Raw genomic sequence first — 115,343 nt, 5'->3', positions numbered from 1 at the left:
TGACAAAAAATAATCCGGCCAAAAAATAATCCGGCGTTTTACCAAACCTTTTTTGATCAGGTAAAACTCTGGATAATAAATTACTTTTTTTCTTTTTGTTTGCAAGATGAAACCGTCTCATAATTTTTTTACCAGGGCCACAAACTGATCACCGCGGTCAAACTCATTAATAAACATGCCAAAACTTGCCGACGCCGGAGACAACGCTACCGTATCTCCCGGCTTGGCAAAGCTGTTGGCTAAACCAATTGCTTCACTCATGGTGCAAACATCATACGCCACCGGCTGGAATTTTTCTGCCCGAAGTGTGCGGCCGATTTTTTCGCCACCTTCGCCGGCAAATAGCACAACCGCCCGACAACTGTTTTTAATTTCCTTTGCCAGTTGGCGATATTTAATGGTAGGAATATTTTTGCCAGCACCGCCAGCAATCAAAACAATTCTTTTGCCGACCAAGTTTTTACTTCTCAAAGCCCTCAGTGCAGCAATCGTGCCGTCCGGAGTGGTAGCAGTTGTGTCGTTAATATATTCTACTCCCCCCTTACGAAAAACCATTTGCAATCGGCCCGGCAAATTTTGAAATTTTTTTAATACCGTTTTAATCCCCCGGTTAGTAACCCCAAACATCGTTACTACCGCCAACGCTGCCAAAACATTTTCTAAGTTATGCTCGCCGACCAAATTGACATCTGAAACGTCCGCCAAAAAAGTCTGCTTGCCGAATCGACGTAGGTAAATTTTTTGTCCGACAACAAAAACGCCATTTTCTTCTTTAAAAACTTTTTTTGAAAACCAGAATCGCCTGGCGGAAACTTCCCGACCAAGTTTTTTTGTTTCAGCGTTATCAAAATTTAAAACAGTGCTATCTCTACTGGTTTGCCAAAGAAAAATATTTTTTTTAGCAGCAATATACGCCGCCATAGAACCGTAGCGGTTCAAATGATCGGGATAAATATTGGTAACAACACTAACGTGCGGCGAGAGTTTAAAACTACCAAGAATTTCTAATTGCCAAGAAGATAGCTCAAGCACCACTATGTCACTGGGATGAACCCGATCTAAAATTTCAAGCATTGGTTTTTGAGGCAACCCGGCCAGCCAAACCTTTTTTGATGTCTGCTTTAACAACTCATAAATCAAGCTCGTCGTAGTTGATTTACCTCTCGTCCCGGTCACCGCAATAATCGGCGCAGGGCAATGTTTAAAAAAAAGACTGGCATCATTTTCAATCAAAATTCCCTTTTTCCTGGCAATTTTTAAATATCTTGATTCGCGCGGCACTCCCGGGTTTTGAATAATCAAATCCGCTCCGACAAAGTCTAGCTCACGATGGCGACCCAAAACATAATTAATCTTTAACCCCTTCAAGGCATCCAACGACGGCTGCAGCTGTCTTTTATTTTTTAGGTCGGTTACCGTCAAACAAGCGCCCTGATTTGCCAGCCATTTGACAACAGCGGCTCCACCGCCGTGAAGCCCCAAACCCATGACTGTTATTTTTTTATCTTTGAAGGCACTGGGCATGTTAACTTTTGTCGCTTAAAAATAAAATCAGTCCGATAATTGCAGTGACACCAGCGATTACCCAAAACCGCATAACGATTTTTGGTTCCGGCCAACCTTTGGCTTCAAGATGATGATGCAGCGGCGAGGAAATAAAAATCTTACGGCCAAAAAATTTCTTTGATACCATTTGAATCAACACTGATGTAGTTTCAAGAACAAAAATAAAACCGATGATCGGCAACAATAATGCCGCATTAGTCAGCATGGCGATAATACCAAGCGTAACACCAAGCGACATTGAACCAGTATCGCCCATAAAAAATCGAGCCGGATTGATATTGAACCACAAAAACGCTAAGAGAGCACCAATAATTACGCCACAAAAAGTTGCCAAATCATAACGACCCTGGGCAAACGATATGGCGCCGTACGCCCCAAACGCTACCAACAAAACTCCGCCTGCCAGACCATCGAGCCCATCTGTTAGATTTACCGAGTGAGCTGTTGCGATAATGACAAAAATAAAAAACGGGATGTACCACCAGCCGATGTCGAAATATCCCATGAACGGAATGTATAACGTTGTCCATTCCAGTTTAAAATAAAACCACCAGGCGCCAATCGCCGCAATTAAGCCGTAAATAATAAACCGATGGCGCATTCGCAATCCGCCGCCATCTTTTCCCATTCGCCAAATATCAAACAAATCGTCAATCATTCCCACTACCGCTGAGGCTACCAACGCCCCAAGCGGCAACAGAGTTTCTGCCCGCGATAAAAAATTAAGCTGACCAAAAACGCCGTTAAAAAATTTTCCCGCCAACGAGAAGAATAAAATCAAAAACAATGTCGTGCCCCAGATTAAAATCCCGCCCATCGTTGGGGTGCCGGCCTTTTTTTTATGCATTTTTGCAAAAATTGGGGCGGCGGCTTCATCGCGAATACCTTTACCAAGCCGGTAGCTATACAAAAAATGGGTTAAAACCGGAGTCCAAATCAAAGTCAAAATAAACGATACGGTAGTCAAAAAGAAAATTTTAGTAATATAGAAATTTGCCACAACGCTTATTAGATATTAATTGTTAAAACCGCCGCCAAAGATAAAAACAAAAAAATCTGCATTGCAACCAGGCTGGCCATCAAAAAATAACTTAAAATCTTATAGTTAGCATATGTCATCAAAGCCAGCAAAAAATTCAGCGCCAAGATACCCAAACCGAGTCCGGGAAACAAAAACAGATAATACCACGGGCCAAAAAAATCAATACCGTAATAAATATTATAATGAAGCGGAATAACCGCTGATAGCTTCTGTGACTGCCAGGCCAAAAAAATCCATAACAGTATATTAACCAACAATGAAAAAACCAGCCCGAATTTAATCAATTTGTCTTTAAAAGCCTTTTCTGAAGCTTCCTGGAAAAAATCTAAGATCATATTTTTGCTATTTTTAAGATATTTTAATCATAATGATTATTGCCGATTTTGTCCACTTTCCAACTTTTTTAAAATTTAATTTTATGGTATAATAAAATAGCTTTGAACCAACCTAAAAACAAAATAATTATGATTGATGACGGCAAATTAGAAAAAATTCTTTTAGAGACAAAAACTATTGGCAAAAAAGAGCTTGATCTCTATCTTGAAGAAGCAAAAAAAAGAAATCAAAGCCTGGAAGAATACATCCTGTCTCAAAAAGCGTTTAACGAGGACCAGCTCTACCAAATTGTTGCCCAATATTTCAATTTGCCTTTTATTAACCTGAAAAACGAGACTATCCGCAAAGATATTCTTTTTTTAATACCAGAACCAATCGCTTCGACCCATAAAATCGCTGCTTTTGACCGCAATGAGCATGAACTTAAAATCGCTGCCCTAAATCCGGAAGATCTCCAGATTTTTGAATTTCTAAGCAAAAAAACCGATGCTGAGATAAAAATTCATATCACTACGCCATCAGGTATCAATGAAGCCCTTAAAAACTATCACAAAGGCCTGAAAGCCGAATTCCAGGAATTGACCAAAGACAATGATAATGGCGACGAAAATGGCGATACTAAACTCAAGGAACTGGCGCACGATCTGCCGGTTATCAGAATTGTTGACACCCTCTTAGAATACGCCATTTTTGAAAATGCTTCCGATATTCACATTGAGCCGACAGAAAAAGAAGTAATGGTGCGCTACCGCGTTGATGGTATTCTACGAAATGTTATGACGCTACCAAAATCAGTTCACGCCGGCATTATCGCTCGTATCAAAATCTTATCAAACCTCAAACTCGACGAACATCGCCTGCCCCAAGACAGCCGCTTTAAAGTCCAAACAAACGAATATAAGGTATCATTTCGTGTTTCCATTATCCCGACTTATGACGGCGAAAAAATCGTTCTGCGTGCCTTGAATGAAAACACCGGCGTTATTACTTTGGAACAATTAGGGTTTCAAAAAAAATCATTTGAAGCGATTAAACGAAATATTGAAAAACCCCACGGTTTAATCCTGGTTACCGGACCAACCGGCTCGGGTAAAACCACAACCCTGTATGCGATTTTAAACATCTTAAACCGGCCGGAAGTAAATATTACTACCATTGAAGATCCGATTGAATACCGCATGCCCGGACTTAACCAAAGCCAGGTTAACCCAAAAATCGGCTACACTTTTGCCAGCGGTCTGCGATCATTCTTACGGCAAGACCCAAATATTATCATGGTCGGAGAAATCCGCGACGACGAAACTGCCGAAATTGCAATTCATGCTGCGCTCACCGGCCACTTGGTGTTGTCCACTCTGCACACCAACGATGCACCAACTTCCCTGCCCCGCTTAAGTGAAATGGGAGTCGCCGCCTTTTTAGTTGCGTCCACTACTAATGTCATCATCGCCCAGCGATTGGTGCGAAAAATTTGTCAGGACTGTATTGAAAGCTACAACCTCAGCAAAGAAGAGCTGTCCAAACTTGAAAAACAAATTAACCTTGATTCGGTCCTTGCAACCCTGGAAAAAGAAAACCTGCTTACCAAAAAACAAAGCCGCGAGTCCCTTTTATTCTATCGCGGCAAAGGCTGTAAAAAATGCGATAAAACCGGCTACAAAGGCCGGGTCGGGCTCTACGAAGTTTTAGAGGTCAACTCGGAAATATCCAACTTAATCACCAGGGGTGGTACCGCCAACGAAATTGAAGAAGCGGCAAAAAAGAATGGCATGATGAGTATTCTAGAAGACGGGTTTATTAAAGCCAAAACGGGCATCACCACCATTGAAGAAGTACTGCGCGTCACCAAAGATTAAATAAAAATAAAACCAACATAATGTTTGAAAAAATTCTTGGCCGCTTTGGCCGACCCAGAAAACTGAAGCTGGCGCTCAAAATATTTTTTGTTCAGCAGCTTGGTGTTATGGTTAAATCCGGCATTTCACTGGCAGTAGCCCTCAAGACACTGGCCGAACAGACCAGCTCAAAATCATTTCGAAAAATACTTGCCGATATTCAGCAAGGAGTTGAAAAAGGCAATCTGCTTTCCAAGGGTCTTGAACAGTACCAATATGTTTTTGGCGACCTGTTCATTAATATGATTAAAGCCGGCGAGGCGTCCGGCAAACTGGAAGATGTATTAAACCAGCTCTTTATTCAAATGAAAAAAGACAACGAGATCATTTCTAAAGTTAAGGGGGCAATGATTTATCCAATGATTGTTATTGCGATGATGGTGGCAATCGGCGTTTTGGTTTTAGTGTATGTGATTCCGACAATGTCGGGCATCTTTTTGGAATTGAATGTTACCCTGCCACTGCCAACCAGAATCCTGATTGCCAGCAGTCAATTTGCCGTAACCTACGGAATTTTTATTGCCATCGCTGCCGTAGTCGGCATCATTGCACTTAATCGAATTATAAAAACTAAAGAAGGAAAGTTGAAATTTCACCAGTTATTGCTCAAGATGCCCGTCGCCGGCACCATCATTAAAAAAATTAACCTAGCGCGCTTTTGTCGAACACTAAGCTCTCTGCTTAAAACTGACATCCCGATTGTTCAATCCTTTGAAATTACTGCCCGAATCCTCGGGAACGCTCTATTTAAAAATGCTTTATCAGACGCTAAAGAAAAAATAAAAAAAGGAGTTAATATCAAAGATTCTCTAACACCATACATGAACTTATTTCCTCCCGTAGTCTTACAGATGATTGCAGTTGGAGAAGAAACCGGATCACTTGATGAAATCTTAGAAGAATCAGCCTCTTTCTACGAAGAAGATGTGCGCCAAACGATGGAAAATTTGCCATCAATTATTGAGCCGCTATTGATGGTGCTTCTGGGTATCGGCGTTGGTGGTATGGCTGTAGCCATCATTATGCCAATGTACTCTTTAAGTCAGGCAATCTAATGAAAAAAGGTTTCACGTTAATTGAATTCAGTATTACCATTGTCGTCGTCAGTCTTATAACTTTGGTGACTATTCCCGTATTTATCAACTACCAAAAAAATACCAAACTCAGAAGCGAGGCGCGAGTATTGGCAACAAACCTGCGACTTACTCAGCAGCTGGCAATTACTGAACAAGTGCTATACGATTTAACCTTATACCCAACCAGTAACGAGTATAAAATAATCAATTCGGAAACTAACGAGGTTATTAAGACGGTTGACATAGCTGCCGAAGTAACCATCAACCAAATCAATAACTTAACCGCTAACACGGTAACTTTTAACCCAACCGGCGGTGCGGCTCAAACCGGCAACATTGTCCTAATCAATACTAAAAACGAAACTTCAACCGTTGAGATAAAACCATCTGGCTATGTCGAAATTATTGAACAGTAAATCGGGATTCACCATTATTGAATCCACTATAGCAATTTTGATACTGCTAGTGGCGATTTTTGGCATCATGCAATTTTTCCCGCTGGGAATAAAAATTATTGGTGACTCGCAAAGCCAAACCATGGCATCAAATATCGCCTTGAGCAAAATTGAAGAAATACGATCTTTAAACTATGAAGATATCAGCACCGGGACAATTGAAGCAAAAAATCGCGTTTCATCCGACCCGGCTTCGCCACTATACAATTTTCAGCGACAAACTACCGTTGAAACAGTTGATAACAATTTTAACTCCTCCGCCTCAGATGTCGGACTCAAAAAAATTACCGTCACTGTCTTTTGGCAATCCCCCGTAGTATTAAAAGAAAAATCAACCGAGATTCAGTATATTATTAGCGACTATTAATAATGGACAGAAAAATTCCAACTAAAAGAAGTGGTTTAACCCTAATTGAGTTAACGGTGGCAATTACCATTGCCCTGCTCATTCTTTTAATTGTCAGTTCAACATTTATTTTAAATCAAAGGGTTTTTAGAAAAAGTAACCTCAAATCTGAATTAGTTCAAAACGCCAGAATTACTCTGGATTTAATGTCACGCGAAATCAGACAAGCTAAAGAACTAGTCACCATATTGCCGACTGATGATTCCGACCCCCTGACCGTTCCTCACGAAATTCAATTTGAAGACGGTCACACCACCTCCCAAATTCAATATATTAGATATTTTTTGGACAGTGATGATTTAAAAAAACAAATTATCGTTTACTATTTTGATACCGACCCCTCAACCTATGTTTATTGGGATGATGTTGACGCCTTTGGCGCTCCCGACCAATCAGTGCTTGAAGAAAAAATTATTGGCGAAAACTTTTCCAGCATGAATTTTTTTGGCGGCGATAATATAACCATTGAACTATTTTTAGAAAAACAAACGGAAGCGATAGAAATTGATACTGTTATTAACCCGAGAAATATATGAAAACCACACCTCGCGGCTTCGTTTTGATAATGTCAACATTAGTCATGACTAGTTTGTTAGTCGTGGGAGCATACCTGCTTTCAACAGCCGATTCAGAAAACAAAATTGCCAACGTCCAATCGCTAGCCACAAAAAATTACTATTTGGCCGAAACTGGCATCAATGATATGCTCTGGAAAATCCAAAACGATACTGCCACAAAAAATGCATTTTTGAATGGCACCCTAAGTGCCACAAACGATATTAGTAAATCCAGCGTCTTTGGCGATACTAACGCCTCATACCAAGTCACTGCCCGAAATACTGTAACGGCTGAAGCCTGGATTATTGCTACTTCAACATATCAAATTGGAGACAATGTTTCACAACGAGTGGTAAAATCATACATTTCTCGACCAACCGGCAGCGGCACCACTTGGGAATATGCCACATTTGCTGGCGGCCGCGGATCCCAACAGAACGGCAACTTTCGGTTTACGGGCTCTGGAATTGTTCTGCGCTCTACTGGCGGTCGCCTTCATGCAAACCAAGAATTTAAGGTCCAGGGCGCTGAAATTGTGGTGACCGATGGGGCGGTCACCTCATCAAACGTTATAAATGTTGTGGCCGGAGGTAAAATCACGCTTAATAACAGCTATAAAGAAGCGCCGACTTCAACTGTTGACATGCTACAAATTGATATTGACTCTGATGATCCCAATTCTTGGAAAAGCCGGGCGACAGCCACATATACCAAAACTCAGTTTAAAAACCTGCCTAACAATACCACGCTTAACGGGATAATCTATGTTGCGGGTGAGGCCGAAATTATCGGCAAAAATATGACCATTAACGGTGTTTTAGTGGCTGAAGGAGAAATTGAAGTGACGTTAGCCGGTAGAACGTTAACCGTTAACTCTGATGCTACCTATGGCGGCGGGCTAATTTCCAAAGAAGACGTTGATATTACCACCTCCGGAGGCACGGTCAATATAAACGGCTTGATTTATGCCGGAGACGACTTGGAGATTACCAGCTCAGGAACTGTTTTTAATATTAATGGCAGTATGACCGGGTTTGACGCTGAAATTACTTCAAGTGGCGGCGCAATTAATTTAGTCTATACGCCGGAAAACTTCCAAAAAGTGATTGATCCGATTTATAACCCTAACGGACCATTAATTCAAATTGATCACTGGGAAGAACAATATTAATTGTTAATAAATTAAAAAATTGCTATAATTATTCAAAAGAAATCAAAAAATTATGGCACTAAGTTTCGGACAAGAATTTTTTAGCATCGATATCAGTGACGGCGCATTACGGTTAATTCAGCTAAACAAAAAAGGTAAAAAAAATATCATAACTTCCTACAATGAACTAGCACTTCCGGCTGGTGTTATTACTAATGGCGAAATTACTGATGAAAAGAAATTGATTGAATTGATAAAAAAACTCACCAAGACCGCCCGAAGATTAAACGGTCGAAAAGTAATTTCAGTGTTACCAGAAACAAAAACTTTTATTAAGGTGATAGAGATAAAAACCCCTGAAGATAAAAATTCCTATCAACAACTCGTTAATGATGAGATCGTAAATCATATTCCGATGGCACTTGAAGAGATTTATCTTGACTGGCAAATTATTGAAAAAAAACCAGACACTACTAAGATTTTAATAGGGGCCGCAGCTAAAAATATTGTTGAAAGTTATTTTTTGGCATTAGAAAAAAGTGGCCTGTCCCCATATATCCTGGAAATTGAATCAGCAGCCATCATTAGATCGCTCATCGATAAAAATGACATCAAGCCAAGGATAATAATTGATTTTGGCGCCGCCCGATCCAGCTTAATAATTTATGACCACGGCACTGTCCAGTTTACGGTAAGTCTGCCGATTTCTGGCAATAATATTACCGAGACAATCGAAAAAACACTTAAGCTAGATCACAACAAGGCTGAGGAAGCAAAAATTGTCTGCGGACTTGATCCTCAGCGATGTGAAGGCGCACTGCTAAAAATTCTCTTAAAACCAATCGACGATATTAGTAAACACATCAAAAAGAGTCTGATCTTTTATAAAAGCAATTTTTCTGAGGCAAGCGAGATTGCAGAAATTATCCTCTGCGGCGGCGGATCCAACTTCATTGGCATTGATAAAGTCATTGCCCAAAAACTTAATCTGCCAGTGGCAATCGGCAACCCAATGATAAAAATAAAAAATGATAAAAAAGGGTCAATCCCCAAAGAAAGGATACTCTCATATACCACTGCTATCGGCCTGGCCTTAAGATCGTTTGATAAAAAAACCCTATATGATTAACCTCAACCTGATTCCGCCATCGAAGAAAAATGAGTTACGCCTGACTCAATTTTATATCATGATTAAAAATTTTGTTATTGCCATTTTATTGATTAATATACTGTCAGCCATTGCATTGCTGTCGGCAAAAGTAGTACTTCAAAATCACTTCAACCGGATTGTGGAGCAAACAACCCTAACCACTAAATATGCCAACACCTTAAGCCAAGATGTCAAAAATTTCAACACTCAACTAAACGCTGTTGCCAGTATCCAATCCGAATACTTGCTGTGGTCAAAATTTTTTATTGATTTTTCAAAATTAGTGCCGACCGGTATTGGCTTGGACAGCATAACCATTAAAGAAAATCGGATTCTTCTAACCGGCATTGCATCAACCCGAGACGAGCTTCTTAGCTTCCAAAAAAATTTGGAATCCTCTCCCCTGTTTTTCAACATTGAAGTACCAATTGACAACCTGCTGCGGCGAGAAGACATTGATATCAGCGTCAAAGCCGATATCAATATTGACGAAATAAAAAAATATGCAGACTAAACAAAAAATTATAATTGCCGTATTAGCGGTGTTGTTGCTGTCAGGAATGATATCCTATTTTATCATCTTACCGACGATTAATGACATTAAAAAAATAAGTAATGATGTTTATTTAGAAAGGTTAGATTTGGAAAAAAAATATCTCAAAGGACAGCTGTTGAAAAAAACTATGGAGGACTTTGAAAAAATTAAGCCTGAGAAAAATAAACTGGCTAACATTTTTATCAAGGAAGGAAAAGAATTAGAGTTTATCACCGCCCTTGAATCAATATCAAGCCAATATAAACTGGAACAAACATTGAAATTAGGAACCAAACAAGATCAGGGCTCAGGAACATACCATGCCGTACCACTTGAAATTGTCGTCAAAGGAACATTCGTCGACACTCTAAAATATTTAAATGAACTAGAAAAACTAAACTACTATTACAGTATTAGCTCCATTGCCCTGGGTTCAGCTCAAGACCAATCACTTAATCCGGTTGTCAGTTCTTTGATTGTCGGAAAGATATATGTTATGCCAGAGCCCGAGGAAGCAAAAATTACTACTAACCTATGAAAATAAAATTACCGAAAATTAAAGCGTCAAAGGCCTTGTTTTCCCTGCGATATTTTTACATCCTGATTTTTGTTCTCTTGTTAACGGCGCTAGCACTCTTAGGCAGTTTTTTATATAGAAATTTCTACCAAACTATCGCCCAATCGGAAGAAATAATCTTACTTAAAAAAGAAGTTGCTCCTGACATTATTGACATCAACAAAGTTGAAACCGTTTTAAATCGGCTAAATAAAAAATCATCAACCACCGATGATATTAATTTTGATGTAATAACTGATCCATTCAATGAAAATAAAGTTAACCCAGAAATCAACCAAGAGAATACTATAACGAACCAAGCAGAATTACCAAATCAGACTTCAACCAACACTGCGACAACCACCCCATAGGATATAAAAAAATCAGCCGACATTTACCGGCTGATTTTTTTATATCGTTTATTTTTGCAAAGCCTCAAGTAGTGCTAAAATCAGGTTGTCAATCTGTTTTTTATTATTGCCGCGACCAAGACTAAAACGAACGCTAGCCTTGGCAGCCGTCGCGTCAAGACCCAATGCCAGCAAAACATGAGACGGGTCCAGCGATCCAGAAGAACAGGCCGAACCGCTTGAGACAGCAAATCCAGCCTGATCAAGCAGCATTAAAACCGTTTCCCCTTCAGACTCAGGGAAAAGAACATTGGCGTTATTAGCAACCCGATGTTCACTATCACCATTCAATCGCGCTTGAGGGACTTTTTTTAAAATCAAATTAATAAGATAATCACGTAGTTCTAAAATTTTTTTCGTGTCAGATATCCGATTCTTTGAAGCTAGCTCCAACGCCCTGCCAAAACCAACAATGGCCGGAACATTTAAAGTTCCTGACCGGAAACCATATTCCTGACCGCCGCCGGAGAGTAGCGACTGCAGCGGCACTTCGGCCTTACGGTATAACAAACCAATACCCTTTGGCCCATACACTTTATGGCCGGATAATGATAGTAAATCCACTCCCAATGCCTCAACATCCAGCTCACAATAATTAGCGGCTTGTACAGCATCTGTATGAAAAAATATTCTTTGCTTACGAGATTGGTTAAGCTCTCTAATTAGCCGACCAATTTCAGCAATCGGCTGGACGGTACCAATCTCGTTATTAACGTACATAACTGAAACCAAAACAGTACTATCTTTAACCGCCCGTGACACAGCCTCAACCGAAACTAAACCATTACTGTCAGGCGGTAAATACGTTACTTCAATTCCCCACCGTTCCATTATTTTTGCCGGTTCTAAAATTGAGGGGTGCTCAATCTGCGAAACGATAATATGCTGCCCGGGCTGAGCCAAACCCTTTATAACAGTGTTATTGCTCTCTGTTGCACCAGATGTAAAGTAGATTTCATTCGCCCGGCAATTCAGGGCATCAGCGGCCTGCCGTCTGGCTTTTTCAACAGCTACTGCGGCCGTCTGGCCGAACCAATGGACCGACGAAGCATTGCCAAATTCTGAAGTCAGAAAAGGCATCATGCTTTCTAAAACCTCCTTGTCAATTGGAGTAGTGGCGGCGTGATCAAAATATATTCTTGTCTTATGAATAGTCATAGATTAATTACTAACTAAAATTATCACTTTGCGTCCCTGACTGATTTCTTCATCAGTCATTCCTCCTTTTGCTAATTCATGATCCCAATCATGAATCGCACTAAGCAGGCGCTGGTAACTATACCGAAAATCTTTACCACGCCTTGTTCCAGGATCATTAGTAATAAACTCCTGCGTGTTATCGTCAAACCCTTTAATGATTAGCATGTGATAAATCGGCCCCGGCGTTTGAAAATACGGATTGCCAAGTTCCCGGCCGGCGGCGGGAACAATAATCAACTTTCCTGCCACTAATTCCTGTTTAATCCGCTCAACATTTACGTCAGTTATTACTTCGGCCGAAAGCGTAAAATAGTCGCGTAAAATAGTCGCCGTTTCCTGAGCAGTCAAATCAATTTGGTACCCCTGCGTCTGCTCCCACTCAACTAAATCAAGAATTTCTTGTTCCATTATGTGAGCGCTCAGACTCTCTTTAGAAAAATACTTTTTTACCATAATCATCGACGCTTCTTCACATGCTTCCTCGTGCAACTGATCCCACACTGCATAAGGAGCCTGGGAAACAAAAACCATTTCCGAATCTAATTTTTGAGGTATAACAGCTTCCGGCCCGGCTTCCGGCATCTCAGTTGGCTTTGGAACAAGCGCTTCTTCTTTAACAGGCTTTAGGGGCACCTCTGATTCGGTAATTTCAACGTCTTGCTGGTTGGAAGTTGTCGCCGTTTTGCTGTCAGCGGCAACCGGTATTTGATCAGGCTCGCCGTTTGCTACAGCATTAAAATTAGACTCAATGCGAGGCGCACAGCCACTCAAAATTCCAACTAACAGGGTTATTATCAAAAAATAGCTAATTTTCATACTTTCCCAGTATATCCTAAAGCAGGTTGCTTGACAATCCAACAATTATCCTTTATATTATTTATGTTAAGTTAGTAAACTAATTATTTACCCCTATGGCACATAAGAAAGCCGGTGGATCCACACATCTTGGACGAGACTCCCAATCCAAACGACTTGGCATTAAGCTTTACGAGGGCGAATTTGCCCCCGCAGGAAGCATCTTAGTCCGCCAACGCGGCAGTAAATTCCGAGCCGGAAAAAATGTCAAGCGTGGCAATGATGATACGCTGTACGCCCTCATTCCAGGCGTAGTGAAATTCAGCCGCAAAAAGATCAAAAAATTTACCGGAAATATTGAATGGGCAAAATTTGTAAACATCTTGCCGAAAAATTCCGAAAAATAATTACTCAAAAAATCCTGCCGCTTACAAGTGGCAGGATTTTTTATTAGTCTTTATTTCTTAGCGACCGAACGCTTTTTTGCCGCAGCCACTAACCCCTTGAACAAAGGATGCGGATTTAATGGCCGAGATTTAAGTTCTGGATGAAACTGCGTACCCACAAAGAAAGGATGAGACGGAATTTCAATTATTTCAACCAGATGTTTGTCTGGTGATAACCCCGCCAATAATAACCCTTTTTTAGTCAATCGGTCGCGGTAATCATTATTAAATTCATAGCGGTGCCGATGACGCTCGCTGATTTTTTTAGTGCCATATAGCCCAATACTTTTGGAATTCTTATCCAGCACAGCCGGATATGCTCCTAGTCTCATGGTATTACCATACTGTTTCTTGGCCATTTTTTCGGCTTGGTCAGGCATGATATGAATTACCGGATGTTTGGTATTTGGTTTGAATTCCGTACTGGCAGCATCAGTCAATTTTGCGACGTTACGGGCAAATTCGATGGTTGCAAGCTGCATGCCATAGCACAATCCTAAATAAGGAATGCCGTTTTCTCTGACATACTTAATTGCCTGAATCTTGCCCTCAATGCCTCTACTGCCAAAACCGCCCGGAACAATCACTCCATCATAATCTTTTAATTCCTTAACGAGGCTGGGGTTTTTCTCATACACATCCGAGTTGATCCAATGAATCTCCGGTTTGACACCATTGGCTAAACCGGCGTGTTTTACCGCCTCAATAACTGAGATATATGAGTCCGGCAACACGAAATCGCCGGTGGCAAAATATTTACCAACAATACCAATTTTTACCTTCTTTTTGGCATTCTTAATTGAGCGAACCATTTTCTGCCAATCAGACAAATTCTTCTTTTTCGGCTTAAGCTTTAATTTTTTCAAAATTTTCTCACTCAAATTTTCTCGCTCCAAAATCAAAGGAATTTCATAAATTGATTCTACGTCAGGATTAGAAATAACGTCGTGTTTACTGACGTTGCAAAAAGTTGAGATCTTTTGTTTCCGCGGCTCATCAATCGGCAAGATTGATCGAGCAATAATAAAGTCCGGTTGGATCCCGGCCGCATTAACTTGCTGTACCGCATATTGGGTTGGCTTAGTCTTCATTTCACCAAGGGTACCGGGCACCGGTAAATAGCTTACTAAAATAAACAAAACATCTTCATGATTTCGGTAATGCATCATTCTGCCGGCCTCAAGAAATAAAACATTTTGATACTCACCAACCGTTCCGCCAACTTCAATAATTGTAATATCGGCCCTTGATTTAACGGCCGCCTTCTTAATCCGGCTAATCACCTCTTCAGGGATATGCGGCACCACTTCAACACACTTACCACCATACTCCAAGTTGCGTTCGCGGTTGATCACAGACTGATACACCCGGCCGGTAGTCATATAATTAACACGCAAAATATCCGTGTTTAAAAATCGTTCATAATTGCCGATATCCTGATCGGTTTCGTCGCCATCATCGGTAACAAACACTTCACCGTGTTCGGTCGGGTTCATTGTGCCGGCATCAACATTAATATATGGATCAATCTTAATCGCGGTAACCCGGTATCCCCGGGACTGAAGAATTTTTCCGATTGAAGCGGCGGTTACCCCTTTGCCAACCCCGGACATTACTCCCCCCATCACAAAAATAAATTTTGACATATGTTTAAATTAATTTGATAGTTAATATTTTTATAGCGACAAACCCACCGGCGACGGTGGGTCTTAATTGATATCTGCTTTGATTTTACCAAAACTAAAAGTCACTGTTATTCCGAATTAATAATTAAAGTAATTCTTGCCTCTAAACCGTGGTCTAAGTTAATCACAATCTCATGCTCTCCAAGTTCTTTAATATGACTGGCTGAAATTTGGTCTTTAGCAACATCAAACCCCTTTGATTTCAAGGCGCTGGCAATCTTCGCAGATGAAATCGCAGCGTATAATGTTCCTTCATCACTAGCCTTGGCGGTAATCTCAACTGTTTGCCCCTCAAGTTTTCTCGCCAGCTCTTCAGCCCGGCCCAGCTCCAGTTCGGCCTCTTTAGCCATCTTAGCACGCCTAACATCAAGCTCGGCAATTGCCTTGGCCGTTGCTTCCTCAGCCAGATTATTAGCCAACAAAAAATTCCTGGCATATCCCAAAGAAACATCTTTAAGATCTCCAGCTTTGCCTAAATTAGCGACATTCTTTAACAAAATTACTTTCAGGGTTTTTTTCATAAAAGTCTAAAATTTTATTACAAAATCAGAAAATTCACTAGTCGGTTCCGACCAGGTTTGTTCAATCTTTTGAACCATTGCTGGTCCAACACCATTATAACACCAGTCCACAAATTTTTTCAAGTCCTCGGCTGGGCCCTCGGCAACAATTTCAACCGAACCATCTTTACGATTCTTAACATGCCCCCGTAGCCCTCGACTTCGAGCCTCCTGCTGTGAAGCAAAACGAAAACCGACTCCTTGCACCTGCCCCTGAATTTTTAATACCAGGCGGCTGATCATAAATGTGTGTTAAATCCTTACTGACCGTTGCGGAGAAATTCCAAAGCTCGATCAAGTTGCGGATCGCGGTTATTTTCGTAATCCTCGCGGGTCATTACAACTTCGATATCTGGTTTAATACCTTCCTTATTGATATTGCGCTCCAGCGGCGTCAACCATTCAGCAATAGTCAACTTAACTGCTGAACCATCTTTAAATTTCTTTAAATCCTGGACTGAACCCTTCCCAAAAGTGGTTTCACCAATAATGGTCGCCTCATCGTAATCCTGCAATGCACCGGCCACGATTTCCGACCCAGAAGCACTGCCTCGGTTAACCAGAACAACCGTCGGAAAATCATTCAACCGTGCTTGGCGGTTTGCATTATGAGCAATTTTCACTCCATCGCGTAAACGCTCGTAAACCACTTCTTTACCATTCACCCATTCACCGGCAATTTCAATTGCCGTCTGCAAAAAACCACCCGGGTTATTACGTAAATCCAAGACAATACCTTTTGGATTCGCCGCTAACGCTTCCTGGATCGTCTTATTCCAATCAGCCAGGGTATTTTCGTTAAAATAGCTTAACTCAATATATGCAATATCCCCATCCTTAAGTTCAAAACCTTCTTCCGGTTTGCCGTCAGCACTCTTGCGGGAAAGTTTAACGCTGTCAATTTCAATAGTATCCCGAACAATGGTAACATCGTGCGGTTCTGAATCGCCGGTTCGATAGATAGACAATACCACCTCGCTGCCTTTATCTCCCCGAATTTTGCTCACTGCGTAATCTAAGGCAATCCCGGCAGTGTCATAGCCGTCAATAGCCAAAATCGCGTCACCAGCGCTCAAACCGGCTTGTTTAGCAGGTGTACCCTCTAACGGCGCAATCACGGTAAGCTGGCCCTCTTTGATGCCGATTTCAGCGCCAATACCCTCAAAACTACCCGAAAGCTCTTCTTCAAATTTCTCCGAGATCTCCGGATCAAAAAATACCGAATACGGATCGTCTAAGGCACCAACTAGACCAGCCATTGCACCATAAAATAGCTGGGTGTCCGTAACATCTGACTGAACATAATTTTCTTTGATATATTTCCACACTTGCCAAAATTCCTGAAAGTCAACATCTTCTTTCAAAAAGTCAGGAATCTCTTCGGCGTTGGTGATTTCACCACCAGAAATATTTTTTTGCTCATTCTTAAATAACGATGACTTACCAACCGCAAACCCCAAAATAAAAACAAGCAATATGGCGATTAAGCCCGCATAACTAACCAAAATTCCTTTAACTAACTTTGGTTTTTGATTTTGATTTTCCGTCATGTGATTATCTTAAATTATTCTTCAATCTTTTTTATTTTAGCACCTACTTTTGACAGGCGGCTGCACAAATCCTGATACCCGCGCTCAATGGAATATGTGTGATGTAGAATTGATGAGCCTTTCGCGGCTAGCATGGCAACCAAAATAATCGTTGAAGGCCGTAGCGCCGGCGGACAAATTACTTCGGCGGCGGTAAGTTTCGTAGGACCGGTAATATAAACCCGATGTGGATCAACTAGATTAACCTTCGCCCCCAGCTTATTTAATTCGGTATAGTAGATAGCGCGATTTTCGTAGACCCAATCAAAAATAAATGTCTCGCCTTTCGCTTGCGTGGCAATTGGTACAAAAAATGGCAAGTTATCCATGTTCAAACCCGGATACGGCCGGGCATAAATTTTTTCTTCAAGCGCCACCAGCTTACTCTTAAATGTTTTAATATCAACTAAATTGGCCTGGCCGTTTTTGGCTTTATACCGCCTCAGAATTTCATATTTAAAGCCCATTTTCTCAAGCTTTAAAAGCTCAAGCGTTAAAAAATCAATCGGACACCGCTTAATCGTCAGGCTTGAATTAGTAGTCACTGCAATCGCCAAAAATAACATCGATTCAATTGGGTCTTCAGTCAGATAATAGGTAATATTTTTATTAATGTTCTTTTGGCCATAAATTTCCAGAGTGGTGGTGCCAATCCCTTTGATTTTTATTCCTAATTTCTGCAAAAAGAAACAAAGGTCCTGAACCTGATAATTGGCTGAAGCATACGACACCCTGGTGCGGCCCCCAAGACGGGCGGCGACCATCAAAACATTTTCCGTCACCGTGTCACCCGATTCGTACAATGCAATGTCGCCGGCCGCGCGAAGATTACGCGCCAAAACCTCATAATATCGTGATGTCGTTTTTACTTTTATTCCAAAATTTTCCAAAGCAAACAAATGGGGTTTGACCGTACGTTTGCCAATTCGACAGCCGCTGGGCTGTGGAACTTTGAATGACTGATAGTCAGCCGCCAGCGCCGCTAACCAAAAAATAATGCTTCGGGTGCGACTCGCTGCCTGATAATTTAGCTTGGAAAAATTTAATTTCTTCGGCGGCTTGATACGAATATTGTTTTCACCAAACCAGGTCACCGAAACACCAACGCTTTCCAGCACTTCAATGATCCGGTTAACTTCCTCAATCTTTGGCACTCCCATTAAAGTTGTTACACCTTTATTCAAAAGAGCCGCATTCAATAAAACAACGGCGGCATTTTTTGACGTATTGGTTACCAGCGTGCCTCGCAGGCGCTGCTGGCCGGTGATGAGGTAATTTGACATAGGGTAGCTAAGCGGTCTAAAATTTGGTAAAATTTAAACGTTAGACTTAATAATTCTACTATTTTAGTTACTTTTTTTCAAGCAGCGCCATTATGAAACTTAAATACCGCCGAATTCTATATATTACTTTCATCATCGCCTTTTTTGTTATTACCTCAATTACTATTATCTACGCTGCTGGCTATAGCTATAATTTCAAAAAAGGCCGCGTTGAAAAAACCGGAATTCTTTATCTGGAATCATTCCCCAAAAACGCCGACATTTTTATTAACGGTAAATATGAAGGTAAAACTCCCAAACGTTTCACTCGCCTGCTGCCCGACACCTATTTTGTTCAAGTGACTAAAGATGGGTATTACCCCTGGCAACAAGACCTGGGAGTGCAAAGCAATCTGACAACATTCAGCCGAGACATTGTCTTGTTTAAAAAAACGCTACCAATTAATTTAATTGAAGGTGATATCAATATTTTTAAAACTGCGCCAAGCCAGGAGAAAATAATCTACTCTAAACTTAGTGAAAAAGACGAGGAGCTCAGACTCTATAACATCAAAACCGGCACCGATTTTTTGATTAAGTCATTTGGTCGCCAAACCTATAACAACCTTGAATTTGTCCGTTGGTCGCCGAGCCAAAACAAGGCTCTGTTCAGACAAACAGTCGGTGACTTTAATAAATATCTGATTATTGACGCTGATACCCTAAAAATTAAAGATTTATTCGATATTACGCGTTTAAATTTCGACGATGTTGTCTGGGATGAAAATAATGATAACTATCTGTACGGTTTGCGAAAATCAGTATTATACCAAATTGATTTATTTGATAATTCAACAACATCGCTATTATCCGCTAATATCCAGGATATCCAGGTGCGAAACCAAAGCCTCTACTACATCACCAAAACTGGACGGGAATCTTACCTGAATAAAAATATTTTGGAAAATAAAACGGTTAGCGAAACCGAAAAAATAAAGCTGCCCGACCAGTCACAATTCAGCTTTAAAGAATCAGTCACGGGATTTTTGACCCTGCAAGACCACCGAACCGGCGACCTGTTCATTATCAATGATGATTCATTCTCGACTGCAGATATTGCCGACGACATCATCCTGCAAGATAAAGCCCAGCAAGTCGTCTGGTCCGTGGAACTGGGAAAAATTTTATATTATACCGATTTTGAAATCTGGATTTTTGATACCAAAACCAAGGAAAAAGATCTGATTACCCGATTCGGCGAGGAAATCAAGCAAGTACTTTGGTATCCTAAACACAACTATATCATCTACCAAACAAAAAATAGCATCCGGATAATTGAAGCTAAAGAATACGATACAAAAAATAATATTGAGTTAACCTCTCTGGAAACGATTGATTCAATGACGATTGATAACAGCGGAAATAATCTCTATTTCAAAGGAAAAATCGGCAACCAAAGCGGCGTTTACCGCCTGGAAATTCAATAGTTACTTTTTAGCCGCCGCCAGATTCGCCGCCTGCAGCAGACTGTCAAATGATTCACCGCCGTCACCCCACCAACCTTGAAGAATTTCAAAGGTCATTTCACCCTTACTAACGTAAAAATTGTTTACATCGGTGATTTCGAGCTCTCCGCGACCGGAGGGTTTTAATTTTTTCACCGCTCCCCACACCTGGGCATCATACAGATATACACCCACTACGGCAAAATTAGTTTTCGGCTGCTTTGGCTTTTCTTCAATGCTTTTAATCTTATCTCCGCTAATTTCAGCAACGCCAAACGATTTTGGATTAACGACTTCTTTCAAAAAAATCTTGGCACCAGACGATTGCGATTTAAAACTTTCAATGGCGTTAGTAATGTCATCTTCCAAAATATTATCGCCAAGCATTACGACAATTTTTTCGTTATCCGCGAAATCTTCACAAAGGCTTAACGCCTGAGCAATGCCACCGGCTTCTTCCTGAACCGCATATGAAAATTTAGCCCCAAACTCCTTGCCGGATTTAAGTAGCTCTAAAAATTGTCCAGCATGCCCTTTGCCCGAGACAATCATAATATCTTTAATACCGGCATTAACCAACGTCTGAATTGGATAATAAATCATCGGCCGATCATAAACCGGCAATAAATGTTTGTTGGTTACTCTGGTGAGTGGATCCAGGCGTGAACCAGTTCCACCAGCTAAAATTATTCCCTTCATAAGTTATTGTAAATAATCTTTTAATGCTTCCTGCCAGCTGCGCAACGGCTCCAGCTTTGTGTTTAACAACACCGAATATTTCGGCCGCGGGGTTGGTAGCTGATATTCCTGGGAAGTAATCGGATTTAACTTGACATCTAACTTGCTAAATTCAAAAATTGTTCGGGCAAATTCATACCAGGTACAAACACCCTCATTAACAACATGATACGTGCCGCACGATTTTTGGCCAAGGACAATCTCTTTAGTCTGTTGCGCTAAATCTAATGTATATGTCGGTTTGCCGAACTGATCGTTAACAACATTCAAATCCCGTCCTTCACGGGCTAATTTTAGCATAGTTTCCACAAAATTCAAGCCTCGCGGCTTACCGACCTGGGGAAATTTACCATACAGCCAACTGCTACGGATAATGTAATGCATCTCGCAATATTGCCTGACGAGCGCTTCACCCTTAGCCTTTGACTGCCCATAAATGTTTAGCGGATTAGCTTGATCATCTTCTTTATAACCGTTACTATTTTCACCGTCAAAGACATACTCCGTACTAAAATGAACCAAAATGGCCGACAATTTCTGGCAAGTTTTCGCTAAGTAGCCAACACCATCAGCGTTAACTTTAAAGGCAAGTTCTGAATCAGTTTCTGCACCATCAACATTAGTATAGGCCGCAGCGTTAATAACAATTGTTGGCGAAAAAGCGCTAAGTTTTTTTTGAACTGCCGCTTCATCAGTGATATCTAAATCAGACTGATCCCACAGTGTTGGTTTTTGATTGCTAAAAACTTCGGCCAAGTCATGGCCAAGCATGCCATTGGCGCCTAAAATTAAAATTTTTTGTTCCATTGTTTTGTCAAAATCATTACTAGGTGTTTTTTAAACCTTAGCTGCTGCGGGATTGAATTTGCTAACTCAATATTGATATAAGAAGAAAAATAACTTTTTGGCAGCGACGTAACATAGTTTAATTGGCTAATCCCGGCGGCGGTGTGTTTACTTTTACCGTTTGGCAATACCGCACTTAAATGATTACATCCAACTTTGTATTTTTTAATCGCCTGCTTTGCGACTTCAAGTTCCGGATTGCCAGAAATTTCAAACTGCTTAACGTGTGATAAATCAACACACACTCCCCCAACCTGCTTCAAAGCCGCTAAACTTTTAATGCGGTGCTTGCCGTCATTCGTCTCAACAAAAAAAATCTTCTTATGTTTTGAATTTTTAAAATGTTTTAAAAATTGAAAGTGGATCGTAAATGCCTTAACGCCATATCGTTTAACTAAATAATCAAGTTCTGACTCTTTCATGTCGTGTCGGGCATGAACGTGCGGAATCCGCCTGACAGTTGATTGTGCCAGCAGTTGGTAGAGTTCTTGGCGTTCACGGTAGCCAATACCGGTCAAAAAAAGCGAAATTTCTTTCAGCTTAAATTTATTGACATCGCTAATCATCTGGCGCCAGTCGCCTAAAAACGTCACCACCGAAACATATATTCTTTTTGCAATTCGATCACTGGTCATCAACAACTACGCCCTTTCGTACTGTTTTTTATAGTATTCCCGATACTCGCCGGATTTTATCTTTTTCCACCAGCCTTCGTTTTGACGGTACCATTCCACCGTCTTTGCTAAATAGGTGTCAAAATCATACTGCGGCTTGTAACCAAGTTTTTGTTTAGCTTTTGACCAGTCAATTTCATAACGCCGGTCATGACCAGGGCGGTCCTGCACAAACTCGATAGCGTCTTCTGATTTTCCAAGCAGGGCAATAATTTTTTTAACGACTTCAAGATTACTAATGCCACTAGTCAAGCCGCCGATCGAATACGTTTGACCGATCTCGCCTTTTTGCAAAATCAAATCAATTGCCCGGCAATGATCATCAACATACAGCCAATCACGGACATATAAACCGTCACCATAGACCGGGACCTTTTTACCTTCGAGCAGATTAGTAATGGCCAGCGGAATAAACTTCTCCGGAAATTGGTACGGTCCGTAATTATTAGCACAGTTACTGATTGTCACGTCCAACTTATGCGTATAGTAAAATGCCCGCACTAAGTGGTCAGACCCGGCCTTTGACGCCGAATACGGATTGCGCGGATTATAGGGCGACTGTTCATTAAATTTTTCTTGGGCGTCCAGACTGAGCGCCCCATATACTTCATCGGTTGAAATATGATGAAAACGCTTGTCATGATCTTTTGCCGCCTGCAGCAAAATCTGCGTGCCAACAACATTGGTACGAATAAATTCACCAGCGTCAGCAATAGAGCGGTCAACATGGCTTTCAGCCGCAAAATGGACAATCAAATCACACTCTTTCACCAAGGTTCCAACGACATCAATGTTTGTAATATCACCCAAGACAAAGCGGTAATTTGGTTTACCTTCAAAACCTTTCAAATTTTCCAGATTGCCGGCATAAGTTAATTTATCCAAATTAACCACCTCATCATGTGGATGAGTCATTAGCCAATACCGAATAAAATTGGAGCCGATAAAACCGGCGCCGCCGGTTACTAATAGTTTCATATCTTAAAATGCTTGTTTAATTTTTTGAACATATTGCTCCATTTCGCCCTTGTCATACTTCCCGGTTGGCCACCAATTACTTAATCCGTCATCGTGACGTCGTGGAATCAAATGAACGTGAAAATGAGGTACGTCTACGCCAACCACCGACAACGCGACGAAGTCGGCCTCAAGCGCTTCTTTTATCACCACCATTAACTCCTGAGCCTTGCTGAATACATGTGCCAATAAATCAGACGGCGTGTCAGCCATCATCTGGTAATGGGCTTTAGGAATAATTAAACTATGCCCCTTAGTCACCGGATTGATATCTAAAAAAACTTTTATTTTGTCATCTTCGTAGATTGTAGCACTCGGTATATCACCAACGGCAATCTTACAAAAAATACAATCTTGAGGCATAATATTTAGTCTTTAAGCCTTAAAAAGACAAACTGCTTGTCTTCAAAAACTGTAACAAAATATCGCTCATCAATCAAGCGGTGCGGAAAACGAACTTCAACCTCAGTGCCGCCTAACGGATAGTTATCAAGATAAAAATTGATAGGATAATACCCCGGACCCTTCAATAACAACAGCGCATCAATCTTGGACCACGGCGAAGTTTTTAAGCGCTCAAAGAAATCTTTGGCGTCAGACGCTTCAGATAAGTTTCGGACAAAATAAAAGCGGTCTGAAAAATGCGCGGCCGGGTGAGAAAAATGGATGTTATGACTAACATAGTAATCGAGCGGCACAAATGCAGACATTTCCGGGACTCCACTAGAAAGCACCGTCAAATTATCTAAATCACTAATCTTTTCGAGATTGCCCTTTAGATTCATAAATTCCTCACGCAACGGATTTCTAGTGAGATTTAGGTGGTATTTAATCTCCGAAGAAATCATCGGGCCAAAAATTAACTGCGAGGAAAACAAAACCAGACTTAGACTGACTAATCCAAATTTCAATCTATTATTTTTTACCTTGGCAATCAGCTCAGTCAACCCAAAGGCGGCCGCGGCTGATAATGTGGCACCACCTAAAAATAAAAATGGTTTAGCCGGTAAAAAGGGAGCGTCCCAAAAATAAATAGTATATAAACTAATTGCCTGCCAAGTGTAGCATGCCAATAATATACTTCCTAAAACCTTAATTTCAATTTTTTGCCGCAACAAGAATAAAGAAATTAATCCCACCAGAGCCACTGCTCCAAAAATAGAAAAATCAAAAAATGGCAGATATAAGTCAAGATACTCTTCGATAAACCAGGCCGCCTGCCAATTTTCCGCACCAAAACGAACATAAGACATAGCCAGCGGCAAAGTAAACGGCAAACTTGTTACGGCTATTATTACTCCAACTAAAAACCATTTTTTAAAGTAGTATAAAAAATCAGTTTCAATCATTAGCTTTAATATGGCTAACGCTATCAATAAAACTAAAAACCAAAAATAAAAAGTTAAAAACAAAAGTCCGCCAAAACCGCCATAAAAAATCAGGCTTTTGAAACCAAGTCTTTTATAATAGATGTCCTGAGCTAAAAAGATAGTCCAAACAACCAGCAGTACGGCTGAAAAAAATTCATACGGTTTGACGATAACCGCCGACCAACTACTAACCACATACATCAATGCCGGCAATAGCACTAACAATGAATGATTTTGTTCGCCCCGAATAACTTGCCAAAAATAAATTATCAGCGGCGTTGCCAATAACATCAACGCCACTCCCAAGTTTCCAGACTGCACGGCAGTCAAACCAAAAAGATTACCCACACCGCCAACGACCCAAAAATATAACGGCGGATAAAACGGCGGCAGTGCCGAATAAAAAAAATCTGCGAAAAAATTTCCCGCAATAACTTTCTGCAAAAACGCAAAAATAAATACCTCATCACCCGTTAACCCCCACCACGGCACCACCGCCTTAAAAGAGATAACCGAAAAAGCCAGGCTGGAGAATAACGCTAGCAAACCGACAAAGATAATCGGTTTTCTAAAAAATAGATAAAGGCCTGCTCCCGCAGCGATAAACAAATAAAAAAGCAGCTGCAGTACTGCCAATTGCCATAGGCCGGCTGGCATAAAAAATTCCATATTTTTACCAAAAGATTTTTATTGACGGACTCTTTTTTAACCAACAATAAACGGCGAACTCTTATCGTCCTCCCAACGAATTTCGTCAACTTCTTCTGATTTATTTTTCCCCCGATACAACTTATCCGGCAAATTAATGACTAGCCCCGGCGTGTCGGAAATACATTTATACGCATGCACCACCCCTGGCGGAATAATTACTCCGGCGGCGTTTTCTTCGCCTAGATCATAGGTTTCTAATATGCGATAATTTTTCGCGCCCACGCGGTTATCCCATAAATAAAGCCGAAATTTGCCGATCAAAAAAACAAAAAAATCAGACTGGTGAACATGCTCATGTGGGCCGCGAGCAACGCCCGGTTTTGTTTCCGAAACATATCCCATCGCCGGATCAAAATCAACCAAATCATTGCGAAAAAACTCAGCCAACCAGCCGCGATTGTCATTATATTTCTCCAGTTTATTGATAATAACACCATCAATCATCGTTGTAGAAATTAATCGTTAATTTTTAGCATCATAACGCTAATTATTGAGATAAGCAAGAACCAAATTGGGTTAAACCAATTAGTCACAAACCCTGGCAAAAGATATTCCAGTATTAAAATAATTACAAATAAAATTGTACTAAACCTAAAAACTGAATTCAGTGCTGCTTGGACATTTTTGTTTTTGATCTTAAGAAATTTCATTGCTGCAAAATAATCGTTAAGTCCGAAACTTCCAGACTACCTCCTGGTTGATGAATGGTCGAGACCAAAAACCGGCGGATATTTTTTTCTTGATACACCTTCCGCAAATCAAATTCAAACACTGCCTTGTGCCAATCATTTTCCAAATCAATGACAGTCACCGGCGGCTGAAGGTGATATTGCCAGTCTGGTCCAACCTGTGGCGCTACACCCTCTAAGTCATCACCCTTTGATCGAAATGTTAAATATACCAACGCCTTGCTAAACCACGGCATTGAACGCAGATCAAAATAGACTGGGCTTTCTAAAATATCAAAAGAGTCACTATTAAACGAAATTCGCACGTCCGGACCTAACCGCGAAAGCATCGGCTGATCTTTAACCTGATCAAGTTTGATAATCAAGCTCCCGTAATAAGGAATATTAACATTTGCCAACCACAGCCCAAGACTAAGCCCGCCCAAGACTAAACAGATATTCAAAATACGTAGCGTAAATTTACTCATTTGACTTGATATAAAATCTCTTGACCAATAGTTTCAACCGTCTCAAGTTTCAATCCATTACTAAATTCTACTTCTGGCTCAGGACCTAAAGCATAATAATAAACCGGCACTTGGCTAACTAGATCCGGCAAAATGCCAAGTAACTCTTGATTGACCGACAAAGCGTCAAAAGTATGAATTACCCGCCGGTCGGGAAAAAACACCTTATCTTTGCGGACTGTGACGATTACCGCATCTTCGGGGACTACATCAAAAACCCTAGCCGCAGTCTTACGATAATCTAAAATCCGTTCCTTAACCGGTAAAATACTATCAGGCTTCTTGACCAAGACTAAATCGGCCGACTGATACAATAACGCACCAATCAAAACAGCCAATGCTAAAACTTTCACCCGATTTTTGAAAAAGTTCGTCAGCCAAGTCAAACCAATAGCAACAAACGGCAAAACCAAGATGTATAACGGCAACCAGTACCGGACATAAGAAAGACCTAACGTATTAAGATGAACCGTCAATAGATCAGTAAACTGCCAGCTGCCGTAATAAATTCCCAGCCAAGCAAAAACAAACATTGAAATCAACATGTAAAAGAAAACTTCTATTCGCTGCTTGCTGGTTTGGAATAAAAAGGCAATTAGGCCCAAAATGGCGAGAAGTGACCACCACCAAAAACGACTGATAAAGTGGGTCCAGAAATTTACTGCCATCAATTGCGGATGAAAACCAAACGGTGCAATAACTGATTTCACAATCTGGCAGGTCTGGCAGGACGGCGTTATTTCATCAAGCTGATTATAACCGGACGCCAAATAATCACCATAAATGACTTTTTGCTGATAGATAGCCGGAGCCATAACTGCGGCCGTTATTACTAGCAGTAGAATAATATTTTTTGCCCGCAGATTGTCACGCCGATAAGCGAGCAAAACTAAATATATAAAGCCAACCCAGATAATTTCCGATGGCCTAATTGAAAGACTGATCCCCAAGAAAAATCCACCCAATAAAACATCAACTAATTTTGGGTGATGGTTTTTTAAAACAAAATAAATGCTAAAAATTAAAAAAGCGACAAAGGCCACATTTGGCAGCATTGACGTCACCGAGTAATACCACCAGGCCGGGTGAAACAACATTAACAGCGCTGAAATCAAAGCAATTCGTTCATTAAAAATTCGCTTAACAATCCCATAGAAAGCCAAGACCGCCAACACCGAAAAAATCGGGGTAAAATAGATTAACGAGCTCAAACTAAAAACTTTGGCCAATGTACCGTACAGGAGAATTAACCCTAAAAAGCTTCCGGGCACCAGCGAACCGTCAGTTCGAACGTTAAAGCTGCGAGGATGAATCTGGTTATGTGCGGCAATGTTCATTGGCTCAGCCAATGTTAATTCTCCGGTCTGGCTATAACTTTTTGACCAGAAATAATTAGCTGTTTCATCCGGCCAATCAAACCGCGGGCCTATATTCAAATCAGCGCCAAGCGGCCGAACCAGCCAGAAATAGCCAACTAAAGCCACCAACGCGGCAACTATTAAAAAAATAGGAAATTGCTTTTTCATAATACCTTATTATTATAGCAAACATTAGGCATTTTGTGCTAAAATATAATCATCCTGATATAAAAATAGACAATGGAAGAAAAACTAAGCCAGTCTCAATATGTTCTCATCTCAGCCATCCTTTGCTTTGGTCTGGTTTTTAATATCACTGCCTGGCAAAATCAAATCGTGGCACTGGGCCTGACTTTCTGTTACTTATTATTCCTGAGCTTCATTCTTGGCTCGATTTTTATCGCCAAACCAGGATGGCAAATCATGCTGGGATTTGTTTTTTTGTTAGCGCTAATCAGCTTGGCCGGGACGGTAGCACTGCTCTTTTTGAAACTTGATGACTATTTTATAATTTCCCTGGTGTTTCTATTACCAATGCTGTTCATTACGCCCTACTACTATTCCCACTTAAGAAAAAAACTGTCTGTCAAAGAACTGATAAAAAATTATCTTGATAAATTTGACGAGCGGCGCGAATCTAAAACTAATTTCTTATTAGCTATTGCATATCTCTTTTTCGCCGCCGGCGGATTTTATCTATTGGTTCAAGGCCAGACCACTCAATCAATTCAAACTCCCTGGCAAACAGTACATCAATTTTTCTTCCCAATCTATTTTATCGCTACCACCATTTTAGCAACGTACCTCTTACGTTCGCACCGAACCAAGGGGCCGCTGGCGTTAATTATTATTCATACCTTCCTAAGTACCGGCATTGCCACGATTGTCTATAAAATTGGCTATGGATTTGATCCTTTTATCCACCAGGCGACCGAAAGAATAATTAGCGCCACCGGGCAGATCCACCCCACACCGCTATACTACCTCGGGCAATACGCCATTGTAATTTTTCTTGCTAAAATTTCAATGATTGACCTAAGTTTGATTGATCGCGTACTAGTTCCGGCACTATTTTCACTAATAGTCGGCCCAACAATTTTTTATGTTTTTAATCTCTGGCTCCATAAAAACTACGCTCTCACTTTAGCACTAGCAGCACTTGTCATACCGTTTAGCAGTTTTATTATGACGGCGCCGCAAAATCTTGCTAATGTACTATTTTTAATCACCATTTTGTTGTCGCTGCTTTATTACCGCAACCAGGTTGATGGCATGATATTATACCTTTTAGCATTTGCCACCACGGCTGTTCATCCGCTCGCCGGCATTCCACTGATTATCGCCGTTATACTGCTAAACCTGTTTAAAATCTTATACAACAGCTATAGCAAATACTTAACATTATACTTTTTGGCGGCGGCAGTATTTGTTATTTTCTTACCCATGGCTTTTCTTCTCAACGGTTCAGCGATTAACTTTGATCCTGATTTCAAATTGACGGATATTTCAATTGCCGGATGGGTTAACAAGTTTGATTTAGCTCTCAATCTCGTATATCTAGCTGATCTAAATCGCCTGATTATCGCGTCAGCGATTATCCTGCTAGGTATCATGTATGTTACTAAACGCCGCTTACTCAAAAACAACGCACCTTTCTTAGCGGCGGCGGCAGTACTTTTTGCTGATTATTTAATTATTCGCTATTGGTTAACGTTCCCTAGCCTACGCGATAACGACCAAGCCGACTTTGTTAGCAGACTATTAGTGCTGACATTTTACATTCTGCTGCCATTCTTCCTACTTGGACTTTCAATTATTATCAAAAACCTGTGGGAAAAAGATTGGTTTGCAAAAATATTTTTAGTTTTTGCCATTAGCGGCGGGCTCAGTATTTCTTTATACCTATCATACCCGGCGCTTGATCGGTACCAGCCGGCAAAATTTTTTAGTGTTTCCGAATCGGATATCAAAGCAGTTAACTTCATCGAGCAAATTGCCAGCCCTGACCATATTGTTCTGGCAAATCAAATGATCGGCGTCGCGGCTATTAACGAATTTGGTTTTAAAAAATACTACGGCGATCAATTTTTCTACTCAATGCCCAGCGGCAAAAACCAAACTTTATATGAGCACTTCTTGGCGATGATTTATCAGGATACTACAAAGGAAACTATGAATCGGGCAATGTCAGCAACCGGGGTTAATGAAGGTTACTTTGTTTTAAATAGTTATTGGAATAATGCTGAAAAAATCAAAGCTAAAGCTAAAAAAACCGCCGATCAAATTTACGAGATTGATAATGGGACAGTGACTATTTTTAAATATTCAAAGGATTGACATTTTTTTCAACAAACACTAAAGTGTCCTATAGCTTCATTCGCTAACCGCGCCAAAACCCCCACCCAGCGGGGTTACCATAGAAAAGGAAGGGAGATATGGACACACCGGCGTTTGTAGTGCATGCACTATCGCGGGTACAGTGCCCGCAACCACCTGACACCTTCTTCCATGATTTTCTTGAGTCAAGGGGGAAAATCTGCACTGAGTGTTCGCTGTTTAACAGCAATCAATGTTCTGGTCTTGGCCGAATTTTGGTCGAATTGTTTGACCCGTTCACAACCATTGAAGCGCTGCATAACGGCAACCTTGAGCTAATTGTGATTTTTGATTTCCTTTGCTCCTGTAGCGAGCTGCGGAAATTAAGCCATCACGCAATCGCAGCAGCACTAACCATACTCTGCTGCAACGGCAGCGAAACACCCCTTTCCGACGAAGAACTGCTTGCCCATCTGCGGCAAAAGTTTTATTCCGAAACCGATGAAACCGGCATTGACAGGCCGCAAATCGGAAAAAATATTCGGAATATCGCCGAAGAAATTGAACGCATCCTGGAAGTCAAGATGCCGTCAACGACCACCTAACCGCTGGTCGTTTTTATTGAGACTTGATTTTTTTAGTGTTTTATGGTACTTTCAAATTACCAAAAGGCAGGCACCCAACTCAAACCAACCACGGAGGTACCGTCTTATGCCTTTACTTCGCACTTTTGCCGAACTGGCAAACGGCCATGAAGAGATGGCCGAATTGCTGGACTTCCTCTGGATGGGAGGAGATGAAGAATGGGTTTGCGTCGCAGTCATCGCTCTGACTTGCGATAACCCAGACAATCCTCTCACCGGCCAGGCACTCTGGGATCGAATTGCCGAACGATTCGAATACGTTCCAAACGTACCCAACGCTTTCGAACTCCTTCATGAAGTCAGCTACAAGGCTGACGAACTCCGGATGCTGGCGGCAAACATTGCCAGCAAACCCTCAATTCAAGGCTTCTTCGCCGAAGAAGCCATCACCGAGGCAATCCAGCGTTCCCAAGGCCGACAGCCCGTTGCTGTCTGACCAACCCCGCAATTCATCCTTGCTCTTGCGACCAACCATCAACCGTTGGTCGTTTTTCTTTTGTTTACAAAGAAATTAATTTTTTTAAGTAGTTGCTAGTAGAAAAATTTCGAACGGAAATAAAACAATTTTTCTTTAGTTCATCAATTTTTTCCGGATGAGATAAAAAGTATTCCAATACCTCAATCAAATTTTTTTCGTTGCCGGGAGCGAAGGTAAAACCATTATAATCATCTTTAACAATTTCCGACACTCCGCCAATGTCAGAGGCGATCACAGGGACATTGGCAATTAAACTTTCATCAATTACCTTCGGTGAATTTTCATAGCAAAGCGACGGCACCACCGTAACATCAGCGGCGCGATAATACTCCAAAAGCTCTTCTTGAGATACCCGACCAACCATTTCAAAACGGCTGTCCCCAATAATCTTTTGCTGCACCAAGTCTTGTGCATTTCCTGAACCAATAATCTGCAGCCGCCAATTATTTAATCGGACTTTCTTCAAGGCTTCAATCAAAAATAGAATGCCTTTAAACTGCTCAATTTGGCCGACAAACAACAGCGTCACCAAGCCTTCGGGCTTATCCTTACCGATGTTTTTATCAATCTTTTTAAAAACAATGGGGTTTGGCATAATAATCTTTTTTGATTCGTAAAAAAACCCGCGCGCCTGGTAATACCCCATTAGCCATCTTGATGGCGACACCACAATGTCCGGACTGCCAATCAAAGCCCGCACTATCTTTTCATAGATTTTATCAATAATTAAAAAGGGTTTTTCCTGACCATACAAAATTAACCCTGAAGGCCGAGACAACTGAACATCATGAATGGTATGTATGTGTTTTAACCGCAAAGATCGCACCGCTTTCGGAACAAGATAGCCAATACCCTTAAGATTATGGGTCATCACCACGTCGGGTGATTCCAGCTTTAAAATTTTTTTAACTTTAAAATAGCTACTCACATTAAATACGTCCAGCGGATGCCAAAAAATCCTCAACCAAATCGGCCGTTTGTCGATATCCAAAAAAGAAAACACATTAAGCGGGTTAATCCGATAGATAGTCAACCCCGCTTCCTGATAGATCTGATTTTTTCGCCCAAGCGTAATAATAACAACCCGGTGGCCCATCTTAACCAGTTCATTAACGACAATATCAACCACCACCTCGGCGCCGCCGCGTTTATATGGCCTAAATAAGCTATGAATTACACAGATTTTCATTTACGCAAATGATTAAACTGTAAAACGCTAAACCCCAAAGCTCCAATACTATCAATTAGTATATCAGTAATACTGGCAACTCTGCCAGAAATAAAGCTCTGATGCCATTCATCAAAGACCGCACCTAACACTGAAAACATAAGGGCAAAAATCAAACTTTTTATTTTGGAAAAACCTACAGACTGGTACGCCCTAAAAAATAAATATGCCAGAACAAAAAACTCTGCTAAATGAGCAATTTTACGTAACACCAAATCCCAAGACGGCAAAAATTGCGATTTTAAATCGGGCTGATTGGAAAAATAGTATATTACCCCAAACCACAACAAGGTTGCCAGCCACCAAAAAATTATCTGCCGTATGTCTTTCATAAATTTTTATAGAGATTATCAAGCTGCTCGCCGATAATTTTCCAGTTGTACTTTCTTAGTACTTTCTCACGTCCGGCCAGACCGTATTCACCAGCCAGTGTTTGGTGCATTAAAATAAAATTTACTTTAGTTGCCAAATCATTCGCGTCTCGCGGCTGAACAACTAATCCGTTGATTTCCTGATCAATAACTCCCCGAACCCCGGCTAAATTTGAAGCAATAACTGCTTTGGCACAGCTCATACCCTCAACCAATGTCAACCCGAATGCCTCAGACTTATCAACTGACGGCAAGACAACCACATCTGCTACATTATAATATTTTACCAAGTCATCGTTTGGAACATACCCAGTAAAAATGACTTTATTATCAATGCCTAGTTGCGCCGCTAAATCCTGATAGTCACGACGCAATTCCCCCTCACCCACAACAACCAGCCGCCACTCATAAGTCGCTTGCTTTAAAATACTCATTGCTTCAACAAGATATTCAATCCCTTTAAAATAATGGGCCTTATCAAGGCCGCCGACAAACAACACAACCTTATCAGTTTGATTGATCTGATGTTTTTGCAACAACGACTCATCTTTTGACTGAGGCGCAAAATGGTTGGCGTCGACACCATTTGGGACTTCAATGAATTTAGCAGGCGTTTTTGCTAACATCCCCGCAATATTTGAATTCTTGGCATAATCAATCGATGTTACAATAACCCTGTCTGACATCTTAATAATTTTTGGTAGAAAGATTGCTCGATGGATCTTAAAAATCAACTTGAATATTCCTTCACCAACCACATCCATGTGATAATGCAGCACGATTTTGGTTTTTTGTTTTTTGAACCTTCTTTGATACAGCCAAACCGTTTCAGCACCGCCAAAAAAAGGATAATGAATATGGACGAGATCATATCCCTTCAGCATCCAGCCCAAGGCCGGCACAAACGCCGCATTGCCATATTTAATAAGAGGTTTGATGCGCCTCACCTCCAGGTCGGTAGCCTCTTCTGCCACCATTTTATACTGAGGAGTAAACACCGTCACCTGATGACCATGACTAACAAGCTGTCGGGCATTAAACGCCGCCACATTGCCAATACCACCGGCATATGGCGGAAAAGTTGGAGTAACAATAGCAATTTTCATACCGATATAGTAGCTTAAATTGGCTAAAAATTCAATTATTTTAGAAAAAATGGTATAATTTAGTCATGAAATTAATCACCATTTACGTTACCTATAAAAATTTAACCGAGGCTCAAAAAATCACCAACGCCTTATTAAAAAACAGACTAATCGCCTGCGCGACCTTTTTACCAATTAAAAGTCACTACTGGTGGAAAAATAAAGTTCAAAAATCAAATGAAATTGCAACGTTTCTTACCGCCAAAGGATCAGACTGGAATGATATAAAAAAAATGGTAAAAAAAATGCACTCCTACCAAGTGCCCTGCATCAAAAAGGAATTTTTTCTCACTACTAAAGACTACGAAGCGTGGATTAAAGATGTTACCACCAAATAAACCTTCTTACCATTAGCCAATAAAAATTAAATACTGGATTAACAACATATTTAAGGAGTGGATTATTTAAATCTTGGAATTCAATTTTACCAACAAACCGCTTAACCACCTCCCTGTCAGGAACTCGGCGCTTAGACTGAACTTGCTGCCGAGTCTTTTTTATTTTTTGCCAGTTTTCTGATTTCAATAAATAAGCGTACGATCTAAATAATTCACGATGCCATCCGGCGATAAAAGAATAGCCAAGCATCATTAAATTCATCGCTAGGCAGGCTGGAGCAATTAATATCAAGGTTCCTAGCTTATAATTTTGAAAGACAACAAGCCGACGATTGCGCTCCATAAAGTAAAACTTCTTGATACTTCTCGAAAATTCATACTTATGATAAACCACCGACTGACCCGCTAAAACTATCCGATAGCCTGCCAACCACAGCCGCCAACCCAGATCCAAATCTTCATGGTACATAAAAAATTCTTCATTAAAAAAACCAACATCTTTTAGTGCAGTAACCGAAAATAAACTTGCAGCACCGGACGGATAGGTGATTTCACGCTCCCCAATACTATGGTCTTTGGTTTTGTGGCCGCCGGCGTAACCAAAGCCTAGATAATGAATCTCGTTGCCAATACTGTTAATTTTGGCCTGATCATCAAACAGTAATAACTTTGACTGAACGGCCCCAATTTTAGAATCAGTTTGGGCGACCGTCAAAGCATTAATCAAAAAATCAGGATCAGCTTCTGTATCCTGATTCAATAAATAAACAAAATCAAAATGTTTATCGACCGCATATCGAAAACCAATATTATTACCACCGGCAAACCCTAAATTGGCCTGGTTGGCAACAACTGTGACATCCGGCCAATTCCTCTTTATCAACTCAACTGAATTATCGCTGGAATTGTTATCAATAATCAAAATTTCTAAATCAGCTTTTGGATAATTAATTTTATCCAGACTAGACAGACAGTCGGTGATATACCCAGCGGCATTATAGGTGACAATAACTAATAAAACTTTACTGACCATCTTTTTTGGTAATTGCTACTCCCCTGACCAATTTAGTGATGTCCCGATCAATCTTTTCAAGTTTGACAATAATTTTAAAGACGACAAAAAATAAAACCAAAATCGAGAGATACACTAGCAAATCCGCACCCCGCTCAACCCCAACAAATTGGGCGATAGTGTCTGTTTCCTTTGGCACCAACGTTGCCGCCGCCACCACAAGCCAAAAAACAGACCAGATCACCAATTCCTGAACGGTAATATCATTCTTTTTGAAGCGCCAAAAAGTGCGCCAAAGCGCCACTAAGACGAATAAAATGATAATAAACTTAATAATCATTTGGTTAGACGGCCAATAATTAAATCCCAAAGAATTTTAAAGGAGTTGGATAGTTTTTGACCCTTCTGCAGCGAATAATCAGAATACACAATTTTGACCGCTACTTCTACAAAACGCAACTGGCGTTTTTTGATTTGCTCAATAATTTCTGAAGCGTGAGCCATACCGTCCTGCTTGATTTCGATTTTTTCAGCTGCCAAGCGTGAGAAAGCACGAAACCCATTATGGGTATCAGTGACCTTCAGACCGGTATAAACCTTAGTAAATAAAGTTGCAAGCTGAAGTACTAACCGGCGGCTAGGTGGCATATTGCTTGAAAAATCTAGAAATCGAGAACCCAAGACTACATCAACTTTTCCCAGCAGTAGCGGTTCAGTCATTCGAGTTATCTCACTTGCTTGATGCTGGCCATCAGCATCAAAAGTGACAATGATATCAGCTTGACGCTTTAGGGCAAAAATAATACCAGTTTGCAAAGCTGCACCCTGGCCACGATTAATGACATGCTGCAAAACCACAGCCCCGGTGCTCTCGGACACCGCAAAAGTTTCGTCAGTTGAGCCGTCATCAACTACAACGACTTCATCAACTCGCGATTTAACTTCATTAATCACTCGACCAATCACCCGAGCTTCATTGAATGCCGGAATAACTGCAATTACTTTCATAGCGGTTTTTTATCTCTTTAATCTTGATGTTGGTCCAAGAATGGCTTTATGAGCTCGAAAATAATCAATCGCTCCCTTAATGCCCGCTTCCAACAACACTACCGGAAACCAACCAAATCTTTCTTTTGCCGCCGTAATATCCGGCAATCCCAAAGGACTCATGAACAGCAACGGTTTCTCAAAAACAATTTTTGATTTTGAATTAGTTAACTCAATGACTTTTTTCGCCACGTCAACAATTTTATACTCCAAATCACTGCCTAAATTAATTGGTCCGGCTTCACCGCTCTTCATAATCTTGGTTAGCCCTTGGACAACGTCAGAAACATGGCAAAACGATGAAGAAAAATTTTCATCCCCAAAAATAACCAAATCTTGACCCTCTAAAGCGTTGGATACAAAGTCTGGTAACATTTCGCCGGTTTTAAGTTTCATTCGTGGGCCGTACGTTCTAAATATTCTGACAATTTTGGTGTCAAGATTATGTGCTTCACCATACGTTCTCGTTAAGGTTTCAGCAAAACGCTTACCTTCATCATAACAGGCACGCGGGCTCAGCTGATCAACTTCGCCAATATAATCTTCCCTGAAGTACGGGTCTTGAGTATTTCTCGGGCCGTAAACAACTGCTGAAGATGTTAACAAAAATTTCGCGTTATACTTAACCGCCAAGTCTAATACATTTTTGGTACCAACGGAATTAGTCAAAACCGTATCAACTTTTAGACGTTCAAAATCCTTTGGCGAAGTCGGAACTGCAAGATGATAAATTTCCTGCACACCTTGAAACTTGACCTGAAATTTTTCTAACTCCGGCAACTCTTCCAGGTTAATGGGCTGATTGATGTCGTGCTTAATAAACTGAAAGTCAGGATTTTGCAGTAAATGATCAATATTGCTTTCGTCTCCGGAAACAAAATTGTCAATACAAATCACCTTGCTGTCTTTTACCAACTCATCACAAAGATGAGAACCAATAAAGCCAGCTCCTCCCGTAATTAGAATATTTTTTTTCTCAAAAATTGCTTTTTTCGGCATATTTTATGATATTTTACCAGCTCAAAATTTATTAGAAGTACACTAAAAAGTATAACCTAAATTTGGGTCGAGGGCAATTCCGGTGCCTCGTTTTTTCGCTTACGAAACGTCCATAATCGGTTAAACCCAAAATTCCAAAAAGTAACCACCCCGGTAGCAACCACCCAGGATAACAACCAGTTAATTTTGACTAAATCAGTCAGACCATAAATGATTGAAGTGTTAATTGCCAAACCAAGGGTCATTACGATTGCAAACTTAACCAATTGTTTTACTACTTGCAGACCAATTTCATTATTACGAAATGTCCACAATTTATTAGAGGTAAAATTAAAAACAGCCGAAATTAAAAAAGCCCAAATCGCTGAATACACATACCAAACTTCAAGCCAGGCAGTAAACGAATAATAAACAGAAAAATTTATCATTGCAGCAGTTCCGCCGACAATGCAAAATTTAAGAAACTGCTTGAAAGAAGGATACCGCCTTACAAATGATAACGTTTGATTAAATAATGTCATAATTAATTACTGATGATAGTCGGCCTGGCGCCGCCACGATAGCTTTCAACGTGAGCCATTAACGTATGTTTAGTATTACCCAGCCAATCAAAAACTTTTACTTCCGCATTGCCACCGACGTTTTTTCCAGCCACAATTTCGGAAAGACCGTCCCCGTCAAGGTCTCCCGCACCAACGTAAATTCCCTTCAAAAAATTAGGTTCATCAACAAAGAAGTTTGAAAGCATCAGTCCTTGATAATTAAACACCCGAACCGTCGGCACTGAATTTTCCTCCACACTAACCATAATTTCAGCCTGACCGTCACCATGAATATCACCGGACGCAATATTAATGCCGCCCCGGAAATTCTGGTTATAGGCAAAAAATTGAGCTAACAAAGTTCCGTTAGATTCAAATACCCGAACATGGGGACCGCCGCCCGAACCGGCGCCGGTGATGATTTCATCAACACCATCTTTATCAACATCGCCAACGGCAATTTTTACTCCCCCTTTGAAATTCTCGCCATAGGCCAAAAAAGTGTTTTTTATTTTTCCGGTTGCATCAAAAACTTTTACCTCCGGCCCAGTCCCTCGTCCGGCGCCGGTGATGATTTCGTCAACACCATCGCCGTCAACATCACCGACCGCAACAGTAACACCAGTGCGTAACTTTGAATTATAAGCAAAAAATTCTGACTCTAGCTGACCCTCAACATTAAACACCCGAACATGGGGACCCCCGAGCGAACCGGCGCCGGTGATGATTTCGTCAACACCATCGCCGTCAACATCACCGACCGCAACATTAATTTGTCCTTTAAAATAGGGACTATAGGCATAAAACTCTTTAAACACCGAGCCATCCGGTTTCAGCACTTTAATCTGAGGAAATGAGCCAGATCCCAGCCCAACAACAATATAGCCGCCTTCACCAGCCATCCCCGGTGCCGGACGTTCTTTAAGCGTCGCTTCAAGCACCTGGCTGGCGTTTAGCAACCCTTGGCCGAGCTTGCCCTTATACTCAGCGTTATACGCATACACATCAATTGTATTATCAAGCAAAAGATCCCTGATTTGCGGAGCGGACAACTCAGGGCGAATTTCTTTCATTGTCGCCAAAACACCACTCACCAAGGGAGCTGAGAGCGAGGTACCAGACCAATAACCTGAATACTTTTGATTAAACCCGTTTACCTTCTGATCATAGACCTGCGTGGTATAAAAACTGTCACCCGGTGCAACAATATCAATACAGTCACCATAGTTAGAAAAATTTGATTTCACTAGATTCTTTCCAACCGATGCCACGCCGATAACAATATTTTCACCGTTATCGCCGTCATAACAAACCGGATATGATTTAGTGATGCTCATATCAACACCATTTACACTCGGATCAGTGTTCCCGGCCGCAGCCACTACCAATACATTACTATTGTACGCGCGCTTAATTGCTGATAGCAGACTTTGGCTCGCATTCTGACCGACAAAACTCATATTAATAACATCCGCACCGTTTTTAACCGCATAATCAATCGCCTGAACGACTGAAAAAACATCGCCAGAACCGCTGCTGTCCAAAACCCGCAATGGCATTATTTTGCTATACCAGCTTACGCCCGCAATACCTTCACCATTGTTGACGCTCGCGGCCGCCAAACCGGCAACTAACGTTCCGTGTTTAACCGCATCTTCAACGTAACCCTGGGCAAAAGATGGATTGCTGTCAGCGTCGGCATCAACAAAATCCCAGCCGTTAACATCATCAACGTAGCCATTAGCATCATCGTCCCGACCGTTTCCGGGAATCTCATCGGTATTTTTCCAAATTTTTGAAACTAAATCAGGGTGATCCAAATCAACTCCCGTATCCAAAACAGCAATCACCGACTCACTCTTAATGTTACGCTGTTCTCTGAGCAACAATTCCTTAGACCACAAATTCCTAGTATCAATTGCAGAGTGATACCATTGAAACCGATAGTCCGGATCGTTGGGGAATGCGGCATAGTCAAAAGTGTAGTTTGGTTCAACATACTCAAGCTCAGCATGATTTCCAAGCTTGCCGATAATCTGATTAATGTCTGAGTCAGCTGACGTTTTAATCCGATAAATTTCATCATTACCCTTAAACTTAACCAAAAATTCTCCAGCCTTAAACTGGTCGGTTTCCGCCGCCCAAACCGGCATGGTTAGTGCTGGCATCAGGCCTACCAATTGCACGGCGGCAATAAGCGAAGATAATACTGCTTTCTTAAATGTATTCATTTTATTGTTGATCGAGCAATTCACCTTGCTCCAGGAGCTCTAAAAACTTTTGCGCTTCTGCAGCAAAATCAGGGTTGAGATTCACCGCCCGCTGTGTTAGCTCCTTAGCTTTTTGGTTTTCGCCAATGGCCGCATACATTGCCGCCAACTTGGCATAATTAGCGGCGCTTGGCTCAAGCTCAGCTACCTTTTCCTGATATTTAATCATCCGATCATAATTTTTGACCCGGGAATAAAGATCGGCTAGCTTCTTATAATCATTCAATCCGGGCTCCCAATCAAGCTGGGATTTCATATATTCAATATAACTATCAGATTGCTCATACTTTTCAAAAACAATGTAAATAGTTAAGACATTCCAATAGTCTTCCTTAACCCACGGCGCTAATTCCAGCCCTTTTTTGAAATATTCCTCAGCCTTTTCAAAATTATTCTGGAAAGCGTACGCCTGAGCAATTTCATAATACACATGAGGCCGCGTCGGACTTAAATACACGGCAGGCTCCAATAAATCCAACACCCGCTGCGGATTATTTTGGTTAACCCTGGTGGTGGCATTGTAATACGTCGACAAGAAAAGGTACTGTCTGATATTCAACGGTTCTTCCGCGACGCTTTTTTGCAGTTGCTGATCGGTATAATTCAAAACTTGCTTGATTTGAGAGGCGGAAACTTCACTGTTTCTCACCAGCCCGGCCACAAAATTAGAAAGCTGCTGTCTGGCTTCAAACTTACCAACGACCGACTCTTCAACTGATTTTTTTAATAAATCAAACGAGCCGTCCTCTGCTCCGACGGCCAAGTTATTTGTAGTTAATGCTTCATAGATATAGTGATTAGCACGCAAGGTTTTAACGTTAATGCCAAAAATACCCAAACCAAGCAATAATACCAAGCCGGTTACCGCTAAATAGTTAATCGGTTTATACCCAAGATCATCAGTTTCACTAAAAGACTCAGCGGATTTTGACTGCGACAAAAAGACAACAAAGGCTAGCGTTGCATAAAGTGGGATTTCCGTATTCATCGTATCAAAGACAAAAATGTTTTGAATGAAATAAGCAACAATCAAACCGATAAAAAGCCAGCTACTACTAAAACTGCCACCCTGACGATACTGTTTAAACAACGCCCAAATAGCTAAGCCTAGCATTGTCAAATACGCACCCAATCCTAAAATACCGGTAGTCACGCCATAATCGAAAATGACATTATGAGCTCTGTCAAACCAAATCTGCGAACCGTTGTCTTTATAAATTTCAACCGGGAAATACTTATTATACGTGTAATAATAATTTTCTGGGCCGTAGCCAATCAAAAATGATTTGACGCTCTCAGACCAGCCGCGCCAACTTGCCTGCCAGGTTAAAATACGAGATTCTGTTGTAATATCTGTTAACGAAATTGTTGCTAACCTGCGCAGTGTATCATCAGACTGAACAAAATTAGAATTCTTATTAGCAACCAAAATCAACGGCGAAAGCAAAATTAAAACCACGAACGTAACGCCGGCAATTTTTAAACGCCGATCAAGCCCTGGCTTGAATATTGAAGCGGCAACCAACAACACCAAGCCAGCCGCTAACCCGATCAATGCACCACGAGTTTCCGTGTTATAGAGAATAAAGAATTCAAACAAAAAAACTATTCCCAATAATCCCCTGACCACTTGCGGCCGATTACGCCACAGCCAGGTTCCCAAAAGCGCCAACTGAAAGATAATAAAACTCCACAAGAAAACCGGATACTCAATTGATTTCTCAATTAAGGGCACGCGTAAAACATTCAAGAACCCCCAATCACTATCACCGGACAATTTATATAGAATAGCACCGATGAATAAGTAGGCATCAAACGCCAAAAAACTTGCACCAAAAAGCTTGAGGTCGAACCGTCGATCCTTGGCGAAGAAATATAGAACAAAAAAGATGTTAAAAATCAAATAGGCGGCAAAAAAAGTAGCGTTACCGATCGTACCGGTTAAGCGGGTACCTCCTGAGGAACGCAACAAAAATGGCACTTCAAGCCACTGAGCCAATCCTAAAAATGCCATCAGCATACTGGCAAAAATTGAAAAGGTAAATAATGAATACCAATCTTTTTTACTTCTAAACACATTGAATAGTACAAAAAAGAAAGCCACCAGGTGAAGTTGATGGAATAGTCCAGACATGCGCTCATAGTTTCCCCAGAAACTACTGTAAATACCGATACCCGTCAGCGTGGACAACGCTGAAATACCCAACAAGGCAAATACCGCAATTGCAATAGCCGGAAATTTTGGCCGATAGCTGGGATTAAATTGCGCTAAAATTAAATAAGCTACCAAAATTATCTCAGTCGTAATTCTGAACAAAACATTCTTAAAAACAATGAACGGAAAAAAATACTGACTATTCATTACCAGCGGGAGAAAAACAATAACCAAAGCTCCAATCTTGATAATATTCAAAAGATACGCGCTTACTTTCGATTTGTCTAAATTCATATAATAGAAATTAAAAAATAACCCGCTAAAATAGCATTTTAATTCTACCAGTCAAGCCCCAATTAATCAAGATTTGCAACATTGACTTTTTGCCTATTTTATCGTATGATTTAGCTAATTAATCAAACCTCATGGGAAAAGATACCGCAATTAAAACCAGAAAATACATCTTAATGATCGGGGATATTGCTATCCTCTATTTTTCGCTTTGGTTAACTTTAGTTATCAGGTATTTTGGCAACTATGAACCGTGGCTTTGGTCGCGGCACATCCTGCCATTCACAGTAGTATACGGCATCTGGCTGTTGGCATTTTATATTGACGATATCTATGAATTGAGTTTTCGCCAGGGCCGCGCCGGACTGATTGTCAGAATTGTTCGCGATATCATTATTGGTGGGTTTTTTGCCGTCGTCTTTTTCTATCTCGGACAAGACCGGCTGTTTACCATTCGTCCCCAAACTACACTGGCGGTCAATTCAATTACTGCCCTCGTTCTAATATACGCCTGGCATACTCTGTTTGATTTCATTACCAAGTCATCAAAAATATCAAATAACCTGCTAATTATCGGCTTAAATTCTTTGGCTCAAGACATTATCAATCAGATTGAAAAAACCCCGCAGCTTGGATTGCGGGTAAAAACCATTATCACCATTGACGATCAAGCTGTCCCTGAATCACTGCAAAAAATTGCCATCAAAAAAGATCTGGAAGAGTTACATCAAATTTGCCTTGAACATAAAATAAGTACCATCGTTTCAACGGTTCACCCAAGAGAAAATCCGGCACTAATGAAAGGACTATTTTCCTGCCTGCCGCTCAAAATAAGTTTTTTTGATATTGCCACCTTTTACGAAAAAATTATGGGGCGCGTACCAATCAACACCATCGAACAAATTTGGTTTTTAGAAAACTTAGCGGAAAATAATAAAAGGGTTTACGAAATTATCAAACGGCTTTTTGATGTTGTTGCGTCTTTGATAATTCTCGTTATTTCACTGCCGATCATCCCTTTTATTGCGCTGGCTATCAAACTCAGTAGCAAGGGTCCAGTGTTTTTCAGCCAGATCAGAACCGGCAAAAACGGCAAAGATTTTAAAGCAACTAAATTCCGAACCATGATTATTGAAGCCGAAAAAAACGGCCCCCAATGGGCCGCTAAAAATGATCCACGAATTACCAGGGTCGGTAAATTCATGCGCAAGACCCGACTGGACGAAATTCCACAGTTGTTTAATGTTTTACGCGGGGAAATGAGTTTAATCGGTCCGCGTCCAGAACGACCGGAATTTGTTAATCAGCTCCAGAATCAAATTCCTTTCTACAAAGAAAGATTGCTAGTTAAACCGGGCTTAACCGGTTGGGCTCAAGTAATGGGTCCGGCGTATGGTGGTTCAGTTGAAGAAAGTTATCAAAAATTACAATACGATTTATATTATATCAAAAATCGTTCGCTCGCGGTTGATCTAAGCATTTCTCTTAAAACAATTAAAACCATTCTGACCAGACAGGGTCAATAAATCATCACTGAAGCGTCGCACGAATTGTTTTGGCAATCCCCTGCGCATCCAGACCGTGATACGCTAAAACTTCATCGTTCCAACCGCACTTTGGAATTTCTGTTAATCCTAAGTACGTTATTTTTTTGCCTAATACTTGCGACAGTAGCGCGCCCTGACCAAATTTCACATAATGATCATCAATACTAAATACCTTTTCGAATTTCGCAGTAATTTCTTCCAGCCAAGCCTGATCAATTTCATTAAGCCATGGCAAGTTAATAACCGCAACCGAAAGTCCGTCCTCTTGTTTTAATTTAATAGCCGCCTGATATGCCTGCGCCAGCATCACTGGGCCATAAGCAAAAATAATTGCCTGCGAACCCTCAATCAATTTAACTCCCCTGCCCTTTGTTAATACATAGTCAGGCGGCAACTGATATGGTACGGCAACCGGAATGCTGACTAGCCGCAAATAACTGCTGCTATTATTTTGCTTAACTGCCCACTCCAGAGCCAGCGCTGTTTCCGTTTCGCAGCTTGGCTGAATCATGGTTAAACCGGGAATTGATCCTAAAATTGAAACATCGCGAACCGACTGGTGAGAATGCCCCGGTCCCGACGGCAATAAACCAGCCAGAGAGCCGACATAAATTATCTTGGTTTTTTCAGTTGCATTATTATAAATCTGCTCATTGGGTCTGGTTGAAAGAAAACAAGCAAATGAATTAACAATCGGCAGTTTACCTTTCAAAGCTAAGCCGCCGGCCGCTGAAACCATATCTTGCTCGGCGATACCGCATTCAATAAAACGGCTTGGATACTTAGCCTTAAACGGTAATAATCCACAATCAAGCGCCAAATCGCCATCTAAAGCCACAATGTTTTCGTTTTCTTCGCCTAGTTTAACCAACGCATCGCTAAACGAGGCAACTAAACGCTGCGGATTAGTCGGTGATGTTCGCGGCATCAATTCATTACTCTCAAGCCGTAATTGATCCAAGTTTAAGGCTCGTAATGTATCATTTACTTTGCCAATTAACTCGGTAATTGCTACTGAATATATTTCATCACTTGGCGCACCGCTGTGAAATTTATAAAGTCCATCAGCAAAGCCGCGCTCGCCTTCCATAAGACCAACACCCTTGCCCTTGACAGTGTCGGCGATCAAAACTTTTGGCCGATCAGTAATAATATTAAATTTCTCAAAAATATTTTTTAACGCCGCAATATCATGGCCGTCACACCTAGCAACTTCCCAACCAAACGCCGCAAATTTTTTTTCCAACTCTCCTAAATCGGAGACATCCTTTACAAAAATATCTGACTGGATTTTATTATGATCAACAATCAGCGTGATCTCACCGAATTTACCATTGGCTGTTGGCTGTAACGACTCCCAAATCTGACCCTCTTGCAATTCACCGTCACCGCTTAAAACAAAAATTTTTGACGACACGCCATTAAGCCGGTTTGCTATCGCCATGCCTCGAGCCTTGGAAATACCCATGCCAAGCGATCCCGTATTGGCCTGGATATGTGGTGTTCCGACATCCGGATGGCCAGGCAGGCCATTAAGCCGGCGCAACTTGTGAATGAACTCATAATCAAGTTGACCTAAGCCGATTAATACCGCATACAATCCCGGTGCATCGTGACCTTTTGAAGAAAAATAAACGTCATCTGCTTTCATTTCTTTGGTAAATAACCATGTCATAATATCCAAACAACTAAAGCTGGTTCCAACATGTCCGGAGCCCGCTTCCTTAATCATTGAAAGCGTATTAATCCTAAAGATATTGGCCAACACCCCAACCAAGGCTATATTATCAGAAATATTTTCTTTAATTCGGTTAATTTCACTAGTCGGAACAAAAAATAGTTTACTCATACTATTTGATACTTGGTAATTGTGCTAAATTATTATTAATTAAATACTCCGCGATGATCCAGTCCTCAAATTTATTGATATCAAAACCTTCATAGCCTTCAGTAAAAAATGGCACGATTTTTTCGCCGGCAATTGTGCCATGTTCAAGCGGTACTTTTGTCCAGGCAATTTCCAAGCTGGCATTTTGGACATACACTTCCGGCAATGCATGATATTGTTTTGAATGCCATGGGGTATCATTTTTATCTGGATTTTCCATTAAAGGTTTAATATAATCACCTTCCTGACGCCACATTTTGCCCGGGTGCTGACTAACCTTTTCAATTGCCCGCAATGAATCGTAGTTCGGATGCTCTAAAAATTTTTTCCAAGCCCGCTGGATAGTTTCAGGCTGACGAAATGGACTAGTTGGCCTCAAAATTGAAAAACAATCTGTCAAATCATCACCCAATTCTCCAAGGGCATGGGAAACCCATTCAATGTCCGAAGCGGTATCAGACGCCATATCCTTTGGTCGCAAAAATGGCGCTTGGGCGCCATACCGCAAAGCAATGTCTCTGATTTCTTCACTATCAGTTGAAACAATAACCCGGCTAAAAATCTTTGAATTTAAAGCAGCTTTAATAGTATAAGCAATCAAAGGATGGCCGTGTAGCTCTTTAATATTTTTATTTGGTATTCGCTTAGAGCCTGACCGGGCCGGAATTAATGCAATAACTTTATTCATATTTTTGGTTATCAATACTAACCTGGCGCCAATCAGTATAAAAATCAAACGCCTTAAGCCCTGGTTCGCGCCAACCGTTACCTGACAATTTAACACCTCCAAATGGCATGTGCGGTTCACTACCATGAGTCGGACCGTTCACTCGAACAACGCCGCTATGATACCCAGCAACAAATTTCTGCACTCGATCAGGATCTTTGGTGTGAATTGCACCCGATAGGCCAAAAGGCGTCGCATTAGAGACCCTAATTGCTTCAGTTAAATCTTTAACTTGATATAAATTAACTACCGGACCAAATACTTCAAAACACGATATCTCATCTTCCAATCTAGCACCCTCCAAGACTGTTGGTTCCATAAAGAATCCTGTGCCGCTAATTCTGTTGCCGCCTGCTAAAATTTTTATTCCCTGCTCGCGGGCCCGGGAAACAAATCCTAGAATCTGATTCAAACGCCGTTCATTAATAATGGCTCCATAATTAGCACCCGGCGCAACACCAACTACCAACTGCTTTACCGCCGACAAAAATTTTTCTTTAAACTGTTCGTACACCGATTCAAAAATAACTATTCTGCTAGCAGCAGCACAACGCTGGCCGCCATCCACAAAAGCTGATTGTATGCTTGTTGCAACCGCCAGATCAATATCGGCGTCATCACAAATTACAAGCGGATTTTTGCCACCAGCTTCAATTGAAACTTTTGCTAAGCGGTCGGCAGAATTTTTAATAATCAGCCTGCCAGTCTGTACACTGCCGGTAAAACTGATAAGGTCAACACGACTATCAGCAACCAGCGCTGCACCAACCTCTTGCCCCAGACCCTGAACAACCGATATTACCCCGTTTGGCAATCCGGCTTCTTTAAAAATTTTAGCAAACCAAACTGCAACATACGGCGTATCTTCATGAGCTTTGATAACTACCGTGTTGCCGCAAAACAAGGCCGGAAAAATCTTCCAAGCTAGGCTTGCTGCCGGATTATTAAATGGAACGATCAAAGCGGCAACGCCGACCGGATTACGAGTTAAAAATACGGTCCGGCCAGGGTTCTTACTTTTGATAAATTCAGGAGCAAAACTTTGAGTTTGTTCGGCAATAAACCGGCCGCACTCAATAGCCGCATTAATTTCGCCAAGAGCATCAGTTAATGACTTGCCGCATTCCTGACTGATAATTTCTGCCAATTCACTTTTTTTCTCCTCCAACAACTTTGCCGCTGATTGTAAAATGTTTGCCCGCTCAACAACCGGTTTGGAGTGCCATATATCAAATGCCGCAACTGCCGACTCAACGGCTGATTCAACATCCGCCTGAGTGCCGCTGGCCACATCAGCTAATTTTTGCTCATTGGCCGGGTTTAACTTACTAAAAAAATCTTTTGAATGCCCTTCAATTTCGGTGTCATTAACCCAATGCAAGATTTTTTTGGGGTACTGCATACTCTCTTAATTATCCCGGACAAAAATAATATTTTTAATATGACCGTTGCCCGACTTTTCTCGGCGAAACCTTGAATGATTAGGCTGAGAATTAACCGGATGATTAGTATTGAATCCAGATGCAATAATTTTTTGACTAATTCGTTCAACAGCACCGTCAATGTCGGTGATTTCAATTAAAATTGATTTTAATTCGGGGCGACGTAAAACATCAGCCGCGCCTGCAATGACTTTTTCCTCAAAACCATCAACGTCAATCTTAATATGATTTGGCACTGCAAAACCGTACTGATTGATTAAATCATCAAGACTGACACAAAATACCCCCTGACGAAATTGCGAATTAAAGTCTTTCATCACATATTCTGGCGAATTCGCCATTGCATGGCTTGCCGAACCGGAAACTACCGACGCTAAATCAATGTAATCAACTTTAGTTTCGTCGGCAATGGCAATTGCATATGGGTTGCAAATCTTATCAAAACCATTAGCAGCCAAATTTTTACACAGTTTGTTGAAATTATGAAACACTGGTTCAAAGCAGTATACCGAAATATTTTTGTTAAAAAACGTTGCGGCGTACAAAGAATACACTCCGATGTTTGCACCAACGTCAAAAAAAACCTCGCCCGGCTTAACCAACGTTTCGATCCAGGTGATTGTTTCTGGCTCTTTATCAATAAAAGTATCAAATCGATGTTGCTCAAAATCAGTTTCAACATCCATTTTAATTGTTAAATTGTTTCGCTTTAATTCTTTAATCATATAATCATTACCAAGCGGTTAATCCCCCGTCAACGACCAGGCTGGAGCCGGTCATATACGACGAAGCTCGGGAGGCTAAGAATAAAATTGCTCCGTTATATTCATCTTTTTGTGCCATACGATTTAGAGGCACTTTCGACTGATATTTTTCAATAAACCCTTTGTCCTGACTACCTAAAACACCACCAGGAATTAGGGTGTTTACCCGCACGTTCTTTGCAGCCCAGTATGTTGCAAGATATTTAGTAAAATTGATTATTCCCGACTTAGTGACACTATAAGAAACCGGCTTAACAAAGTCTTTATAGATCCTTTGATCCGGTGAAACAATACCATAAATGGACGAAATATTAATAATGCTACCGCCGTTCTTTTGCGCCATCGCGCCGCCAAACACCTGGCAGCACACCAACACACCAGTTAAATTAACATTAATCACTGAGTTCCATTTATCAAGTGGATAATTCTCAAATGTTTCCTTGACGCCCGGGCTGGGAGGAAAATCCAGCGCAGCATTGTTGATCAAAATTTCTGGAGTTGACCAATCCGTTTCAATATCATGTAACGCTTGTTCCATTTCTAACCGATTAGTAATATCCGCCTTAAAAAACTTTAGTGCACCACCATTAGCAGCATTAGCAAGGTAGTGATCACTCTTTACTTCGTTAATATCAATCACCGCCACCTTTGCACCGGATTTCAACAAGGCTTCGCAGTACTGAGTCCCTAAAATTCCCAAACCGCCAGTCACTACTGCCACTTTATCTTTTAAATCAAAAAGGGTTTCTAAATACGTCATAATCACCAATTAATTAGCTCTTTAGTAATTACCGAGTCTGACTCAATATCGACTTTTGCCGTTTTGCCAATCAACTGCCCAACCATGTTTGGTTTCAAACCATATCCAGGACTCTTAATAGTAACCATTTCCGGCGTAATCACCTGCCCGGCCTTAATGTCAGTAGCACTAACAATACTTTTACCATGTTTTTCTCTGGCTTTTAATTCATCTTCAAGTAGTTTAGACAAGCCATCACCAAGGGCCTTTTCAATTCGGCGGGCGCTGTCTACCATACTTTTAAATTCCTCTGGCTCAATACTGACTGTGGCGTGATCGGGACCCGGCAGATGTTTATCTAACGTAAAATGCCGCTCAATGGTCTTTGCACCTAAGGCTACTGCCGCCAAAGTCGGCAAAATATCTTGCTCGTGGCCGGAATAGCCAATCGGCAAAGGATTATAGCGCTCGCGCAATTTTGTCATAGTGGTTAAATTAATCTTTTCATCTGGGGTCGGATATACTGACACGCAGTGTTTAATGATCAATTGATCATTATATTTTAAGATGGTTTCAACCGCCTCATCTACTTCATCCCAGTCCGACATACCAACCGACAAGATAATTGGCTTACCTTTTTTAGCAACATGCTCCAATAACGGCAAATTAGTAACATCAAATGAAGCAATTTTATACAAATCAGAACCGATGCTCTCCAAAAAGTCGGCACTGATTTTATCAAACGGCGTGGCAAAAAATATTACTCCAAGTTCATCGGCGTACTGTTTAAGTTTAACAATATCGTCGTCATTTAATTCAAGCCGCTGGCGATATTCACCATACGTCTTGCCGTAAATCTGGTCTTTAGTCTGAGGCTTTTCCAGAAGCTCTCGGGCAAAAACGTCCTTAACCGTGCGTTTCTGAATTTTTACCGCATCGGCACCGGCCTTTACCGCTTCCTCAATACTCTTCTTAGCTAAGTAATAATCTCCATTATGATTATTGCCAATTTCAGCAATAAAAAAAGTCGGCGCGTCTTGACCAACAAACTTGTTGCCAATTTTTATTTTACCAAGTGGGTTATTTTTAAAGTTAAACATAAAATTGATTATTTAGACAAATTAGTAATAGTTTTAATAATCTCTGCTTCGGCGAATTTACTGGCACCGCCGTGAGAAATTGAAATATATTCTTCCAAAAATGCTTTTTTAGTATCATCACTATAACCCAAATTATTGCTTTTGTTAAATAAACAATTTTCTAGGTCTTCACTAGTTTGGGCATAACAAACCAAACTACTATATTTCTGGAAAAAACTCCAATCCCGATCGGTTATAATATCACCAAAGTATGGAGAAATAATAGGTTTACCGGCAATCAATGCTTCAATGAGTGTTGTTGAATTAAACCCAATTACTGCCAATGCATTATGTATTAATTCTGATGGGTCGCCAGTATTAACAATTGAAAGATTTTTTATACCATCAGGATAAAAAGTGCGTAAAATTTTTGTTGGGAAATCAACATACTGGAAAGACATTTTGGTCTTAACAATGAAATGCACTTCCGGATGGCGCTGAGCACATTCATAAACAATTTTAAAGAATTCAATAGCTCTTGTCTCAATGTTTTGTAAAGTTGCCTCATTTGTGGTCAAAAACCGCGAAGAGTACCTTGGCAAAAAACTGAAAAACACCACTTGATTTACCACCCGCTCGTCAGGTTCCTTTCTCAAAAAATAATTATCAAACCGCGGGATACCGACACAAACAGCCTTGTCCGGAGTCAGTCCGGGGATGTGCAAATCTAAAAATCCCTGCATACACTGCTTATTATAAAACATAACTTTGTGCCCCATAAAATGATGGTGCTTATACACATTCAAAAAATTGCCATACGCCTGAGATACCACTACCGCCTCCTTATGAAGCACCACAAAGGCAACATTTTTTTCAAGACAAATTTTAGCCAATTCTTGTTGGACAATATAACCGATATTACCAGAAATAACCGCCTGAAAACCAAGTCTCTGCTTTAGCGGTTCAAACATTTTTTCCAAATATGCACGATATCGCTGTCGGCCAATCACGCCGTCGGTAACGTTGTGGTAGTTACTTTCAGTTATTTTTGTCCGATCAGTTCGAGAAACGAAGTGATCAAAAATCACCTGAAAGAATGATAAATGAATAACCTGATACTCAATCTGTCCGCTGAATTCAACCATTGACCTGATGTCGTCGGTAAAAATACTACGACCCATTACCAAAACTCGGTACTGGTTTTTCTGCCCCAATCGGCTGGCAAACATGGCCAACACCAATGCCGTCAGCGCAGGTTGATTAATGACAACCGTCAACTTAACAAGCAAAAACTTAAAGCTGTCTCTTAATTTAACTTTAATTTTTTTTATCATCATTATCATTTATATTCCTTTGATATTCAAATAAAGAATAAATATTCCCGGCGACAATTGGCACGCCTGACAAACTAAAAACTTCATCCTTTGCTTCGTGCCGCGCGGTAGCAATAATAACGGCGTGTTTTTTCCCCCGACGATTACGATACGTCAAAAATTCACCCCGACTAATCAGCCAAGCTAAAAATCTAAAAAATTTTTTACTCGCAATGGGATGGGACCCCAAGTAGCCATCTCGTTCAAAAATTTTTTCATATTTTTGACTTAACCAATTTTTATAGTAATATATCTGCATTTTGACAAAATATTTTTTAATAATCGCCAACAGCTCATCGAATTGATCATTAAGTGATAATTCACAAATGAATGTACCGCGACTGTTGACCATCTCACAAAGATTTAAAATTACATTAGCTTGAAGGTTCTTAGGAATCTGATAGATGGTATTAGTTGAAACGACAACATCACAGCTGTTTTTTGTCAGACCATTCAGATTCGCCATATCCGCATGCACCGAATACAGCTGCTGCGATTGAAGGACAGTTGATTTCGATGACACCTTAATTAAAGTCTCAAGATTAATATCTAAGCCAATATATTTTTTGGTTTTAAACATCCGCCGGTTTTTCATATTATCACACGCTGCATCTAACCCAACTTCTCCGGACAAGCGGCACAATTTAGACTCCAGCAGGTCAAATAAAAATGATTTTGACGGTCGAACCATAAAATTCATATGCTTATGGCTTTAAACAATTAATAATCTCACGCCGATAGACCGGCCACAACTCTTCCAGATTTCCCTTACCCTCTTCCCAGGCACTTACATAATCAAAATCAAAACCTGTGTCAATCGCCGCAGCAACATAATTCTCAAGCCGGCGTTCGTATTCATCAGTGTGCAAATCAAGCTTGATGATTTCTTTAATTTTACCTGATAACGTTGCCAAATTATTGTGCCAAAATACGTTAGGCAATTTTAAAGTTGTCCCCAAATCTCCCAACTGAATTGCCGGTTTATTATAAAACGCCGCCTCAGCCACTGTAGTGCTGCTTGGACTAATAATTAAAGCAGTTTTTTGCAAAATGTCTTTAGTCGGGATGCGATAATCAATTAATTTGACGTTCGGCGTTCGGCTTAGCTTCTCCAAATAGGACCGGCTTCGCATGCCAAGCATCGCGGGATGATCCTTTACTGCCAGAGTATAATCATCAGGCAATGACATTGCAACTTGCCGGGCAGTTTCAATCTGATTATTAAACCGTGCCGCCATAACATCGATCGTAGCTTCGGGCTGGAACTGCAACGGGAAATAGACAAACTTGTCTAATTTATTAAAGGGATAATAATGGAAATGGTCGGCTGCCCGGCGATAACGCCGCTTGGCCAGATGATCACGAAGAATAATTCTTGGTGTGCGGTAATCAATACTAGGACCAATATTTTTCAGGGCATTAACTTTGCCATATTTAAAATAATTAAAAATATCATAAAAAACTTTTAATTCACGCTTGATTTTGCCCCGCCACGAAGCATACCGCTTATTAATGCGCTGTGAATATTTTGGCACTTTAAACGATTCTCTAAACTCTTTAATATATTTTTGAGCAGCGGGCACGTTGTGACTGGTGAACTTTTTATCGTTTAATCCGTCAACATAATCATAAAATGGGCCGCGATCATTTAGATAACTATACGAAAAAATACTTTTGCCCTGAATCTTACAATCCGTTGCCGCCATCATCGTGATTCCTCGTTTAGCGGCTAAAATATTTACAAAGATGTGCGATAACTCCAAAAAGTTTGGAGCAATAATAACTTCCGGTTTAAACTCATCCAAAATTTTATTAACATATTTATATACCGCCTTAACATAAAGGATAATTTCTTCATCGCTAACATTCTGCTTATAGCCGTAATAATAAGCGTCGCGATAACTTTTAACGTGCCAACGCAGAGTGCCAATAATCGGCCAGACAGAATCAATCCCTAAATCGCTGCAAATTTGTTCTAAAGTATAATCATCAGTCGCTAAATATTTTCCGGGGTCTTCCATTACTTCATCGTTATTAATAATCATCTCATATTTAACTTCAGTCTGATTAAGCGCGGACTGATGAGTGCTTTTCTTGTAGGTTAACGCCGCCAAAGTACAACCTTGAGCCTGCAATTTCTTAGCCAAAAAATGACCGACCCGTAACCCCCATCCACGCTGGATAAAAATCAAAACCCGTCGGCCCGATAAATTAAATTCATTATTATTCTCCATAGTTCAGATAAAAATTATTTTCGTCTTCATCAAAAATCTTAAAGCCATTCTTTTCAAAAAGTTTTAGCGAAGGAGCATTAGTTTTTTTTATTTCCGCAAAAATTTTAACTTGCCGGTCAAAATTCTTAATCACCTCTTGCAACAGATAATTGCCTAAACCCCTCCCCTGCAACTCTGGATCAAGGGCAATTGAAATAACATACCACTTTTTTTGCTGATCAAAATCAAGACGACAATAGCCAGAAACTACCTCGGCAACCTCCAATACGTAACAACGGTTATCGCCAGCGCTGAAATATTTATTTTCAAACCACGCATTGTGCGATTCAAAACTAAAAGCCTGTGGGTTGCCAGAAACTTCGCGAACCTGCGGATGATTACGAATTTCCCACACTCGGCGTGAATCCGCTTGAACGGCTGGGCGTACTTTCAGTGATGATTCAGTCATAGCTACTTTTTAATTAAACCCCAGGCTAACGGCGTACCGCGCTTGATATCAACGGCCGCTTCTTTGCCCAAAACTTCATCATAATATTTCGGCTCAAGCCCGTGCCCTGGCCTGATTGAGCGCACATTCTGCTTATTTAACGTTTCCCCCTTCCTAACATCCGCAACAACAAATAAGGATTTTCTAAAAATGATATTTTCTTGCTCCTGCGGCAAAACGTCATAGCGCGCCTGGCCCAGGCCCCTTTCTAAATCTCTTAGGGTACCAACTAGATTTTTAAATTCCTGCGGCTCAAGCGAAAAAGCGGCGTCAGGCCCGCCGTCAGCACGGTTAAGCGTCAGATGTTTTTCAATTACTTTGGCGCCAAGACCTAAAGCTACAGCCGGAACATGCGGACTCAAGCTATGGTCCGATAGACCGGGAACGACGCCAAACCTCTGGGTTAAATCGGCAATCGTTGCCAAATTCATTTCTTCGGTTTTAGCCGGATAGGCGCTGACACAGTGTAGCAACGAAATGCTCGGACACCCAAAATCCTTAAGCGTTTTAATCGCCAAATTAATCTCCGCTTCATTAGACATTCCCCGCGAAATAATCACCGGCTTTTTAGTTGAAGCAATCTTTTTTAGCAGTGGTACGTCAACTAACTCAAAAGAAGCAATTTTATACAAGGGAACATTCAAGCCTTCCAAAAAATCAACTGCCGTGTCATCAAAGGGTGTTGAGAAAAATATCAACCCCTGTTTCACCGCGTAATCTCGCAATTCTTCATGCCATTCCCAGGGGGTATACGTTTTTTGATACAACTGATAAAGTGTCTGACCCTTCCAGGTATCGTTGACTTTAACTTGAAAATATTCTTTGTCAGAATCAATAGTGATAGTGTCTGGAGTATAAGTCTGCAATTTTACCGCGTCAACGCCGGCCTGAGCCGCCGCATCAATAATTCTTTTAGCTTGGTTAATTGATTGATTATGATTACCCGACATTTCAGCCACAATAAAAACCGGCTGAGTGAGGCCAATCAAGCGCTCGCCTAACGGACTAATAATTTTTAAATCTGGAATTTTCATAATTATTTAAGGCGGTATTGACCGCTTTTTAAATCGGTAATCCCCTGCTCTTCAAGCTGAATTCGCTTCTTGACTGCCGGGGTTTGATACGCTTCGTCAATTTCTTTTTTCCAGCGATCAGGATTTTTTTCTATCAACACATCTTCAGCCGACAAAAATTCAAGTGCAGCGTTTTGCAAATCTGACAAATCAGCCAGATGCTCAATCATCGTTTTCAACCTTGGCAAATGATACCGATTAGAAATAAGTCCAATTTTTTTCAAACGCTGGTTTTTTACTAGACTATTCACATACCGTAATTGCTCATATGAACTGCCTGATTCGCCATCTTTAATTATCCGATTCTTAGCGACACCTAATTCAACAAGTTCGCGCTCCATGACATCAGAAATCTTTGGTGCTTGCGGATTAATAGTCTGATAACCTCTGCCCCCCAAAACGAATACTGTCGCCTGCGGGTATATTTTTGCTAAATGCGCTGCCGCTAAAATTCGTAATCGATCGCCAAGCACCCCCGATTTATCGCCCGCTTCATTAAAATTAGTAGTTCGCCAGGAACCGTCTTTGCTCTGCTTTAATCCTCCTGAAAAAGTAATTAACCCGTCAAAATCCATAATCTTTTCACCTCTTTGCCTTTGCTAAATCAGCCCAATTATCAATATCAACTGATTCATCCGGCGCCATCACCAATAATTTAACAGCTGATTCGTCAATGATTTTATTCTGATTCATTAATACCACATAGCGCGAAAAATAAATTGCGCCATTTTCTCTATATAGTGGCTGAAAATACTGACGGTTAAGACGATCTTTGGGATAAAAAACTTTAAAAGCACCTTCCGTTTTTTCCCAGAACCGCCCATGGTCTTCTACGACGCTCACTACACTGTTACAATCAGAACTTTCCAGCATCAACAAGGCTTCTTCAACCCGAGAGCGGCTTAACATTGGTGAAGTGGGATAAAACAACAAAATAATATCAGCTTTAAAATTTTGGTTTTCTTCTAAAAATTTTACGGCATGCTGCAAAACTGGCAGGGTTGGCGCGTCGTCCGTCGCAAGCTCAGCCGGACGCATAAATGGTACCTCGGCGCCATACTTCTTGGCTGTTTCAGCAATGTCGGCACTATCAGTTGAAATAATCACCCGATCAATCTGTGAAACTGATTTAGCCAATTCAATCGGCCAAGCCACCAGGGGCTTACCTTTAAAATCAAGCAAGTTTTTCCCCGGAATTGACTTTGAACCTCCCCGGGCGATAATGACTGCTAAAATTTTTTCGCCTTTTTGGTTCATAACTAATTAAAAAAATTTTTAATCTGATTGCACACATACTGATGATCCCGGTCGCGTAAAGTTGGAAAAAGCGGCAAGGTAATAGCTGTCTTAGTGTACAACTCATCGTTTTCCAGTTTAGTTTTTTGATATCTGTGGCGACGATAATAGGGCTGACTATAGACGGCCGGGTAATGAAAATTAACACCAACCCCCTTACTCAACAAATAATTATACAGCGGCAAACGGTCAGAAGCCTTTTTAGTTCTGATAACATACAAATGCCAACTGCTAAAATTACCTTTAATTTCTTGGGGTAAAATTATCTGATCGATGCCTTTTAACCGTTGCTGATATTTTTTAACTAACAGTCGTCGCTTAGCGACAAATTGATTTATCTTCTTCAATTGGCTAATTCCCAAAGCTGCCTGAATGTCCGTCAAACGAAAGTTATGGCCCAACTCAGTCATAACATTAAAACCTTTAGCATCCTTGGTGATACCGTGGCTACGCAATAGCTTTAGCTGATGGTATACATTTTTATCGTTGGTCAAAACCGCCCCACCTTCGCCAGTAGCAATACTTTTAACTGGATGAAAACTAAAAACGGTCATATCAGAAATGCTGCCGATTTTTTTATTCTTATATTTTGCCCCTAAACTATGGCAGGCGTCTTCAATCACGAGCAGTTTGTGTCGCCGGGCAATTTTTCTAATAACGTCTAATGCCACCGGTTGGCCGCCAAAATGAACAGGAACAATGGCTTTGGTTTTTTTAGTGATCAATTTTTCAATTTTTGATTCGTCGATATTATAGGTGTCAAGACGAATATCACAAAAAACCGGTCTGGCACCTAAAACCAAAAGCATATTACTCGTCGCAACAAACGTATTTGGCGTCGTAATTACCTCATCACCTTTTTTAATGCCGCCGGCCAGATAAGCCAGCAACAACGCCGCCGTACCATTGCTGGCAACCACGGCATATTTGGCACCGCAATATTTTGCCAACGCTGTTTCAAACTCTAAAACTTTCGGACCCTGAGTCAGCCAATCTGATTTTAAAACCTTAACAACTGCCGCAATGTCTTTTTCATCAATTGTTTGTCTGCCGTATGGGATCATAATAACTCTAATTTTTAACCAGATCTTTCATCTGTTCATCAGTCAGCCAATCATGATTCTTGTCACTAGTGTACTGAAAATTTGGTTCAAGTTTTTTGCCTGAGTCATAATATTTAGCGTACAAATCTTCATCCTTAGAGAAAAAATGAAATTCTGGCAAAATAACAAAATATTTTTCCAGTTCAACTGAATGCCTGGCCTCATCCTGAGTTAATAAAGCCTCATGGAGTTTTTCACCCGGACGAATACCAATTACTTCCTGTTTGGCCTTCGGCAACACCGCTTTAAACATATCGGCGATTTTCATGCTTGGAATTTTGGGGACAAAAATTTCGCCGCCTTCCATGTTTTCTAAAGCAAAAACCACCAGTTCGCAGGCCTGACGCAAAGTGATCCAAAATCTTGTCATTTCTGGGTCAGTAATCTTTACTGCCTCGCTGCTGAATTCTCCCCGCTTGATCAGATCAATCACGCTGCCGCGGCTCCCGATGACATTGCCATATCGAACGGCGGCAAAAACGGTTTTCTTTGGCGCATATGAATTACTGGCAATAAAGATTTTTTCTGCTGATAATTTTGTTGCCCCATACAAATTAATCGGGTGAGCAGCTTTGTCGGTTGAAATTAAAAGCACCTTAGGCACCTGCTGATCAATAGCTGCTTCAATCACATTTTGAGACCCAAGCACATTAGTTTTGATGGCCTCAAACGGATTATACTCCATCGCCGGCACTTGTTTTAAGGCCGACGCATGAATAACAATATCAACGCCTTTAAGCGCTCGCTGCAGTCGCGATAAATCACGAACGTCACCGATGAAAAATCGAATCCGCTGATCATTAAAATCCATATTCATCTGGTGCTGCTTAAATTCATCACGACTAAAAATAATAATCTTTTTGGGATTAAAATTATCCAAAAGATATTTGGTAAATGTTCGGCCAAATGATCCGGTTCCGCCGGTGATTAGAATTGTTTTTCCGTCAAACATACGCTAATTATTATTTCTAATATTATACACTTTAAATAAATAAGAATCTTTTTGTTTCAACAAATCCCCCGGCACGCCCTCTTCAACAATATTACCGGCGTCCAAGACCACAAGGCGATCCGAATCCATAATAGTTGAAAGTCGATGAGCAATCGCTAAAACCGTTATTTTACCTTTCAAATTTCTAATCACTGATTGAATTTGCGCCTCTGATTCGTTGTCCAAAGCGCTAGTCGCCTCATCAAGGATTAAGATTTGAGGATTTCTGGCCAAAATCCTGGCAATAACCAGGCGCTGGCGCTGGCCGGCTGAAAGCATTAAGCCGCGATCCCCGACCATCGTATTGAATTTCTCTGGTAAACCATCAATAAAATCATATATATTAGCCATTTTAGCAGCAGAAATAATCTGATCTTGGGTTACCTGGTTGTCATAAAATCTGATATTATCAGCAATCGTGGCATTAACTAAAAAAATGTCCTGCGATACATAGCCGATGTTTTTTCGCCATTCGTCAAGCTTAATGTCATTGATGCTACCACCATCAATGGTAATAGCTCCCTGTTGAAGCGGTAAAAGCCTTAAAACCAAATCAACCAAAGTCGTTTTGCCGACCCCCGAAGGTCCAATAAGTCCCAGCATTTCACCTTTCTTGATATTCAAATTTACATTCTTCAAAATTTGTTTTTCTTTATTATAAGAAAAACCAACCTGAGAAAAAACCAGTTCCGATTCAAATGAAAAGTTTTTTGACCCCTGATCGGCTTCGATATTCTTATCCGCTAAATCCTGATACTGAATAACCGTATTTAAATGAGGCAGAAATTCGTTCATTGATTGCAAAGTCCGCTGCAATTGCTGGACATAAACAAAAATTTGTTGAATCAGGTAAACGATAGCGATCAGCATTGCCAGATTGAAAGTTTCTGATTGATAAGTAAAAGCAAACAGCAAGGAAACAAAAATTACGCCAACCGGCTGAATCAATGAAGCATTAAAACTCTTTAAGATCCCTAATTTGATGGTTAATCTTTTTAGCTCTTCAAACAACAAAACACCTTTTGACCATACTGCCGTAGAAGCAACCATTGATTTAACCGTTTTGATACCCTGAATATTTTCGCCGATATGATGCGCAATATCTTTATTAAGATTAACCCGCTGCCCGGCAAAAATTTTTGTTTTATAGATTAATGGTTTTAGCACCAAAAACATTATTGCACCAACCACAAGCGTAATCAGGGTAATCACTAAAGAAATGTTGACTGCCACAAAAACGTACACAATCAAACTAGTGCAAATAATTATCGTGCTACTAATTTGACTTAGCAGGCCGCCGGAAGCCGGCACATCAATCAATAAAATGGTTTCTAAATTTCCTGCTCGCTGTTTAATATGATACGGCCAATTGGCTTTGATGATTTTTTCAAATAACCGGCTACGAGTTCTAACTTCATAATCGGAAGTTATATATAAACGTAAATATTCTAAAAATACGGTTACTAAGGCTTTAAGAATAAATAAAATAATAATCAAAACCAATAGGTACTTAACCGAAAAATTAATTCCAAAAAATTCAAAAATATTTTTGATCGTTTTTGAAATAATGTCATCTTGCCCTTCGCCTAAACCAAGCGAGAAAGAAAAAAGCGGTACTAATGCATTAATACCGATACCTTCAAGCACGCCGCCGACGAAACCAAAAAATGTCAAAAGTACAATTTGCCATTTAAAATCGGCATAAGCCTTTTTTGACAACTTGATTAATTTCAAAACCCGATTGTCTTTTAAAGCCAGCGTAGCCATTACCATTTGTTTATTTTATTAACGACCTTACCTTTAATACTCAAATAAGACTTAATTGCCTGCTGTTCAATTTCCGGCGATACCAACCGCAGAATCTCCTTGCCCAAAATCCGGTACTGTCGACCAACCTTATTGGCTTTAATCAGACCACGTTTAAGCATCCGTTTAATAGTGCTGTTACTCACTTTAAGCAGTTTTTCTGCCTCTTCGGTGGTGTAAACAGCGTTTGGTTTAATTTCTTCTGACATATCACTTATTATATCAATAAGTGTCATAAAGTGTCAATAAGTATCAAAATACTACTTTTTGGCTAAAAATTTAGACTTTTCACGGGTTTTTTGATCGATTGTCACTTCAAAACCGTTAAATAAATGATAGAAATCATCAACCGACACCCCAATCAGATTGGGGTGGAGCTCCCCAATCAAAACTGCAATGTCAGACAAACGATTAGAACCCTTAAAAACATCGTACTCACTGCCCTCAATATCAAATTTCAGAAGATCAATTTTAGAAATATTTAATTCATCCATTAGCTGATCAATAGTTTTTGCCTCAACCGTTTCCGACGGTCCATCATTACCCCGAATGACTAGCGATGACGAAGTTGATTTTTTGGGGTTATGGTAAAACGGTAATTGACCGGATGTGGCGGCCACTGCAACATTAAAAATTTTGATTGCCGCAATCGCTGATGTATTATCTTTTAATTTGACAAAGTTATCATGGCTTGGCTCAAAAACATATATCGTTGCATCCGGATACATCAAATGAAAATATACTGCCGTATACCCCACATGGCCGCCAAGATCAAAAATCGTTTTTGGGGAAAAATCATTTGGCAAAGAATATTCACGATTAACAAAGACATCGTATAATGTGTCATAATCGTAAGCATCTGTTATTTTAATTTTAGCTGAGCGAGCCGTTAAACTGACGGTTACCCACAAGCTGAAATTAGGAACAAATTTAAATTTCTTTTCTAAACTTATCCAAAACGGCAAAATAAACAGTTTACTTTTATCAAAAAAATTACCGCCAAAAAAACTTAATAAAAGAGATTTTTTAAATTTTAGTTTAATCTTATTCATTGAAAGTAGAAATTATTTTTTTCGCTCGTTGATCCCAGGTAAACTGCGATACAACCCGCCGAGCTTGTTGGGCCAGTCGTTCGCCCAGCGATATGTCGGCCAAAACCTTTTTTATCGCTTCAGCCAAACTAACAGCGCTATCTGGCTCAAAAAATTGTACTTCTTGTTCACCAACCACCTCCCTGATTGAAGGCAGGCTTGAAGCAACGATCGGCGCGCCAGAAGCCATATATTCAAAAAGTTTCATCGGCGATGTATATAACTTTGATATTTTACTTTTGGCAGAATTCGGCAACACCAAAACATCAGCCGCTTTTAAATAAGACGGTATTAATTTATGGTCAACTCTGCCAACAATAATGATTTTATCATTGTTGCTGAATTGATTCTTGAAATGTTTAATATCACTGTCTGTACCTCCTACAAAAACTGCCGACGCATCTTCATTAAAATATTTTACCGCATGAGCCAAGGTGTCAGCGCCCTTCCAATCATACAAATGACCGGTATAAACAGCCAACTTTTGATTCAGCGGCAAGCCTAATTTTTGACGAACCTCATTTTTATCGTCAGCTATTTCAAAATCCTTAAGGTCCACAGCGTCAGGCGCGACAATTATTTTTTGTTCCGAGATACCAAGATTAACCAACTCCTCTTTTAATCCCTGAGTAATGGCGACTATTTTAAAACATTGTTCAAAAACTGAAATATATTTTTTTGGCTTGCTTGGCATATCGTGAATTTCAAAAACTAACTGATCAGAAAAATATTTCAAGACCGGCAATAAATAATGATCGCGAGTGTAAATAATACTACTATGGCGGTCTAATTTCATTAACAGATAAGCTACTAACCCAAAAATAAAAAACAACGATTGAAATTTAATATAAAACCCAGCGGGGAATTTCAATAAAAATCGCGGATCAATTGTTATAATACGATGAATGCGAAAAATGTTACGAACCTTAAAAAATGAAAACGGATCAACGTTTTTAAATCCGGCGTTTAACCTGGCCGGGGTTATCAGCTCCACTTCCCTACCCGATGCCGCAAACGCCTCGCACATTTTCATAATCTGCAAACCATGCGCTTTCTCGGTCGGAATTCGAACATTGGCAATATAGATTATTTTTTTCATTTTTCTAAGACAAAATAATAATGGTATGGGTCATCAACATCCCAAAATGACGTTTTAATTTTAAATCCGGAATTAACTATTTCATCTTTAATTTTTTTAACTGAATACCCCCTTTTACCGATTTCCCAATAATGCTGTCCATTAAACCGATGACGTTTAAAACCATTAAGTTTAAATTGAAACGTGTGTTTTCCTAATTTTGGCAATTTTATTCTCACATAGAATGTGTACCCCCAGTACGGCAGTGAAATAACGACATGGCGTCTTGATACTGAATGCATTTGCTGCAGGCTCTGCTTAAATTTTTCAAACGGCAAATGTTCCAAAACTTCGGCACAAACAACAACATCAAATTTCTTTTCTGCTAAAAAAGAAAGGTCTTCAACCGAACCAATATAATCCGGATTTAATTTATCATTAATGTCTAAGGTTGAAACTTGATACCGATGTTTTAAATAATCAGCCACCAATGCATTGCCAACGCCGATTTCCAAAACACTGCCAGAGGTAATCAAATCACTCACTAATTTAGTCTGCCAATAGTAACTAACCCAACGGTCTTTATTGACATATACCTTGGCGAAATAGTCTTGAGTAGAAAAATCTTTATTTTTGTCTTCAATCATAAAATATTTTTAGCGATAGTAGTAATAGCTTCTAGATAAAACAACACTCGGCGCGGACCGGTATAGTGTTTGATTGACACCCGGGATGTTACCTTCCCCTTAATCGGATATACCTCGGGCGAAAGCAATTCCAGATTGTCCAGACAAATGGCATATCCAAGCTGGTCAGCAAAGTGAAGACTTTTGGGATCAGTCGTGTCCAGACTACCAAGAAACATATTCAATTTTTCAAAGTTAAAGTTAGACTTAGCGTAAAAAATAATGCCGGCATTCGCCATCGTTAAACGCCTATCAACGGCAAAATCATTTTTAAATGTAACATCAGTCGGTGAATTATTAGCCTGCATCAACGACACAGCCCCGCCGGCAAGAATCTGATCTTCAATTTCCTTTGGAGCCTTAAACCAGAACAAATCCGAATCAATAATCAAGTTCATCGGTGTTGAAGAGGTAAAATACGGATCAACTAATTTTTTAAAAGAAAAATTTTTATATTGCGAACGGAATTCATAAAGCGCCGGATACCGAGTAACAATATCATCATGCTCTTTTAAAAAATTTGACGTCTCAACAATTTTAGCTGATGGGAAAAAACTAAGCAGCAGCTGCTTATCGTCTTTTGTCAACGTGCCATCATTATGAATTATTAATTGACCAAAAATTGTCGCTGATTGATACCAGCTAGCGAGCGACCAGATACTCATCAATAAATCACGATGGCAAGTTAATAAATGAACTGATAAATCCTTGCTGTTAATCGGCCGTTCTAAAATCTTTGGCAGATCCAAAATTTTTGGCGCTAAAAACCACTTAGCCCGGACATAGTCCCAGCCCTGATGATAACTAAAAAAAGCTTTACGAATATGGAAGAATTCAAGTTTTAACGCCTGCCAATTCATATATTACCGAAATTGATCAACAATTTTTTTTACCAAATTATCTAGATTATGATTAGTACTAACTTCCGCAATTAAACCATTGGAAATAACTATTAATTCTGAATCCGACAACATCTTTAGCGTTTTAATTTTTTCTGCCAGATTTTTAGGGTCGTTTTGTTTGGCAATTAGCCGGGGGTCCAGAATATCCTTAAACGCTTCATTGCTCGTCAACACCAAACAACCACAGGCCATTGCTTCAAGCACCGCCTTATCCAGGCTGCCGGTACCACTCATATTGATAAACAAATCTGACTGTTGCAAAAATCTCGGCACCTCGGTATTCGGCCGGGGGCCCAAAAATTCCACTTTGCCGCCGAGATTCATCCGCTCAACCATTAATTTCAAATCTTCAAAATAGCTTTGATGGGCCGCAAGTCCGGCGTCCCCGATAATAGTCAGTTTTAAATCCGTAATCCCCTGGTCAACCAAAATGTCAATTGCCTTGATCATTGATTCGTAATCTTTCGTCGGTGAAATTCTGCCTACGCTAATAATATTAAAAAAGTTGCCGCGCCGATGTTTAGCCGGACTAAATATTTCAACATCAATGCCATGGCCGGTGGTAACTAATTTTCTTGAAGCTAGCCGAAAACTCTGTTTTGAAGCCGACAAAATAACATCACTAATTTTTTCCATCAGCCAAACCCGCCAGTCAATTTGGCGATGCATATACCAGCTCACCACTTTTTTACCGCGTAACTTGGCCAATGGCCCGGCAATAATGGTATAAATCGGCATCTGGTGGCAAAAGACGCCGTCAACGTCCTTTAAATTTTCCCATACTAATTTTTTAAACTGGATTATTTTAATAATTTTATTTTGTCGAGTCGGTAAATGAAAGACTCTAATATTATTAGGCAAGCCGGAACTGTCGCCTTCCTGCCAACTAATCACACGCAATTCCTCAAGCTGACTACCAAGCTTTTTAACCCAATTATAAATAAATCCCGCTAAATGTTCAGTCCGGTCAACCTTTCTAGTAATCATTAGTAGCTTCATACTCTAATAATCTCTTTCCAAAAATTAATAATTTTATCCGTGTTATCGCCAAATTTTTCAGTGACTAATTTTTTACCATTTTCACCCATAGTTTTTGCCAATTCGGGATTCTTTAACAGTTCAACAATTTTTTCGGCCAAGGCCTTAGCGTTGCCGATTGGCACTAAAAATCCATTGTAGCCATCCTGAATGATTTCTTTAGCACCAGTAGTGGCAGTTGACACAACCGGCTTGCCACACGCATTTGCTTCAACTAACACTTTGCCAAAACTTTCGGAAGTTGAAGATAACACTACAACGTCTGAACGATAATAAAAATTAACTAATTCATGATGATTGGTCCTCGGGATTAATTTCACCAAAACATCAGTAAAAATTTCTCGCAACCTACCTCCAGCACCCACCTGAATAAAACTAACATCGGGCAAATGAGTTGCGACCAACTCCCAAGCGCTGGCCAAAGTTTTGAAATCTTTGACTTCGTCATAACGGCTAACATGCAGCACCGTTGGATGATCGTGTTGTTTTTGAGAATTAGTCTGATATTTTGCCAAATCAACTGGTGTTGAAATTACCCTAATTTTTTTCTCATCCACCCCGGCTTTCAACAACTTTTCTTTTTGACCCTCGCTCATCACCCGAACACCATCCGCGCGGCTGACGACGAACTTAGAAATCATTAAAAATAACGGATTTAATTTGCTCTCTTTCAGCCAATGACGGTTTTCCCAAAAATCACCATGAAAATGAACCAGCAATTTAGATTTATATTTTGTTTTAAGCAAAACGCCAACCAGGCCGGTGATAAACGGATCTTGAGTTACTATTAAGTCATAGTGATTTTTTTCAAACAGACTTTGGGCTACTTTCTTGGCATCAAGCCCATACAGCAATTTAGCATTTGAATTGGTTGGGTAGGCTGTGACATTTTTAGAAATTTGGTATGGCTTATTACCTTTCAGGGTAAAAATCAAAATATCTAATTTCTCAACACTATGGCCATACTTGGCATGACGTTCAATCACATCACCAAGCTGATTGGTGCCAAGCAGTCCGCGATCAATGGAAATCATTAAAACTTTCATAGTGAATTTAAGACCGTGACAGTATCATTAATCATTTTTTGCGCCGAAAATTTTTCTAAAACCTTTTTAGCATTTTCAACAAATTTATTTTGCAAAATTTCATCTCCGCTCAATTTTAAAATCGCTTCTTTAATCTGATCTTTATTGTTATATTCAACCAATAAGCCATTCACATTATCCGAGATCAACTCCGGATTTCCACCGACAGCCGTTGCAATAACTGGGATACCAACAGCAAATGCTTCTAAAATAGTATGCGACAAACCTTCGTAACCAGTGTTTAACACAAAAATTTTTCCAGCCAGCGCTTGAAACAATTGGTCGCGCGAAACTTGTCCCGCCAACAAAACCCTATCTTCTAACTTAGAATTTATAATTTTTTGCTTTAATTTTTTTTGATCTGGCCCATCGCCAAAAATTTCTAGTTTAAAATCTTTCGGTAATTCTCCCATTAAATCAATCAAGGCTTCAAAGCCTTTCCAAGGAACCAATCGCGCAGCGGAAACTATTTTCTTGCCATCTATCTTTTTTGTCTGGTTTAAAATAGTAGCATCAAAAGAATTATAAACCACCTTAATCTTTGATCCTTCCACCCCCCAACCCTCTACAATCTTTTTAAGATACTCACTCGGCGTAATAACGGCATCAGCTTGCCGGCAAACCTGTCTTTCGGTCTTTTGCAACATCCCGATCTTCCCATTAAAAAATTTAGTTTGGAATTCATCAATAGACAGCTGCGTTTCATTCAAATTACGGGCCCGCTCCCAGGCGTAATCGCCCACCACCTTAACCACTAACTTTTTCTTGAGTTCTTTGGCAACTTTCAACGCCGGCCGGCCGGAACTAACCGGACCCATGGCATAAATCACATCTGTATTTTTTGCCAATTTTTTCAATGCTCGATAATAATTAAAATAATGAAGCAGCTTAAACCGGCTTCGTAAAATACGGTGAACGGCAAAAGAAAAATCGTCTGTTTGCGAATTATCACTATAGCAAACAACATCCACGTCAAAACCTTTTTGCTGCAAAGCTTCAGCGATTTTGACAGTATATGTCGCCGGACCGCCGATATCCGGCGGAAAAATTTCAGCGGCGATTAAAATATGTTTCATAAGTGGTTAAAAATGTTTTTCATCTCATCCGCAATTTGCCGCCAGTCGTACTTCTCAAATACCATCGCCCGACCATTCTCGGCCACATAACTACTCAAATTCTCATCGCCCAACAATAGCTGAATCTTGTTTGCCAGATCGCGCGGATTGTTCACTTCGCAAAAAAATCCGTTTTCACCGTCTTTCAAAAAATCCGGTATCCCGCCGACATTCGTACCAATCACCGGCAATCCCGCCGCCATCGCTTCCAAAAACGCCGAGCCCAGGCCTTCAGACCTGGAAGCGCGAACATATACATTGGAAAGCTTTAAATACTTTGGTAAATCCTGCTGATCAATATGGCCTAAAAATAAAATTTTATCTCGCACGCCGATTTCTTGCGCCAAACTTTTTAACTGAATTTCTAATTCACCACTACCTAGAATCAACAATTTCACCGGCAGATCTTTAACCGCTTGAATCAACGTATCAACGCCATTTTTGTGGACCAATCGAGAGGTAGTAATAATCACCTTGTCATCTTTAGACAAATTAAGTTGCTGGCGCAGTGCTGCGAGCTCTTCAGCCGAAAATTCTTTCTTAAACTTCTCCAGATCAACACCATTTGGGACAACACTTTTAGCGCCGGCATATCCATACTTTAAGGCGCGCTCTTCCAAAAAAGTACTAATTGATTGAATATGATCAGCGGTCCGATAAATTTTTTTATAAAAGGGTCGCATAAAAAAAGTCCGGCTCCAGATTCGTTTAAGCGAATCCCCTTCCTGCAAAGTCAGCAGATACTTGACGCTCGGAAATTTTTTCTTAAATCTTAAAGCAATCAAACCAGATTGGTTAGCCATAATCGCCCATACGGCATCATACGGCTGGATTTGATGCATTTTCACCGCTTGGGTAAAGCCGGCAAACGGAAACAAATACTTGGCCAGCTTGCCTTTCCCGACGCGGTGAACTTTAACATTGCCGATCTGTTGAATTGGTTGTTGTTTACCGTCCAAATCAACCGTCAACATATCAAATTCAATATCGCGCAGTCGATCGGTTATTTCTTTTACCGCCAGCTCCGCACCGCCGACAAACGGCAAGTAAGCTAAAGAAAAAATCAAAACTCTCATGTTATAACGTTAAATAAGTAAAACCTAAATTTTGTGCCGAGGTCTTATCGTAAAAACCTTTGACATCAAAAATGACCGAGTTATCTTTGCAAATATTTCTTAGATTTGTCAGTGCATACTTAGGTTCGGCAAAAACAGCGTGGGGACTGAAAATTAAAATTCCATCAAACTTTTCAGTTATTTCATCAAACGACTTCAAATATGGCAACGTCGAAAAAACTTCCGGTTTATGTTTGGCGGTAAAAACCGGGTCATGCCAGAAAACTTTAATGCCCTGGGCGGTTAATCGCTTGATAACATTTAAGGCTTTAGTATTACGGGAATCAGGGACGTTTTCCTTAAAAGTGATGCCCATAATCAAAACATTTTTCTTACCAGCAAATTTATCTGCTACCAGTCCGGCCATCGATTCATTAACTTCTTGCCCCGACAAAATAATTTTTGGATCATACCCGACCTGCTGGGCTTTATGTGTTAAATAATAGGGATCTACGCCAATACAGTGGCCGCCAACCAAGCCGGGTTGGTATTTATGAAAATTCCACTTGGTGCCGGCGGCGGCTAAAACATCTTTGGTGCTAATACCCAGTTTGTCAAAAATTAATGCCAGCTCATTCATTAAAGCAATATTAAGGCTGCGCTGAACGTTCTCAATCACTTTGGCCGCCTCAGCCACTTTAATTGACGAGGCTTCAAAAACTTTAGTAATCAAGCCGTACACTTTTTTCAAGCGCTCCAGCGCTTCGGGTGTGCTCGCAGAAATTATTTTTTCAATCTTGTCGACCGTGTGTACTTTATCTCCTGGATTAATCCGTTCAGGCGAATAACCGATTTCGAAATCACGTCCAAGCTTCAAGCCAGACTCCTGTTCCAAAATTGGAAGGCAAATTTCTTCCGTACAGCCGGGGTACACCGTGCTTTCATACACCACCACCGCACCAGGTTTGAGATGTTGGCCAACAATTTTTGACGCACTTTCAACGGGTGACAAATCCGGTTCATTAGTTTCAGTGATTGGCGTTGGAACGGCAACAATAATAAATGTGGCTTCGCCGATGACGGCCGGATCTGAAGAATAATTAATCTGATACTTTTTTAAATCATCAACTTCGCCGGTTTCGTCAAACCCGTTTTCTAAATCTTTAATTTTTTTCTCATTGATATCAAAACCGCTTACCTCAAAATGTTTCGACAATAAACAGGCCAACGGCAAGCCGACATAGCCCAAACCAACAACGCAAATTTTTTCTTTTATCATAGATTAATCTACTTGATAATAAGACTTATACCACCCAATAAATTTTTTTAATCCAGCTTTAATACTAGTTGATGGCTGCCAATCTAAAACTCTTTTAGCTTTAGTAATGTCAGCGTACGTTTCAATCACGTCACCTGGTTGGCGGTCATCATATTTTTTCTTAGCGGTCTTACCAAGTTCGTTTTCAATCACGCCAATAAACTCCTCAAGCGTAATCGGTTGATTGTTGCCTAAATTAATTATTTCATATCCAGCGACTCGGTCTAACGCCTTAACAACACCGGCGACAATATCATCAATATAAGTGAAATCACGCTTCATCTTGCCTTGATTAAAAACTTTTATCTCTTCGCTGCTCAAAATCGACTTAGTAAATAAAAAATAGGCCATGTCCGGTCGGCCCCACGGCCCGTAAACAGTAAAAAACCGCAAACCAAAAACATTAAGCCCAAATAATTTATGATAAGTGTATGCTTCAAGCTCATTGGCTTTTTTGGTTGCAGCGTATAATGAAATTGGCCGGTCAACAACATCAGTTTCGGCGAAAGGTATTTTTTCATTATCACCATACACCGAAGACGAAGAAGCAAACACAAAATCTTTAATCTTGTATTCACGCGCTAATTCCAAAAGGTTATGGGTGCCAATAATATTGCTCTTAATATACACTCCAGGATTTTCCAGGGAATAACGGACACCTGCCTGAGCCGCCAAGTGACAAATTTTATCAATCTTATGATTTTTAAAAACTTCCGACAATTTTACCTGATCAGCAATATCTAAACGGTAAACTACTGGCTTAAAACCGGCCAGTAGCTGATTAAGACGATCTTCCTTCAATAAGGGCTCGTAATAATTATTGAAATTGTCTACAATGATTACCTGATCCCCTCGCTCCAGCAATGACTTGGTCACTTGAGAGCCAATAAAACCGGCTCCACCGGTCACTAGAATTACCATAATTTAGCAAAATAAGACTTGATTAATAGGGAAAATTACCTTAATATTATTATATAAAATCATCTTTTGGTCAACCCCGTCACTCGCGAGTGACGGGGTCAAGCTCAATATAAGTAATTTATGGCTAAAAAAAACAGAATTCTATTTATCGTAACACAAGCGGAATGGGGCGGCGCACAGCGCTACATTTTTGATTTAGCCAGCCAGCTGATGCCGGAAAACTACGAAATCACCGTGGCCGCCGGAAAATTCGACGGACGCGGAAAAAATCTATTCACTAAATTAGACGAAAAAAAGATAAAAAGTTACACCCTAAAAAATCTGGTGCGAGAAATTAACCCCTGGCAAGATGTTCGCGCATATTTTGAAATTAAGAAACTCATCAAGACCATACGTCCAGACATCGTTCATCTTAACAGTAGCAAGGCCGGAGTTATTGGCGCCTTAGCTGCCAAACGTGCAAAAATTAAAAAAGTAGTATATACAGTCCATGGTTTTGTCTTTAATGAGCCAATGCCGATGTGGAAAAAATTTGTTTATCTTGTGGCCGAAAAATTTTCTGCTCGATTTAAAGACACTCTGATTTGCGTATCCGATTACGATCGCAAAAGCGCTATCAAAAACCAAATTGCCCCGCTTAATAAACTTGTCACTGTTCATAACGGCTTGGACACCATTGAATTATTGCCGCGTCTAGAAGCGCGCCGACAACTACACTTGCCGGACAATAAAAAAGTTGTCGGGACAATCGCTAATTTTTATTTAACCAAAGATCTAAAAACGCTCATTCAAGCCGCTAATATTGTAACAAAACTTCATCCAGAAACCATTTTTGTAGTCATTGGCGACGGCCAACAAAGAAATCAATTAACAACCGAAATTAAAAACCTGAAGCTAGAAGACGTCTTTTTGCTGGCCGGAGAAAAAGAACAGGCTTCCCAATATCTAGCAGCGTTTGATGTTTATGTCTGCTCGTCTGTCAAAGAGGGTCTGCCCTACTCAATTATTGAAGCCATGAAAGCCGGGTTGCCTATTGCCAGCACCAATGTCGGAGGTATTCCCGAATTACTAACTGATGAAAAAAATGCGTTAGTGGTTAAGTCTGGAGACCCCGACGCACTGGCAAAAGCAATTGACAATATCTTAGAAGATGAAAATTTGTCAAAAAAAATATCGGCCCAAGCAAAAGCCGACATGTCAGAGAAATTCAGTTTATCAGAAATGACCGCTAAAACAAAAGCGGTCTACGAAAATTAAAATTGCCAGTGGTACACCTCAAAAACCTCGCGGCCGTCAGGCCGCTTTATAATATCCGGCTGGATACTATCAAAACTATTCGCCAGCTCCTCAGCGGCGGTGGAAAAAACGGTAACTGACTGGCTTAAAATCAGCGGGTCTTTGATCTTGAAAAAATAAACGTCACTAATCCCCTGGGATTGCCAAAAATCTTTTCCTTGCTGCAGATACACGTCAGCGCTGACAATTGGCCAAGACGCATATACTAATCTTCGATGAAAAGTCCAAAAAGTCGCAAGGTCATAAAAATTTGGATCATAAACAATTAACGCCGCTAATTCCGACTTATTTTTAGCTTCATTAAGCGATTTTTTACGAATAGTTTCTAAAAATGGATACTTGGTTTCCAGGCTAAATGCTGGTTTTTTATCAGCCAAAATATTTGATAAGTACGAATCAAGCTGATTATACCCCCAATTATAATTTTCAATATCTAAATAAGAATACGTTAAGCCTCTTGTACCAATCGGGTTATATGCCAATAAAGTATTGCAACTGAAAAATATTTCAAGCGGGATTAAAATTATCAATAAAATAATTCTTGCGGCTCGTGGCAAACTGCCGATAAACCAAGCGATTAATAAAATAACAAAAGGAACCAAGATAACCACAAATCTTTTCGACGGGCCAATTAATAAGAAGAATAAAAGATAGAAAATAATCGCAATAACCGGCAACCAATTTTTTTTAGCGTCGTTATCAACTCTTGATTTAAAAATCTTTAATCCTAAAAATCCAAACGATGCAATCAGCATAAAAAACATCGGCCACAAGAATCCCTGGTAGATCGCGGGTATGATATTTTTTAAGCGGTCAATAAAATCTCCCATTTGTTCTTTGCCAGGTAACGACTGCCACTCCGCAACTTGCTGACCAAACAAATACGAAAATTGCAAATCAAAATGCCCAACTGTTTGGTACATTTTTATATTGTAAAAAATGACCGGGCTAAAAATTAAAGCCGCTAAACAAATTGCCAGCCAAAATTTTTTATTAACTAGAACTGACCGCTTGAAAAAAAATAAATAACAAATAAAACCCAGCGGCAAAATGAATGTCGTGTATTTAGTCAGCATCGCAAGCCCTAAACTAATCCCCCACCACCAATGTTGGCCATTTTCCAAAGCTTTCAAAAATAAGAACAACGTTAACAAGATAAAGAAAATAACTAACGCCTCCTGCAGTCCGGTTCGGCTTACCCATACGTGGTAGCTGCTAACGGCTAGCAATAAGGCGGCAATGATGCCCGACTTTTTGCCGTACAAATTTTTGGCGATCAGATAAAGCAACACAACAGAAGCAACACCAGCCAGGGCAAACGGCAAGCGCAAAGCAAAGAGGTTTTGTCCAAACAGCTTAAACGAAATGTGCTGCAACACAAACGTTAAAGGCGGATGATCATGAAATGACAGTCTCGCCCAGGCCGGGACATCAGAAAACCACTCCCAAGGAGTGGTCTGATATGGCGACGAGAAAAAATCAATATACCCGATTGAGCGAAAACCAATAATCGCTTCATCATTAATAACATCAGAATGATCCAACTGATAAAAACGTAAAAAACCAGCGGTAAAAATTATTAAGCCAAGCAGTAAGTAGCTGAATAATTTTTTATTCATGAAATAAATATCTTACTTTGCGTTTTGCAGATTGCTAATTTCTTGGCGAATCGCGTCATCTTCTGGGTCAATCTTCAAAGCCTCACGATAATACTTGAGCGCGTTATCAACGTCACCCTGACGCTTATAAAGATCTGCTAATACCGTCATCAAATCAATACTTTGAGGATTATCCTCTAAACCGTCAACTAAAATTGAGGTTGCCCGAGCAGGGTCTTTGAGATGGTTTTCCACAAAATAAGCATACTCACGGTACAATTTATCGTTACCCCATTCTCCCAAAGAGTTCGCAATGGCGGTCTGGTAAGCGATTTCGGCCTTATCATATTCCCCAAGGAAATTAGCATACAAATCAGCCAAATTAGTAAAAGAAGTGCTGTTATTTGGCCTAATTTCGCCCGCCTTAATTAAAGCGGCTTCAGACCCGCGGTAATCGCCCACATACTTTTTAATTCTAGCCAAATCAAACCACGGATCGACATAATCCTGATTACTCTGAATTTGGGCCACCACCAAATCAAATTGTTCTTGATACTTTGCCAAGTCTTCAGCTGACAAATCGTCTCGCAAAACAGTTAATTCAAAATAGTTTTTGGCCGAATCGGTAAATTTCAAAAAATCTTTTGGTAAAAAATAGTATGCACCAATGGCAATAACGGCAATTAATACCAAAGCCCCTCCAATACTGTTTGCTAATTTTAATTTCATATTACTCTTGTAAATTAATTTTATAAACTTTAAAAGCTAAATCATCATTTGCATTACGGACTAAATCCGCCTTGGCCCCAGAAGAAATAAAAATATTTTCCAAGGCGCTGGCCGACTGCTGATTCACCGCCTCTACTTCACCCGGGCCGAATACAACCTTATTTGCCCCCCGAATATAATAGATAGTTTCAGCTCCCTGCTCCTTAAAGAAATCAAACCAATTAGTGTTCGGCAAGATACGCATCAAATCCGCTGCCGAAATAAAAAACTCTCTATTGTACACCGACCACTTTGAAAAATACCACATTGTTGAAAACCAATTCAAGTTTGGATCATAGACAAAAACCTTTTGCCCGGACAACTGATCAGCCTGAAACATCGTGTCGCTCAAAGAATCGACGTGATTGGTGATTTCAAAATGTAGACCCTGACTAATCAAATATTCTTCCAACTCATTAAATCCGCCGTTTTCCCAGCGGTATTCCGAGTATGCTCTACCCCGCTCACCAAGCGGTATGGCGAGCAGATTAGTATTAATGTTGTAAAACAGTTCAAATACTATTACTGCACCCAAAGCCAGCAAGATAATAATCGTTCGTCCTTTCCGGTCAGGCCGAGATGCGATATAACGCTGATAAATATCAAACGATGCCCAACTAGCAATAACCACCACAAAGGGTAGCAGCAGATAATCGAATCGGACAACAGCGCCGGTGACGGCAATTAAAATTGTTACAAATAGCAACAACAGCAAAAAAATAAAATTGGTTTTGTTTTTTTGACGCTCAATAAAGCTCATAATGGCGCCATATATTGTTAAAAAGCAAAGCATCAAATACATTGGTAAAGAGATAACAGCAAATAAATCTTTAAAAATTGTCGTCAGGTTGTTAAGAAAATTAACACCGGCACTGTTGCGCGATATGCCCGGCCAATCAGAACGATCCTGATTTAATAACACTGAAAGCTGCAAATCAAAGTGTCCGCGAGCTTGATACATTTTGATATTGTAGTACACCACCGGCGAAAAAATCAGAACTGCCAACACCATAGAAACAATAAAATACTTATTAAAAAATATTTTACGGTGATACAATAAAAGATATATTGCCAGCGCCGGAATGATGAATAATACTGTGTATTTAGTTAAAAGCGTTAAACCCAAACTGGCGCCAAAGCCAAGCCACCATATTTCTTTTTCTAAAGCAAGGATAAATAAATATACTGTCAGTAAAATCAGAAAAACGGCAACTGGTTCTAAATAAGAAATCTGACTCATCCAGGAATGAATTGCTAGTACTCCCAACAAAGCGCTGGCCAAAGCTGCCGTTTTAAAATCATACTGTTTTTTAGCAATAAGAAATAACAGAACAACCGAAAACACTCCGGCCAGCGCAGAAGGCAAGCGCGACGCAAACAGCGACGGGCCAAACAACTTGAAAGAAACATGTTGCAGGGCAAAGGTTAATGGTGGATGGTCATGAAATGACAGTTTTGACCAAGTCGGAACGGTTTCAAACCACTGTAACGGCGTGGTTTGCAACTGCGAATTCATAAAATCCAAATAGCCCAGCGAACGGAAAGAATACGTTGCATCATCATGCTGAACGTCAGCTCGCGTGAGGCCGCCAAAAATTAAAATCGCCGCTATCACAAAGACTATAGCTGGCAAAAGATATTTAATTTTTAAAAGCGATTTCAACATAAATATAAGTTAAATTTAGCAAAAAAATCAGAAATAATCAAACCTAAAAGTCCCCCACTTTCGCAGGGGACTTTTTAGGTTACAGACTAGTTAGTCTTCTCGCTTCGCTATTAGCGGCTGAAGGTAACAGCTGAAGAGGTGGCAATCATCTTACCGCCATTGCTCAAAGCAACGTAGGCACCGTTTGACCACTGTTCGGTGGTTGAAGCGGTTGTTGATGAAATACCCTGGATGCTGGTTCGCCATAGATCTGACCAGACGAATGCAGCGTCACCCAATTTAGCATCAGAGGCAGCAAGAGCAGTAGCACCAGTTGGGACGGTACCTAGCAATGAGGTATCGCCGAGCATCTGGATACTAAGTGATCCGCTTCCACTTGAAGTTGAACAGTCGCTTCCGCCAACTGCGGCACACTGGACATCACCTTTAAGGGTGAAGGTCTTGGTGGTACCGGCAGGAATGACGTAAGGAACAACGTTCGTTCCGGTGTACGCTGATGGGGCGGTCTGATTGTTGACGAAGAAGAACGGAGCTTCTCCAGTCCAGGAATCAGTGCCAGCATCGTTGGTGCCGATAAAGCTTGAACCGGCTGACAACTGGTATGCAACATTTTCAGTACCGTCGGTAATCATCATGTTAGTGATGGTAGCGACGTTGGTTGAAATGTTGAAGTTGACACGATGCAAAGCAATGTCACCCTTTGAGTCTGCAGTCACCGAGAAGGCGTACAAACTCTTTGAAGCTTCAGTACCAGCAGTTAAGGTACCGCCTGAGACCTTACCACTTGACAATAAGTCGTTGGTGGCAAGAGTCGGGACGGATCGGAACAAGTACTGAGCAGTTGACGAAGCATTGTTAATGGTCTTCGCAGCTGTGGCCAAAGTTGTTCCGGACTGAGCACCCTTAGCGGTGACATCAGCAGCGGAAGCAATCTTCAACCATAGACCCTGACCAGAAGCACCCTTTGAACCGACTTCGTAGTTGGAGTTAGCGGTGTCAACCTTGATGGTCAACTTAACGCTAGTGTCCTTGGCAACAACGATTGGGTTGTTGGTGACATCGATCAAGACAGTTCGGTCAGTACCGTCAGTTGAAGTTGGAGTAACTTCAGCCAACTTGGTGCTGCCGTTGTAGATGTAAACCTTATTGATCTGGTCTAGACCGCCGCTGTTAGCCTGAACTGCAGTGAGGTATAGCTTCTCAATATTTACATCTTCGTACTGGGCAACAGCGCTGAACACAGCGAAGGTCAAACCTTCGGAGTTAGCAGGCAATAGGCCATCTTTTGGAGACGTAGTGTCTCGGGTGATGGTCAAAGCACCGCCTGAGTTCAAGGTCATTGTCTGACCGTCTGAAACGCTGACAGTTAAGGCAGCATCCAAACCGCTGTTGTTACCTTTAGCAGTAATGGTTGAGCTGGTGGTGTCTTCAATACCGACAGTGATTGTGCCGGAAGTGGCGTCAGTGCTGAGATCAGCCTTGACGGTCAAAGTCTTTGAAGTACCCTTCGCAATCACCAACGGAGTGGTGAGGTTGAAGGTTGAAGTAGCATCATCAGCAGCAGTCGTCTTGGTTCCAACCTGTGAGTCTGGATCGTTGGTGACTGACAACTTGGTCGCACCATCGTAGAGACTCCAGTTTGAAGTCTGGGAAGGACTGCAGGTAGCTAGACAATCAACCTGAACCTTAAGAGAAGTAACTTTAATGTCTTCTCCTGAAGATTCAGCACCTAAGACCACGTTGGCAAAGGTGAAGCCTTTAGTACCAGCAACCACACTCTGAGCAACCGGCAATGAAGAAACGGAAACAGCTAACTGGGCTGACTGAACAGTCATGGTAGCTGAGGTCAATTCACTGGTGGTTGGAGTTGGGGTCACAGTCAAACCGGTTGTTTCACCCTTAGCAGTAACCTGACCTGGCTTAATATGGGCAACGATTGTGTCGTTGGTGCCAAAGTCTGAGTCAACGTCACCTTTAATGGTGTAAATGTGTAGACCGGTTGGAACAGTGAAGGTGTCGGTTGAAGTTACTTGCAATAATGCGGTGGAATCCGAGGTGTGAATCTTGTAAGTCGGGTCAGATGGACCAGCGACAATCGCGCCGTTCGCATCATAAACAGTGATGTTGGTCAAATCAACTCCACTGTCAGTTGCCAAACTTCCTGTTGAAGTAGCAATTCTAAAGCCAATCGGCAATGAAGAAATTTCAACTGGTTCACCCTTAGCTTCGAATTCGAACTTACCCAAAACAACCTGATCTGAATCCTCTGGGATATTGGCAGCGCTCAAAGTAGCAGCACCAATTCTTAGAGAACCAGTATCAACAGTGGTCACTGGAGCAGTCCAGAATGGGGTAGCATCTGATGCAGCACCTGCGCCACCGTCAGATACCTTAACTTCTGCACCGTAAAGCTGTCCGCGAGCTACAATGTCTGACTCGTCTTCAATGTCAAAGCGAATAGTTCGGCTTGAACCGTCGGCGATGTCAAGTTGTAGGTCGACTTGAACAGTCTTACCCTTTTCAACCAACACTGGGCTGGCTGACAAGTCAAACATCACTTTGCCGTTTGATGGAGCAGCGACAGTCTTAACGATAGTGTCGTCGATGATAAGATCGAGGTTGCTAACGTCATCGTCTGCAGCAGTACCACCCTGGTCAAAGGTGATTGAAGTGACGTGGAAGTCTTCAACTGAGTTGGCAACCAACTTGAAACCTGAAACTAGGTAGTTAGTTGTACCAATCTTCTGGGTTGAAGCATCCGGGTTGTTGGAGCCGTCAGAAACTGACAAAGCACCAATAGTGATAGTACCGTTCAAAGTCTGGTAATTACCAACGATTGGCAAGCTGCCGATAACGGCGCCACCACCTGACAAAGTAACTGAGTACAAGTCGAGGGTTGGGATTTCACCAGCGTTAGTAGCTAGGCTAGCAGCCATGTTACCGGCCAAGTAGATTGACTTGGTGGTACCAGCGGCTACGGTGATGTCTTCATTGAAGACAGCCATATGCTGTGAATTCAAGGTTTTGGTGTTACCAATTCTGGCGCCAGTGGCAGCATCAATAATAGCAATTGATGAGAACGCACTGTCAGCAGCAATGGTGCCACCGCGTCGGACGACGAGCTGGTCAATGACCATGTCACCGTCAGCTGAAGCGGTCAAATTCACTTTGGTGAATTTGTTGTTGATTGAATTACCAACAATTAAACCGGTAGCTGGGGTGTCAGAAGCCAAAGCAACGTTCAAGCTGGTTCCAGTTGAAGCGCCGCCACCGAGGTTCTTGTCATCATTGATTGTCGCAGCATTGTCCATCTCAGTCTGCTTGTTGTAGTCAGCAGCAGCATTAATGTCGCTACCAACAGTGTAGTTGACGAAGAAGGCATCAGGAACGTCTTCGACCATCGTGGCCCAAGTAGCTCCGTAAAGAGCCTCGGCGATTTCGCCAGTGGTTACCCAGTGAAGGGTGCCATTGGAACCGACTGCATATACTTTTGGATCAGTAGTAATTTTTACTAGCTTGACACCTGGGCGGTACGTAACGTTTCCACCGATTGGGTATGAACTCATTTCGGTTTGTGAAACGGTCTGAACGCCGCTGAAGTCTGAGTACCAGGTTTTGTAGGTCTTCTCATTTGGGAAGACATATCGCTTACCATCAGCACCCAAGTAGTAGACTGCACGGCAAGGATCGTTGACGTCAGCACCAGCAGCACACTGGAGCTTGATCAAGTCACCGCTGACAGCAGCACCAACTGCAATCGGAGTGGCTAGTAAACCAACTGACCAGACAACGGTTGTAATAACAACAGCGTAGGTCAATAGTCTTTTAATCATGTTAAATTATTCCTTTCTTAAGCTCTTAAATATTCTCGGTTAGGCTTAGATGATATTACGCCTAGGCGAACCTAATAACATCATACGGACCCTTATTTAAGGGGCCATCTAACTCCAGAATCCTTAGTCCATTAAAGTTTCGAATAGCTCGAACCGACCTTTACTTTAACAGTCCAAGGGGAGATTAGACCCTAATTGCTCCAAAAATTATTAAGAACTTTATTTAAAACTCGAGCCATTAATGGCCGGGTTTTCTAAATTAATTACCTGCCGGCTCAACTTGCTCAACCACCTCCTCGACGGTAGCGCCGTCGGTTTTTGTTTCATCTTGAACGGTATTATTAGCATCCCCTGTCTCAGGCGTTTCAGCAGCATCGTTAGTTGCACCCTGCACTTCTCCGGTTTCCTGATCTCCTGCTGGGATTTGCGCATCATTAATTAGTTGCTGAGCCGCCAAACCAACATCCTGAACTGACTGTACAGCCTCAGCTAAAATTCCTTCTAATTCTTTCTTATCAACTTCACCTAAGTTACTAGTGGTCTTATCAATATTCTTCGCCAGTTCTTCGGTCTTTTCACTAATCGTTAATGCCATCTTAACATTCAAACTGCGATCCGCTTCTGGGGCTTCTTGGTTAATTTTTGATAAATGAGTATTTACTTCAGCAACATTATTTTTGAATTCCTTGACCACCTCTTCAATCTTTTTCTTCTTGGCTTCCGGGGACACATCTGACTGAGCAACAATCTTATCAAATTCCACTGCGCGCTTCTGAGCAAATTCCATCTTAAGCTCCACTTTCTTTTCTTCGTCAGTCACCAATGCCACGTGCGTTTGCTCTAAAGCTAATTTTACTTTATAGAGACTATCTCCCGGCAGACTGTAAAAAGCGGCATTGATTGTCAGGCTGCTGCCAACAAAAGAAACTAACAACAACATCATTACCAGCGCCGGCTCAAACATTCGCTGACGAAACGTCTGGTTAAAAATTGACCAATATCCCGTCATACCAACTGAAACTTTTTCTGAAGCGGCATCAGTTGCAATTTGCTGCAACAAAAAATCCCGCGTCGAACTCACCCATTCGGCTCGGGGAACAACTTGTTGTTTTAAATTTTTAATTTCGTTAATAACGTTATTTTCCATCTTCGTTGAGGAGTTCTCTGGCGACTTTTAGCGCCCGGTGCAATAGCACTCTAACTGAACCCTTTGATTTTTCTAAAACTTTTGCAATTTCAGTAATTGATAATTCTTCGATGAAACGTAAAATGATTACTTCACGATATTCATCTTTAAGCTGCCGCAAAATGCTTTCAATATTTTTCATGTCAAACGCCGTATCAATCTGCGTCAGGAGGCTTTGCTGTCGTTCATCTTTTATTGTTTCCAGCACTTCCAAATCCTGCGTTAAGTCCCGTTTGGCATTGCGGCGATAAAAATCAATAACCAAATTTCTGGCAGTGCGGTACAATAGTGCGCGCAGATTTTGGATTTCTTCTTCCGTTTCGGTTACATATTGCCAGATCTTCAGAAAAACTTCCGAGGTCAAATCTTCAGCATCCTGTTTGGTTGCGACCTTAAAATAAATAAACCTATATATAGGTGTAACGTACAAATCATACACTTCAGAAAAAGCCTGCGGGTCCTTCTTTTTTATCCGTATTAATAGGGCTTTTTCCTTGAAATTTGAGGATTTCATTAATTAAGACGTAGGAGCTTAAAAAACGTTACAGTTAGGTAACCGCAACAGACTATACTATAACGATTTTCTTTAAAAAAGTCAAAATTAGCCCTTTTTAAGCTAATTTTTAAAAAATTAAAGAATAATAAAAGAGTACTAAGTGTTACTAAATAAGACGTTTAAAAAAGAAATATGTTGCAGTAAAAAACCATAAATTGTAGAATATATTTAAAGCTACTTCATTGAAAATATCTAAAATTGTCCAGACTAGTCTGGACAAAAATTATATTTTATGACAAATGTAATCCGAGTAACCGTTTCTGAAGCGTCCCGTCTTTTTGGCGTTGATCAAAAGACCATCAGACGCGCAATCCAGCACCAAGATTTAAAATACATTGTTGTTCAGGGACGATATAAAATTAACTTCAACAGTCTATTAGAATGGTCACAGGGAAGAACTACAACAAAAAATAAACTAGCTAATAAAGGAATAGGTCAGTATGTGGATAAGTGGAAAATCAAAAATAAGCTCTACTCCCCTCACCCTGATCTTATCGATAAAAAAGAACCCAGGGTTATCAAGCCTGAATAAGTTCGTAAATTGACCGCTCAGCCACTTTCTGCCAAAATCAACAGTGGAGGTAAACGTCCTTTTTATTTTGGCTTTAATTTTGGTCTAACCTCACAAGGAGAAAAAATGTGGGTAAACCAGGTTACGGTGGCGTTTGGATCGTGCGCGATCCGATTTTTGGCGACAACGGCAAGGCCCGCGTTGTTGACCACTTAACCGCCGACCCAAGGGTCCAGGCGGTGTTTCGTTGGCAGGGCGGCGATAATGCCGGCCACAGTGTTGTTTTTGGTAACACCGAAATTGATCTTCATGCTATTCCGGCAGGTGTTATTCGCTGTCTGGAACGGCCCGTAATGAGCGTTATGGGCCGCGGCATGGTGATTAATCCGCAACGCGTACTTGCAGAAATTGAGCGCTTACGCGCCAAAGGCATTCCAGTTAGCCCGGACAATCTCCTGATCTCTGAAGGCGCACAACTCACTTTGTCGTTTCATATGGCATTGGAAGCTGCGCGCGAAGCTGGAGCCGGGAAAAAAGGCACCACCAAAAAGGCGATTAGCCAGACCTACGGATTTGCCCGGATGTATCAAGGCGTTCGCCTCGGCCATCTGCGCAACATGGACCAATTCGTCAGGCAAGTCACTCCGGCGCTTGACTATACCAACGCGATTCTGACCGGTTGCTTTGGACAAGAACCAATCAGCATCGATCAAGTCGTAGCAGAAGTGGAAGCATGCCGCGAACAGATTCTGGCGTATGCCGGAAACGAAATCCCCTACCTGAACAGTATTCTCAATCAAGAGGGCGTCATCCTCGGCGAAGGTGCGCAGGCTGGTATGCTGGACCACGACTTAGGGATCTATCCCTACGGCACGGCTTCCAACACTTGGCCGGGATCAATTCAATCCGGAGTCGGTGTTGACCCAAGCTGGATTACCGAAGATTACGTCGTCATCAAGGCATACATCACTCGTGTTGGACCACACGGACTCACGGCGCCAATGCCCGAAAGGCTTGCAACGCTGATTCGCGAACGCGGCCACGAATACGGTGTCACTACCAAGCGGCCGCGCGACATTGGCTGGTGTGACAACATGATCGGCGAATTCTGCGCTACGGTTGGCCGCGGCACAAAACTGGTCATCAATAAGGTAGATGTCTTGACCAACATCCACCCGCTGATGGTTTGCACCGAATATCGAGCCGGCGGCCAAGTGGTTGATTTTTTCCCGACAGTCGTGGAAGACCTGGACCACATCACCCCGGTACTTACCGAATTTGCCGGCTGGACTCAAGATATCACCGGCGTCACCACTTGGGCAGACTTGCCCGAAAACGCTCAACGATATCTGGAGGCAATCAGTCGGCCGTACCAGATACCGCTAACCATGGTTGGCACCGGACCCGAACGAAGCCAAATTATCACCCTCTAAGGAGGGCTAATCCAAAATCAAAACGCAGCCTGTTTCAAACCGAAACTGACTGCGTTATTTTTATATAATAATTTTAACTACTGCACTGCCGCTGATAAGACTACATCAACTGTGGCTGTAACGCCACTTCTTAGATATTCAATGCTGACTTCATCACCAACTTGATATTGCTGAATCAATTCCGTCAAATTACTGTTCTCGTCAACCAACTGACCATCAATACTCAAAATAATATCGCCTTCCTTAAATCCGGCTGAAAATGCCGGCGTATTGCGGTTCGGCGATTGGTAAATCAAAGCTCCGCGACTCAAATCTTTGCCATTGGCAACATTCAACCCAACCACCTTGCTTAAATCAACATACATCACGCCCAAGAGCGGCCGGTTAACGGTATTACTGCGCAGCACATCGAGAATAATTGATTTAAACTGGTTGATTGGCACTGCCAAAGCCTGGCCATCGTCTCGTATTTCATAAACAATGCCAATTACTTCTCCGCCCAAATTTACCACCGGGCTACCTAAATAATTGCTATCAAGCCCCTTGGAAATCAACAGCGAGTAATCATAGCGCTCGGACGAAAAGACATACTCTTGAGGAGTGCTTAACTGACGATAATCGTTGTCTTTAACGTTAACCACCGTCACTTCGCCCAAAACATTAGTCACAACCCCCAGCTGACCAAGAGTGGACTCTCGCGAATCTCCGAGAGTAACAATGCCCAAGTTGTCAGCGGAAATTTTAATAAATGCGACACCGGTGGTTTCGTCCTGCACCATTTGTTTCACCTCAAACAACTGATGGTTGAATATGACTACTAAATTCTTTAAATCAAAGTCCGCCAAGGCTTTTTGATGGGTTGCAAGCCAACCATCACTGGTCAATGCCACGCCATTAGCCACCAAGTCAGCGGCCGTATACACTTGATTTAGGGCTGCCTGTCCAGAAACCGCTTTCTTTTTATAAATTCCGACTAATGCGGAATTAACTTTTGTAATTGATTTATTGACTTCAAAATCCTGCTCAATACCCAAGAATCGTTCCACGCGACGCAGTTGCGGAATCTCGGGTACATCAGTCGTATTGTCATAAATACCTTGCGTGATATAATCCTGCCGCCACGGATCAATATAAACATCCGCCACAATCTGGCCGACTACCCCTGAACCAAAGCCAAAAATCATGGATAAAATAACCACCTGAGAAATCTGACTATTCTTTTTGTCTAAAATCTTTTTAATCATGTTAAAACCACTTAGCAGTAGCTAAGATTATTATTAATGAAAATACCGCAATAAGCAAATAGCGTCTAATCACTTTCTTTTCCTTAATCCCTAAAAGCCAATTACGCGCCAAACCATCCATAAGATAGTACCCCAAGGAAACGATTAACGCATTGACGTTGATACTAGTGGGCATGAAGCCGACAACCAAAAATACTTCCATTGCCACTAAAGAAATCACAAAAACAAATTGCCAACTGCGAACAAATGTTGTTTCACTGACCCAAAGCAGCTGACTAGTAAGCAACAAACAGCCGCCGCCAAAAATTAAAGCAGCTGACCACAACGGTAGTCCCAAAAAAACAATCAGACTAAACAAACCGCTGCTTAAGAAAAATAATGCCAACAACCCTAAATGCGTCGATATGTTGTCTAGTGAATGAGGCTGATACCGGGGTCTGATTTGAAAACGAAACAATATCACTTCAAGGTAGATACCAATCAGTAACGCCAGAATTAAGATAACCGCCTGTTTCAGTAAGTTACCTTGCAAAAAACTCAAAAACAAAATACCACTTCCCAAAAACAGCACTGGCGTCGTTACTAACTCAACGAAGCGCTTATTGAATATCTGCCGGTCCATTAGCTGCCAGACGCCCAAAATCACCAACGCTAAAGCCATGCCGATCAACCAATGCAGTTGCTTTGGCGTCGCTAAAATCTGCTCCAAGATAAGCAAAATTAAAAAAGCAGAAAGCCAGGGAATTAAACGGTTAATGATAATCATGGTTGAATAGTTTTAGATGCCGCCGCCGGATATCGCTTTTGAATCTCTTCCAATAGCTGAGGCAGCTGCTTCATATTTTCCTGAATTTTTGCCATATCAAAATAAATATCAATTTCTGCATAACCATTCTCAAGTGCGAGATTTTTGACGCTAACAGGCGGCTTGGCGGTAATCAAGTTACTGGCGCCGCCAAAAGCTGAAGTCAAAGTCTTTAATTTAGATTCAATCAATTCTTTCAAATATAGCTCTGCCACAAACGACGGCAGTCGCAGATTGCCAACCTTAAACTTAGTAACTTTAAAAAATTTTGTCAAAGACAATCCGGAACCAATGTCTGGTTTAACTCGCAACGTTATTTCGGTTTTTACCGGCCGCAGCATTGTCGCGTAAAATTCAATTTCTCCACTTTCAACAACCACCTGAATATTTTGGTCAAACGACGGATCATTTGATTTAAGCTGAAGCTGCTGCAAAAAATAAGAAAGATACTCTTCAGAGATTTTAACTGACAGTACGCTTGATTCCTTATCAAAGTTAACCCCATTTTTTGTCCGGTCTATCTCTCCCAAAACAACGTCGGACACCACCCGTGACGGTGAGGGTGTTTGATATAAAATGTTGCTTAAAACAGGCACTCGTACAATCCCAGCGATACATAAAACTACCAAAACTCCAACGAAAAAAATCATAACCACAACACCTAAACGCTTCCAAATATTCTTTTTATTCCGCTTGCCTTTTTTTATCTGGCGCGGCTGTTTTGTTTTTTTGGCTTTTAAAGATTTAGCTACTACCGGACGGTCATCATCCGCCGCTTCATCCAAGCCCAAAAATTTATCTTCAAATCCTTTTTCTTTTTTATCCATAAAACTAATCTATCACAATAAGGTAATCAGCGGCATTGGCGTAACCGTTTTCACTGCCACCTAAACCTTCAGGGCAGCCGTTATTATTGAAATCCGCCTGCGAAGTTTCAATATTCTGAACATGGACTGTTGGGTGGGTAATGCCATTGCAAATATTATTTGCAACGTAGTAGTAATAATAATCACTGCCAGTAGTCCCCCCTTTGTCAGACGGGTCAGACGGCAAATTTGGAAGATATTTTGACAGGTCGGTGTTAACAGCATCATTACGCCCTAAATAACCGTTTTCAAGCGGGTACTGGCCCTGGTTTTCCTGAGCATATAGCCGGATTGCTTTGGCATACTGCTGAATATCATAAATTCGCTTAGTGTCTCGGGTTTTAGTCCGAGCATTTTTAACGGCAATCGTCGCGACAGTGGCAATAAAAACAATAATCAAAATAACAACCATTAATTCAATTAAAGTTAAACCTCGCTGCTTATTCATAAATGTATGATTTAATAATTAGCGATCCACGGATATTGTGTTTTTAAAGCCTCTAATTTTGCCTTGGCACCGGCAATCTTTTCCTGATCATTGCCGCTTTGCCCCTGCTCAATAAGTTCAAACGCAATAACTAAGTCTAAGTGAAGATCTAAAAAATCACTTGGAGTTGTAAATGCTAACAACCGGTCTTTGATGCCGGCACTCTCCCCTGTCTGCCAATACTGCTTGAGCGTCTGTTGAACATTTGCCTGATAGTCATCGGGCTTGGCGGAAGTTTCATCGGCTGAATTAGCATCAACAATTACCGGCGCTGAATTATCTAATAACGGGATTTGATCATTTTTACCAAAAAATTTGCTACCAAACGCCAGTGCTGCTAATAAAAATACCCCTCCGATAGCTACTAAAACAACTCTTTTATTCATTATAGAAATTGAACAATTGAAAGTAAGATAAACATTAAAATACCGATGATTGCCAAAGTAACCAGGGTGGTGACCGCCGTCATCAGACTTTCAGCAAAGCGCTTTTGAACCGCCAGGTACGCTGGGTAGCCAAAAACGATAATGGCCGACGCCGCCGCACTGAAAACAAACATAATCAAAACCAAAATAACATCGCCAACTCCGCCCTTTCCTGCCGGTCGAGCAAGGCTAATGACCTGAATAAACAGTGCGACAAGCAAAATATAAGTGGCTTGAGCGATACCGCCCAAAAATCCGAATTTTAATACCTCGGATTCATCGATTTTTTGTTTTCGTCGTATCATATATTTTTTATTTTATTAATTATCTTTTTTAAAAAAACATGTTACCTTTATCCATTGCCAATTCCACCCATGCCTCTTGAGCCTCGTCGAATTTAAAAGCCTTGAACTTGTGCACCTGTTCGGTATCAGAATACTTATATTCCACCGTGACGTCGCCGCCAATACGCTTGCTGCCGATTGTCCGCTTATCGATGATTAACGGCTGTGTCGTCCACTCAAGCTTCATCTGTCCCACGGGGGTACGAAATTCCAAAATTTCTATTGTACCGGGTCCAGCATCCTCGTCCAAATCCTGAGTCACGTGGTTGATTAATTCAAAATTGTCTTTAACGTGTCCAATAATTTCTTGCCAACGCTCAGATGTCATAGTCGTTTTTATCTTAATAATAGGTGCTTAGGGTTTCCGAACTGCCGGTACGATTAACGTACACTTGTTCTTCGATGAGCCCCTGCTCAAAAAGTTTCTTGATTGATGAACGCATCGTCACCATGCCTTCGCTACGGCCGGTCTGCATTGCCGACGGAATGTGAGCGATTTTATCTTCCCGAATCAGGTTGGCAATCGCCGGCGTATTAATCAAAATCTCCCGGGCGACAACGACCCCGCCGCCGCGCTTGGGCATCATCTGTTGGCAGATGACCGCGCGCAATGTTGAGGCAAGCTGCATTAAAATCTGCTGCTGGCGATGGGCCGGAAAAGTATCAACAATGCGTTCAATGGTTTCCGCCGCATTATTGGTGTGCAAAGTTGATAATACCAAGTGGCCGGTTTCCGCCGCGGTGAGCGTCGCAGAGATAGTTTCCGGGTCGCGCATTTCACCTACCATGATCACGTTTGGATCCTGACGCAATGCTCGCTTCAATGCTTCCTGGAAAGAATGCGTATCGCGCCCCAGCTCGCGCTGTTCAATAATACTTTGTTCTTCGTGGAAAATAAATTCAATCGGGTCTTCAATGGTGATAATATGGGCTTTGCGCTCTTTATTAATCAGGTTGATTAAAACCGCCAAAGTAGTTGATTTACCAGAACCAGACGGACCGGTAACTAAAATGAGCCCCTGGTTTAGGTGACTGAAGCGATAAATCGTTTCATCAAAATAAATGTCTTTGGGACTTGGGATGTTTTCCGGAATCACGCGGGCGGCCAAACCGATTTGCCCTTCTTGTTGGTGAACGTTTACGCGGAAGTGTCCGCCGGCGATATCTAAAGCAAAATCAAGTTCTTTGTGTTTTTTATAAAACTCAATCTCACTTTCTTTCATCAAAGAAAAAGTGGCAATTTCCAATTCTGCCGGATCAAGGTTTTCTTTATCTAAAACATCAAGAATGCCGTCTATCCGCAGGGTTGGCTTATTTCCGGCCACCAGATGAAGATCGGACGCTTTGCGCCGCAACGCCTCATTAAAGTATTTCTTTATGTCCATAAATGAGTTAAACGAAACACCTAACTTAAAATTAACTGTGTCGTCTCATTTATTATAACACAAAATCCTGTTTATTTAAAAGGAACTTATGCGCGCGCTTTAACAAGTTTTGGCCATTTTGGAAAAACAACCGTTTTAACGCCGTGTCATAATCAAACCACCCGTGATCAATATGCTCATCAGAAATTTTTACTTCGTCGGTTTCGGCTTGGGCCATAAAAAAAATTGCTTTCTTATATATTCGTTCTTTAACCCCCGATCTGATTTCCGTATCAAAATCGTAATCATACTCGTCACGAAAATCTGGAATGATGTTAATGGCAGTTATACCAGTTTCTTCTTCAAGCTCGCGCCTGGCCGAAGTAACTTCATCCTCTCCGGCTTCTTGACGCCCTTTAGGAAAATTCCAATAATCACCTCCATGATGTAGCAGCAAATAGCGAACCGATTTTCCTTGGCGGCGAAAAATAATAAATCCAATTGTTTTTTCTCGAACCATACTTTAAGAATCTAAATATTTTTTATCTTTCAAACTCTCCGGTAAATAGTCCTGCGATTCCTGCCAATCATAATCGGGTGAATACTTATAGCCTTTGCCATACGCTAAGTCTTTCATTAACTTTGTCGGCGCGTTGCGCAAATGAAGCGGCACCGGCTGGTCCATTGTTTCCTTGACGTCTTGTTTTACTTTGCCATACGCCTGGTATACCTCCACTGATTTTTTGGCCCGCGCTAGGTATACCACACACTGCGCCAAAATCACGTCGCACTCCGGCATACCAATAAAATGACAGCCCTGATAGCAAGCCACCGCCTGTTCCAAGGCGTGCGGATCAGCCAGGCCGATATCCTCAACCGCCATGCGCACCAAGCGCCTGGCGACATACAGCGGGTCTTCGCCCGACTCCAGCATCCGACTCAGCCAATATAACGCCGCGTCCGCGTCGCCGCCGCGAACTGATTTATGAAGTGCTGAAATAATATTGTAATGCTGTTCACCGTCTTTATCATATAAAAAACTGGACTTCTGCAAAGACTCTCTGATTACCTCTCGACTTAACACCACCTTACCGTTTTCCGGCTTGGTTGAAGTCACGGCAAATTCTAAAGCGTTTAATGCCACCCGGGCGTCACCGCTGGCGAGGTTCGCCAAATAACGAATAATGGTTTCATCCGCTTTAATTTTTAATTCACCAAAACCTTCTTTAATCCCCCGTTCAATAATTATTTCCAAATCATGCTCGGTTAATTGTTTCAAAACGAAAACACGACAACGCGAAAGTAAAGCTGAAACAACTTCAAAACTTGGATTTTCAGTAGTAGCACCGATTAAGGTGATAAGGCCCTGCTCAACGTATGGCAAAAGTCCATCCTGCTGGGCTTTATTCCAACGGTGAATCTCATCAATAAATAAAATGGTTCGTTTGCCATTAAACTTACGCCGGTCGGAGGCGACTTTAACAATTTCCCGAAATTCTTTAACACCGGAACTCACCGCTGACAATTGCATGAATTCTGACTTGGTCAGCTTAGCGATAATGCGCGCCAGGGTACTTTTACCAGTCCCTGGCGGTCCCCAAAAAATCATGGAAGGAATTTCGTCAGACTCAATGGCTGATCGTAATAATTTGCCTTCACCAACGACATCTTTTTGACCAATAAAATCACTCAACGTTTGCGGCCTAAGCCGATCAGCCAAAGGAGCTTTTTGGCTGAGATCTTTAGCTAATTTGTGATCAAATAAGTCCATTTTGAATTAAGTAATTTTTGAGCTTTTTAAGTTGATTTTATAATCTGGTACAACTAAGCCTTTAAACGCTTTTTTCTCGCTAAAAATAGGCTTTTTTTGCAAAATAAAGGCTACTTTATTCTACCTCTTAAATCCTATTTAGGTCAAAAGCGCTAAATATTGACAAAATATATAAAATATGCTATACTAAATAAGTTCCTTAAAGTCAAATTGGGTGTACAATCAACGCCGTTTTCAACGGCTCAACGCGAAGGAGAATTGCAATGTTCCAACGGATTGGTCACGGGATTGACGTGGCGCTGGCTGCTTTTTGGGGATGGTATTCCAAACTCTTCTGGGTTCCCCAGATTTGTTTGGCGCTACTCGCCACCTCCATCATCACCGCCGGTGTCACGATTTCCACCGACAACCCCACTGCTCAGCTGATCTGCCAGATCAATCTGCTCGGTGGATTCCTCCTCCCCATCGCCTACCTGACCGTCGGGTTTTTGCGAAAAATCGCAGCCTGGGTCGGGTGGCAGATGGATCACCCAAAACACGAGTGGGGTATGCCGCTTTGCATGCTTGGATTCTTTGGTCTTCTCTGGGAGATGACCGACGAAGCCACGATGCGACAAGTGGTGTACTGGTACGGAACCTGCTTTTCTCTGATCCTGACCGGTTGGGTCATCAACCGGATCAGCTTCAGAAAAAGCAACGTCATCGTGGTACGTAACTACGAAATCCGATAAACCCACCACCCCACTACCACCACGGCCGCCCGATTCCACTTGGATGACGGCGGCCGAATTCTTTTTTAAAAAAATTTGATTTTATTTGATAAACTTACTAGACTAAAATATACCTACGGGCTGTAGCGCAGTTGGCTAGCGCGCAGCGTTCGGGACGCTGAGGTCGCGGGTTCAAGTCCCGCCAGCCCGACCAAAAACGCCTCTGATATTTCAGGGGCGTTTTTATTTATCAATCTTGGATTTCCTTAATGGTGTATAACGGCAACAAAGCACATTTACGTCTGGTCGGCGACAATTCCAAATCCAGGTGATCAATCAACACTTGCGACTCAATTTTTTGCGCTGCCGCCAAAGTCTTACCCTTAATCATTTCCGTCAAAACGGAGGCAGCCACTTGTGAGATCACACAACCCTGACCTTGCCATTTTACCGTTTTGATTTTTTGATCCTGGTCAAGCACAACAAAAATTTCTAATGCGTCACCACAAAAGGGATTTGCGCCTTTAAATTTTTTAGTTGGCTTTGCCACCGTGCCGTAATTGAGCGGTCGGCGATACAACTCCATTATTTTTTGGCGATATGGGTAGACCATTGTAAAATAATTTCTTTAAGCGCTTTGATAAACAAATCAATATCTTTTTTATCGTTATAAATTTGCAAACTAATTCTGACAGTCGCGTTAACCCCCAACGCCTGATGAAGCGGCATCGCGCAATGATGTCCGGCCCGAACAGCAATACCATGGCGATCCAACAGAGTTGCTAAATCGTGCGGATGAATATCTTTCACGGTAAAACTAATCAAACTAATCCGATCCTTCGGGCCATAGATTGTCACTGCCTTAATTTTAGATAATTCTTGCCAGGCATGGTTAATAAGCTCCTGATTATATTTGGCGACAACTTCAATGTTAATTTTCTGCAAATATTCAATAGCTTTACCAAAACTAAAAACCTGGGCCAGGGCCTGGGTACCGGCCTCAAGCATTGTCGGAATTTTTTCAAAGGTTGTTTTGGTTTTGGTTACTTCCCGCACCATATCTCCGCCGGTTTGGTATGGCACAAATTCACTGTGTCGATCTGGTTTGATATACAGCACGCCGACACCAGTTGGCCCAAACATCTTATGGGCCGAAAAAACCAAAAAGTCCGGATTAATTTTTTTAACGTCAATTTTGAAGTGACCTGCCGCCTGCGCCGAATCAACTAAAACTTTAATCCCCTGTTGACTGGCTAACTTAACAATTTTTTCAACCGGGTTAACGGTTCCTAAAACATTTGAAGCATGGGTTAATGCCAACAACTTTACCCCTTTAAACAATGAAGCTAGATCACTAATTGCCAATTCGCCTGTTGCGGTGATCGGCCAAAATCTTAATTCCAATCCGTGCTCCTGAGCCAACATTTGCCAGGGCACTATATTGGCATGGTGTTCCATTTCCGTAAGTAAAATCACATCTCCTTTTTGTAAATTGTGTCTGGCCCACGCCCAAGCGACTAAGTTAATCCCTTCTGTGGCACCTTTGGTAAAAACAACTGTATTTGGCGCCTCTGCATTAATAAACCTCGCCACGCGAGACCTTGTCATTTCGTATAGTCCCGTCGCCGCTTCGCTCAGCCGATAGGCGCCGCGGTTAATATTGGCATGATAATTTTTGTACCACTCGCTTTCAGCTTCAATCACCACTAACGGTTTTTGGCTGGTTGAAGCCGAATCTAAATAAACCAAATTTTTATGTTTAGCAAAAATGGTAAAATCCTTTTTAATATTTTTTATAGACATACTACTCATACTGTTGGCCAAAATTCTTTAAACTGTTTAATGATAATTTTGTTATCAACTTTGGCAATCAACGAATTAAAAAAACCATTAATAATCAACTGCTGGGCTTGGCGCTCATCCAGTCCGCGGCTTTCCAGATAAAACAACACCGACGGATCAAAGCTAGCTAACGTTGCACCATGCGAAGCTTTGACTTCATTATTTAAAATTTCTAAATTCGGCTTAGCATCAATGCTTGCTGTCGGCGAAACCAACAACACATCCTGCTGCAGATAAGAATTAGTGTTACTCCCCTTTTTACCAATACTGATCATTCCTTCAATCAACGCCTTGGCCGCATCACGACCAAGCCCTCTAAATTTGATATCACCAACCGTGTCGCGGCCCTGATGATTATTAATTAAACTAACGCTTGTTCGCGACTGATTTTTAAAATCAAAAGCACAAATAATATTACCAATACTGCCGGATGAATGCTGATTGATCGCCAAAGTCAAATGATAATTTTCGTCCTGAAATTTACCTAAGGCATAGCAATTCAAACTGGCGTCTTCGCCCGGATAAAACTGATAAAACGCCTGATACGAATCAACCCCCGGACTAGTGATAACATAATCAACGTTGCTGTCAAAACCAGTCAAAATATTAAGTCGCAACGCTCGGCTTTTTTTAGTTACAAGGCCGTGATCGTCAATAATGGTAATATTCTTATTACTGACCGCTAAAAAAATTTCCTTATTAAAATCTAAATTTAAACTAGCTAAATAAACAACTGCTCCCGGTTTGGCCTTAATTTCAAAAATTTGATCGGCACCTGGCATAAGACCGGTTTGTTTTTTAATTAATTGCTGAACTGATGGCTTTCTCATACTATCCGACGCTTCCCTCCATCTCCATTTCAATGAGACGATTTAATTCAACCGCATATTCAAGTGGCAACTCTTTAGCAAAAATTTCCAAAAAGCCGGCCACAACCATGCGCTCAGCTTCCTGGCGCGTCAAACCGCGAGACATTAAATAAAACAATTGACCTTCGTTTATTTTAGATACGGTTGCTTCGTGTTCAATGCTTACTTTTTTATTTCTAATCTTCATCGTCGGATAAGTGTCGGATCTAGATTTTTCATCTAAAATCAAGGCGTCACAATTCACTTTGACTTTACAATGATCAGCATTTTTATCAACGTAAACTAAGCCACGATACGCCGCCCGTCCACCGTCTTTAGAAATTGATTTAGATACGATCTTAGACGAAGTATCCGATGCAAAATGAAAGACTTTCCCCCCGGCATCCTGTTGCTGACCCTTGCCGGCAAACGCAATTGATAAAATATCCGCCTTCGCTCGTCGTCCCCGAAGGTACACGGCCGGATATTTCATCGTCATTTTTGAACCAAGATTACCGTCCACCCATTCTACCAGCGCATTCTCATACGCCACAGCGCGCTTCGTAACCAGGTTATACACATTAGTCGACCAATTTTGGATAGTAGTATAGCGAACGCGCGCATTTGGCAGCGCCACCATTTCCACCACGGCCGCATGCAAAGAATCTTTAGAATACATTGGCGCGGTACAGCCCTCAATGTAGTGAACACTGGCGCCCTCGTCAACAATAATTAATGTCCGTTCAAACTGCCCCATTGACGGCGCATTAATCCGAAAATAAGCCTGTAATGGCAAATCAACTTCAACACCCTTGGGCACATAAATAAACGACCCGCCCGACCACGTGGCAGTGTTTAACGCCGCAAATTTATTGTCATCGGCCGGCACGACCGTGCCAAAATGTTTTTTGACCAAATCGGGATACAGATTAGCAGCTTCAGACATATCACAAAATACCACGCCCAAATCGGCCCACTGTTTTTTTAAGTTATGATAAATAATTTCCGATTCGTATTGAGCGCCGACACCGGCCAAAAATTTTCGTTCCGCTTGCGGCACGCCGAGCCGGTCAAAAGTCGTCTTGATATACTTAGGAACTTCTTTCCAGGTGTTTGATTGTTTTTCCGACGGTCTGATATAGTAGGTAATCTCGTCAAAATTTATCTGTGACAAATCAAGCCCCCAAGTCGGCATCGGCTTTTGCAAAAAAATCTCTAGCGCCCGCAATCGCAAATCCAATAACCAAGGCGGCTCGGAATGCTGGCGTGAGATTTCTCTCACCACTTCCGGCGTCAAACCCTTGGGTGTCTTAAAAATATATTGCTGGCGATCCCGAAAAGTATATTTAGTTTGATTAATATTAACCGTCTTAGATGGCATATTTATGACTTAAGCCAGTCATACCCTTTTTTTTCCAGAACCTTGACCAAATTTACTGGTCCCTGTTTGACAATTTTACCGCCTAACATCACCCACACTTCGTCAGGCTTAAGATAATTAAGTAAACGCTGATAATGAGTAATGACTAAAAAACCCTTTGTTGCCGAGCGCAAGCCATTGATACTTTTAGCAATCAGCTTCAAAGCATCAATGTCCAGGCCGGAATCAGTTTCGTCTAAAATGGCAATCTTGGGATTCAAGAGTAACAGCTGCAAAATTTCTGATTTCTTTTTTTCGCCGCCGCTAAACCCCTCGTTGACTGAGCGATTCAAATAGGTTTCAGACAACTGCAAAATTTTTAGCGATTGGTACAGCCTGTTTTCAAATTCCACGCGATGTTTTTTTTCTCCATGAATTGCCGCAAAAGAAGTTGATAAAAATTCATACATATTAATGCCTGAAAGCTCATAGGGGTACTGAAATGACATAAATAGCCCCAACTTGGCACGCTCGTCAGGCTTAAGTTTTAATATGTTTTTACCCTGCCACAACACTTGCCCACCCAACACTTGATAATCACCATTACCCATTAACACCTGCGCCAATGTAGATTTGCCAGAACCATTAGGGCCCATTAATGCAACAACTTTGCCCGGTTTAATAACCAAATCAAGCTGATGCAAAATTTCTTTCCCATCAACCCCGGCACGTAACCTTTTTATTACTAAATTTTTTTTCACAACAGTTGCCATCTGATATACAAAAATTAATAATTCCAACTAAGTACTAATACCACACATTTACAATAGTGTCAAAGATAATAAAAAGCAGTTTTACTTTTCTAAACTGCGCGCGCCCCTAAAATATTCATCACCATTAATACTGTAAAACCATCTTTGGCTTCTTGGCTTTTTCTGAACGGTGGAAAATAATTTGTTCAATATTATACGTTCCAAATTTTGGCGCCTCAACAAAACCCTGCATAGCCGCTTCGGCAAACCAGCCGCTGTCAACCCAATCAAACACCCACTGATTAGCATGTTTCGGATCATCTTGGCTGACGGCCGCGCCAATAGTCCGAAGCCATTTGCGATTAAAATCTTCCTGGGAACCAATCGGCGGCGCAATAATAATCGGAACGCCCAAACCGACATAGAAACTCAGCTCCGACGGCTTAGTCCAAAGAATATCAGTCGTTCGCAACGCTTTGTTAAACTTTCGAAAATAGCCATCTTTAGTATTGTCATAAATAATCTCAACGCCCTGGCCAATCTCATGTTTTAAACCACACTTTGTTGCTGCCGCCTTAAAAAAGTTACTGACATTGTTATGTATTCCGGCAACCAACACCAGCCTGATTTTTTTGGTTATAACCTCATTTCGTAAACTGGTAATAATTTGGGCGCCGATTTCTCGCTGCGCTCCCGCGCCGCCAACCGCAAACATCAACGTTAAGCGATGGCCGCTTTTAGCCGGCAATTTTTTGATACCTAAATATTTTTTAACAACTTCATGATATAAATTGTAATAATTTTTCTTTGGATCTAAATTAACCAATCGCTTTGTCAAATCTGCCTTTAAGACATCTAATTTATCGTTACCGATATTCTCCAGCGGCAGCGGAAATCCTGTTAAAAAAATCTGTTCTGAGCGTACTCCATACAACTTCAAGCGCTCTACCACGCGATAATTCGGAGCAAAATAATTGATGCGGCTTGACGCCGGATGTTTGGGCGCCCAGGCGCGATTAATGTCAGTATCAGTCGTCAAACAATAAATATCACCGGGATAATTAAAAGCTTCCGCCATAAACGCCGGAACAAAAAAAGTTGTTACAAGCGGCAGCGGTTTTTTAGCCAGCTGATCAATAAGATGCTTGCCCCAATTTTCATTTTCAATCAGGTCATAAATTTTTTTGACCTGAAAACTCATTTTAGAAAGATCACGTTTGGGATAAAAATTAGGAATTTTTTGCAGGCTGTCATACACTTGCCAGGCTTTACTGCCTAGCACCGGCACCTGTTTAAACCGGGAAATAAATTCATAAAACTTGCGGCTCTCCTGCCAGATTCGCCGATCTTTGGTCGGAATGCCCGGATAGGTATTGCAAGTCACAATTCTACCGTTTTGCGCCAAGTGTCGCAATGGCGCGGCGGCGCGCTGGTGTCCATACCCCATATCAACCGAAATAATCCAAGCCTTATGATTGTGTAATTTTCTTGATGTCATAATTTTATTCTACCAAAAAACTTATGATAGTAGAATGCCAACGCCGCAACTATTAATGGTACCAAATGTAAATTGACGCGAGTGGCCGCGCTCAAATCATATGCCTTATCAGTAAAAATAATAATGCCGTTATAGATCAAAAATAATGTTGTAATGACCGCAAACAAAAACCGTAATGCTTGATCGCGATAAACATCTTTTATTTTCAATAACATTAAAACGAAAAATAGTACAAACAGCAGATTAAAATGACTGCGCAAAAAAATTGAGGACATTACTTCAGTAACAAATTGACCATTATAAACTAGCTTAAAACTGCTAGAATCGCCACTCAAAATATCAAGCCGGTTTATTATCCTAAAGGCCAGCCAGGGAAAAATCGTTAATGCCGCAAAAAACCAATGCAGCAAGAAATCCTTAGTTTTAACCTTTTTGGAAAACCACAAACCCATAGAAATAAGCAGGAGCACCGGCAACAAAATAGTCAAACCCTCATTTTTAGTCCAGATTGCAAAAGCCGCCATAATGCCCGACAAGTAGAAAAACGACAACCCATTGTTGGACAAAAAATAAAATAATGACAGCAGGCTGACAAATAAAAATATTGAATAATATAAGTCGGCGTAAGCGACCTGAGAGTGGAAATATAACAGCGGTACGCCGCTGAGCGCATAAGTTGCCACCAATCGAACCAAGCGAGGCACGACGCTACCCAGCGCTACATAAAATATTGCCAATAATAAGCAGTAATAAATGACGCTAACCGAATTAATAACCCCTTCGTCAAAATTCCCAGCCGCCTTTGCCAACCAAACTTTTAACAGCGCGTCATTTAACGGATAACTTTTAATACCACCGCCTAAATAAAAAGGGTTAGCCGGATCAAGCGGGATAACCGATTCGGTATAAATGACTTTAGCTCGCAAATTCCAGTTATTCCAGGCATCAAAATCATAGGTTGGAATCAAAGCAGTCTGCCAGACGCTTGCGCCAACTCTTAATAACAGTGTTAAAACCAATAACAACAAAACTGTTTTCTCAATTCCAGAAAAAGATCTAATGATATTAATTTGATTAAGCACGAAAGGCTTTAATGCACCCAAATGTGGCAACGGAATTTTTTTCTCAAATAAAAATATCATGAAACCAAAGCCGACAATTTGAGAAGTTGCCGACAATAGCAGCACCGGCCAATTAAGCGTTTGGCCGCCAAACACCAGGGCGGCGAAAATATCCAAAGTAAATCCAGCCAGACCAAGCAGCCAACCGACAAAAAACTTAAAGCCGAAACTAAAACTCTTGGTTCGGTCAATCAGATAAATCAACAAATATCCACGAGGCCAAACCAACAATAATGCCATGATTATTTTAAACCACATTAAAATCATTCCTCTTGAAAGATAAATGAATAAGTATTATAACGATCAGTCACCTGCCCCGCGCCGGTAATCGCAACGCCATTTAGGTATAACAATCGCGACGATTCATCGTAAACAATATCTTTCCTATTATACACCAAATACGTTTTTGCCTCTGTTCCTTCGTCGTTAATCACCAACGGGTATGTAAGGTACTGCAGCAGGCGCGGAAAATGAGCACTACCAGATTTATAGAAATTAATCATAGCCCCCGGCTGCATATGCGCGGTAGTCCAATCGGCAAATTGGTAAAAATCACCATAGGTTCGAAGGCGCTTTTCGGCTACCACCGGCGCTACATAACTGCGGTAATCAGCCAAATGATAGCTAAAAAATTCATAAGTCATACGAGCATCTGTAATAATCCAGATAACCAAAATTAGCACCATTGCTAAGCGTCGCCAACGTTTACTAAATACCATCAACAAAATTAAAACAATAATAATCGGCATTACATAAGCAGCGGCTGGGTGACCAAAAATTCTTGGCGCGGCAAAAACATTAACAGTAAACGGCGAATATTCAAAAACTCTGAGATAATCTTTAACCGCAACCGCAAACAATTCCGCGGGGCCAGACTTCTCTAAAATTATCTGCGAAATAATAATTTCAGCCGGCTGCTCGCTGAAAAAATTAATTCCCAGATCACTAATGGAATTTTTGAAAAATGGCAACCGCAATGACAGATCAACGGTTGTCGGTTGAGATGCCGGCTGGATATACCGACGCAGCTCATAGGTGTTAAATCCGGTCGTGGAAACGTCAGGAATCACCGTCAACCGTACCGGCTGATTGACGGCGATAGTCAGTTTCATCCGATCATACTGCTGATAATTAAACTGACCGGTATATACTAAATAGGCGTCACCGTCGCTATGAAGCAGCAAACCGCCATCTCGCAGATATAGCGACTCATCAGTATTATTAAAAATTTGCCAAGCTGAGGCTGAATCTGAATTAGTTAACTCTCGCTGATCGAAAATAATTTTTTGTGTTGCCGCAAAAGCAGCCGGCGCGAAAAAAAATAAAGCTAAGCCGCTAATGACAACTAACCTAAAAAATTTTGATTTTATTTTTTGATGCATGTATTTACCAACTGCCGCCGCCTCCCCCGCCAAAGCCGCCGCCGCTGAACCCACCGCTAAACCCTGAAGCGCCGCTTGACGCTGAACGCGGATGGCTCGCAACAACCTTGCCGGATACATCAGCAAAACCGTCAAGTGAATCGGCCAGAATCATGGCATTAAGGTGGCGAGACGCCGGCGCGGAATACCACGAAGGTTGTTGATTATAAATACCGGCAAACTGCGCCGCCCAAGCGGTTTCAACACCAAGCACCATGGCGTACGGCAGCAACCGTTCAAATATTTCCGGTTTTTTCTCCGGCGCATTATGAAACGCTAATCGGTCTTTTTCCGCGACCTTTAGATAATTTTTCAGACCAAGGACATGCTCTTTCAACAAAACTCCCGCTTTAGTTTTCTGGGGCATAATAAAACCAAAACAAATAATCATCACACCGGAAATCGCCACGCTCATTATCCATAACGGATTTAGCAGCCCACCCAAAAAAAAGATTGAAAAAACAACTAGCCCACCCAAAAAAATATAAATACCTTTGATAGTCTGAGGATTTCCGGCAAAGTACCCTTTACTAATCATTGATTGATACACCGCTTTACTGATGTCTTTATAGTCTTTATAAAACTTTTCTTGTAATGCATTTAGACGGACTCCGGCAATCTTTTTGCCATTAACTTCATGCGTTTTTACAAAATCATCATTGAATAATTTAGTCATTAGCAGACGTTGAAAATCATTCGGCAAGTCATCACCCGTTTTTATTTTTTCAATCACATAGTTATCTGCTTTGCTAAAGCGATCAAAAAAATTCAAGTCGTCCAAATAGTGGATTTTCAGATACCCCTTGGTTGCCAGGTAAACGATTTCCGAAGAGATATCGCGCTGACGAACATTCTCGTCAATAATCAGTCCGACTTGTGCCGGACTAAGATCTTTGGGCGCATCAAACTGGGTGATAATCGTCCCCTGGCCCTTTGGATCTTTGCCGTATCGCCGCCACAGCAAATACAATGCCGCTAAAACAATAACCGGCAGAAGTAAAATCAAATTATCATAAACGACCACAAGAGCATTTTGCCACCATGCCGGCTCAACCACAACGTCTTTAGGAAAACCGACAACAACCGTCAAGCCATCACCGGCGGCAAAACCGGAGTCGGAAAAACTGGCGCGATTGGCATTAGATGCCAGTTCAGCCGTGCGACAAGGCTGAGTTGAGCCATAGGCGCCGCTAAAACAAGCAAGGCGCAAATCTTTCAAAGCGTCGGCTTGCAAAATTACTATAGCCTTAACTTGATTGATCGGCACTGTCCAATTATTTCCAGTAACATTCCAGTACAATTCGTCATGATCTTGAAAATAATTTATCGCCCGGCTAACCCGATAGCCAACAACATACATGTGTTCGCCACTCACCGTCGCATCAGGGTCGCCAATTTTTATTCGTAAGTAATCCCCCACTCTCGAAGTTGTAAATTGATACAGATTACCAGCGCTGTCTGTCACGCTAATGTTAGAGACTTTAATGCTTTTATTGCCCTGGGCAGTCTGATATTTTACAGGAATATCCCGATAGATACCGTGACGAACCTCCGTTCCAAAATCATAAAAAATTTCTTCCCGAACATCAAAGGTGGCATCTTGATTGATACCAATACCAACCGAAAAATCCTGAATGGTTTCAGCGGCAGCGGGAGTTAACCAGCAAAAAAACAGCAGAAAGATAATAAGAAATTTGATTTTTATCTGCATAAAGCTTACTGCGACGAAAATGTATTAATATTTCTTAGTTGTTGACGCCGAGACCGATAATCAGGAATGCCGAAAGCCACTAGGCGCCAAAATTTCTGGGAGTGGTTCATTTCCTGCAAATGGCACAGCTCGTGGACAACGATATATTCCGCCAACGATGTCGGCAAAAAAATAATTTTATAATTAAAATTCAAATTACCTTTTGCCGAACAACTTGCCCACCGTGTGGTCTGACGCCTGACTGAAATTTTATTAAAAGAAAAATTATATAATTGATTAAACTGCTTAACCAACTGTTCCACTAAATCCTTGGCTGCTCGCCGGTACTGTCGGTACTCACTCAAATCAACCGAATGTAATACTGACTTAGGCAGTTGTTTAAAGTGTTCAACCTGCCGCATAATCCAGCCGCTTTTCTCATGAAGAGACTGCTCAACAAATTTCAAAGGGTAATACCTCGGCGTGGTCACCAATACGCTAGCATCATGACGCACTGTAATAATCAATCTTTTAGCCCGCCTGGTCTTATGGTGCGTGTACCTAATCTCCCGACCGGCTAATACAATATCTCTTTTCATTACTGTCGGCCAATAATCTGCTTTACTTTTTTAATAATAGCTTTACGATCAATTTCCTCATACGACAACAACTGCTCAGGCCGGCCGCTTTTTGGCATTTTACGAACTGCCAGTGAATGAATAATTACCTTAACATCCTGCAGAGCAGTTCGAACCGCTTCACCGATCCCCCCTTGCTCAAAATGGTCTTCAACCACAATAATGGCCGACGTTTCACGGGCGCATTTTTTTAAGGTTACAACATCAATTGGCTTCACACTATAAACATCAACCACCCGAATAGTAATATTTTCCCGCCTCAACTCCTCATACGCCGCCAACGCTTCATGCAGGGTAATGCCGGCAGCAACCACTGTCAATTGATCGTGCGATGAATGCCTAACAGTCTTACTACCGCCAACTTCAAACTTTTCTGAACTTGGATAGATATTCGCTAAATCAGAGCGCGTCGTTCTAACATAGCAGATGCCCGGATGTTTAATTGCCGCTTCAACTAATTTTTCGTCGGATACATGATCGCACGGATATAACACAATGCTATCTAATACCGAACGAAACATAGAAATATCTTCCAAGCCCATTTGTGAAGAACCGTCTTCACCGATGGAAGTCCCCGCATGAGAACCGACAAAATTTATGTGCGACCCAGCGCCCGAGTATTGTGCCATTCTGATTTGATCAAACGCCCTGGTAAAAAATGCAGCAAAGGTTGAAATGAAAGGAATTTTTCCCCGCGCCGCCAACCCCACGGCGACACCGACCATATTTTGTTCAGCAATAAACATTTCAAAAAACCGATCCGGATACGCTTCTTTGAAAGTTTGGGCATATGTTGAATTGCTCACTTCGGCATCAAGCACCACCAATTGCGGAAATTTCGGATATAGTTTTACCAGGGCATGGCCGTATGCTTTACGTGTTGCTAATGGACGATGATATTCTTCAATAATCAATTTTGGTTTGATCGTTTTACTTCTTAGATTTACCCTTTTAGGCAGGCTGATCTTGCCACGAAGCTTAAAGTCAACCGTCCCCAGTTCAAGCAGTGCCTGTTGTAATTCATCAACGCTCAATGTTTTACCGTGCCAACCATTTTTATTTTCAATCAGCCGAACGCCTTTACCCTTAATCGTTTTGGCGATAATCATCACTGGACGATTTTTGGCTTTAGCGGCGCGCTGATACGCTTTAGCAATCTCTGCCACCGAATGTCCGTCAACAGTAATTACCTGCCAACCAAAACTGCTTACGCGATTGGCAAACGCCGAAACGTTATGGCCATACATTGTTTGGCCGCGCTGGCCTAAACGGTTTACATCAATAATACCAATCAGATTATCTAGTTTATAGTATGCCGCCAGTTGAATTGCTTCCCAAACCGACCCTTCCGCCATTTCACTATCCCCCAATAACACGTACGTTTTATACGACAGCCTGTCTATTTTAGCGTTCAACGCCATACCAACACCGATTGATAACCCCTGCCCCAATGAGCCGGTCGCCGCTTCAGAGTACGGGAATGCCGATGTGGGGTGACCTTCAAGCCGACTATTAAAGCGACGCAGGGTTTTTAATTCCTGAGTCGTAACTTTGCCAGCTGCCGCGTACAACGCATACAGTAACGGCGCCGCATGACCTTTAGAAAAAATCACCCGATCATTGTTGTGGTATTGCGGATTTGCAAGATCATACTTTAAAAAACCGCCAAAATACAACACCGTCATTAGGTCGGCGGCGGAAAGCGAAGAGCTCGGATGGCCCGATCCGGCGTGCGTGGTGGAAATTAAAATTGAATGTCTGACTTGTTTTGCTAATTTTTCTAAGACAAGTTTATTCATTATATTTTTGTTTTTAAATATTCAAAGGCCTGTTTAAAGTCGGACTGTTTAACAATAGCACTACCAACCACCAGCGTATCAGCACCGGCGGCAGCCGCCTGACTAATAGTCATGGGGTTAAGTCCGCCGTCAACTGACACCTTGATCTGCGGATAATTAGTCTTTAATTGTTTAATCCTGTCCAGAGTTGCAGGAATAAAATCCTGGCCCTGGGTGCCCGGATTAACTCCCATCAATAACACCGAATGAATGTCGTCAACAAAGGGCGCTAATAATTTTAAGTCGGTATCGGGACACAGCGCCAGACCGGCTTCAAACTTATACGACTTAGCTTCTGCAATCGCTGAGGCCACATCAGCCAACACTTCAATGTGAAAAAAAACTCTTTTGGCTCCAACCCTACTGCAATGCAAAAAATAACTTTCCGGATTATTGACCATTAAATGCAGTTCTAATTTGTACGGGATATCTACTGCTTCAAGATCGTTGACTGTCAAAGTAGTTGAATCAACAAAAATACCGTCGGCTATGTCAATTGACACCCAATCAGTTAAACCGCGAAGACCCGCCAACGTCTGTTTTAAATCTGACAGATCAGACGTCAAAATTGCTGGAATAATATGCGGCTTCATATTTTAACGAAAATTTTGCTTCTCAATTCTTTTGATCTTATTCACTCGCCGGCGATGGCGCGGTGCCGAAGAAAAAACAGTCGCTAAATAGGCTTTGATAATTTTTTTTGCCTCAGCTACCGGTACACCAACCTTCTTAAATTTTTTTTGGACTTGACGGCCACCGGCCAAACAAATGATATTAACGTCATCATGTTCGCGAGCCAATACGGCTTCAGCAACATTACGAACTGACGCAGCCCTAACGCCTTTAACTTTATTAGCGGTAATACATGCCCCCTGCGAAGAACCGCAAAATAAAATTCCCCGAGCCTTGGAAGACTTGGAAACTTTGTTAGCCACTAAATAGCTAAAATCCGGATAGTCATCATCCTGATGATACTGGAAATTTCCAAGGTCTTGATACGCCCGGCCAGTGGCATCAAGATATTTTTTTACCGCTTCCTTTAATTGGAAGCCGGCATGGTCGGCGCCTAAATAAATCATATTTATTCCTCCTGCTTCAACTGGCTGAGAACCGAGTTGATAATTGATAACACCAAGCCAAATAATAACGCCCACCAAAAATTAGTCATACTAAACCCCTCAACAATCGCCGCCGTGAGCATCACTAAACCGGCGTTAATCACTAAAGTAAACAACCCTAGCGTTAAAATGTTGATCGGCAAAGTTAAAATAATCAAAACCGGTTTGATTAATGTGTTAATTATTCCTAAAACCAGCGCGGCGACCAGCGCGGCAGCAACCCCGCTAACTGTCACGCCCGGCAACAGATACGCCGTGATGATGATCGCAAGAGTAAGTATCAACCAATTGATTAATAATGTCATACAAGTATTAAGTTAGTTTACCTATTTATTTTACCAAAAATTAGGGATTTAACCAAATAAAAGAGCCCCTGAAAAGGGGCTCTTTTGAAAACAAACTAGAGTTTACAAAACGGCATCTTTAGCAGCCTTGGCAACTCGGAACTTAACAACCGTCTTGGCTGGGATTTTGATTTCTTCGCCAGTAGCCGGGTTGCGGCCGATGCGGGCCTTGCGGTTAACCTTAACCAACTTGCCAATGCCAGGAATGGTGAATTCACCACTGGACTTGACCTCTTTGTAGGCCATTTCAACCATGGCTTCCACCAAGGCATTGACGTCCTTCTTGCTTAATCCAGACTTCTCGGCAAGGCTAGCCATGATCTGAGATTTGGTCATTTTTGCCATAAAAATTAGTTTATTAATAATTAAAATAGCTAATTTTAGTCATTTGCTATCACCTACATTATACACAATCTTGAAATCTTTGTCACGGAAAATGTCAAGAATACCCTTATATTATCAAAAAATTTGATAGCAGACAAATTTTTTTGGACTTGTTGAAGCGACCTGCTATAATGGTAAAATCATGCGTACAGTATTTCTTGACATCGAAACCAAAAATACGTTTCAAGAAGTCGGCAGTTCAGACCCGGCTGCTTTGGATATTTCTTTGCTGGTTATTTATGACTCCCAACTTAATGACTATGTAAGTTTCCAGCCAGAAGAATTTAATAAGCTGTGGAATATCTTGGAACATACTGATTCAATCGTCGGCTATAATTCCGATTATTTTGACATTCCCCTATTAAACAAATACTACCCGGGCGACTTAACTAAAATTAAAAGCGTTGACTTGATGCAAGAGATCAAAAAATCAGTCGGCAAGAGGCTGCCGCTTGACGCTGTCGCCGCTGGGACGCTGGGAATCAACAAGGGAGGTAAAGGCATTGACGCTGTCATCTGGTATCGCCAGGGAGAATTAGAAAAAATTCGCACCTATTGCCAGCAAGACGTTAAAATCACTAAAGAGCTGTACGAATTTGCTTTACAAAATAAATTTCTCAGATACAAATTTTTTAATGAGGTAACTCAGGTTCCAATTGACACCAGTAATTGGGAAACAATTGAAAAAACTGCCATCAATTTAACAATGCCCTGGTAACGTTTCCTAACGATCAATCTGACGAACCGGGGAGCGTTTAATAATCTCAACAATCTGTTCTTCATCGTCGAGCATGTAGTATAACTTCATGTCTTCTTTATCAATGGCCTTAAACCGCTGGTACACATAGTTGTTAAGAAATGAATGCATTGGCCGCCAAAATTTACGGCCGACCAAAACAATCGGAACACGTTCAATTTTATTAGTTTGAACCAAAGTTAAAATTTCAAAAAATTCGTCTAGCGTGCCATAGCCGCCCGGAAAATAAATATAGGCCTCTGCCGAAAAGGTCAGGCACACTTTACGAGTAAAAAAATAGTGGAACTCTCTGAAATCAGAGACATACGGGTTAGTTACCTGCTCTTTGGGCAGTCTGATCGTTAAACCCAATGAGTCTCCTTTGCCTTTTAGGGCTCCAAGGTTTGCCGCTTCCATCACACCCGGACCGCCACCAGTGACAACCGCATACCCTTCTTTAGCTAATCGTTTAGCCAAGCTAACAGCTTTTTGGTAGTACGGATCGGCCGGCTTCAGGCGCGCTGAACCAAAAAACGTCACCGACTTAGGATGAGTTTTAATAAAATCAAAACCAACCGTGAATTCTTTTTTAATATTAGAAATCCTTCGCCGCATATCCCGATTAACTTCTTCTACGGTCAGCGGTTTAATAGGCAGTTCAACGGATGGCAGGTTGAGCACCCCTTTATTATTGGCCGGCAGTTCAACGGGTATGTTTTTTTTCTTTGACATAAATATTTTATTTATTTATACAAGACTGGGCTTTAAAAAAATCAATGATTGTCGGCGATTCGCCTGATTTAATTGCCGAAACCCGATCGGCACCCAAAGTGGCGGCAAAACACGCCTCCAGCTCGGGTGTAATTTGGGTTGGCAATTTAGCCGGATCAACACCAACCTGCTCTAGGGCCTGTTCTTGCTGTTCATTTAACAAAGGATTCTTGTCAGTAGTAGTGGCATAATTTTTCTCTGTCTCAGCGGTTTGCGCCTCCAATTGGACATTGGTCGGGCTGACATCAATAAAAAATGGCTTAAACTTAAAATAAAAGTACAGCCCGGCGCCAAACACCAAAACCACCAATAGCAGTAACAAAATCAGGATGGCAATAAGGAGTTTTTTCATACGTTTATTATATCAAAAAATCGCCCCTGAGGCGATTTTTTGATATCAATTCTTTTTTCTTTACTCAGTCACCTTAAGGGTTCCCCAGTGGCCAGCTTCTCGGTGGCCCGGTTTGCTGCAGTAATACTGGAACTCCCCTGCTTTATCAGCGGTAAATTCAATAACCACTTCTTGATCCAAAGGGGTCTGTTCGCTAATACCAAATTCATCAAGGTTGAAATCATGATTACCTTTGGTGTTGATAACTTTAATTCTGACCTTGTCGCCTTTTTTAACGGCGATCTCTTTAATTGAAAATTGTGGTTTTGGCTGACCGTCAACAATTTCATAAAATGAAGTCATGGTAAATTCTTTGACATCGCCCTGCATGGTTTTACTGCCGCCCTGTAGAGCGGTATTAGCATTGGCGTTGTCGTCGGTTTCGGCATTGACAGCAGCATTAGTGTTGCTATTAGTATTGCTGTTTAAAGTTGTTCCCTTTGGGGTACATCCGGCGCCAACAAGCGCAATTAGTGCAAGAGCTGTAACTCCGACACTAAAATATTTTAGTTTAACCATTGATTTTTTTTGGTTAATTATTAGTTAATTTTCCTGTTAGTCAACAGGAATATGATTATTATATACTAGATACTTTACATTGTAAAGTATCTAAATCCATGCTACAATGTGGATATGTTTAGAACTGCCAAAAAAAGCAAAAAAAATCTTCTTGCCTGCCCTATCGCCCGGGTGGCCGATATTATCGGCGACTCGTATGTTGTATTAATTATCCGTGATTTACTGGGAGGAACCAAACATTTTGGCGATTTTGAGCATTCACTCAAAGGGATTAGCTCGCGAACCCTAACCAAGAAACTCCAGTTATTGGAGCAGCAAAGCTTTATTACTCGCAAAAAAATATCCGGCAAGCCCCCACGAGTTGAATATTCCCTAACCAAAAAAGGCAAAGGCCTGCATAAAATTATTGAAGAGGTCAGAAAATACGGCAAAAAATTTTTATAGCCGGTTTTAGGCTCTCAGTGATCCTTAATAATAAGTAACTTGATACAAAATTTTACCAATACTAAAACAGCCGGCTGTTAAGCCGGCTGTTTTAATTAGAACTAATTAGTTCGCAGGCCTTCTAATCCTTTAACCTCACCCCGAACGGCGGGAACCTTTATCACTGGAACATTTTTAGTTTTACCATAGCCGCAATCACTGGTGTCAGGAACCGTTGTACCGTCAGTAGCAGTTACCACACCATTGTTGGCATGCCAGTGCTCATCGCCATCGCACTCCGGACCGGTAAATTTGTGTATCTGACTGACCGGCAGGTATTTACCATTATACTCAATAACTTCTAGGTCGGTTGCCGAGGGTGTCACCGTGATCACAATGTTAAGCGGAATGGTGTTAACCAATTTATTATCAGCGTCACGAACTAAAACGCTACCCTGCACGGTATAAGTACCCGGACCAAAACCCTGGACGGTATTACACGCATATGTCACGTTTACTGAGGCCGGCAAAATTCCGCCCGGTTTATCAATTCCCAGCCAGTCTGGAATATTGCCAACAATTTCATAGCGGGCCGAATTAGCATCAGCCTGCTGCAAATTCAACACTTGTAAATTTTGAGAACAGCTACCAACTTCCGGGATTGTTCGGGATATCATGATGCCATCTTGCTGCTGCACACCGGTTGATGGATCAACGCAAGCGGCCGGTTTACCGGCACAAATCTCCGGACTTTGACAATCAACTGTTTCATTGGCACAAACACCATCATTACAATACGCCCGGCCAACCTGCATACCACTACAGCAAACCGGTGTCGGATCACCACAGTCAGCATCCACTTCACAAGTGCGCTGCGAATCTTTAAGTGCCTGTCTGGCTTCATCAACTGCTGACTGCAAGTGGTCAATACCAAACAGTCCACCACGCAAGCCGGCCGCCTTGGCTTTATTCAATTGATTTTCCAAATCGGCCAATTTTTTACGTAGCTGTGGATCATTACCCGAAAACACTCCCGTACAGGCCGGACTGCCCGATTTAATTTCCGTACCAGCGCCAACAGTTGTAACCGCGCCGATGTTCAAATTAGTGTTACCGCCAGGCTCCTTACATTTTTCCTCAATAGCGTCCAAAATCGCCTGCTTTTGAGCTTGAGCATTTTCAGCCTTAGCTAAAGCCGCTTCATACTTTGCCTGAGCGCCGGCTTCAGCGGTCTGACGATTCTGCTGATTAAGCTGACGACCAGATTCTAACGCTGTATTACACTCGGCTTCTTTATCTTTATAAAATTCCGGTTTACGAGCATCCTCAACACATTTATTGTACTTTTCCTTTGCCCGCTCTCGTTCTTGAAACTTTCCTTCGTTAAACCCCCGACCATTTTCAAAATCAGCCATAATTTCTTCGTACAATCGACCGACTTCTTCAAATGGCTCTTTGCACGGATCAGCCGTTAAGGCTGCTGAAATACACTGATGATATGCGTCTTCAAGCTGACGATTTTGCGCCCAATAATCATCACTAGCCTGGTCGCGGTCAGCGGCAAGTTGCTTTTGAGCTTGTTGTTTTCGCTCTTCAAACTCATTATTAACCGCCAAGCGCGATGAAGCAATATCTTCACAGGCGGTGTTACGTACGTCAATACCGTCATCAGTAAACACTCGATTATTAAAAACGCCGCTGGTCGCGGCAATAATAATACCTAGGGCGGCTAACCCCACGACTCCGGCGACTAGTTTGCCGTAGTTATTCATAGATTAGTTCTCCTTTTGGTTAAAAAGTTAAGCTTTTGTTTATTGTACCTGGTCTAAAAACAAAGTCAATCTCACGCTCTACTTTTTTGCTATCATTAAAAAATATGGCGGAAAATTCCGCGGTTCAAATTTAACCACAACCTTCTTGAATCGTTTTTTAAGATACGGCGCCATCAACGTTGAATACTGGTACACTAAAAAAATCCCGCCCGGCTCAAGAGCGTTATAGGTTTGATCAACAATCCGCTGCCTCAAATCAGGATTCAAAAATGAAAACGGAATTCCGGAAAATACTGCTTCAATTTTTTGCCAACCAAAAGCCGCAAAATCTTTGGACACCTCTTGCGCCAAGGCCTCAACAACTTGTAAACGAACGTCAGCTATGTTCTTTAACCCCCTAGCGAAGTCGGGATTACTCTCAATCGCCAAAATTTTTCCGTCGGCTGGCAACTGCTGCAGCAGTAATTTTGTGATGGCTCCGTCTCCTGGACCGTATTCTACAATACGACGATACGCCGGCAGTAATTCTTGAACCACGCGCCGCGCTACAAAGTGAGAGCTTCTTGTCAAAGCACCGACCCGATAATCAGTTAAGGCGGTTTTAATAAAATTTATTGCCATTATAATGCTGTGGTTGACTGAATAATTTTAAGCACTTGGTTTTCATAACCGACAAAACCGTGATTAGCACCCCTAATAATTTTAATAGCAAACTGTCTGCCGGCGAGTTTTTCAGAAAACCAAGCAGCAATTTCTGATGCCGGCCGATCCAAATATTCATCTTGATCAGAAAAAATGATCGTAAGTGGCACCGCGACTTTTTGCAGTGCCGTTGCCCGACGAGATCTGGTGGCATAACAAAATATTTCTTCAACACTGTTTGGGGTATACAGACTTAAAAATCGCTGAGCATCGTGCAGTCCAGGCCACACATCTGGCGGCAATAGCTGATGTTGTTTGCCACTTTTAACCAAACGACGGGCTAATTTGCCGGCCCGAATAACCGCCGCACGGTTAAACTTAATCATATCGGCGTAATCGCTAATTGGGCACAGCAACACCGCCTTGCTAATCTGTCTTTGATTTTTAGCCTTGGCTAAATAATAAACGGCTTTTTGACAGCCAGTCGAATGGCCAACTAAAATAATCTTTTTAATCCCCTGTTTTTTACAAAAATTAACCGCCCCCTGAATATCATCAACGCAGTCGGTAAAAACTTCGTGAGCGGCTCCAGCCAGCACTCTGGTGATTTTGCCATTTTTCCCTATTCGCTTCAGGCTTGAAATTTTATCATGCCCGCGATTATTAAAAGTCAAAACTGAGGTGTGGCGATCAAAAAGTTTATACACCAAACTGGGCCAAAACATCGTACTGCCCAGGCCATGAATAAAAATAATCGCCTGTTTTGATTTAGGGACAAAAAACCATAACCCATCAAGCCGAAACCTTTTGGGTGTCAAAAATCTAACCGGCTGACAATTAGCAATAGACATATATACCAGAGAGTGTAACTACTAATTCAAATTTGATTGGTTTTCCTATCTTACCCTATCCCCTAATAACCGGCAAGGTTTGCTGTTTAGTGCAACTGTTACAAGAAATAAACTTTTTTTTGACGCCTAATCAAACCTTCGGCTACTAAATCTGCCAACGCCGCTTGAACGCGCAAAGTATCAAACGACAAACTCGAGAATAATTGACGCGCAGTTAACCTGTGGTGAGCGCTTAACTCCCGGATAATCGCTCCGCGAATTTGTCTGGTCGAACCATTAAACTTTGACTGCCGAACATATTGAGTGCTGCGGCGTGACGGATTCTTATAAAGCCGTTTCAAGACGGCGCCATAATCCATTAAAGCTAAATACCATTCGCCCGGACGATTTGCTTTTAGGGTTTGGGCAATTAACGGTAGCAGTTGACTATCGGCGACTTTTTTCTGGTGGCGAAAAAATTCATGAATAAAGACTGTTCTAATATTAGTTTCAATAAAAACGCTGGGCCGATCATAGGCAAAGGCCATAACCGCTCGCGCCGTATAGGGCCCAACCCCGGGTAATTTTTGTAATGCTTCAATACTGTCTGGAACTTGGCCCTGGTAGACTTCAACGATTAGTCGTGCCGCATTCTGCAACATTTTGGCCCGGCGATTATACCCCAAACCCTGCCAAACCCTCAACACATCAGCCAGCGGCGACACCGCCAGTGATTTAGCAGTTGGAAATTTTTTGACAAATTCAAGATATTTAGAAACCACCCGGTCAGCCTGGGTCTGCTGCAACATAATTTCCGAAACTAAAATATGATACGGGTCTTTAGTTTGCCGCCACGGAAAAACTCGCCGCTGTTTTTTGTATGCGGCATCAACCTTGCGTCGAAAATTTTTAATTTGTCTGGCAGTAAGTTTCATTATCCTCATCTTACCCGATTAAAAAATAACCAGCAAATGGCTGGCTATTTAAACAATAATGCTAATTTTGTTTAATCAAGGAAAAACAATGGCACTGCCAATCGCTTAATTTCTGACAGACGATAATCCAGCACCTTGCGGCCGACAAAAATTGCAATGACGTTATTTTCAGTGCTGGCAATGGCATCAATATTTTCCTGCAGAAAACCGCTACGGCCGACGATTGAAAACTTTATCGCCACCTGGCCAGCTGCTTCGCGCTCCTGATTAATAGTTTCAAATTGTTTGATTGCTTCTGCTTCTAATTCTTTAAATGACTCCGGCGAATAGTCATCTTCAAGACATAGCAACAGCACAACTTTGCCAATGCCCCGCCTGGCAGCCCAGTCAATCACATAGGGCAGACGTTTTTGATGGGAATGGCCGCGGGAACCAAGTACCACAAAAGCATCAGAGCCGTTCAAATGCAATTCACCTTCATCATCTTCTTTAATCGGCGTTCCAATCTTTAACCAGTTGGCAATAACTGGCGTCAGTGGCGGCTGAATCACTAGGGTAGCAAGAATAATCCACATTCCAACGGCCACCAAGCCCTCAAGATTGCCGATGTTCATACTGACGATAGTCACCAATAACATTGCCGGAATAGCTCCTGTCTCGCGAACCGACGAGATAAACCATATCTCACGCCACGTTAAGCCATTCTTTTTGAAAAAAATTGTCGGACCAAGGCTGATCCAAACAGTCAATGGCCGAATAATAAACATAAACACAAAAGCCGCGCCGATACCCAGGGCGGCATAATCAATCAGGCTGCGCAGATCAACTAGCGTCCCTAGCAATAAAA

119 protein-coding genes and 1 tRNA gene (2 of these 120 cut by a window edge) are annotated in these 115,343 nt (G+C 41.4%); 24 read left to right on the top strand and 96 right to left on the bottom strand.

Annotated elements, in window-relative coordinates; all coding sequences use genetic code 11:
* The 4 genes in view from ftsW to HUU49_00950 are tightly spaced (at most 8 nt apart) and all read right to left on the bottom strand, a layout consistent with a single transcriptional unit that may run on beyond the window.
* Window positions 1-121, bottom strand: partial view of a putative lipid II flippase FtsW gene (ftsW, locus tag HUU49_00965; GenBank protein NUM25177.1) — the start only. The gene continues 1,043 nt to the left of window position 1, outside the view; the window shows 121 of its 1,164 coding nt (coding positions 1-121); its start codon is at window positions 119-121; its stop codon lies off the left edge, out of view.
* Complete coding sequence (gene murD, locus HUU49_00960; GenBank protein NUM25176.1) at window positions 118-1,524, bottom strand: UDP-N-acetylmuramoyl-L-alanine--D-glutamate ligase; 1,407 nt, start codon at window positions 1,522-1,524, stop codon at window positions 118-120. The genes ftsW and murD overlap by 4 nt, the downstream gene beginning before the upstream one ends.
* Before the next feature lies 1 nt (window position 1,525).
* Window positions 1,526-2,566 (bottom strand): phospho-N-acetylmuramoyl-pentapeptide-transferase, encoded by a 1,041-nt coding sequence (gene mraY / locus HUU49_00955; GenBank protein NUM25175.1) that lies wholly within the window; start codon window positions 2,564-2,566, stop codon window positions 1,526-1,528.
* Window positions 2,567-2,574: 8 nt separating this feature from the next.
* Complete coding sequence (locus tag HUU49_00950) at window positions 2,575-2,943, bottom strand: hypothetical protein (GenBank protein NUM25174.1); 369 nt, start codon at window positions 2,941-2,943, stop codon at window positions 2,575-2,577.
* Between the two features lie 129 nt (window positions 2,944-3,072).
* On the opposite strand from HUU49_00950, the gene tadA reads away from it, so the two are divergent.
* From tadA to HUU49_00900, 10 genes are read left to right on the top strand one after another with little or no spacing between them, the layout of a single operon-like run.
* Window positions 3,073-4,800, top strand: a complete 1,728-nt coding sequence (gene tadA / locus HUU49_00945) for a Flp pilus assembly complex ATPase component TadA (protein ID NUM25173.1) — start codon at window positions 3,073-3,075, stop codon at window positions 4,798-4,800.
* A 20-nt stretch (window positions 4,801-4,820) separates the two neighbouring features.
* Window positions 4,821-5,894 carry a type II secretion system F family protein gene (locus HUU49_00940; GenBank protein ID NUM25172.1) on the top strand — a complete coding sequence of 358 codons (1,074 nt, stop codon included), beginning with the start codon at window positions 4,821-4,823 and terminating at the stop codon, window positions 5,892-5,894.
* A complete protein-coding gene (locus HUU49_00935) occupies window positions 5,894-6,331 on the top strand; it encodes a type II transport protein (GenBank protein ID NUM25171.1) in 438 nt (145 codons plus the stop codon). The genes HUU49_00940 and HUU49_00935 overlap by 1 nt, the downstream gene beginning before the upstream one ends.
* Window positions 6,309-6,737 (top strand): hypothetical protein, encoded by a 429-nt coding sequence (locus HUU49_00930; protein ID NUM25170.1) that lies wholly within the window; start codon window positions 6,309-6,311, stop codon window positions 6,735-6,737. Before HUU49_00935 ends, HUU49_00930 begins: the two co-directional genes overlap by 23 nt.
* A gap of 2 nt (window positions 6,738-6,739) precedes the next feature.
* Window positions 6,740-7,312: a prepilin-type N-terminal cleavage/methylation domain-containing protein gene (locus HUU49_00925; GenBank protein NUM25169.1), complete on the top strand. Its 573-nt coding sequence runs from the start codon at window positions 6,740-6,742 to the stop codon at window positions 7,310-7,312.
* The gene (locus HUU49_00920; GenBank protein NUM25168.1) at window positions 7,309-8,505 is read left to right on the top strand and encodes a hypothetical protein; all 1,197 of its coding nucleotides are present in this window, start codon (window positions 7,309-7,311) and stop codon (window positions 8,503-8,505) included. Before HUU49_00925 ends, HUU49_00920 begins: the two co-directional genes overlap by 4 nt.
* 52 nt (window positions 8,506-8,557) lie before the next feature.
* Window positions 8,558-9,613, top strand: coding sequence for a type IV pilus assembly protein PilM (pilM, locus tag HUU49_00915; protein ID NUM25167.1), 1,056 nt, complete (start codon window positions 8,558-8,560; stop codon window positions 9,611-9,613).
* Window positions 9,606-10,148, top strand: a complete 543-nt coding sequence (locus tag HUU49_00910) for a PilN domain-containing protein (protein ID NUM25166.1) — start codon at window positions 9,606-9,608, stop codon at window positions 10,146-10,148. The genes pilM and HUU49_00910 overlap by 8 nt, the downstream gene beginning before the upstream one ends.
* Window positions 10,138-10,707 carry a hypothetical protein gene (locus HUU49_00905; protein NUM25165.1) on the top strand — a complete coding sequence of 190 codons (570 nt, stop codon included), beginning with the start codon at window positions 10,138-10,140 and terminating at the stop codon, window positions 10,705-10,707. The genes HUU49_00910 and HUU49_00905 overlap by 11 nt, the downstream gene beginning before the upstream one ends.
* Window positions 10,704-11,096, top strand: coding sequence for a hypothetical protein (locus HUU49_00900; protein ID NUM25164.1), 393 nt, complete (start codon window positions 10,704-10,706; stop codon window positions 11,094-11,096). The genes HUU49_00905 and HUU49_00900 overlap by 4 nt, the downstream gene beginning before the upstream one ends.
* A gap of 48 nt (window positions 11,097-11,144) precedes the next feature.
* Here HUU49_00900 and HUU49_00895 read toward each other — a convergent pair whose 3' ends face one another.
* Complete coding sequence (locus HUU49_00895) at window positions 11,145-12,293, bottom strand: cysteine desulfurase (GenBank protein ID NUM25163.1); 1,149 nt, start codon at window positions 12,291-12,293, stop codon at window positions 11,145-11,147.
* A 3-nt stretch (window positions 12,294-12,296) separates the two neighbouring features.
* Window positions 12,297-13,151: a C39 family peptidase gene (locus tag HUU49_00890; protein ID NUM25162.1), complete on the bottom strand. Its 855-nt coding sequence runs from the start codon at window positions 13,149-13,151 to the stop codon at window positions 12,297-12,299.
* A 95-nt stretch (window positions 13,152-13,246) separates the two neighbouring features.
* Here HUU49_00890 and rpmA point away from each other — a divergent pair, with 95 nt between their 5' ends.
* Window positions 13,247-13,537, top strand: coding sequence for a 50S ribosomal protein L27 (gene rpmA / locus HUU49_00885; protein ID NUM25161.1), 291 nt, complete (start codon window positions 13,247-13,249; stop codon window positions 13,535-13,537).
* Between the two features lie 50 nt (window positions 13,538-13,587).
* Here the strand turns inward: rpmA and HUU49_00880 are convergent, their stop codons facing one another.
* The 5 genes from HUU49_00880 to HUU49_00860 form a co-directional block, all read right to left on the bottom strand.
* Window positions 13,588-15,222: a CTP synthase gene (locus HUU49_00880; protein ID NUM25160.1), complete on the bottom strand. Its 1,635-nt coding sequence runs from the start codon at window positions 15,220-15,222 to the stop codon at window positions 13,588-13,590.
* Window positions 15,223-15,329: 107 nt separating this feature from the next.
* The gene (rplI, locus tag HUU49_00875; GenBank protein ID NUM25159.1) at window positions 15,330-15,782 is read right to left on the bottom strand and encodes a 50S ribosomal protein L9; all 453 of its coding nucleotides are present in this window, start codon (window positions 15,780-15,782) and stop codon (window positions 15,330-15,332) included.
* A 6-nt stretch (window positions 15,783-15,788) separates the two neighbouring features.
* Entirely contained in the window at window positions 15,789-16,064 is a 276-nt protein-coding gene (locus tag HUU49_00870) for an acylphosphatase (protein NUM25158.1), read from the bottom strand.
* A gap of 17 nt (window positions 16,065-16,081) precedes the next feature.
* On the bottom strand, window positions 16,082-17,371 hold the full coding sequence (locus HUU49_00865) for a S41 family peptidase (protein ID NUM25157.1): 1,290 nt from the start codon (window positions 17,369-17,371) through the stop codon (window positions 16,082-16,084).
* A gap of 14 nt (window positions 17,372-17,385) precedes the next feature.
* Window positions 17,386-18,693 (bottom strand): UDP-N-acetylglucosamine 1-carboxyvinyltransferase, encoded by a 1,308-nt coding sequence (locus HUU49_00860; GenBank protein NUM25156.1) that lies wholly within the window; start codon window positions 18,691-18,693, stop codon window positions 17,386-17,388.
* A 92-nt stretch (window positions 18,694-18,785) separates the two neighbouring features.
* Between HUU49_00860 and HUU49_00855 the strand changes: the two genes are divergently transcribed.
* Complete coding sequence (locus HUU49_00855; protein NUM25155.1) at window positions 18,786-20,159, top strand: PEGA domain-containing protein; 1,374 nt, start codon at window positions 18,786-18,788, stop codon at window positions 20,157-20,159.
* Here HUU49_00855 and HUU49_00850 read toward each other — a convergent pair whose 3' ends face one another.
* The 9 genes from HUU49_00850 to HUU49_00810 all read right to left on the bottom strand — a co-directional run bounded on the left by HUU49_00850 (window position 20,160) and on the right by HUU49_00810 (window position 28,254).
* Window positions 20,160-20,876 (bottom strand): NTP transferase domain-containing protein, encoded by a 717-nt coding sequence (locus HUU49_00850; protein NUM25154.1) that lies wholly within the window; start codon window positions 20,874-20,876, stop codon window positions 20,160-20,162.
* Window positions 20,877-20,879: 3 nt separating this feature from the next.
* Window positions 20,880-21,722, bottom strand: coding sequence for a dTDP-4-dehydrorhamnose reductase (rfbD, locus tag HUU49_00845; GenBank protein NUM25153.1), 843 nt, complete (start codon window positions 21,720-21,722; stop codon window positions 20,880-20,882).
* Window positions 21,704-22,396 (bottom strand): hypothetical protein, encoded by a 693-nt coding sequence (locus tag HUU49_00840; GenBank protein NUM25152.1) that lies wholly within the window; start codon window positions 22,394-22,396, stop codon window positions 21,704-21,706. The genes rfbD and HUU49_00840 overlap by 19 nt, the downstream gene beginning before the upstream one ends.
* A gap of 6 nt (window positions 22,397-22,402) precedes the next feature.
* Complete coding sequence (gene rfbB / locus HUU49_00835) at window positions 22,403-23,413, bottom strand: dTDP-glucose 4,6-dehydratase (protein ID NUM25151.1); 1,011 nt, start codon at window positions 23,411-23,413, stop codon at window positions 22,403-22,405.
* A gap of 3 nt (window positions 23,414-23,416) precedes the next feature.
* Window positions 23,417-23,815, bottom strand: coding sequence for an HIT family protein (locus HUU49_00830; GenBank protein ID NUM25150.1), 399 nt, complete (start codon window positions 23,813-23,815; stop codon window positions 23,417-23,419).
* Window positions 23,816-23,820: 5 nt separating this feature from the next.
* A complete protein-coding gene (locus HUU49_00825) occupies window positions 23,821-25,479 on the bottom strand; it encodes an arabinofuranosyltransferase (GenBank protein NUM25149.1) in 1,659 nt (552 codons plus the stop codon).
* Window positions 25,480-25,527: 48 nt separating this feature from the next.
* The gene (locus tag HUU49_00820) at window positions 25,528-25,977 is read right to left on the bottom strand and encodes a dTDP-4-dehydrorhamnose 3,5-epimerase family protein (GenBank protein ID NUM25148.1); all 450 of its coding nucleotides are present in this window, start codon (window positions 25,975-25,977) and stop codon (window positions 25,528-25,530) included.
* Between the two features lie 202 nt (window positions 25,978-26,179).
* The gene (locus tag HUU49_00815) at window positions 26,180-26,665 is read right to left on the bottom strand and encodes a hypothetical protein (GenBank protein NUM25147.1); all 486 of its coding nucleotides are present in this window, start codon (window positions 26,663-26,665) and stop codon (window positions 26,180-26,182) included.
* A gap of 20 nt (window positions 26,666-26,685) precedes the next feature.
* Window positions 26,686-28,254, bottom strand: a complete 1,569-nt coding sequence (locus tag HUU49_00810) for a glycosyltransferase family 39 protein (GenBank protein NUM25146.1) — start codon at window positions 28,252-28,254, stop codon at window positions 26,686-26,688.
* Window positions 28,255-28,326: 72 nt separating this feature from the next.
* Between HUU49_00810 and HUU49_00805 the strand changes: the two genes are divergently transcribed.
* From HUU49_00805 to HUU49_00795, 3 genes are all read left to right on the top strand, one after another.
* Window positions 28,327-30,423: a hypothetical protein gene (locus tag HUU49_00805; GenBank protein NUM25145.1), complete on the top strand. Its 2,097-nt coding sequence runs from the start codon at window positions 28,327-28,329 to the stop codon at window positions 30,421-30,423.
* Between the two features lie 98 nt (window positions 30,424-30,521).
* A complete protein-coding gene (locus HUU49_00800) occupies window positions 30,522-31,007 on the top strand; it encodes a hypothetical protein (protein ID NUM25144.1) in 486 nt (161 codons plus the stop codon).
* Between the two features lie 106 nt (window positions 31,008-31,113).
* Window positions 31,114-31,482: a hypothetical protein gene (locus HUU49_00795; GenBank protein ID NUM25143.1), complete on the top strand. Its 369-nt coding sequence runs from the start codon at window positions 31,114-31,116 to the stop codon at window positions 31,480-31,482.
* A 64-nt stretch (window positions 31,483-31,546) separates the two neighbouring features.
* On the opposite strand, the gene HUU49_00790 is transcribed toward HUU49_00795, so the two are convergent.
* From HUU49_00790 to HUU49_00780, 3 genes are read right to left on the bottom strand one after another with little or no spacing between them, the layout of a single operon-like run.
* On the bottom strand, window positions 31,547-32,713 hold the full coding sequence (locus HUU49_00790) for a glycosyltransferase family 4 protein (GenBank protein NUM25142.1): 1,167 nt from the start codon (window positions 32,711-32,713) through the stop codon (window positions 31,547-31,549).
* Window positions 32,710-33,084, bottom strand: a complete 375-nt coding sequence (vanZ, locus tag HUU49_00785) for a VanZ family protein (GenBank protein ID NUM25141.1) — start codon at window positions 33,082-33,084, stop codon at window positions 32,710-32,712. The genes HUU49_00790 and vanZ overlap by 4 nt, the downstream gene beginning before the upstream one ends.
* Window positions 33,081-34,229 (bottom strand): glycosyltransferase family 4 protein, encoded by a 1,149-nt coding sequence (locus HUU49_00780; protein NUM25140.1) that lies wholly within the window; start codon window positions 34,227-34,229, stop codon window positions 33,081-33,083. The genes vanZ and HUU49_00780 overlap by 4 nt, the downstream gene beginning before the upstream one ends.
* Window positions 34,230-34,294: 65 nt before the next feature.
* Between HUU49_00780 and HUU49_00775 the strand changes: the two genes are divergently transcribed.
* A complete protein-coding gene (locus HUU49_00775) occupies window positions 34,295-34,606 on the top strand; it encodes a divalent-cation tolerance protein CutA (protein NUM25139.1) in 312 nt (103 codons plus the stop codon).
* Here the strand turns inward: HUU49_00775 and HUU49_00770 are convergent.
* The 7 genes from HUU49_00770 to HUU49_00740 are packed head-to-tail and all read right to left on the bottom strand — an operon-like array spanning window position 34,593 to window position 42,925.
* Entirely contained in the window at window positions 34,593-35,639 is a 1,047-nt protein-coding gene (locus HUU49_00770; protein ID NUM25138.1) for a glycosyltransferase family 2 protein, read from the bottom strand. The genes HUU49_00775 and HUU49_00770 overlap by 14 nt on opposite strands.
* Window positions 35,629-35,958 (bottom strand): DUF2304 family protein, encoded by a 330-nt coding sequence (locus tag HUU49_00765; protein NUM25137.1) that lies wholly within the window; start codon window positions 35,956-35,958, stop codon window positions 35,629-35,631. Before HUU49_00765 ends, HUU49_00770 begins: the two co-directional genes overlap by 11 nt.
* Window positions 35,955-36,626 carry a glycosyltransferase family 2 protein gene (locus HUU49_00760; GenBank protein NUM25136.1) on the bottom strand — a complete coding sequence of 224 codons (672 nt, stop codon included), beginning with the start codon at window positions 36,624-36,626 and terminating at the stop codon, window positions 35,955-35,957. The genes HUU49_00765 and HUU49_00760 overlap by 4 nt, the downstream gene beginning before the upstream one ends.
* A gap of 9 nt (window positions 36,627-36,635) precedes the next feature.
* Window positions 36,636-37,664 (bottom strand): NAD-dependent epimerase/dehydratase family protein, encoded by a 1,029-nt coding sequence (locus tag HUU49_00755; GenBank protein NUM25135.1) that lies wholly within the window; start codon window positions 37,662-37,664, stop codon window positions 36,636-36,638.
* Between the two features lie 56 nt (window positions 37,665-37,720).
* Window positions 37,721-38,185 (bottom strand): GtrA family protein, encoded by a 465-nt coding sequence (locus HUU49_00750; protein NUM25134.1) that lies wholly within the window; start codon window positions 38,183-38,185, stop codon window positions 37,721-37,723.
* A gap of 2 nt (window positions 38,186-38,187) precedes the next feature.
* A complete protein-coding gene (locus tag HUU49_00745) occupies window positions 38,188-40,437 on the bottom strand; it encodes a S8 family serine peptidase (GenBank protein NUM25133.1) in 2,250 nt (749 codons plus the stop codon).
* A gap of 1 nt (window position 40,438) precedes the next feature.
* A complete protein-coding gene (locus HUU49_00740; protein ID NUM25132.1) occupies window positions 40,439-42,925 on the bottom strand; it encodes an O-antigen ligase family protein in 2,487 nt (828 codons plus the stop codon).
* A 131-nt stretch (window positions 42,926-43,056) separates the two neighbouring features.
* On the opposite strand from HUU49_00740, the gene HUU49_00735 reads away from it, so the two are divergent.
* Window positions 43,057-44,448 (top strand): sugar transferase, encoded by a 1,392-nt coding sequence (locus tag HUU49_00735; protein ID NUM25131.1) that lies wholly within the window; start codon window positions 43,057-43,059, stop codon window positions 44,446-44,448.
* Between the two features lie 4 nt (window positions 44,449-44,452).
* On the opposite strand, the gene HUU49_00730 is transcribed toward HUU49_00735, so the two are convergent.
* From HUU49_00730 to HUU49_00600, 27 genes are read right to left on the bottom strand one after another with little or no spacing between them, the layout of a single operon-like run.
* A complete protein-coding gene (locus tag HUU49_00730; GenBank protein ID NUM25130.1) occupies window positions 44,453-46,318 on the bottom strand; it encodes a transketolase in 1,866 nt (621 codons plus the stop codon).
* 1 nt (window position 46,319) lies between these two features.
* Window positions 46,320-47,045 carry an acylneuraminate cytidylyltransferase family protein gene (locus HUU49_00725; GenBank protein ID NUM25129.1) on the bottom strand — a complete coding sequence of 242 codons (726 nt, stop codon included), beginning with the start codon at window positions 47,043-47,045 and terminating at the stop codon, window positions 46,320-46,322.
* A complete protein-coding gene (locus HUU49_00720; protein ID NUM25128.1) occupies window positions 47,038-48,486 on the bottom strand; it encodes an aldehyde dehydrogenase in 1,449 nt (482 codons plus the stop codon). Before HUU49_00720 ends, HUU49_00725 begins: the two co-directional genes overlap by 8 nt.
* 6 nt (window positions 48,487-48,492) lie before the next feature.
* Complete coding sequence (locus tag HUU49_00715) at window positions 48,493-49,251, bottom strand: FkbM family methyltransferase (GenBank protein ID NUM25127.1); 759 nt, start codon at window positions 49,249-49,251, stop codon at window positions 48,493-48,495.
* Between the two features lie 7 nt (window positions 49,252-49,258).
* Entirely contained in the window at window positions 49,259-50,050 is a 792-nt protein-coding gene (locus HUU49_00710; GenBank protein NUM25126.1) for an SDR family oxidoreductase, read from the bottom strand.
* Window positions 50,051-50,052: 2 nt separating this feature from the next.
* The gene (locus HUU49_00705) at window positions 50,053-51,129 is read right to left on the bottom strand and encodes an N-acetylneuraminate synthase family protein (protein NUM25125.1); all 1,077 of its coding nucleotides are present in this window, start codon (window positions 51,127-51,129) and stop codon (window positions 50,053-50,055) included.
* A gap of 8 nt (window positions 51,130-51,137) precedes the next feature.
* Window positions 51,138-52,445 carry a hypothetical protein gene (locus HUU49_00700; GenBank protein ID NUM25124.1) on the bottom strand — a complete coding sequence of 436 codons (1,308 nt, stop codon included), beginning with the start codon at window positions 52,443-52,445 and terminating at the stop codon, window positions 51,138-51,140.
* Window positions 52,426-53,181, bottom strand: a complete 756-nt coding sequence (locus tag HUU49_00695; GenBank protein NUM25123.1) for a methyltransferase domain-containing protein — start codon at window positions 53,179-53,181, stop codon at window positions 52,426-52,428. The genes HUU49_00700 and HUU49_00695 overlap by 20 nt, the downstream gene beginning before the upstream one ends.
* Window positions 53,182-53,185: 4 nt before the next feature.
* Window positions 53,186-54,715, bottom strand: a complete 1,530-nt coding sequence (locus tag HUU49_00690; GenBank protein NUM25122.1) for a hypothetical protein — start codon at window positions 54,713-54,715, stop codon at window positions 53,186-53,188.
* Window positions 54,705-55,163: a GNAT family N-acetyltransferase gene (locus HUU49_00685; GenBank protein NUM25121.1), complete on the bottom strand. Its 459-nt coding sequence runs from the start codon at window positions 55,161-55,163 to the stop codon at window positions 54,705-54,707. The genes HUU49_00690 and HUU49_00685 overlap by 11 nt, the downstream gene beginning before the upstream one ends.
* 2 nt (window positions 55,164-55,165) lie before the next feature.
* Complete coding sequence (gene pseI, locus HUU49_00680) at window positions 55,166-56,236, bottom strand: pseudaminic acid synthase (protein NUM25120.1); 1,071 nt, start codon at window positions 56,234-56,236, stop codon at window positions 55,166-55,168.
* Between the two features lie 2 nt (window positions 56,237-56,238).
* Window positions 56,239-56,850 carry a YdcF family protein gene (locus HUU49_00675; GenBank protein NUM25119.1) on the bottom strand — a complete coding sequence of 204 codons (612 nt, stop codon included), beginning with the start codon at window positions 56,848-56,850 and terminating at the stop codon, window positions 56,239-56,241.
* Between the two features lie 7 nt (window positions 56,851-56,857).
* Complete coding sequence (locus HUU49_00670; GenBank protein NUM25118.1) at window positions 56,858-57,532, bottom strand: acylneuraminate cytidylyltransferase family protein; 675 nt, start codon at window positions 57,530-57,532, stop codon at window positions 56,858-56,860.
* Window positions 57,533-57,534: 2 nt separating this feature from the next.
* Window positions 57,535-58,635, bottom strand: a complete 1,101-nt coding sequence (gene pseC / locus HUU49_00665; GenBank protein ID NUM25117.1) for a UDP-4-amino-4,6-dideoxy-N-acetyl-beta-L-altrosamine transaminase — start codon at window positions 58,633-58,635, stop codon at window positions 57,535-57,537.
* A gap of 7 nt (window positions 58,636-58,642) precedes the next feature.
* Window positions 58,643-59,626 carry a UDP-N-acetylglucosamine 4,6-dehydratase (inverting) gene (gene pseB, locus HUU49_00660; GenBank protein ID NUM25116.1) on the bottom strand — a complete coding sequence of 328 codons (984 nt, stop codon included), beginning with the start codon at window positions 59,624-59,626 and terminating at the stop codon, window positions 58,643-58,645.
* Window positions 59,627-59,629: 3 nt separating this feature from the next.
* Complete coding sequence (locus HUU49_00655; protein ID NUM25115.1) at window positions 59,630-61,432, bottom strand: ABC transporter ATP-binding protein; 1,803 nt, start codon at window positions 61,430-61,432, stop codon at window positions 59,630-59,632.
* Complete coding sequence (locus tag HUU49_00650) at window positions 61,432-61,680, bottom strand: helix-turn-helix domain-containing protein (GenBank protein NUM25114.1); 249 nt, start codon at window positions 61,678-61,680, stop codon at window positions 61,432-61,434. The genes HUU49_00655 and HUU49_00650 overlap by 1 nt, the downstream gene beginning before the upstream one ends.
* Before the next feature lie 51 nt (window positions 61,681-61,731).
* A complete protein-coding gene (locus tag HUU49_00645; protein NUM25113.1) occupies window positions 61,732-62,523 on the bottom strand; it encodes an FkbM family methyltransferase in 792 nt (263 codons plus the stop codon).
* Window positions 62,516-63,661, bottom strand: coding sequence for a glycosyltransferase family 4 protein (locus HUU49_00640; protein ID NUM25112.1), 1,146 nt, complete (start codon window positions 63,659-63,661; stop codon window positions 62,516-62,518). The genes HUU49_00645 and HUU49_00640 overlap by 8 nt, the downstream gene beginning before the upstream one ends.
* Window positions 63,658-64,287, bottom strand: coding sequence for a class I SAM-dependent methyltransferase (locus tag HUU49_00635; protein ID NUM25111.1), 630 nt, complete (start codon window positions 64,285-64,287; stop codon window positions 63,658-63,660). Before HUU49_00635 ends, HUU49_00640 begins: the two co-directional genes overlap by 4 nt.
* Window positions 64,284-65,186, bottom strand: coding sequence for a hypothetical protein (locus HUU49_00630; GenBank protein NUM25110.1), 903 nt, complete (start codon window positions 65,184-65,186; stop codon window positions 64,284-64,286). The genes HUU49_00635 and HUU49_00630 overlap by 4 nt, the downstream gene beginning before the upstream one ends.
* Before the next feature lie 3 nt (window positions 65,187-65,189).
* Window positions 65,190-66,227 carry a glycosyltransferase family 4 protein gene (locus tag HUU49_00625; protein ID NUM25109.1) on the bottom strand — a complete coding sequence of 346 codons (1,038 nt, stop codon included), beginning with the start codon at window positions 66,225-66,227 and terminating at the stop codon, window positions 65,190-65,192.
* Window positions 66,224-67,312 (bottom strand): glycosyltransferase family 4 protein, encoded by a 1,089-nt coding sequence (locus tag HUU49_00620; protein NUM25108.1) that lies wholly within the window; start codon window positions 67,310-67,312, stop codon window positions 66,224-66,226. Before HUU49_00620 ends, HUU49_00625 begins: the two co-directional genes overlap by 4 nt.
* On the bottom strand, window positions 67,309-68,427 hold the full coding sequence (locus HUU49_00615) for a glycosyltransferase family 4 protein (GenBank protein ID NUM25107.1): 1,119 nt from the start codon (window positions 68,425-68,427) through the stop codon (window positions 67,309-67,311). The genes HUU49_00620 and HUU49_00615 overlap by 4 nt, the downstream gene beginning before the upstream one ends.
* A complete protein-coding gene (locus HUU49_00610; protein ID NUM25106.1) occupies window positions 68,424-69,542 on the bottom strand; it encodes a glycosyltransferase family 4 protein in 1,119 nt (372 codons plus the stop codon). Before HUU49_00610 ends, HUU49_00615 begins: the two co-directional genes overlap by 4 nt.
* 1 nt (window position 69,543) lies before the next feature.
* Window positions 69,544-70,800 (bottom strand): nucleotide sugar dehydrogenase, encoded by a 1,257-nt coding sequence (locus HUU49_00605; GenBank protein NUM25105.1) that lies wholly within the window; start codon window positions 70,798-70,800, stop codon window positions 69,544-69,546.
* Window positions 70,801-70,803: 3 nt separating this feature from the next.
* Window positions 70,804-71,760 carry an NAD-dependent epimerase/dehydratase family protein gene (locus HUU49_00600; protein ID NUM25104.1) on the bottom strand — a complete coding sequence of 319 codons (957 nt, stop codon included), beginning with the start codon at window positions 71,758-71,760 and terminating at the stop codon, window positions 70,804-70,806.
* Window positions 71,761-71,880: 120 nt separating this feature from the next.
* Between HUU49_00600 and HUU49_00595 the strand changes: the two genes are divergently transcribed.
* A complete protein-coding gene (locus HUU49_00595; protein NUM25103.1) occupies window positions 71,881-73,017 on the top strand; it encodes a glycosyltransferase family 4 protein in 1,137 nt (378 codons plus the stop codon).
* Here the strand turns inward: HUU49_00595 and HUU49_00590 are convergent.
* The 6 genes from HUU49_00590 to HUU49_00565 form a co-directional block, all read right to left on the bottom strand.
* Complete coding sequence (locus tag HUU49_00590; protein ID NUM25102.1) at window positions 73,014-74,675, bottom strand: glycosyltransferase family 39 protein; 1,662 nt, start codon at window positions 74,673-74,675, stop codon at window positions 73,014-73,016. The genes HUU49_00595 and HUU49_00590 overlap by 4 nt on opposite strands.
* Window positions 74,676-74,687: 12 nt before the next feature.
* A complete protein-coding gene (locus tag HUU49_00585) occupies window positions 74,688-75,383 on the bottom strand; it encodes a tetratricopeptide repeat protein (GenBank protein ID NUM25101.1) in 696 nt (231 codons plus the stop codon).
* 1 nt (window position 75,384) lies between these two features.
* On the bottom strand, window positions 75,385-77,088 hold the full coding sequence (locus tag HUU49_00580) for a glycosyltransferase family 39 protein (protein ID NUM25100.1): 1,704 nt from the start codon (window positions 77,086-77,088) through the stop codon (window positions 75,385-75,387).
* A 110-nt stretch (window positions 77,089-77,198) separates the two neighbouring features.
* Window positions 77,199-80,921, bottom strand: coding sequence for a hypothetical protein (locus tag HUU49_00575; GenBank protein ID NUM25099.1), 3,723 nt, complete (start codon window positions 80,919-80,921; stop codon window positions 77,199-77,201).
* A gap of 259 nt (window positions 80,922-81,180) precedes the next feature.
* Window positions 81,181-82,068, bottom strand: a complete 888-nt coding sequence (locus HUU49_00570) for a hypothetical protein (protein ID NUM25098.1) — start codon at window positions 82,066-82,068, stop codon at window positions 81,181-81,183.
* On the bottom strand, window positions 82,058-82,621 hold the full coding sequence (locus HUU49_00565; GenBank protein ID NUM25097.1) for an RNA polymerase sigma factor: 564 nt from the start codon (window positions 82,619-82,621) through the stop codon (window positions 82,058-82,060). Before HUU49_00565 ends, HUU49_00570 begins: the two co-directional genes overlap by 11 nt.
* A 274-nt stretch (window positions 82,622-82,895) precedes the next feature.
* Here HUU49_00565 and HUU49_00560 point away from each other — a divergent pair, with 274 nt between their 5' ends.
* Window positions 82,896-83,195, top strand: a complete 300-nt coding sequence (locus tag HUU49_00560) for a helix-turn-helix domain-containing protein (protein NUM25096.1) — start codon at window positions 82,896-82,898, stop codon at window positions 83,193-83,195.
* A 107-nt stretch (window positions 83,196-83,302) separates the two neighbouring features.
* Window positions 83,303-84,607, top strand: a complete 1,305-nt coding sequence (locus tag HUU49_00555; GenBank protein ID NUM25095.1) for an adenylosuccinate synthetase — start codon at window positions 83,303-83,305, stop codon at window positions 84,605-84,607.
* 77 nt (window positions 84,608-84,684) lie between these two features.
* Here the strand turns inward: HUU49_00555 and HUU49_00550 are convergent, their stop codons facing one another.
* Genes HUU49_00550 through HUU49_00505 form a run of 10 tightly spaced genes read right to left on the bottom strand, consistent with a single transcriptional unit; the run spans window position 84,685 to window position 91,913 of the window.
* On the bottom strand, window positions 84,685-85,851 hold the full coding sequence (locus HUU49_00550; protein ID NUM25094.1) for a serine protease: 1,167 nt from the start codon (window positions 85,849-85,851) through the stop codon (window positions 84,685-84,687).
* Between the two features lies 1 nt (window position 85,852).
* Window positions 85,853-86,617, bottom strand: coding sequence for a hypothetical protein (locus HUU49_00545; GenBank protein ID NUM25093.1), 765 nt, complete (start codon window positions 86,615-86,617; stop codon window positions 85,853-85,855).
* Window positions 86,614-87,483: a hypothetical protein gene (locus HUU49_00540; GenBank protein ID NUM25092.1), complete on the bottom strand. Its 870-nt coding sequence runs from the start codon at window positions 87,481-87,483 to the stop codon at window positions 86,614-86,616. Before HUU49_00540 ends, HUU49_00545 begins: the two co-directional genes overlap by 4 nt.
* Window positions 87,484-87,487: 4 nt before the next feature.
* Window positions 87,488-87,970, bottom strand: a complete 483-nt coding sequence (locus HUU49_00535; protein NUM25091.1) for a type II secretion system protein — start codon at window positions 87,968-87,970, stop codon at window positions 87,488-87,490.
* Window positions 87,971-87,981: 11 nt separating this feature from the next.
* Window positions 87,982-88,395 carry a hypothetical protein gene (locus HUU49_00530; GenBank protein ID NUM25090.1) on the bottom strand — a complete coding sequence of 138 codons (414 nt, stop codon included), beginning with the start codon at window positions 88,393-88,395 and terminating at the stop codon, window positions 87,982-87,984.
* Complete coding sequence (locus HUU49_00525; protein NUM25089.1) at window positions 88,395-88,739, bottom strand: hypothetical protein; 345 nt, start codon at window positions 88,737-88,739, stop codon at window positions 88,395-88,397. Before HUU49_00525 ends, HUU49_00530 begins: the two co-directional genes overlap by 1 nt.
* Window positions 88,740-88,767: 28 nt before the next feature.
* On the bottom strand, window positions 88,768-89,106 hold the full coding sequence (locus tag HUU49_00520; protein NUM25088.1) for a hypothetical protein: 339 nt from the start codon (window positions 89,104-89,106) through the stop codon (window positions 88,768-88,770).
* A 13-nt stretch (window positions 89,107-89,119) separates the two neighbouring features.
* Window positions 89,120-90,163, bottom strand: coding sequence for a PilT/PilU family type 4a pilus ATPase (locus HUU49_00515; protein ID NUM25087.1), 1,044 nt, complete (start codon window positions 90,161-90,163; stop codon window positions 89,120-89,122).
* 52 nt (window positions 90,164-90,215) lie between these two features.
* On the bottom strand, window positions 90,216-90,662 hold the full coding sequence (locus HUU49_00510; protein NUM25086.1) for an NUDIX domain-containing protein: 447 nt from the start codon (window positions 90,660-90,662) through the stop codon (window positions 90,216-90,218).
* 3 nt (window positions 90,663-90,665) lie between these two features.
* On the bottom strand, window positions 90,666-91,913 hold the full coding sequence (locus tag HUU49_00505) for a replication-associated recombination protein A (GenBank protein NUM25085.1): 1,248 nt from the start codon (window positions 91,911-91,913) through the stop codon (window positions 90,666-90,668).
* A gap of 263 nt (window positions 91,914-92,176) precedes the next feature.
* On the opposite strand from HUU49_00505, the gene HUU49_00500 reads away from it, so the two are divergent.
* A complete protein-coding gene (locus HUU49_00500; protein NUM25084.1) occupies window positions 92,177-92,644 on the top strand; it encodes a hypothetical protein in 468 nt (155 codons plus the stop codon).
* Between the two features lie 116 nt (window positions 92,645-92,760).
* A tRNA-Pro gene (locus tag HUU49_00495) sits at window positions 92,761-92,837 on the top strand.
* Window positions 92,838-92,873: 36 nt separating this feature from the next.
* Here HUU49_00495 and HUU49_00490 read toward each other — a convergent pair.
* The 15 genes from HUU49_00490 to HUU49_00420 all read right to left on the bottom strand — a co-directional run bounded on the left by HUU49_00490 (window position 92,874) and on the right by HUU49_00420 (window position 107,438).
* Entirely contained in the window at window positions 92,874-93,236 is a 363-nt protein-coding gene (locus tag HUU49_00490; GenBank protein ID NUM25083.1) for an iron-sulfur cluster assembly scaffold protein, read from the bottom strand.
* Window positions 93,209-94,426: a cysteine desulfurase gene (locus tag HUU49_00485; GenBank protein ID NUM25082.1), complete on the bottom strand. Its 1,218-nt coding sequence runs from the start codon at window positions 94,424-94,426 to the stop codon at window positions 93,209-93,211. The genes HUU49_00490 and HUU49_00485 overlap by 28 nt, the downstream gene beginning before the upstream one ends.
* Before the next feature lie 5 nt (window positions 94,427-94,431).
* Window positions 94,432-95,295 carry a SufD family Fe-S cluster assembly protein gene (locus tag HUU49_00480; protein NUM25081.1) on the bottom strand — a complete coding sequence of 288 codons (864 nt, stop codon included), beginning with the start codon at window positions 95,293-95,295 and terminating at the stop codon, window positions 94,432-94,434.
* Window position 95,296: 1 nt separating this feature from the next.
* Window positions 95,297-96,694: a Fe-S cluster assembly protein SufB gene (sufB, locus tag HUU49_00475; GenBank protein NUM25080.1), complete on the bottom strand. Its 1,398-nt coding sequence runs from the start codon at window positions 96,692-96,694 to the stop codon at window positions 95,297-95,299.
* Window positions 96,695-96,696: 2 nt separating this feature from the next.
* A complete protein-coding gene (gene sufC / locus HUU49_00470; GenBank protein NUM25079.1) occupies window positions 96,697-97,446 on the bottom strand; it encodes a Fe-S cluster assembly ATPase SufC in 750 nt (249 codons plus the stop codon).
* A 124-nt stretch (window positions 97,447-97,570) separates the two neighbouring features.
* Window positions 97,571-98,923: a hypothetical protein gene (locus HUU49_00465; protein ID NUM25078.1), complete on the bottom strand. Its 1,353-nt coding sequence runs from the start codon at window positions 98,921-98,923 to the stop codon at window positions 97,571-97,573.
* Window positions 98,920-100,302, bottom strand: a complete 1,383-nt coding sequence (locus tag HUU49_00460; GenBank protein ID NUM25077.1) for a glycosyltransferase family 39 protein — start codon at window positions 100,300-100,302, stop codon at window positions 98,920-98,922. The genes HUU49_00465 and HUU49_00460 overlap by 4 nt, the downstream gene beginning before the upstream one ends.
* Window positions 100,303-100,307: 5 nt before the next feature.
* A complete protein-coding gene (locus tag HUU49_00455) occupies window positions 100,308-101,528 on the bottom strand; it encodes a hypothetical protein (GenBank protein ID NUM25076.1) in 1,221 nt (406 codons plus the stop codon).
* A complete protein-coding gene (locus tag HUU49_00450; GenBank protein ID NUM25075.1) occupies window positions 101,431-103,176 on the bottom strand; it encodes a DUF2207 domain-containing protein in 1,746 nt (581 codons plus the stop codon). Before HUU49_00450 ends, HUU49_00455 begins: the two co-directional genes overlap by 98 nt.
* A 5-nt stretch (window positions 103,177-103,181) precedes the next feature.
* Window positions 103,182-103,754, bottom strand: coding sequence for a M48 family metallopeptidase (locus tag HUU49_00445; GenBank protein ID NUM25074.1), 573 nt, complete (start codon window positions 103,752-103,754; stop codon window positions 103,182-103,184).
* Entirely contained in the window at window positions 103,754-105,592 is a 1,839-nt protein-coding gene (locus tag HUU49_00440) for a transketolase (GenBank protein NUM25073.1), read from the bottom strand. The genes HUU49_00445 and HUU49_00440 overlap by 1 nt, the downstream gene beginning before the upstream one ends.
* Window positions 105,592-106,224 (bottom strand): ribulose-phosphate 3-epimerase, encoded by a 633-nt coding sequence (locus HUU49_00435; GenBank protein NUM25072.1) that lies wholly within the window; start codon window positions 106,222-106,224, stop codon window positions 105,592-105,594. The genes HUU49_00440 and HUU49_00435 overlap by 1 nt, the downstream gene beginning before the upstream one ends.
* A gap of 3 nt (window positions 106,225-106,227) precedes the next feature.
* A complete protein-coding gene (locus HUU49_00430; protein NUM25071.1) occupies window positions 106,228-106,710 on the bottom strand; it encodes an RpiB/LacA/LacB family sugar-phosphate isomerase in 483 nt (160 codons plus the stop codon).
* A 2-nt stretch (window positions 106,711-106,712) separates the two neighbouring features.
* Window positions 106,713-107,054, bottom strand: coding sequence for a phage holin family protein (locus HUU49_00425; protein NUM25070.1), 342 nt, complete (start codon window positions 107,052-107,054; stop codon window positions 106,713-106,715).
* A 102-nt stretch (window positions 107,055-107,156) separates the two neighbouring features.
* Window positions 107,157-107,438, bottom strand: a complete 282-nt coding sequence (locus HUU49_00420) for an HU family DNA-binding protein (protein NUM25069.1) — start codon at window positions 107,436-107,438, stop codon at window positions 107,157-107,159.
* Window positions 107,439-107,619: 181 nt separating this feature from the next.
* Between HUU49_00420 and HUU49_00415 the strand changes: the two genes are divergently transcribed.
* Window positions 107,620-108,195, top strand: a complete 576-nt coding sequence (locus tag HUU49_00415) for a ribonuclease H-like domain-containing protein (GenBank protein NUM25068.1) — start codon at window positions 107,620-107,622, stop codon at window positions 108,193-108,195.
* A 6-nt stretch (window positions 108,196-108,201) separates the two neighbouring features.
* Here the strand turns inward: HUU49_00415 and HUU49_00410 are convergent, their stop codons facing one another.
* Genes HUU49_00410 through HUU49_00400 form a run of 3 tightly spaced genes read right to left on the bottom strand, consistent with a single transcriptional unit; the run spans window position 108,202 to window position 109,894 of the window.
* The gene (locus HUU49_00410) at window positions 108,202-108,945 is read right to left on the bottom strand and encodes a TIGR00730 family Rossman fold protein (protein NUM25067.1); all 744 of its coding nucleotides are present in this window, start codon (window positions 108,943-108,945) and stop codon (window positions 108,202-108,204) included.
* Between the two features lie 7 nt (window positions 108,946-108,952).
* Window positions 108,953-109,336, bottom strand: a complete 384-nt coding sequence (locus HUU49_00405) for a hypothetical protein (GenBank protein NUM25066.1) — start codon at window positions 109,334-109,336, stop codon at window positions 108,953-108,955.
* Window positions 109,337-109,396: 60 nt separating this feature from the next.
* The gene (locus HUU49_00400; GenBank protein ID NUM25065.1) at window positions 109,397-109,894 is read right to left on the bottom strand and encodes a cupredoxin domain-containing protein; all 498 of its coding nucleotides are present in this window, start codon (window positions 109,892-109,894) and stop codon (window positions 109,397-109,399) included.
* A 114-nt stretch (window positions 109,895-110,008) separates the two neighbouring features.
* On the opposite strand from HUU49_00400, the gene HUU49_00395 reads away from it, so the two are divergent.
* A complete protein-coding gene (locus HUU49_00395) occupies window positions 110,009-110,338 on the top strand; it encodes a helix-turn-helix transcriptional regulator (GenBank protein ID NUM25064.1) in 330 nt (109 codons plus the stop codon).
* 101 nt (window positions 110,339-110,439) lie between these two features.
* On the opposite strand, the gene HUU49_00390 is transcribed toward HUU49_00395, so the two are convergent.
* The 5 genes from HUU49_00390 to HUU49_00370 all read right to left on the bottom strand — a co-directional run.
* The gene (locus HUU49_00390; protein NUM25063.1) at window positions 110,440-112,089 is read right to left on the bottom strand and encodes a hypothetical protein; all 1,650 of its coding nucleotides are present in this window, start codon (window positions 112,087-112,089) and stop codon (window positions 110,440-110,442) included.
* Between the two features lie 78 nt (window positions 112,090-112,167).
* Entirely contained in the window at window positions 112,168-112,710 is a 543-nt protein-coding gene (locus tag HUU49_00385) for a hypothetical protein (GenBank protein ID NUM25062.1), read from the bottom strand.
* A complete protein-coding gene (locus tag HUU49_00380; protein ID NUM25061.1) occupies window positions 112,710-113,582 on the bottom strand; it encodes an alpha/beta fold hydrolase in 873 nt (290 codons plus the stop codon). Before HUU49_00380 ends, HUU49_00385 begins: the two co-directional genes overlap by 1 nt.
* A 98-nt stretch (window positions 113,583-113,680) precedes the next feature.
* Window positions 113,681-114,505, bottom strand: a complete 825-nt coding sequence (locus HUU49_00375; protein ID NUM25060.1) for an A/G-specific adenine glycosylase — start codon at window positions 114,503-114,505, stop codon at window positions 113,681-113,683.
* Window positions 114,506-114,567: 62 nt separating this feature from the next.
* Window positions 114,568-115,343, bottom strand: the 3' end of a protein-coding gene (locus tag HUU49_00370) for a cation:proton antiporter (protein NUM25059.1). 1,006 nt of this gene lie beyond the right edge of the window; only the last 776 of its 1,782 coding nucleotides appear in the window; its start codon lies off the right edge, out of view; the stop codon is at window positions 114,568-114,570.

The sequence above is a fragment of the Candidatus Buchananbacteria bacterium genome (assembly GCA_013359225.1).
Lineage (GTDB): Bacteria > Patescibacteriota > Patescibacteriia > Buchananbacterales > UBA6539 > JABWCG01.
This window is presented reverse-complemented; position numbering and strand designations above follow the sequence as displayed.

Coding starts and splice junctions, on each gene's coding strand:
- murD (NUM25176.1), bottom strand. CDS start 1,524: ATGCCCAGTGCCTTCAAAGATAAAAAAATAACAGTCATGGGTTTGGGG.
- HUU49_00950 (NUM25174.1), bottom strand. CDS start 2,943: ATGATCTTAGATTTTTTCCAGGAAGCTTCAGAAAAGGCTTTTAAAGAC.
- tadA (NUM25173.1), top strand. CDS start 3,073: ATGATTGATGACGGCAAATTAGAAAAAATTCTTTTAGAGACAAAAACT.
- HUU49_00940 (NUM25172.1), top strand. CDS start 4,821: ATGTTTGAAAAAATTCTTGGCCGCTTTGGCCGACCCAGAAAACTGAAG.
- HUU49_00935 (NUM25171.1), top strand. CDS start 5,894: ATGAAAAAAGGTTTCACGTTAATTGAATTCAGTATTACCATTGTCGTC.
- HUU49_00930 (NUM25170.1), top strand. CDS start 6,309: ATGTCGAAATTATTGAACAGTAAATCGGGATTCACCATTATTGAATCC.
- HUU49_00925 (NUM25169.1), top strand. CDS start 6,740: ATGGACAGAAAAATTCCAACTAAAAGAAGTGGTTTAACCCTAATTGAG.
- HUU49_00920 (NUM25168.1), top strand. CDS start 7,309: ATGAAAACCACACCTCGCGGCTTCGTTTTGATAATGTCAACATTAGTC.
- pilM (NUM25167.1), top strand. CDS start 8,558: ATGGCACTAAGTTTCGGACAAGAATTTTTTAGCATCGATATCAGTGAC.
- HUU49_00910 (NUM25166.1), top strand. CDS start 9,606: ATGATTAACCTCAACCTGATTCCGCCATCGAAGAAAAATGAGTTACGC.
- HUU49_00905 (NUM25165.1), top strand. CDS start 10,138: ATGCAGACTAAACAAAAAATTATAATTGCCGTATTAGCGGTGTTGTTG.
- HUU49_00900 (NUM25164.1), top strand. CDS start 10,704: ATGAAAATAAAATTACCGAAAATTAAAGCGTCAAAGGCCTTGTTTTCC.
- HUU49_00895 (NUM25163.1), bottom strand. CDS start 12,293: ATGACTATTCATAAGACAAGAATATATTTTGATCACGCCGCCACTACT.
- HUU49_00890 (NUM25162.1), bottom strand. CDS start 13,151: ATGAAAATTAGCTATTTTTTGATAATAACCCTGTTAGTTGGAATTTTG.
- rpmA (NUM25161.1), top strand. CDS start 13,247: ATGGCACATAAGAAAGCCGGTGGATCCACACATCTTGGACGAGACTCC.
- HUU49_00880 (NUM25160.1), bottom strand. CDS start 15,222: ATGTCAAAATTTATTTTTGTGATGGGGGGAGTAATGTCCGGGGTTGGC.
- rplI (NUM25159.1), bottom strand. CDS start 15,782: ATGAAAAAAACCCTGAAAGTAATTTTGTTAAAGAATGTCGCTAATTTA.
- HUU49_00870 (NUM25158.1), bottom strand. CDS start 16,064: ATGATCAGCCGCCTGGTATTAAAAATTCAGGGGCAGGTGCAAGGAGTC.
- HUU49_00865 (NUM25157.1), bottom strand. CDS start 17,371: ATGACGGAAAATCAAAATCAAAAACCAAAGTTAGTTAAAGGAATTTTG.
- HUU49_00860 (NUM25156.1), bottom strand. CDS start 18,693: ATGTCAAATTACCTCATCACCGGCCAGCAGCGCCTGCGAGGCACGCTG.
- HUU49_00855 (NUM25155.1), top strand. CDS start 18,786: ATGAAACTTAAATACCGCCGAATTCTATATATTACTTTCATCATCGCC.
- HUU49_00850 (NUM25154.1), bottom strand. CDS start 20,876: ATGAAGGGAATAATTTTAGCTGGTGGAACTGGTTCACGCCTGGATCCA.
- rfbD (NUM25153.1), bottom strand. CDS start 21,722: ATGGAACAAAAAATTTTAATTTTAGGCGCCAATGGCATGCTTGGCCAT.
- HUU49_00840 (NUM25152.1), bottom strand. CDS start 22,396: ATGACCAGTGATCGAATTGCAAAAAGAATATATGTTTCGGTGGTGACG.
- rfbB (NUM25151.1), bottom strand. CDS start 23,413: ATGAAACTATTAGTAACCGGCGGCGCCGGTTTTATCGGCTCCAATTTT.
- HUU49_00830 (NUM25150.1), bottom strand. CDS start 23,815: ATGCCTCAAGATTGTATTTTTTGTAAGATTGCCGTTGGTGATATACCG.
- HUU49_00825 (NUM25149.1), bottom strand. CDS start 25,479: ATGCCAGCCGGCCTATGGCAATTGGCAGTACTGCAGCTGCTTTTTTAT.
- HUU49_00820 (NUM25148.1), bottom strand. CDS start 25,977: ATGATTGATGGTGTTATTATCAATAAACTGGAGAAATATAATGACAAT.
- HUU49_00810 (NUM25146.1), bottom strand. CDS start 28,254: ATGAAAAAGCAATTTCCTATTTTTTTAATAGTTGCCGCGTTGGTGGCT.
- HUU49_00805 (NUM25145.1), top strand. CDS start 28,327: ATGGAAGAAAAACTAAGCCAGTCTCAATATGTTCTCATCTCAGCCATC.
- HUU49_00800 (NUM25144.1), top strand. CDS start 30,522: ATGGACACACCGGCGTTTGTAGTGCATGCACTATCGCGGGTACAGTGC.
- HUU49_00795 (NUM25143.1), top strand. CDS start 31,114: ATGCCTTTACTTCGCACTTTTGCCGAACTGGCAAACGGCCATGAAGAG.
- HUU49_00790 (NUM25142.1), bottom strand. CDS start 32,713: ATGAAAATCTGTGTAATTCATAGCTTATTTAGGCCATATAAACGCGGC.
- vanZ (NUM25141.1), bottom strand. CDS start 33,084: ATGAAAGACATACGGCAGATAATTTTTTGGTGGCTGGCAACCTTGTTG.
- HUU49_00780 (NUM25140.1), bottom strand. CDS start 34,229: ATGAAAATTGCTATTGTTACTCCAACTTTTCCGCCATATGCCGGTGGT.
- HUU49_00775 (NUM25139.1), top strand. CDS start 34,295: ATGAAATTAATCACCATTTACGTTACCTATAAAAATTTAACCGAGGCT.
- HUU49_00770 (NUM25138.1), bottom strand. CDS start 35,639: ATGGTCAGTAAAGTTTTATTAGTTATTGTCACCTATAATGCCGCTGGG.
- HUU49_00765 (NUM25137.1), bottom strand. CDS start 35,958: ATGATTATTAAGTTTATTATCATTTTATTCGTCTTAGTGGCGCTTTGG.
- HUU49_00760 (NUM25136.1), bottom strand. CDS start 36,626: ATGAAAGTAATTGCAGTTATTCCGGCATTCAATGAAGCTCGGGTGATT.
- HUU49_00755 (NUM25135.1), bottom strand. CDS start 37,664: ATGCCGAAAAAAGCAATTTTTGAGAAAAAAAATATTCTAATTACGGGA.
- HUU49_00750 (NUM25134.1), bottom strand. CDS start 38,185: ATGACATTATTTAATCAAACGTTATCATTTGTAAGGCGGTATCCTTCT.
- HUU49_00745 (NUM25133.1), bottom strand. CDS start 40,437: ATGAATACATTTAAGAAAGCAGTATTATCTTCGCTTATTGCCGCCGTG.
- HUU49_00740 (NUM25132.1), bottom strand. CDS start 42,925: ATGAATTTAGACAAATCGAAAGTAAGCGCGTATCTTTTGAATATTATC.
- HUU49_00735 (NUM25131.1), top strand. CDS start 43,057: ATGGGAAAAGATACCGCAATTAAAACCAGAAAATACATCTTAATGATC.
- HUU49_00730 (NUM25130.1), bottom strand. CDS start 46,318: ATGAGTAAACTATTTTTTGTTCCGACTAGTGAAATTAACCGAATTAAA.
- HUU49_00725 (NUM25129.1), bottom strand. CDS start 47,045: ATGAATAAAGTTATTGCATTAATTCCGGCCCGGTCAGGCTCTAAGCGA.
- HUU49_00720 (NUM25128.1), bottom strand. CDS start 48,486: ATGCAGTACCCCAAAAAAATCTTGCATTGGGTTAATGACACCGAAATT.
- HUU49_00715 (NUM25127.1), bottom strand. CDS start 49,251: ATGATTAAAGAATTAAAGCGAAACAATTTAACAATTAAAATGGATGTT.
- HUU49_00710 (NUM25126.1), bottom strand. CDS start 50,050: ATGACGTATTTAGAAACCCTTTTTGATTTAAAAGATAAAGTGGCAGTA.
- HUU49_00705 (NUM25125.1), bottom strand. CDS start 51,129: ATGTTTAACTTTAAAAATAACCCACTTGGTAAAATAAAAATTGGCAAC.
- HUU49_00700 (NUM25124.1), bottom strand. CDS start 52,445: ATGATGATAAAAAAAATTAAAGTTAAATTAAGAGACAGCTTTAAGTTT.
- HUU49_00695 (NUM25123.1), bottom strand. CDS start 53,181: ATGAATTTTATGGTTCGACCGTCAAAATCATTTTTATTTGACCTGCTG.
- HUU49_00690 (NUM25122.1), bottom strand. CDS start 54,715: ATGGAGAATAATAATGAATTTAATTTATCGGGCCGACGGGTTTTGATT.
- HUU49_00685 (NUM25121.1), bottom strand. CDS start 55,163: ATGACTGAATCATCACTGAAAGTACGCCCAGCCGTTCAAGCGGATTCA.
- pseI (NUM25120.1), bottom strand. CDS start 56,236: ATGAAAATTCCAGATTTAAAAATTATTAGTCCGTTAGGCGAGCGCTTG.
- HUU49_00675 (NUM25119.1), bottom strand. CDS start 56,850: ATGGATTTTGACGGGTTAATTACTTTTTCAGGAGGATTAAAGCAGAGC.
- HUU49_00670 (NUM25118.1), bottom strand. CDS start 57,532: ATGAACCAAAAAGGCGAAAAAATTTTAGCAGTCATTATCGCCCGGGGA.
- pseC (NUM25117.1), bottom strand. CDS start 58,635: ATGATCCCATACGGCAGACAAACAATTGATGAAAAAGACATTGCGGCA.
- pseB (NUM25116.1), bottom strand. CDS start 59,626: ATGTTTGACGGAAAAACAATTCTAATCACCGGCGGAACCGGATCATTT.
- HUU49_00655 (NUM25115.1), bottom strand. CDS start 61,432: ATGGCTACGCTGGCTTTAAAAGACAATCGGGTTTTGAAATTAATCAAG.
- HUU49_00650 (NUM25114.1), bottom strand. CDS start 61,680: ATGTCAGAAGAAATTAAACCAAACGCTGTTTACACCACCGAAGAGGCA.
- HUU49_00645 (NUM25113.1), bottom strand. CDS start 62,523: ATGAATAAGATTAAACTAAAATTTAAAAAATCTCTTTTATTAAGTTTT.
- HUU49_00640 (NUM25112.1), bottom strand. CDS start 63,661: ATGAAAAAAATAATCTATATTGCCAATGTTCGAATTCCGACCGAGAAA.
- HUU49_00635 (NUM25111.1), bottom strand. CDS start 64,287: ATGATTGAAGACAAAAATAAAGATTTTTCTACTCAAGACTATTTCGCC.
- HUU49_00630 (NUM25110.1), bottom strand. CDS start 65,186: ATGAATTGGCAGGCGTTAAAACTTGAATTCTTCCATATTCGTAAAGCT.
- HUU49_00625 (NUM25109.1), bottom strand. CDS start 66,227: ATGAAGCTACTAATGATTACTAGAAAGGTTGACCGGACTGAACATTTA.
- HUU49_00620 (NUM25108.1), bottom strand. CDS start 67,312: ATGAAAGTTTTAATGATTTCCATTGATCGCGGACTGCTTGGCACCAAT.
- HUU49_00615 (NUM25107.1), bottom strand. CDS start 68,427: ATGAAACATATTTTAATCGCCGCTGAAATTTTTCCGCCGGATATCGGC.
- HUU49_00610 (NUM25106.1), bottom strand. CDS start 69,542: ATGAGAGTTTTGATTTTTTCTTTAGCTTACTTGCCGTTTGTCGGCGGT.
- HUU49_00605 (NUM25105.1), bottom strand. CDS start 70,800: ATGATAAAAGAAAAAATTTGCGTTGTTGGTTTGGGCTATGTCGGCTTG.
- HUU49_00600 (NUM25104.1), bottom strand. CDS start 71,760: ATGGTAATTCTAGTGACCGGTGGAGCCGGTTTTATTGGCTCTCAAGTG.
- HUU49_00595 (NUM25103.1), top strand. CDS start 71,881: ATGGCTAAAAAAAACAGAATTCTATTTATCGTAACACAAGCGGAATGG.
- HUU49_00590 (NUM25102.1), bottom strand. CDS start 74,675: ATGAATAAAAAATTATTCAGCTACTTACTGCTTGGCTTAATAATTTTT.
- HUU49_00585 (NUM25101.1), bottom strand. CDS start 75,383: ATGAAATTAAAATTAGCAAACAGTATTGGAGGGGCTTTGGTATTAATT.
- HUU49_00580 (NUM25100.1), bottom strand. CDS start 77,088: ATGTTGAAATCGCTTTTAAAAATTAAATATCTTTTGCCAGCTATAGTC.
- HUU49_00575 (NUM25099.1), bottom strand. CDS start 80,921: ATGATTAAAAGACTATTGACCTACGCTGTTGTTATTACAACCGTTGTC.
- HUU49_00570 (NUM25098.1), bottom strand. CDS start 82,068: ATGGAAAATAACGTTATTAACGAAATTAAAAATTTAAAACAACAAGTT.
- HUU49_00565 (NUM25097.1), bottom strand. CDS start 82,621: ATGAAATCCTCAAATTTCAAGGAAAAAGCCCTATTAATACGGATAAAA.
- HUU49_00560 (NUM25096.1), top strand. CDS start 82,896: ATGACAAATGTAATCCGAGTAACCGTTTCTGAAGCGTCCCGTCTTTTT.
- HUU49_00550 (NUM25094.1), bottom strand. CDS start 85,851: ATGATTAAAAAGATTTTAGACAAAAAGAATAGTCAGATTTCTCAGGTG.
- HUU49_00545 (NUM25093.1), bottom strand. CDS start 86,617: ATGATTATCATTAACCGTTTAATTCCCTGGCTTTCTGCTTTTTTAATT.
- HUU49_00540 (NUM25092.1), bottom strand. CDS start 87,483: ATGGATAAAAAAGAAAAAGGATTTGAAGATAAATTTTTGGGCTTGGAT.
- HUU49_00535 (NUM25091.1), bottom strand. CDS start 87,970: ATGAATAAGCAGCGAGGTTTAACTTTAATTGAATTAATGGTTGTTATT.
- HUU49_00530 (NUM25090.1), bottom strand. CDS start 88,395: ATGAATAAAAGAGTTGTTTTAGTAGCTATCGGAGGGGTATTTTTATTA.
- HUU49_00525 (NUM25089.1), bottom strand. CDS start 88,739: ATGATACGACGAAAACAAAAAATCGATGAATCCGAGGTATTAAAATTC.
- HUU49_00520 (NUM25088.1), bottom strand. CDS start 89,106: ATGACATCTGAGCGTTGGCAAGAAATTATTGGACACGTTAAAGACAAT.
- HUU49_00515 (NUM25087.1), bottom strand. CDS start 90,163: ATGGACATAAAGAAATACTTTAATGAGGCGTTGCGGCGCAAAGCGTCC.
- HUU49_00510 (NUM25086.1), bottom strand. CDS start 90,662: ATGGTTCGAGAAAAAACAATTGGATTTATTATTTTTCGCCGCCAAGGA.
- HUU49_00505 (NUM25085.1), bottom strand. CDS start 91,913: ATGGACTTATTTGATCACAAATTAGCTAAAGATCTCAGCCAAAAAGCT.
- HUU49_00500 (NUM25084.1), top strand. CDS start 92,177: ATGTTCCAACGGATTGGTCACGGGATTGACGTGGCGCTGGCTGCTTTT.
- HUU49_00490 (NUM25083.1), bottom strand. CDS start 93,236: ATGGTCTACCCATATCGCCAAAAAATAATGGAGTTGTATCGCCGACCG.
- HUU49_00485 (NUM25082.1), bottom strand. CDS start 94,426: ATGTCTATAAAAAATATTAAAAAGGATTTTACCATTTTTGCTAAACAT.
- HUU49_00480 (NUM25081.1), bottom strand. CDS start 95,295: ATGAGAAAGCCATCAGTTCAGCAATTAATTAAAAAACAAACCGGTCTT.
- sufB (NUM25080.1), bottom strand. CDS start 96,694: ATGCCATCTAAGACGGTTAATATTAATCAAACTAAATATACTTTTCGG.
- sufC (NUM25079.1), bottom strand. CDS start 97,446: ATGGCAACTGTTGTGAAAAAAAATTTAGTAATAAAAAGGTTACGTGCC.
- HUU49_00465 (NUM25078.1), bottom strand. CDS start 98,923: ATGACATCAAGAAAATTACACAATCATAAGGCTTGGATTATTTCGGTT.
- HUU49_00460 (NUM25077.1), bottom strand. CDS start 100,302: ATGTGGTTTAAAATAATCATGGCATTATTGTTGGTTTGGCCTCGTGGA.
- HUU49_00450 (NUM25075.1), bottom strand. CDS start 103,176: ATGCAGATAAAAATCAAATTTCTTATTATCTTTCTGCTGTTTTTTTGC.
- HUU49_00445 (NUM25074.1), bottom strand. CDS start 103,754: ATGAAAAGAGATATTGTATTAGCCGGTCGGGAGATTAGGTACACGCAC.
- HUU49_00440 (NUM25073.1), bottom strand. CDS start 105,592: ATGAATAAACTTGTCTTAGAAAAATTAGCAAAACAAGTCAGACATTCA.
- HUU49_00435 (NUM25072.1), bottom strand. CDS start 106,224: ATGAAGCCGCATATTATTCCAGCAATTTTGACGTCTGATCTGTCAGAT.
- HUU49_00430 (NUM25071.1), bottom strand. CDS start 106,710: ATGATTTATTTAGGCGCCGACCATGCCGGCTTCCAATTAAAGGAAGCG.
- HUU49_00425 (NUM25070.1), bottom strand. CDS start 107,054: ATGACATTATTAATCAATTGGTTGATACTTACTCTTGCGATCATCATC.
- HUU49_00420 (NUM25069.1), bottom strand. CDS start 107,438: ATGGCAAAAATGACCAAATCTCAGATCATGGCTAGCCTTGCCGAGAAG.
- HUU49_00415 (NUM25068.1), top strand. CDS start 107,620: ATGCGTACAGTATTTCTTGACATCGAAACCAAAAATACGTTTCAAGAA.
- HUU49_00410 (NUM25067.1), bottom strand. CDS start 108,945: ATGTCAAAGAAAAAAAACATACCCGTTGAACTGCCGGCCAATAATAAA.
- HUU49_00405 (NUM25066.1), bottom strand. CDS start 109,336: ATGAAAAAACTCCTTATTGCCATCCTGATTTTGTTACTGCTATTGGTG.
- HUU49_00400 (NUM25065.1), bottom strand. CDS start 109,894: ATGGTTAAACTAAAATATTTTAGTGTCGGAGTTACAGCTCTTGCACTA.
- HUU49_00395 (NUM25064.1), top strand. CDS start 110,009: ATGTTTAGAACTGCCAAAAAAAGCAAAAAAAATCTTCTTGCCTGCCCT.
- HUU49_00390 (NUM25063.1), bottom strand. CDS start 112,089: ATGAATAACTACGGCAAACTAGTCGCCGGAGTCGTGGGGTTAGCCGCC.
- HUU49_00385 (NUM25062.1), bottom strand. CDS start 112,710: ATGGCAATAAATTTTATTAAAACCGCCTTAACTGATTATCGGGTCGGT.
- HUU49_00380 (NUM25061.1), bottom strand. CDS start 113,582: ATGTCTATTGCTAATTGTCAGCCGGTTAGATTTTTGACACCCAAAAGG.
- HUU49_00375 (NUM25060.1), bottom strand. CDS start 114,505: ATGAGGATAATGAAACTTACTGCCAGACAAATTAAAAATTTTCGACGC.